Below are 111,154 nucleotides of genomic sequence, written 5' to 3' on the forward strand. Positions count from 1 at the left end.
GCCCAACTTCAGCACGGCCCAGAAAGAAGCGATGAACTGGGGGCAGTTCGGAGCCACGATGGCGACGCGGTCGCCCGGGCGAACGCCGAAGGCGCGCAGACCGGCAGCTGCGCGGCGCACCTGCTTGTCCAGCTCCGCGTAGGTTTGTGTGCGGCCGAAGAAGTAGGTTGCGGACTTGTCGGGGTGCAGGGCGAGGTTGTTGTCGTAGACGTCGAGAAGCGTGGTGTCCCCGTATTCCAAGCTGTGTGGGGTCCATTCTGGATAGTGCTGGAGCCACGCCTTGGACTCGAATGCCGACATCTCTACACCTTTCGGTCACGTCTCTGAAGTTGGGAGCCAGTATAACGTGGCTCCTTTCCGGATACACTGGGTGACTATGCGCATCGCGATGATCTCCATGCATACTTCACCCCTTGAGCAGCCCGGTTCCGGTGATGCTGGTGGCATGAATGTGTACGTGCTCAATACCGCCTGTCAGCTTGCGCGCCTAGGCGTCACCGTGGATGTTTTTACTCGCGCCACGCGCCCGAGTCAGGGGGAAGTGGTGGACGTCGAGGAGCGCCTGCGCGTCATCAATATTGTTGCTGGCCCGTACGAGGGACTAAGTAAAGAGGAGCTGCCTACGCAGCTCGCGGCGTTTACCGGCGGCATTTTTAACTTCGCGCGCTGCTTCAACGTGGATTATGACGTTATCCATTCCCACTATTGGCTGTCTGGGCAGGTGGGTTGGTTGCTGCGAGACTTGTGGGACGTACCGTTGGTGCATACCGCACACACCTTGGCCGCGGTCAAAAACGTGCACCGCACGCTGGATGACACCCCGGAGACCGAAGCACGCCGCATCTGTGAACAGCAGCTGGTGGACAACGCCGACATCCTCGTGGTTAACACGGCGCAGGAGACGCGCGACTTGGTGGAGCACTACGATGCGTCACCAGAAAACATCGTCGTCGTATCACCCGGTGCAGACACGGAGCTCTTCACCCCGGGCACTGACCGCATGACGGAGCGCGCTCGCCGCCAGCTGGGTATTCCGTTGCACACGAAGGTCGTGGCTTTCGTTGGCCGCCTGCAGAAGTTCAAGGGGCCAGAGGTGCTCATCCGCGCCTCGGCGGAGCTGATGGAGCGCGATCCGGATCGCCGGCTGCGCGTCATTATTTGCGGAGGTGCCTCCGGTGCGAATTCCTCCCCAGACACCTATCACAACCTGGCCCGTGAACTGGGCGTGGAACGCGTTGTGCGCTTCCTCAACCCGCGCCCGTCGCAGGAGCTAGTGGCTATTTATCAGGCGGCGGATATAGTGGCGGTGCCGAGCTATAACGAGTCGTTCGGCCTCGTGGCCATGGAGGCGCAAGCATCGGGCACACCCGTTGTCGCCGCGGCCGTCGGCGGTCTGCCCATTGCCGTGGCGGACGGGGATACGGGTTTGCTCGTGCACTCCCACGGGGCGGAGGACTGGGCCGACGCGCTGGAGCAGTTGCTTGACGACGACCCCCGCCGCATCGCCATGGGCGAAGCCGCCGTCGATCATGCCCAGCAGTTCAGCTGGGCGGCCGCCGCAACGCAGCTCGAAAACATCTACGCCGATGCCATGAGTATCGAGATTCCGGACTGTCATGCGCGCCGGGCAATCGGATATTAAAACCACCTGACGCGCTGCCGAAAAACGTGGCATGCTGGTGTTTATGAGTAACGGAAAGCTGATTCTTCTTCGACATGGACAGTCCGAATGGAACGAGTCCAACCAATTTACCGGTTGGGTAGACGTCAACCTCACCGCCAAGGGTGAGGGCGAGGCCAAGCGCGGCGGCGAGCTACTCAAGGAGCAGGGAATCCTGCCGGAGGTTGTGTACACCTCCCTTTTACGCCGTGCTATCCGCACCGCCAACATCGCCCTCAACGCGGCTGACCGCCACTGGATCCCGGTCGTGCGTGACTGGCGCCTCAACGAGCGTCACTACGGCGCGCTGCAGGGTCTTAACAAGGCAGAGACCAAGGACAAGTACGGTGAGGAGCAGTTTATGGCATGGCGCCGCTCCTACGGCACCCCGCCGCCGGAGCTCGAAGATGGTGCTGAGTACTCCCAGGCTGGAGACCCGCGCTACGCCAACCTGGATCAGGTTCCGCGTACTGAGTGCCTGAAGGACGTCGTCGAGCGCTTCGTTCCTTACTTCGAGGAGGAGATCCTCCCGCGCGCCAAGAAGGGCGAGACCGTTCTCATCGCTGCACACGGTAACTCCCTGCGTGCGCTGGTCAAGCACCTGGATCAGATCTCCGATGAGGAGATTGCTGGCCTCAACATTCCGACGGGCATCCCGCTGGTCTACGAGATTGCTGAGGACGGCTCCGTGGTGAACCCGGGCGGCACCTACCTCGACCCGGAAGCAGCCGCTGCTGGCGCCGCCGCCGTTGCTGCACAGGGCGCCAAGAAGTAACTCCGCCCTCGCGCACTGCGCATAATCCCCAGGGAGTCTATACTCCGTGGGGATTTCTTTTGAGGTGTGAATCATCGTGGAATTTGTACTCGCTTTCCTCGCCGGTGTGGTGGCCTGCGGCCTTGCTATACCGGTTGTCACGCGTATCCGCGAAAGACTGGAGCGCCGCCGCGCCCGCGACGCTGACTCCAATCAAGTCACCAGCGTGAGCCAAGTTCTCCACCTGGCGGTGGGTGGATCGCCATCCGGCATGACGGTGCTCTCACGCACTAAAGAAGTCATCTTTTCCAACCCGGCCGCACACGAGATGTCGATGGTCCACGATCGTGCCGTGAACCCGGACATTTGGTCCGTGGCGCAGGAGGTCTTCGAGGATAAGGAGACCCGCACTCTGGATTTGTCCATCCCCAAGCGCCGCACCGGCAACCGTGTTACCCAGGTGCGTGCGGTAGTCAAACCGCTGACGCTTAACGACGACCGCTTCATCATCGTCTACGGCACCGACGAGTCCGAATCTGTCCGCATGGAATCCGCTCGCCGTGACTTTGTGGCTAACGTGTCCCACGAGCTCAAGACACCCGTCGGCGGCATCGCATTGCTGGCAGAGGCCCTCCTGCAAGACACCGGGGACCCCGAACACGTGGAGTACTTCGGTAGCAAGGTTCAGAAGGAAGCTGCCCGAATGGCGGATATGGTCAACGAGCTCATCTCTTTGTCCAAGCTGCAGGGTGCGGAAGCCCTCCCGGAGATGGAGCCGGTTGACCTCGATGAGATCGTCGACGAGGCCATGACACGCAACCAGCTGGCTGCCGACGCACACAATAACCAGCTCACCCGCGGCGAATCCGTCGGTGTGCAGGTAATGGGCGATAAATCCCTGTTGGTTACCGCTATTTCGAACCTCATTTCCAACGCTATCCACTACTCACCAGATGAGATGCCGGTGTCGGTTACCCAAAAAGTGGTCAGTGGAAACGTTGTCCTTGTCCGCGTCACCGACCGTGGCATAGGCATCGCCCCAGAAGACCAGGAGCGCGTATTTGAGCGCTTCTTCCGCGTGGATAAGGCGCGCTCCCGCCAAACCGGTGGAACTGGACTGGGCCTGGCCATTGTTAAGCACGTCGTGGCCAACCATGGCGGCAATATCAAGCTGTGGTCCCGGCCGGGAACTGGCTCGACGTTCACAATCGAGCTCCCTATCTACACCGAAGAAAAGCCAGCGGATACTGTAGATAATAAGGATAATAAAGAAGACGGGGCCGTCAGCTCCGCCGCTCCTGGCCTGCAGCGTGCAGTTGCGCGCGTAGCCGCTCGTCGAAAGGATAAATCGCAATGACCACCATCCTCATCGTTGAAGATGAAGAGTCGCTTGCAGATCCCCTTGCATTCCTCCTTCGCAAAGAAGGTTTCGATGTTCTCCTAGCCCCCGACGGGCCCAGTGCCTTGGAACAGTTCGCAGCCAACACCGTGGACATCGTCTTGCTGGATCTGATGTTGCCGGGCATGTCTGGCACGGACGTGTGCAAGCAGCTGCGCGCTACCTCCTCTGTGCCGGTCATTATGGTCACCGCGCGTGACTCGGAAATCGACAAGGTGGTTGGCCTTGAGCTCGGCGCCGACGATTACGTGACCAAGCCTTATTCCTCCCGCGAGCTCATCGCCCGTATCCGTGCGGTGCTGCGCCGCGGCCACGAGGTGTCCTCGGAAGGCGGCGAAGAGGAGCCGCACAACCAGATTCTGGAGGGCGGCCGCGTGCGCATGGACGTGGAACGCCACACCGTGCTAGTTGCCGGACAACCGGTGTCGATGCCGCTCAAAGAGTTCGATCTCCTTGAGTACCTCCTGCGCAATGCTGGCCGTGTGCTTACCCGCGGTCAGCTCATTGACCGCATTTGGGGCGCAGATTACGTCGGTGACACCAAGACGCTCGACGTTCACGTCAAGCGCCTCCGCTCCAAGATTGAGTCGGAACCGTCCCACCCGAAGCACCTCGTCACCGTGCGCGGCTTGGGCTACAAGTTCGAGGCCTAAGCTCGAGGATCCGCCGGGTGGCGCGGAAACTCTACCCCGGAGCGTGCCCGCGCTTCGCAGTGCCGGGCCAGAATCTCATAGCAGTCTTCGCCTAACAGCGCGATGAGCTCAGTCTTTTGAGACTTCCACAGCGGTTCCTGTGCCGTGTGGCAGGACGGGGCTGCTGAGCACCACCAATCAAAATCTTCGCCGCCATTGCCCCACCCGCGGCGGTCATATTCGCCGATGGTGGTGCGCAGAATCTCCTCGCCATCAGGGCGCCCCTCGTAATCCTCGTGGCGGCGAATTGGCACCTGCCAGCACACTTCAGGTTTGACCACGGTGAGCTCCTCACCCGCGTCGAGCGCCCACTGATGGATGGCGCAGCCAGGGCCCGTGGGCCAGCCTTCGCGGTTGGCGAAGATACAGGCGCCGTCGACAAGCGGCGTCTTCAACGCCGGCTCGGGTTCGCCATCGTCACCGTCGAGCTCATCCCATTCCAACCACGGTTCCAGTTCTTCGGGCTGACCGTTTTTGAGGTACTCGTCGACGTCCTCTGGGCGGTGCTGCCAGAAACGTGCGGGCATGCGCGCCACGGCGTCGGCAAGCTGGTCGCGGTCGATTTCATCGGCCATGTAGGCGCCATGCACACAGCACCCAACGTCGCGCTGTTGCTTATCGATGCCGTGGCACCTCTCGGTCCCAAACTGGCACTCGTAATGCGACTCGAGCCACGTGAGATCGATCGAGTAGACGTGCAAGGGGTCCTTGGGATCGGTGAACTCAAACCACTCTCGTGGGAAGTCAGGGGCCTTTTCGCGGCCTGCAAGGATGGACTTGGCGGCGGGGGAGGAGGTGGGAAAACCCAGGTAAACCTCGTTTGATTTCGGGCGATTCACACCTACCCACGGTAGACCTACTACTGTGGGGGTGTGCGATTAGGTGTATTAGACGTCGGAAGTAATACCGTCCACCTCGTTGCGGTCGATGCCGCAACCGGTGGCCGGCCCACCCCGATGAGCGACTGGAAGACGCCCCTGCGTCTAGTGGAACAGCTCGACAAAAAGGGCAACATCCACGAGAAGGGCTTGAAAAAGCTTATTTCTGCTGTGGGTGAAGCCAATGAGCTGAGCCAGAAGCTGGGGTGCGATGAGCTTATGGCTTTTGCCACCTCTGCGGTGCGTTCAGCTGCGAACTCGGCTGAGGTTCTCGATGAAGTGGAAAAGAACACCGGCGTCCGCCTAGAAATTCTTTCTGGTGAAGAAGAAGCCCGCCTGACCTTCTTGGCAGTGCGCCGCTGGTATGGCTGGTCCGCGGGTCGCATCACCAACCTTGACATCGGCGGTGGTTCCCTTGAGCTGTCCACCGGTACCGACGAGCATCCAGAGCTGGCTTTCTCCCTCGACCTTGGTGCTGGCCGTCTGACTCACAATTGGTTCGACACCGATCCGCCGGAAAAATCCAAGGTGAACCTCCTCCGTGACTATATTGATGCGGAGTTGGTCAGCGTTGCTGATCAGATGCGCGCCCTGGGCCCCTCTGGCTTGGGTGTTGGAACCTCAAAAACCTTCCGTACGCTGGCCCGACTTACCGGTGCTGCGCCGTCGTCGGCGGGTCCATATGTGAAGCGCACCCTCACCGCACCGGGTCTGCGTCAGCTCATTTCTTTCATCTCTCGCATGACTGCAGCTGACAGGGCAGACCTTGAGGGTGTAAGTTCTACCCGATCGCACCAAATCGTCGCGGGCGCTCTTGTGGCCGAGGCGAGCATGCGTGCCCTGGGAATCGAGAAGCTGGAGATCTGCCCCTGGGCTCTCCGTGAAGGTGTCATTTTGCGCCGTACCGATAAGGGACTGGAATAGGAAAGAAACGTGGCTGACGAGAAACAGTTGACAGTTGCGGAGCTGCTGGCCCGCAACCAGAAGGATCGCTCCGGTGGAGAGAAGAGTTCGCGCCGCCGTCGCCGCAGCCTTGAGGAAGGCGGCATCTCCGTCGCGGAGCTGACCGGCAACCTCGAGAAGGTGAAGGCAACCCCGGCCGAAGCGAAGCACTCCAACGTCTCTATCGATGAGACTGCGCCAGTCATTCCTGCTCCGCAGAAGGACGCCGAGAAGACTGAACCCGAGCCGCAGGCAGATGCCGTACGCGTGGAGCGGCCGGACAAGACCGATTCTGAGCCTAAACGCTCCCAGCCCTCCACCGAGGACACCCGCGTCATTCAGCGCGTCAAGGACGCACCTGAGAAGAAGTCTGAGGACAAGGTCGAAGAAAAGGTTGAGGACGAAACCACGACCACGGGCGAACTCGAGGCCGTCGACCATGACGTCGAAGAATACGACGAGTATGACGAGGACTACGAGGAAGAGAAGCTCAACCCCTTCGCCGTCGTCGTGCTCGCCCTCGTGGGCATCGTGCTGGGCGCCATCGTGTTCAAGGGCTTCGAAATCCTCTGGGACCGTTTCGACCGCCTCGTCGTCGTGGTGCTCGGCGTTGTCGTTACCGGCGTCATCGTCGGTATCGTCCACGCTCTGCGCACCAGCCGTGATGGCCTGTCCATGTTCCTCGCGGCCGTAGCAGGCCTCGTGCTTACCTTCGGCCCGCTGCTCGTTGTGATGTAGCCGTGACCCAGGGTTTCTGGCACCCTGGGATCATGACTAAAATTGCAGTACTTGGTGGAGGACAAATCGGCGAGGCCCTAGTTTCCGGGCTGGTGAGCGCAGGCTACGACGCTGCGGACATCGTGGTGACCAACCGCCGTTCAGAGCGCGGCGAGGAACTGCACGGCACCTATGGAGTGACCGTCACCAGTGATAACGCGCAAGCCATCGAAGGTGCCGAGTACATCTTCGCGTGTGTGAAGCCCTATGCCATCGTCGAGTTGCTCGACGGTCTCGATATTTCCCAGGACGCCGTCGTGGTGTCCATGGCTGCGGGCTTGACCCTCGACACTCTCGAGAAGGCCGCTGGCGACGGCGTGCCGGTCGTCCGCGTGATGCCCAACACCCCCATGCTTGTCGGCAAGGGCATGTGCACGTGTGCGGGCGGTCAGCACGTGAGTGAAGAGCAGCTCGGGGGTGTGGTCAAGCTGCTTGAAGCCGTCGGTGAGGTCGCTGTCATCGACGAGAAGCACATCGACGCCGCGACCGCCCTGGCTGGCTCCGCGCCTGCCTACTACTTCCTTGTCACAGAGGCGCTTATCGACGCCGGCGTGCAGCTCGGCCTTACCCGTGACGTCGCCGAAAAGCTGGCCACCCGCACCGCCCAGGGCGCAGGCACCATGATGACGGAATCTGGGAAGGATCCCGTTGCTCTTCGCGCGGGGGTGACCTCCCCGGGGGGAACCACTGCGGCGGCCCTCCGCGAGCTTGAAGAGTCCGGTATTCGGGGTGCTTTCTTCCGCGCAGCGGAGGCATGTGCCCAGCGTGCGCAGGAGCTAGCCTAGATTTCCCCTCCTTCCATGGGAATGGTGTGACGATTGTTGTGCGGCGAGTTTCTGGGGAACAACGGTGCGAATGTGGAAAAAATTGGCACTTGGGTCGCATTAGTCACAGGTTTCACGCTAAGCTTGCAGGAGCGCGTGCGTGATAGTCCTGTGGGAGGGGAAGCCTACAGCGCGTCACGTGCTGAAGGGTTAAATAAACTATGACGAATGAAGATAAGGGAACTTTCCTGACCATCGCCGAAGTTGCGGAGATCATGCGTGTCTCCAAGATGACGGTGTACAGGTTGGTTCACGCAGGTGACATGCCGGCAGTGCGCGTGGGACGTTCGTTCCGCGTTCATGAATCCGCCGTCAAGGAATACCTTGAGGCATCCGTGTACGGAGCCTAGCGTTCATCTCTCTCTGACAGCGCCCACCCCTGTGGACTCCTACGGTCCATGGCGGTGGGCGCTGCCCTTAGTTTTGGTGCTGGGAAGAGCGCTAGGTAAGATGGTGGGCATTCGTGTCGGCATTGGTACGCCTGTGTCTCCCCGTTTTGCGGGGCCGCATCGAGTGCACCGTGCGGTTTCATTCCAAGCGTCGCCGGCCGGTTTACGTACGTACTGATACCGAAAGTGAGGAAACCTGTTATGGGTTCTGTCATCAAGAAGCGCCGCAAGCGCATGTCCAAGAAGAAGCACCGCAAGATGCTGCGCCGCACCCGCGTTCAGCGTCGCAAGCTGGGCAAGTAAAGCTTGGCTCGTAGCTCCCCGCATAGTCCTTCGTGATTGTGCCGGGGAGTTTCTGCTATCTGGGCTTCTCGTCGTCTCAGACGACGGAGGGGTCATGGGATGGGGTCCTTTCTGTAGTGGCTGCCGGGTGGGCGCCGTCGAGCTAGACGACGGCGAGGTTTAGAACGGGATATCCTCTGGGGGAGTGCTGGGAGCTTGGGCTTCCGCCGCAGCCTTGGCGGCTGCTTCGGCGCTAGTTCCTTCTTGAGCGCCTGTGCTTGTTCGTGAGCGCGCTGACGGATGGCAGTGATCTTCTGGGCCACGGTTTGGGCCCAGCGCTTGGTCTTGTTCGCCAGCGGGCCGGTGGGCTCCGTCATGGCCCAGGTTCCGTCCTCGAAAAGCCATACGATATCCCCGGTGATGGGGTCCATGATGTAATGCGCGCGGCCATCGGTCTTCATGTTGTGATGGTGCTGGCAGAGTGAGGCGAGATTGCTCGGGTGAGTGGGGCCGCCGTCGGCGTAGTTGACGCGGTGGTCCATCTGGCACAGGTGGGCCGGCCGGTTGCAGCCAAGAGCACGGCATGTGCCGTCGCGCCCCTCGACGTATTTGCGGATGAGCTCCGAGGCAACATAGCTATCTGAGGCTTCCGGCTCCGAGGACAAGTCACGAGTGCGGGTCGTGGGCATCTCTTGAGACGTCCAGCCATAGCCTTGCACGAGTGTTGGCGCGTTCTCAATATCGGTGGCCTGATACGTGTGCAAAATGACCGTCGACGGCGGTGTGATGCTGCCGGCGATGAGCTTCTTTAGGGCATCAGCTGTGGAGACCCCGTTCTCTTTCGCGGCCTCCTTGATGTATTTGTCCAGGATGATGCCCGTGGCGCTATCCGTGTTGAGCTCCAGGTTGGCGCGCTCACCATTGTCCGTCATGGAGTAGGAATCCTTCTTCCGCGTATCGCGGAAAGAAATCGTTTTATCGATGCTTTTGCAGATATCGCGCACTTTGCGGCCAATCTGTGGAGGCGTAGGAAAAGTCTGGTTGGGGGCGGTGGGGATGAAGTAGTCGGCCAAGGAGGCGTCGATAAGCGCGAGCGTCTCCTGGGGTATTTCACCCAGTTTGGTCAAGGTGAAGTCGATGGCGATGAGGGCGCGCATATCGAGCAGGAAGAGGTCTTCCTGCATCGCTTTGACCTGCGGAAGCCCATTAAGCCGGTGCACGGCGAGGCAACATTCGGTGATGGTGTGTGGGCCGAGCCCGAGCTTGGCGACGAGCCTCTGGCACGCCACATCGAAATCCTCATCGAGCGGCGGCATGGCAGCTTTCCAGGAGCGATAATCGGCGCGGCGCGCAGCACTGCGCTCCATAGCGAGGGCGCAGTCCGGGTTCATGTGGGAAAAGTAGGCGGTAGTAGTAGTGGTTGTCACGGTAACTTCTCCGGATTCTTGAAGAATATAGGCTTTAAAGTGGATACGAACGAACGTTCTAAGAGAAGCCTATAATACGCCTCGGACATCTATTTCTACCTGCAATTATGGCAGTTTTGGAGAGTGGTATTAAGTCTATATTTTCGGAAGAGTGGGGAGTGCTATCCGTGAGTGCCCATCGCCCTGCGCACGTGCGTATGATGGCGAACTATGTTGCCCCGAATTTTGACGCTCGACACCCTCGTTATCTCGCAGACGAAGTCTTTCCTGCAGGATCAATTTCTTATCGCGGATGAGCAGGGCGTGCCCGTCGGCACGATTGTGCAGTCCGGAAGCCTGAAGGACATGTTCTTCAACTCCTCCCGCAGCTTGGAGGTGGCCTTCACGGACGATCAGGGCAACCCGCAGCAGCCGCTTATGCTGATCAAGGATCCGCCGAACTTCGTGCGGGATACCTATGAGGTGTACTTGCCGGGTATCGAGCACCCCATGGCGGTGGTGACCAAGCGGTTCGCCATGTTTAAGACGCGCCTGACCATGGAGATGGAGGGCTTCCCGGAGATTGAGATTACGGGCGATATTTGGGATTGGAATATCACCATTAGCAGTCAGGGGCAGCCGCTGGCGCAGGTGACCAACGAGTGGGCGGGCGTCGGCAACTTCCTTTCAGGGAAGAATACCTACCGTCTCAGCATCGCGGCAGGGCTAGACCCACAACGGCATGCAGGTCTCATCGGTGCGGTGATGTGCATGGATATGCTGCGCACGAAGGCACAGCAGAGCAGCTAGTGGCGATGGGCAATGCGCCAGCCGCCATAGGAGAACAGCGCAGTGACGAGTGCCGGGATGCCGTAGGTGCGCACGGCTTTGCGGACGGAACGGTAATCACGGATGAGCCAGCCTTTCTCTTCCGCAATATCGCGCAACTTTGAATCGGGGTTGATGGCAACCGGCGTGCCCACCATGGAGAGCATAGGGACGTCGTTGGCGCTGTCGGAGTAAGCCGTGCAGCGTTCCAAGTCGAGATTCTCCAGCGTGGCCAAGGCGGCTACCGCATGCATCTTGCCGGGACCGTGGAGGATATCGCCCACGAGGCGTCCGGTGAAGCGGCCGTCCTTGACTTCCGCCACGGTGCCGAGGGCGCCCGTAAATCCGAAACGCTGCGCCAAAATCTGCGCCAGCTGAACCGGGGTAGCGGTGACGAGCCAGACCTGTTGGCCGGCGTCCAGATGCATCTGTGCCAGTTGCTTTGTTCCGGGGTAGGCCTTTTCGGCCATCGACTGGTCCACGATTTCTTCACACAGCGCAACCATCTCCGCGACCGAGCGGCCCTTAACAAACTCGAGGGCCTGCACGCGCCCGGCCGCTACGTCCTCGGAGTTTTCTGAACCGGAGACCCGAAACTTCAGCTGCTTCCACGCGATAGGCAGGATTTCAGAGAGCGAAAAGTAGCGTCGTCGTGCCAGACCCAAGGCGAAGGAGACCAATGAGGAGCCCTGCACCAGCGTGTTGTCCACATCGAAGAAGGCCGCGGCGCCAAGGTCTTGGGGGATGTCGGGGTCCGGCTGCGTGATGGAGCGCGAGCCTGCGGACTCGAAGGATCCTTGGACAGAATCCACGCCGGAGGAAAAGGAATCTAGGTCGATGCCGAAGAGCTGTTCCACCGCCGCGGCTGCCGACGCCTCACCTGCCGCACGCTGGTGCTCTTCACCGAGCGGGGCAAAAGCCTGCTGCTCCAAGAAATTGCGGAGGTTACCCCTACTCGCGGTCCAGTTGGCAAGGAACTCGCGGGGGGAGTCGGGCATACCGGGTGGAAGGGGGAGGGGCACGCGTTCAGCTTTCAACGGGTGGGCAGGCTAACGTGTCCATAGTAAACCGCGAAAAGTTTTGAGTCTCACTAAGGAGCCCCTTTTTATGTCTCACACTGTTGAGCTCATGGTGCGCACCACGTGCGGGTCGTGTGAGCGCGTGCGCGAACAAATCACCCCTGTGGTTCAGCAGGCGGGGGACGAGCTTATCGTGCGTGTGGTGGATGAGGACCCCGAGCTGGCCATGGAATATGGTGATCGCGTGCCCGTCGTCGTCATCGACGGCGAAGAGTTTTCCTGCTGGGAAGTCGACAATGAAGAGCTGGCGCAGGCGTTGGCGGATTAATGTCCGGCAGTTCTGGTGAGTTTCAGAAAAGAGCTTGAGGCTAGTAGTCTTTTGGTTGATTTGTGTCATCCAAAGGGATGATGAAGAACTGGAGGGTAGTGCATGAGTGTGCTCGTCGTGGGCATGTCGCATCAGTCGGCGCCGGTGGCGCTGCTGGAAAAGCTGAGCATGGACGACGCCGTGCAAAACAATGCCTGCCAGACCCTGATTCAGGCGGATTCACTCTCCGAGGCGATGATCATCTCCACATGTAACCGCATGGAGGTCTATACGGTTACTAATTCCTTCCATACGGGCGTCCAAGACGTCGTTCGCACTGTGGCCGAGGTGTCCGGGGTGGACGAGGAAGAGCTGCGTACATATCTGTACGTTCGCTATGCCGATGCCGCTGCTGAGCACCTCATGACGGTGACCTCCGGGCTAGATTCGATGGTGGTAGGCGAGCAGCAAATTATTGGCCAAGTTCGCGCCGCCTACCAATCCGCCACGGAACAGGGCACTGCTGGTCCACGTATCCATGCCTTGGCGCAGTCGGCACTGCGCACCGGCAAACGCGTGCATTCGGAGACGGCCATCGATGAGGCCGGCGCGTCCATGGTGTCCTTCGCTTTTGACCAAGCTTTGAGCCGCATGGGGCGGGAGCGGCTGGATGGTGCTCGTGTACTCATCCTGGGTGCGGGCGCAATGGCGTCACTCGCGGCTACGCATGCGGGTCGACTTGGCGCGCAGCTGGTCATTGCGAACCGGACGCTTGCGCGTGCGCAGCGCGTCGCCCAGCATGCGCACGATGCGGGTGTGTATGCGGATGTCATCGAGTTTGCCGACCGTGCTCAAGAACTCCGAAGCGTCGACATGGCCATTTCCGCCACCGGTGCACAAGATTTCACTATTACGGCTGCCGACGTTGAGCGCTACCACGTTGCCAACCGTGAACTGATGCTCGTGGACTTGTCCCTGCCACGCGATATCGATGATGCCACGGCTGAGGTCGAAGGGGTTGATCTGGTCAATATTGAGCGCCTGAGCAAATCCCTCGATGCCGCTGATACCGACATCGCTGCTGGCACCAGCCCGCATGTCCAGGCGCGGCGCATTGTCAGCGAGGAACTGGAGGCCTATGCCTCCGCCCAACGCGTGCGTGATGTCGTACCGGCGGTGTCGGCACTGCGGCAGCGAGCCGCCAACCTCGTGCAGTGCGAAATCGCACGTTTAGAGCAGAAGCACCCAGAGCTGGATGAGCGCCAGATGGGGGACGTGAACCGCGCGCTCAAACGCGTGGCGGACAAACTCCTCCATGAGCCCACGGTCCGCGCGAAGCAGCTGGCCGCCAGCTCCGGTACGGTCAGCCACGAAACCGCACTTCAGGAACTCTTCGGGTTGCACCTCGAAGGCAGCGGCGTGGCCGTGGACATGACGGAGCTACCGGATGCCACGCAGATGAAAGCCGCAGAAAAGAATAAAGAAGAGGACGCATAAATGTTGAAGATCGGTACCCGAGGTTCCCTGCTCGCCACCACGCAGGCGGGTCACGTACGGGACTGGCTCACAGAAGCTGGCTACGAGGCCGAACTGCACATTGTGACCACGCCGGGTGATGTCAACATGGCGCCCGTCGAGCGCATCGGTGTGGGTGTGTTTACGCAGGCCTTGCGTGAAGCCGTGGCGAATGGCGAGTGTGAGATTGCCGTGCATTCTTTCAAGGACCTGCCCACGGCTGCCGACGACCGCTTTGACCTCGTCGTCCCGCAGCGCCAGGACATGCGCGAGGCGCTCATCGCCCGCGATGGTCTCACGCTGAAGGAGCTGCCGGAAGGTGCGCGCGTGGGAACTTCTGCTCCGCGCCGTATCAGCCAGCTCAGGGCACTGCGCCCGGACCTGGACATTCGTCCGCTGCGCGGCAACATTGATACCCGCATGGGCAAGGTGACCAGCGGTGAGCTTGATGCCGTGCTCTTGGCCTACGCCGGTCTTGTGCGCGCGGGCTATGCCGACCGCGCCACCGAAGTTTTCGACCCGGAGTTCTTCATGCCCGCCCCAGCGCAGGGAGCGCTCGCAATCGAGGCAGTGAAGGGAACGGAGGCTGCGCAGGCCATTGCACTGCTTGCCGACGTCTCCGCTACCGCCGCCACCCGCGCCGAACGCACCGTGCTTTCCGAGCTTGAGGCTGGCTGCACCGCCCCAGTCGCGGCGACCTCCCATTGGGAAGGCGAAGAGCTCGTCATACGCGGTGGTGTCTTTGCCCTTGATGGTTCCCGCCAGCTCATTGCCCAGGCACAAGGCAAGGCTGAGGATGCGCAGGCACTGGGCCGCGCGGTGTCTGAGGACCTCTTCGCGCAGGGAGCTGCGGAGCTGCTTGCTAACTAATTTTTGGTTTCGGACCTTTTCCTTTAGTGTGTATCTAGCACACAATCATTGACGCCAATGATTCAGCCCCCCTTAAACCGCAATTCAAGGGTGGGCTTTACTCTCCCGCCGTGGTGAGCGGCGCAGGAATCCCCCGGAATCCACAAACTAGAAAAGAACCTTATGAGCAATGCCGTGCCGGATACCCAGGCTGAAGTGGGCAAAGTTGTTTTCGTCGGCGCCGGCCCTGGCAACCCTGATCTGCTGACTGTCCGCGCCCGCGAGGTTCTGGAAACGTCTGCTATCGCTGTGACGGATGCTGAAGTTTCCTCCGGCGTGCGTGAGATGGTCGCCCTGCAGGTACCGGTGCCGCAAGAGCTTCTCGACGCCGCTGAGGAAGAGTACGAGCGCATCTGCGCTGCTGCCAAGGAGGCAGGAGCTCGTCGTAAGCCGCCACGTCCAGCACCGCCAACGGCGGCGGTGTTTGAGGAACCTGAGGGGGACGTCGTCAAGCAACTGCGTGCAGCGCTTGAGCGCGCTGAGGGCCGCGACGTGATTCGTCTCGTCACGGGTAATCCGCTCAACCGTGAGTCCATTAAGGCGGAGATTTCTGCCGTGGCGAATGCCGGCATGGAGTTTCAGGTGGTGCCGGGCATGTCCCTGCCGTCGACGGTGCCGTCCTTTGCGGGTATTGCTCTGGGCGCGACGTATACCGAGGCCGATATTACGGAAGGCGCTGACTGGGACGAGTTGGCATCCGCGACGCAGCCGCTCGTTCTGCAGGCCACTGCTGATGACTTGCCGGTGATTTCTCGCGAGCTGGTGGAGCGCGGTATGCCCGCCGAGACCGAGGCATATGTCACCGTGCATGGCACGACGCGCCTGCAGCGTACCCATGAGACGACTCTGGGTACTTTGGGCAAGCTCGATGCGGAGTTGCCGGGCGTGCTCGTGGTGACCTTGGGCCGCAGCTTTGATGATCGCTCGAAGTACTCGTGGTGGGAAAACCGTTCCCTGTACGGCTGGCGCGTGCTGGTGCCGCGCACGAAGGAGCAGGCGGCGGCGATGAGCGCTCGCCTGGCAGGTCACGGCGCTATCCCACAGTCGGTGCCCACTATTTCTGTGGAGCCGCCGCGCAACCCGGCGCAGATGGACCGCGCTATTAAGGGCATCGTGGAGGGCCGCTACAAGTGGATCGTCTTCACCTCTGTCAACGCGGTGAGCGCGGTGTGGGACAAGATTGCGGAGCTGGGACTCGATGCCCGCGATTTCGCCGGCGTGCACCTTGCTGCGGTGGGGCAGAAGACTGCCGATGCCATTCGTGCGAAAGGCATGATCCCGGAGGTCATGCCGAAGCCCACGAAGCAGAACGCGGAAGGCCTCGTAGAGGTCTTCCCCACCTACGTGGAGGACATCGATGCGGTGGGCCGCGTGCTGCTGCCACGTGCCGACATCGCTGGTGATGTGCTGGTTGATGGTCTGTTGGACTTGGGCTGGGAAGTCGATGATGTCGTGGCCTACCGCACCGTACGTGCGGCCCCGCCGGCGGCGGAAATCCGTGACATGATCAAGTCCGGTGGCTTCGACGCTGTGGCCTTTACTTCGCCGTCCACGGTGCGCAACCTTGTGGGCATCGCAGGCAAGCCGCATGCGCGCACCATTATCGCGTGCATTGGGCCCTCCACCAAGGCTGCGGCCGAGGAGGTGGGCCTGCGTGTAGACGTCGTCCCGGAGATCGCCGATGTGCCGATGCTTGTCGACGCCCTCGCAGACCACGTCGCCGCCCTTCGTGCTGCCGGCAATTTGCCTGCTCCGCGCAAGAAGCGCCGCTCTCGGAAGAAGTCTGCCTCGACCACGTCTGGGCGGTCCTAGTAGGGGCGACTAGAGTCGGGGAAGGTATAGATTGTCTCGAAGCTCGAAGGAGAGTTCCTACTCATGAGCATTGTTCGCCGCCCCCGTCGTCTGCGTCAGACCCCGGCCCTCCGGAACCTGGTTGCGGAAACGTCGCTGCGTCCTTCCGACCTCATCCTTCCGATGTTTGTCGTCGACGGGCTGGATGCGCCCCGCGATATCCCGTCCATGCCAGGCGTGCAGCAACACACCGTGGATTCCCTCAAGCGCGCCGCACACGATGCTCTTGATGCGGGTGTGACCTGCGTTGACCTTTTCGGTGTGCCGCGCGAGGAGGACAAGGATGCGACCGGCTCCGTGGCCTGGGACCCGCAGGGAATCCTCAACGTAGCTATTGCGGAGCTGCGCCGGGAATTCGGCGATGACCTCATCGTCATGGCGGATACCTGCCTGGATGAATTCACTTCTCACGGGCACTGCGGTGTGCTCGATGACCAGGGTCGCGTGCTTAACGACGAAACCGTGGAGCTCTACCAAGACATGGCTCGCTCCCAGGCCCGCGCCGGCGCACACATGGTCAGCCCCTCCGGAATGATGGATGGCCAGATAGCCGCCATCCGCGACGTTCTCGATGACGCTGGCCATGAAGATGTGGCCATCATGGCCTACTCGGCCAAGTATGCATCGGCCTTCTTTGGGCCTTTCCGCGACGCTGTGGGCTCGTCCCTGGAGGGCGATCGCCGCACATACCAGCAGGATCCGCGCAATTACCGCGAGTCCATGTTGGAAGTGGACCTCGACATCGAAGAAGGCGCGGACATCGTCATGGTGAAGCCGGGCCTGCCGTACCTCGATGTGCTGGCCGGTGCTGTCGAGCGTTCCTCCGTTCCGGTGGCTGTTTACCAGGTGTCCGGTGAGTACGCGATGATTCAGGCGGCCTCCCAGAACGGGTGGATTGACGGCGAGGCCGTTATGCTGGAGTCCTTGACCGCGTTCAAGCGCGCTGGTGCGGATCAGATTCTGACGTACTTCGCCACGGACGCTGCCCGCCTGCTCGCATAATCTGACCGCTTCAAGGAGAGTCGTGACGCTCAGCCCGAATACCGCGCCGTCTGAAAAGTCGCAGGACAAGGCCGCCAAGAACCACAAGCGCACCGAAGCCGTTTCCCTCATGCTCAAGGTGTGGACCGTTGCGCTGATACTCGAAGCCGTGCACCTCGTCCTGAGCATTACTCTGACGCTGCTCAACCGAGATGAGCTTTTCGCTCAGGCCCGCAGCACTGCGGAGTCAGCCGCGGAGCGCTCCGGACAGGAGATGACGGATTCTTTCGTCCAGATTGTGGGCTACGGCTCGCTGGTGCTGAGCTCGCTGATTTCCCTGGCCATCGTGGTGTTGCTGGGCATCATGCTGTGGATGATCAACAGCAACACTAAGGCCGCCGGTACTGGTCGGCGCCTTTGGTTTGCCTTCTCGCTCTATTTTGGTTTCCGGGTGCTCATCGTCTTCTTCAGTAGCCCAGCTGGGGCGAACGTGCCGGATTGGCTGTTTGTGATCGATGGCGCCGTACAGATTCTCGTTGGTGTCGCCGCCATCATGGGCCTTATCTTCTCCACCAAGGAAGAGGTTCTGGAATACACCGGCGAGATGGAGCAGATGCGCCAGATGCGCAAGGAAATGGAAGAGCAACGCCGCTTGGATAACCAGGCGCAGCGCGATAAAGACAAAGATAAGAACACCGACAAGAAGAATTCAAAGGACGACCGCCCATGACCGATCGCCCAGGCCCCGCGGACTATAACCGCAGCCCCCGCCGGAAAAAGAAGAAGGGCGACCAGGACTATTCCGCATGGCCCTCTCAGCTGCGCATTGCTTACTGGATTTTCGTAGTCGGCGCGATCTTTATGCTTACCGCTGGAATGGTGGGCCTGTTTGGTTCCTATTCCCGGATCAACAACCCGGACTTGAGCATGGAGCAGGTGGACTATATCCGCTTCAATACCCGCTTTGCCGCCATCTCTCATATCGTCAGCGCGGTGGTTATCGCGGCCTGCTCTGCGCAATTGGCTAGCGGCTGGGTATGGGCTCGCCGTATCATCACGGCGGTGTCGGTCTATGCCATGTTCGTCAGCGTGGCTGCGCTCATCGCCGGTGTGGGCGGGATGGCGTTGCTGATTGTTCCTCTGGTGCTCATGGTAGGGATTTACTTCCTCTTCCACCCGGAGTCCACGGCCTTCATCAAGGCCCGCCGCGCTGAGCGGTCGTGATTAGCGTCGGCTCCAACTTTTGATTCATAATGGACGGTATGTCTCGTCTGTCTGCCGCGCCGCTTATTGAGGCCGCTTCCGGCCGTACCCCGTCCCGCCCGCCCGTCTGGTTCATGCGCCAGGCGGGTCGTTCCTTGCCGGAATACCGCAAGGTGCGCGAAGGAATCAGCATGTTGGATTCCTGCCTCATGCCGGAGCTGCTGGCGGAGATTACCCTGCAGCCGGTGCGCCGCCACGACGTTGATGGCGCCATTCTCTTCAGCGATATCGTCGTCCCGCTCAAGGCAGCGGGCGTGGGCGTAGAAATCGTCCCTGGTCGCGGCCCCGTTATGGATGCCCCGGTGCGCACCAAGGAGGACGTGGCTAACCTGCCGGTTCTCGACGTCGACGTGCCCGAGGTCCGCCAGGGCATCGAGATCATCCTGAATGAGCTCACCGACAAACAGGCTCTTATCGGTTTCGTTGGCGCGCCTTTTACCCTGGCTAGCTACCTCATTGAAGGTGGGCCCTCGAAGAACCATGAGCGAACCAAGGCGCTGATGCACTCTGACCCGGACACCTGGCACCGTCTCATGGAGCGCCTCACGCCGACCATCATCGCGTTCTTGGAGCTACAGCTCGATGCCGGCATTGACGCCATGCAGCTCTTCGATTCGTGGGCGGGCTACCTCAATGAGCGCGACTACCGCGAGTTCGTCTTGCCGTATTCCACGCAGATCCTCAAGGCTGCGGAGGGCCGCGTGCCGCGTATCCACTTCGGCGTGGGCACGGGCGAATTGCTCGGAGCGATGTCGGGGGCCGGTTCCGAGGTCATGGGCGTGGACTACCGCGTGAGTATGGATGCTGCCGCTGCCCGCGTCAACGCAGATATCCTGCAGGGCAACCTCGACCCGGCCCTGCTTTTTGCTGGCGACGACGCCGTGCGCCAGGCCGTGCGTACCATCAAAACTGAAGTCGACACCGCACGTGCTCGCGGCGACATAAAGGGACACATCTGGAACCTCGGCCACGGGGTTCTGCCGACTACCGACGCCGACGCCATCACCCGCGCCGTCGCCATCATCCACGAGGAGGGCTAAATGAAGATCGCGATCATCGGTGCTGGACTAGCAGGACTCACCGCAGCCTGGGAGCTGCGTTCCCACGAAGTCTACGTTTTTGAGGCAGCCGACCGCATCGGTGGAAAACTGCACACCGTGCCGTTTAATGGTGGGCCGACTGACATGGGTGCGGAAGCCTTTGTCCGCCGCCGACAGGATGCCGTCGATTTCTTTACCGAGCTGGGCCTGCACGAGTCCATCGTGGAGCCCAATGCCGAGCTGCGCCCGCGCGTCTATACCGGCGGCGAGCTGCACTTCCTCCCGCAGGGCGGGGTCATGGGCATTCCCTCCGAACCGCAGGACTTCTTCTCTGCCGCCACCAATGAGCGCATCATCAACGAGAAGCCGTTTGAGTGGGAAATTGGTGGGGATGTGTCCGTCGGTAAGCTCGTGCGCCAGCAGTACGGTGACGACGTCGTCGACCACGTGGTGTCCGCACTCCTCGGCGGCGTGTACTCCTGCGTTGCCGATGACCTAGGCCTGCGTGCTACCCTCCCGCACCTGGCGGCTGCGTTGGACACGCTGGCTGAGGACGGCCCGGTGACGTTGTCTGCTGCGATTAAGCAAATCGAATCCGGCCGCAGCCCGGCTGAAGGCTCCGTCTTTGGCACGTTCAAGGGCGGCTATGCCGAGCTCTACGAAGCCTTGGCTGAGAAATCCGGCGCGCAGATTCACCTCGATACGTTCATTTCTGGTGTCACCCGCAAGGGCGATAGCTTTGAAGTTAAGGGTGCTCCGGGGGATATCGGACCCTTCGACCGCGTGCTCTTTGCCACCCCAGCTCCAACGACCGCACGCCTCATTAAAGCTGTGGCCCCTGAGGCTGCCGAGCACCTATCCACGATTCAGCTTGCCTCTTCTGTGGTCATCGGTTTCAACTTCGCTTCCGCCACGGACCCAGAGGGCAACGCGCTTCCCGACGCCACCGGCATCCTCATCGCCTCCGACGAACCGGATCTGCGCGCTAAAGCCTTCACACTCTCTTCTAACAAGTGGCCGCACCTGGGTGAACGCGAAGGCTTCCTCGTGCGTGCGTCCTTCGGACGCTTTGGTGACGATGCCCTCGTCCGTGCGGAAGAGGACGACCTGGTGGACTATGCCCTCGATGACCTGCAGAAGATCACGGGCTTCGACGGGCGTGCTGCCGGCGTGGAAGAAATCTACACGCAGCGCTGGTTCGGCGGCATCCCTCGCTACGACGAGAAGTACCTGTCTACGCTCGCTGCTGTCCGCGACTCGCTTGCCGACGTCCCCGGCATCGCCGCCACCGGCGCCTGGGCAGGCGGTGTGGGCGTGCCCGCCGTCATTGCTGATGCCCGCGCCGCTGCGCAGGCGCTTGTCAGTTAGTTCGCCGTTCCTCCTTATGGCTGATGCCTTTTGTCAGATGCCTTCAGCTTGTCGATGGAGTCACACAGACGTTGTGCGTTGCGAGGGGAACGCAGAAGGTACTCCGTTTCGCAGAGCGAGTTGTAGGCATCCATGGAAACGGTCGCTGTGAGATTGAGCTGCTCGCACACGTGCTCATCGTGGCTGACCAGGATGAATGCTCCGCGATAGCTCGTGAGCACCTCAACCAGCCAGTCGGTGGTGGGGATATCGAGGTTGTTGGTTGGTTCGTCGAGAAGCAGAAAGCGCGGAGCTGGATCGCTGAGTAGGACGCGGGCTATTTCGACGCGGAAGCGCTCGCCACCAGAAAGCTGTCCCACGGGTTGGTGGATCTTGTCGTTGATAAAGAGCATTTGGGCCAGCTGGTCGCGCAGGAACTGCGGGTCCGCGTTGGGGTTGGCCTCCCGCACGATGTCGAGCACCGACTTTTCCGGAGGCAAGACGATGCGCTGGCGGATGTATCCGCAGGGCAGCGCATACTCGACGTCGCCGCGGGCGACGCGGTTGAGGAAGGTGGTCTTGCCGCTGCCGTTGGGCCCGGCGAGGCGAACACGCTCGGGGCCAGTAATACTCAGCAGTTCGCTCACCAGCACGCGGGTGCCCGCGGGCAGCTCAGTGCCGGGGAGGTCGATGTGGACATGGGTGTCGTCGCGAAGCGCGCGCTGTGCCTTGTCGTGCGCCGACTGGGCGGCAGTCACTGCATCGTTGGCCTGTTGAGAGCGTCCAGCGGCCGTGCGTTCGGAACGGTTCTTGTCCATGCCCATGGCCATGCCGGGTTTGCGCTTCGAGGCAGCGAAGTTCTTGCCGCGGCGGGCATCGCGTGCGATGCGGGTCTGCATGGCAGCGCGCTCGCGGATTTGTTTGCGGTGTTCGGCCTTGGTTTCTCGTACCTTGGCCTGCGCGGAATCTTGCTCGGCATCAATCGCTGCGCGGTAGGAGGAGTAGTTTCCCTCGAACTCGCGAAGTGCTCCGTGGTAGAGCTCCGCGATGCTATCCGCGTGCTCGAGGAGCTCGCGGTCGTGTGAGACGACGAGAACCGGCATCGGCGCGGTGCGAATGAGCTCGAGTAAGCGTTTGCGAGATTCGGAGTCCAGGTTATTGGTGGGCTCGTCGAGGATCAGGAAATCCGGCTTGTGGAAGAAAGCGGCGGTCAGCGCCACGGTCACGGCTTCACCGCCAGACAATGTGCCGATAGTGCGATCTAGCGGGAAGGGGATACCCGCGGCGTCGAGAGCAGCTTCGATGCGTTCTGCTAAATCCCACTGCTCACCAACAGCGGCGGCGAGCTCTTCCGAGTATTCGCCAGCCTCAATGCGGGCAATGGCGTTGAGGACTTCGGTCGCGCCAAAGACATCGGCGATGGTGCTAGACGTATGGAGGCCTAAATCCTGGTCGACATAGCTGACTGAACCCGCGGATACCGTTCCCGAACTCGGGGCAATAAGGCCTGCAAGGACCTTGGCTAGCGTTGATTTTCCGGAGCCATTCGCTCCGACCAAGCCCGTGAAGTGGGAGGAAAACGTACCGGTGACGTCCGTGAAACAAGGGGTGCCGTCGGGCCAGGTGACGGTGAGATGAGAAAAAGAAATAGGCATGAAGAAATCCACCTTCGAGTAAGTCGCGTAAAAAGTGTGACGTCGAATTAGGAAAAAATCTTCATGCCCGAAAGACTAGCACCGGCTAATACCCCAGTGCAAGGGCCGCCACGCCAAGACCGAGGGCGCCGCGGGCAATGTAGTGCAGCACCTCGGGGGAGAAGGAGACGCCGAAGCCGCCGCTATCCAGCATGGACATGCTGTCTACCCGTGCCGGACGGGAACGCTTAAACGATGCCCAGCTAAGGCCGGCGATGATGAGCGCCACTGCGGTGGCGGAAAGATTCCACACCAAGAGGAGGATACCGGCACCAAGGAATGCTGTGCCTACAGAAGCTATAAGGGGAAGGCCCCAGTCGGGCCAGGCATCGTCGCTGACGCGGCCGAAGGAGGCGGCGCGCCCAACCGCCGCGCCGACGATGCTCCACGCAGACATGAATCCGACGATAGCCAGCGCCCCGAGCTGTGGGGCGAACCCCAACGACAAGCCGAGGGCCGCGAGCGCACCGACGCCAATGTACCACCGTCGTCCCAAACGACGGAAGAAGAGACCCGCTAACGTGGAGGGCGCATGGGCGCGACGAGGAATCCACGCGGATTGGCTCGCAATGGCATCAGAGGTGACCTCCGAATCGAGAAGACCTAGGCCAGACCCGCCGACCAGGCGCGTGCGCCCAGCGCTGAGAAGCGAAGCCAGCGTGAACGAGCGCCACCCCACGACGAAACGCAGGGCCGTGGCTGCCAGCGCGAACCACGGGGATAGCCCGGTGGACACGCAGATGCCGAGGCCCAAGGCCCCGAACCCGATCAGCTGCGTCCATGTGATCCAGTCCGTACCACGGAGCTTGCCGCGCGGGCGGTCAACGTACACCCAACGTTCCCGGGATAGCGCGCGCAGGGGATAGAGAACCTCGGTGAGCACCATAAGCGCGAGCAGTCCCACGACGGCGGCAATCGGGGCGACGCTAGTTAGCGCGATGCGGGCCGGGATGATAGGCAGGACTGCGCCGACTGCTTGCCAGACTGTGTAACCGAAGCCGAAGACGATGCCGGCGAGGATGAGATACCAAATGCCATCACCCAGCCGTGATAGCGCGCGCATCACAGCTGCACCACCTCGTCGCAGGCCTGGGTGATGGTGTCGGAATGCGTGGCCACGACGATGCAGCGCTCCTCCTCGTCGGCTAGGTAGCGCAATTCGCTTGCGAGGAACTCGGTCCAGGTGGCGTCGAGGTGGCGCTCGGGTTCGTCGATAAGCACTGCACGTGCCGGCTGGTACAGCTGTGCGGCCAAGAATACGCGCTGCCGCTGGCCCGAGGACAGGCGCGAGGCTGGGTGCGGAAGCAGAGGCTCAAGCGCCCAGAGTTCGCAGAGCTTGGCGACGTCCACCCCTGCCGCCTTTCCTATCAAGTCCAAGTGCTCACCCACGGTGAGATCGGGGAGAAAAACCGGCTCGGCCACCGTAACCACAGCATCCGGCTGCTCCTTCGCGCCGACGGGATGGCCGTCACACTGCACTGAACCATCAAGAGGCGCAAGCTCCCCGCCGAGCGTTGCGAGCAACGTGGACTTACCCGAACCATTGGGGCCAGCAAGGCCATAAATGTGGCCTGAGGCGAAGTTCTTCTCAAGGTGTCCAAGGGGCGTGGAATGCCCATAATCGGCGTCGATGGAAAGCATTGCTGGGCAGCGATCTCCTTACATTGTGTGACAAGACAATAGTTAAAACTTATTGATGAAGTTTAGCAAAACGCACGCCCTGAACGTTGTTCTCGAGATGGGAAACGCCCTTGGGATTGGTGTTATGAGCTGCTAAAATGAGGTCAATTAAAGCTGGTAACTCGGGAGGGCATAGTTGGCAAGGGTAGCAAGTCAACAGAAGAGCGTTGAGGAAAGCGTGACTTTTGCGAAGGGGGTTTCTCTGTTGGCAGGACACGAAATGGATGCTGTCCAGGAATCGCTTGTCCGTGCCGTAGCTTCAAGAGAGATAACGGTCGACAAAGCAATCGTTCGTGTTCGGCGGGCTTCGCTGAAGTAGAGCGAGAGTTCGTCGGAAAGCGCAGCACCTAGGTGCGGGCCTAGCTCTTGTTGCGGAAGACGAAGATGGAGGAGAAATCCTGGTCACCGTGGCCCATGGCCTGCTGCTCCTCAAAGCGCTGAATGACGGCGGCGAGGGCCGGGAGTGGCTTGTTGGCGGTCATCTCCATGAGCTTGGCGTCCTTGCACAGGGCGTCGACGGTGAAGTCGCCCGGAGTGGTGTTGCGCTCGCCGGTGATGAACGGGCCCTTCATGTTCTTCATGAAGGCGAGGCCGGTGATGTCGAGCATCTCGAGGATGACCTCAGAATCAAGGCCTTCGGACTCGCCGAGCTGAAGAGCCTCGAGCAGACCCTCTGCAGTAACGGCGAGGGCCAGGTTGGCCAGGAGTTTGCCAATTGCCGCGGTGGCGGCGGATTCGACGCCGATGAGCTTGTTCTCGTCGGCCCAGAGCTCGGCAATGGTCATGGCGAGCTCGCGGCGGTCGTCGTCAGGCGTGCCCACATAGACGCCGAGTTTTCCCTCCCGCGCCGGGCCCAGTGAGCCGACGACGGGTGCATGGACGTACGTTTCCACCGCGGCAGCGAATTCACGGGCGGCATCGGGGGAGATGGTCGTGGTGTCGATCCAAGTCACGCCCTCTGGGATGAGAGCGGTCTCGATGATTTGCTCGCGGATGTCATCCGGGCCGAAGAGAGAGGTAATGATGACCTCTGCGCCCTCTACGGCGGCGGAAGGGGAATCAGCAAGAGCGGCACCGGCATCAACTAGCGGTTGTGCGCGCTCGGCGGTACGGTTCCAAACAGTGAGCTCATGGTGGTCGAGGAGGTGTCGGGCGAGCTCGGTACCCATGCGGCCAGTACCCAGGAATGCAATCTTCATGCCGCCCAGTGTGCCATCATTGTGGGCAGGTTCGCCGCGATTCCTGCGAGCCCCGGACGAGGAAGGCTGAGAAATGGCGTGGTTTGTGTTGATTTTCTCCGGGGCCTTCGAAGCTGTGTGGGCGGCGGCACTAGATAAATCGGAGGGCTTTAGCCGCCTGTGGCCGTCGGTCGTTTTCTTCGTTGCCTGCGCCATCTCCATGGGTGGTTTGGGTTGGGCCATGAAGTTCATTCCCGTGGGCACAGCCTACGCGGTGTGGGCAGGTGTGGGCGCGGTCGTTACCGTGGTTTATTCCCTCGCCACGGGGCAGGAGGCAGCCACGGTGTGGAAGGTGCTGTTCCTGGCCATGATTGTTGGCGGAATTGTGGGCCTGAAGGTGGTGCATTAGGAGGCGTCGTCGAGTGAGACGACGTAGGAGAATCGATAGATCGGTGAGTGGACACCTATGTACTTGCGTAGTAGGCTTCTGGATATCAAGCCGTAAGGCAAATAGGCTCTGGCCCCAGCGATGCTGGGGCCATCTTTTATTTCGCTGGGAATTGCTTTAGCGCTTCAGGAATCCACCGTTCCGAGCGCATCCAGACGCCCATTTTGGGATTTATGGCCTTAACTAGCTCGATAGAGAATTGATGGGTCTTCTCTAGTTTGGGGATGTCTTTAATGAGCGGGCGACGGTGCGTCGCTCGGTTGCGCATGTCCTTTACCAGCATTGCGTACTGCTGGAATTCAACTCGGTTTAGTTTGTGAACATGTGGTTCGAGAGCCTCATTCCAGAGAATCACTCGTGGGTTTTTGTTTCCAGCGTGAGGTTTAGGTAGTAGGTGAACCCATATACCGAAGGTCAAACCTGCAACATAATCATCGTGACTCGGTGGGCTGAAGGGGCTCTCACAATGCGCTAGGTCCGCAAGCCGACTGCGGCCTTCCGGTAGCACAAGTTGAGTAAGCGGTGCTTCTGGGTGTTCCAACCAGTCTGGCGAGCCATTTCTAGGAGGCGAGGAGTTCCACTCTCTAAATCTTGAATCGATAAAGTTGCGCAAGAGAACCTCAACTTCACCAGTTGTTCTGTCAACAACAGATGCCATGAAGCCATTCCAAACATAAAGATGAGCTGCGAGTATATCGATGTCGGTACCGGTGTCTCCGTGCTGTTTAGCCAAGTTGAGGTAGGTGCTTCGGCGAGGCAACGGCAATGCGCCAAGTATGGTCTCTGCTTCAGAATGACCCAGTTCCTGCTGTATGAGTTTCATGAGTGCCTCTTGATAGTGGAAGTACCGGCAAGAGGGGGGCTGGAAATGCGGAGAGCTCAGACACACACCGCTTATCCAATATGGAGTCCCCCCGAACTTTTGGGCTTCAGAATACCTGATTAGTCGGGAGGATGAGTGGAATCATTCGTAGCGCAGCGCCTCAATCGGGTCCAGCTTCGCGGCCTTGCCCGCGGGGTAGTAGCCAAAGAAGAGGCCAATAGCCAGCGAGAAGAGCAGCGAGAGGATGACTGCCCACAGCGGTGGTGCCACGAGCGCGCCGATGGCGGCTGCGCCCGCCATGCCGGCGGCGGAGCCGATGGCGATGCCGATGAGACCACCGATGAGGCAGACGACGATGGCCTCCGTGATGAATTGCATGCGGATATCGCGGCGGCGTGCGCCAAGCGCCTTGCGGATGCCGATTTCGCGGGTGCGCTCGGTGACGGTGATGAGCATAATGTTCATCACGCCGATGCCTCCGACGAGCAGCGAGATGCCGCCGATGGCCGCGAGCACCAGGCTCATCGTGGTGAAGATCTGGTTCAGGGACGCGAGGTCATCGCTGAAGTCGCTCACCTTCACCATGTAGTCCGTGTTGTCCTCGTAGTAGCTATCGAAGACGCGCTGCAGGTTGCTGGCTACCGTGGCCTTGTCCAAGTCCGGGTTGCCGCGAACGGTGACCTCGCTGAACGCGGTGCCGGCACCGGGGGAATCGGAAAGCTCGGCCTCAAGTGGGTAAGGAACGAAGGCGGTTTGGCTGGGACCACCGCCCACCAGAGGACCGGTCTGAGGCTCTTCAAAGACGCCGATGACGGCCAGCTCAATCGGGGAGGCCTCGTGGGTTTCGAAGCTTACGTATTGGCCAATGGCGTCTTCAGGAGCACCGAAAAGCTTGGCGGCCGTTTCCTTATCCAGCATGGTCACCGCCCGGCTGGAATCGATATCATCCTCGTTGAGGAAGCGCCCAGCTACGATGGAATAGGATGAGCCCGAGACATAGTCCGGGTTAGTGGGGCGGACGAGGAGGTTGGCGGTCTTTTCCCCGGATTCATCCTCGACTACGAGGGCGCCAGAGTAAGAGCCGTACTCGCCGATATTGATGCCGGCGATCTGATCTCCCATGACCTCCTTGGCGCGGTCCAGCATGTCCGGGGTGAGCATGGAGGACTCGTCTTCGACAAAGCCGCCGCCCATGAAAGGATCATCTGCCTCTTCCTCTTCGCCTTCCTCTGGGCGCTCCTTGACCTGGACGGTGAAGTTATTGGCGCCCACCTTGTCCAAGTCCTTTTGCACGGAAGACTGCAAGGAGTGGCCCAGCGTGACGATGGCGATGACCGCGGCGATGCCGATGATGACACCCAAGAGCGTCAGTGCCGAGCGCATCTTGTTGGTGCGCAGGCTCGTCAGCGCCATCTTGGTGGATTCAGCGAAATTCATGACAGAACACCGTCCTTCATCGTGACGGTGCGGCTGCACTCATCAGCCAATTCCGGGTTGTGGGTAATGAACAAGATGGTCTTTCCGTGTGTGCGATGCAGTTCGTGGAATAAGTCCATGACCATACGTCCCGTCTGCGAATCCAGTGCGCCGGTGGGCTCGTCTGCCAGCAGAATATCCGGCTGGTTGGCCAAGGCGCGGGCGACGGCCACGCGCTGCTTCTGACCACCGGAGAGCTCATTGGGGAGGTGGTTCATGCGGTCGCCCATGCCGACCATCTCCAAGAGGTTCTGTGCACGCTGGGTGCGCTCGTGGGTGGAAACACCTGCATAAACCATGGGCATCTCCACGTTCTTCAGCGCGGACATACGGCCGATCAGGTTGAAGTTCTGGAAGATGAAACCGATTTTTTGGCCGCGGAAGGAGGCCAGTTTGTCGTCGCCAAGCGCCAGTGCATCCACGCCAGCCAGGTGGTACTCGCCGGCGGTGGGGCGGTCGAGCAGGCCGATGATGTTCATGAGCGTGGACTTGCCGGAACCGGACTGGCCCACCACGGCCACGAACTCGCCTTCCTCCACGCTGAAGTCGAGGCCGGGGATGACGGTCAGCTCGCTATCGAGGCCCTCGTTGAAGCGTTTGACAATGCCCCGCATTTCAATGAGGCGGCTCATGCGTTCTCATCCGCGCCGGCGACGGAGGCTGCCTGGCCTACCATGTCCTTGTACATATCGGCCTGGGTGATGACGGTATCGCCTTCCTTCACGCCGGAGGCGATAGCGGCGGCGAAGGCCGACTCGGTAGCTACGGTGACCGTGCGGGCATGGATTTCGCCATTCTCCACAACGAGGACGGACTTCTTTCCGTGGTCCTCAAAAATGGCGGATAACGGCACGGTGATGGCGTTCTTGTTTTGTTCCGTGATGATCTTGGCCTTCGTGGTGGAGCCTAGGCGCAGGCCCTCGCGGTTACCTTCGACGCGGATATCCACCGGGAATTCGGGTTTGGAGGATCCGCCACTGCCACCTTTGCTGGAGGACCCAGCGCCGGATTCAGCGGCCATGGGCTGCTCAGCAGTGGGGGAGATGAAGGTGACCTTTCCCTTGTATTCCTTGCCAGGGCTCGACGGCGTGGTGAACGTGACTTCGTCGCCGACCTTGATCTGTGCGATGTCGCCTTCCTTGACGGTGGATTTCACCAGCAGGGTGGAGTCGTCGGCCACAGTGAGGATGGGGCCCTCAGCGGGCATGCCGGCTTGACCGTTGACGGCGGTGATGACACCAGCCAACGGGGAGCGCAGATCGGCCTGGGAGAGCCTGTATTCGAGTGGCCCATTTTCCTTGGCGTTGCTGGCGCTTGCCGACGTCGCCGTTTCCACCGCATGGTTCACCGCTTGGGATTGGGAGGCGATTTGCTGCTCGATGGCCAGGTTGCTGGCCTGCAGTGCACGTTCGGCATCCGACACTGCCTGGTAGGAGGCCGAGGTGGCGCGCTGTTGCTCGCCGAGCTCGCGGTCGATGCCGCGGAGGACGCGGTGGTAGGAATCTTCGGTGTTCTTAAGCTGGCGCTCGGCTTCTGACACGGCCTCGTCAGAGTCGAGGTAGCTCAAGATAGCACTGGCGGTCTGAACGCCAGAGGGATCTTCAGCGGCAGTGCCAATGGAGGCGAGCGCTGCCTGGAAGGACTTCGACTCGGCGTCGCGCACCCCATTGCGTGCTTGGTCCACGGCGGCGCGGGCTTCCGCAACTTCGGGGCGGTCGCCCTTGGTAGCGAGGGCTTCATCGAGCTTTTTCTGCGCTTCGGCGTACTCAGTCTGCGCCGAATTAACGGCGGACTGGGCACTGTTGACCTCAGGATTGAGGCCTTGGTCGAGGGAATCTTGCAGTTGGCGCAGCTGCAGCTGGGCGTCCTCGATCTGGTGGACGGACTCCAGCTTGCTTGCCTCCTGCGCGGTGCGCTGTGCCTCGAGCTCGCGCTCGGTGTCGGTGGTGTCCATACGTCCCAGCAGTTGCTGGGCGTCGACGCGGTCACCGACCTTGGCGTCGAGGGACTGGATGGGGCCTGTGAGGGAGGTCGTCAGGGAAAGCTCGCGTTCAGCAGCTACCGTGCCGGTTGCGGACACCGAGCTGATGAGGTCCTCTTTGGCCGCAGTGGTGACGTCGGCGGCAGTCAACTGGATATCAGAGGAACCACTGGTGAGCGCGTAGTAGCCACCACCGCCGGCGAGGAGAACCGCCGCGAGGGCTCCTGCTGTGATGCCGAGTGCTTTCTTCTTCATGAATTCTTAACCTTTACGCCGTGAATGAAAACCGGATTCAGGTTAACTCTAGTAAGCACTCCTTGTCATGCACGGCGGGGGAATATCGGAGGTAGATCAGGGTATACCCCTAGAGGTGTGTGGGCTATGCGGTGTAGTGGCGTTTAGAAAGGTACGTCGATGTAGATGTCCTCCGCCTTGGGCAGAGGTGGCAGCTTGGGGAGTTGGTCAAGGCCATCCTGAACTTCTGGCGGGATCGGGATAGAGGTTGGTACACGTGGTGGCTCCGGGAGCTCTAATGTGGGCTTGCGGCGCTGCGGTGGCGCGGGACGCGGAGCCGGTGCGAGGACGGTAACGGTGGCCACCTGTGGCGAAGGAACGTGGGTAGGCGAAGGTGCTGCAACTGGTGTCTCGACTGGCGGCTCGGCTGCGGGCGGTGCGGGTGGCTCCTCAACGTCATCAGTTGTTGGCGCTACGGACGTGGTGTCGCCGAAGCGAGTGACGGGTTGGGGCGCAGCACCCGGCTGCCAAGAATGTGCGGTAGTTCCAGCGGCCGGTGAATGGCCAGCAATGGACGTGGGCTGATCTGGTTCAGTGGATTCCGTTTGCGCCGTAGCGCAGGAAGCGAGTGGAAGACAGGCAAGAATAATGAGAATGCGGCGCGTGGCCATGTGGATCCCCCTTGGTATAAGGCTCGTCCGCAGCGCACCCCCTGTGCGAAGGACGAGTCATAAGACTGTGGTTGTGCTGCCAGCATAGCGGTACTGGGGTAACGCTGCAGGATGAAAACAGGATCGCGACAGGATGAAGCGTCTGGACGGAGGGATAACTACTGGCAGGGACTCAAACTTTTGTATAGGGCTAAAACCGATACAATGTGGGCTATGCCTAACTCTAGCCAGCAGAATTCCCCCCAGAATACGACTCAGTCCGCCGAGTGGTTTGACCGCGCCACCAAGGTCACCCCAGGTGGCGTGAATTCCCCGGTCCGTGCCTTCGGCTCCGTGGGCGGCCAAGCCCGCGTTATCGCCCGCGGCGAGGGGTCCCGTTTGTGGGATATCGATGGCAACGAATACGTCGACTTGGTGAGCTCCTATGGCCCGATGATTCACGGCAACGCCCACCCGGCCATCGTGGAGGCAGTGCAGAAGGCCGCTGCCGATGGCCTTTCCTTCGGCGCGCCTACTGAAGGTGAGACGTTGTTGGCGGAGCGCATCGTGGAGCGCACTGCCGCTGAGCAGGTGCGCCTGGTGAACTCCGGTACTGAGGCAACGATGTCTGCTGTGCGCCTTGCCCGCGGGTTTACTGGCCGCGCAAAGGTCCTCAAGTTTGAAGGCTGCTACCACGGCCATGTGGATGCGCTGTTGGCGTCGGCAGGCTCCGGCGTGGCGACCTTTGCGCTGCCGGATTCCCCGGGCGTGACTGGAGCCTCGGCTGCCGATACTATCGTCGTCCCGTACAACGATCTCGATGCCGTGCGCGACGCTTTCGCTGCGCATCCGGGGGAGATTGCCTGCATCATCGCCGAGGCTGCTGCTGGCAACATGGGCACGGTTGCTCCGCAGGAGGGTTTTAATGCGGCACTCAAGGAGATCGCGCATGCCGACGGCGCCCTGCTTATTCTCGATGAAGTCATGACCGGCTTCCGCACCTCCCACAAGGGCTGGTTCGGTGTCGATGGCGTGGCTGGTGACTTGGTGACCTTCGGCAAGGTGGTCTCTGGTGGCTTGCCGGCCGCTGCCTTCGGTGGCCGCGCTGATGTCATGGCATCGCTGGCGCCGGCTGGCCCCGTCTACCAGGCAGGAACCCTTTCCGGAAACCCGGTCGCCATGGCCTCCGGCCTGGCGTCTTTGGAGTTGGCCAACGAAGAGCTCTACCCGCGCCTGCAGGCTAATGCTGACCGTCTGACCGGCCTGATAACGGCGGCACTCGATGCCGCCGGCGTGGCGCACCACATTCAGCGAGCAGAGTCGATGTTCTCCATTCGCTTTGCGGAGGGCCAAGGCCACAACTTTGCCGACATGCAGGCAGCCGATACCTGGCGTTTCGCACCTTTCTTCCATGCTCTTCTGGAGGGCGGCGTCTACGTTCCACCGTCAGCGTTTGAGACGTGGTTTGTGTCCGATGCGCTGACGGACAATGATTTTGAGGTAATCGAGGCAGCACTCAAGCCTGCCGCCCAGGCCGCTGCTAGCGCGCAGCGCCCGCAGTAAATCAACCACTACGAGGGGATACCACCAGGCTTATGTCCACCACTATCGTCCACTTCGTCCGCCACGGCGAGGTTTATAACCCGGATAAGATCCTCTACGGGCGCATCCCGGGCTACCACCTGTCCTCCCGTGGGCATTCCATGGCCGCGCGCACGGCGAAAGCCTTCGAAGGCCATGACGTGACCTACCTAGCGGCCTCGCCGCTGCAGCGCGCGCAGGAAACCGCGCTGCCGATTGCACAGGTAACGGGCTTGGAGGTGGACGTCGATAAGGGCGTCATCGAATCCGGCAACCGCTTCGAGGGCCTGCGCACCAAGGGCTGGAACTCGCAGCTGTGGAACCCACAGCGCTGGCCGCTCATGGTCAACCCGCTTAAGCCCTCGTGGGGCGAGCCCTTCGAGGAGATTGCCGCGCGCATGATGGATGCCGCCGAGCGCGCCCGTTCCAAGGCAGAGGGCCATGAGGCCATCGTGGTCTCCCACCAGCTTCCCATCGTCATGGTGCAGCGCACCGTGCTGGGCAAGCGCCTGCCCCACGCACCCTGGAACCGCGAATGTGCTCTCGCCTCGGTGACCTCGTTGGTCTACCGTGACCGCGAGATCATCGATATCTTCTACTCCGAACCGGCGCAGGACATCTAATGGGACGCAGAACTATCCGCGCCGCCGCGGCCGGTATCCTTGCTGTGTTTGCCTTAGCTGGCTGCGCGCAGAGCGAGGAGAATGCACAGAACGCCGTTGCTTCCGGTGGCACCTTCGAGTTCATCTCGCCCGGCGGGCAGACCACCATCCGTTATGCGGAGGAAGACCGCAAGCCGCTCAAGGATTTCTCCGGCGAGGACCTGCGGGATGAGTCCACGACGATCAAGCTCTCGGATTTTCAGGACCAGATCGTCGTCCTCAACTCCTGGGGTCAATGGTGCGCGCCGTGCCGCTCCGAATCAGATGACCTCCAGGCCATCCACTCGGAGCTGCAAAAGCGCAAGGTCGGCACCGTGCTAGGCATCAACGTCAAGGACTTCAACCCGGAGATCTCCCGGGACTTTATGGCCGATAACGGCCTGGAGTACCCCTCCATCTATGACCCGCCCTTCAAGACGGCCGCGGCGCTCGGCGGCGTTCCTACCTCCGTGGTGCCCACCACCATCGTGCTGGATAAGCAGCACCGCCCCGCCGCAGTCTTCCTGACGGAGATCACGGAGAAGGATGTCCTCGAGGTTGTCGACGAGCTGGAGAAAGAACAGTGATCCTTGCCGCTGACGGCGTGGGACAAAGCTTTGCCGATGCCGCCGTGTCGGGCCCACTCCTGATCGGAGTGCTCGCCGCCGCTGTGGCTGGGTTAGTCTCTTTCGCCTCACCATGTGTGGTTCCGCTGGTTCCGGGCTATATCTCCTACCTCGCCTCCGTGGTGGGTGGTGAGGTGAGTTATGACGAGGAGCTGGGGGTGGGCGTCGGCAAGCGCCGGCGTTGGGCCGTGGTCGGTGCTGCAGCACTATTCGTGCTGGGCTTTACCGTTGTGTTTGTGCTGGCCACTGTGTCGGTTTTCGGCGCCATTTCGGCGCTCACCCTCAACGCGGATACCCTCATGCGCGCCGGTGGCATCATCACCATTCTTATGGGTGTGGTGTTCATGGGCGTGGTGCCGGTGCTGCAGAAGGACACCCGCATGGCGCCGCGGCGCTGGACCACGTGGCTGGGCGCGCCCCTGCTTGGCGGGGTTTTCGCCCTGGGCTGGACCCCGTGCCTGGGCCCCACGCTGGCCGCCATCCTGTCCGTTTCTGCAGGCACCGAAGGAACCACCGCGCTGCGCGGCACGATCCTGATCATCGGCTACTGCCTGGGGCTGGGCCTGCCCTTCCTGCTCGTGGCACTCGGCTCCGCCAAGGCCATGCGCACCGTGTCCTGGATGCGCAAGCACTCCCGCGCCATCCAGATCGTTGGCGGCATCGCCATGATCCTCGTCGGTCTGGCGCTGCTGACCGGGCTATGGGCAGATTTCATCAACGCCATCCGCCAGTGGACCCTGTCCTATGGCGCGACGCTGATTTAAAGGAGAATTTTCGTGAGGTATATCCGCAAAGCGTGGCACTGGCTGACCAGCATGCGCACCGCACTGGCGCTGCTCTTCCTGCTAGCCATTGCTGCCATTCCGGGCTCGCTCCTGCCGCAGCGCTCGCTCAATGAGTCCAACGTCAACGACTTCATCGAGACCAATGGCAAGGTGGCGGAGATCTACGACAAGCTGCAGCTTTTCGACGTTTTCTCCTCCGTCTGGTTCCAAGCCATCTACGTGTTGCTCATGATTTCTCTGGTGGGCTGCATCATCCCGCGCTCCTGGGATCATTACAAGGCCTACCGCACCCCGCCCACACGTGCTCCGAAGTTCTTGAACAAGATGCCGCTGAATGCCACCGGGCACTCGGAGAAGTCTCCGGAGGAGATCGCCGCCGCCACCAAGACCATGCTGAAGAAGTGGCGCGTCTCCGAGGTCTCTCCTGAGAAGGACCGCGCGGGTGCGCAGTCTTTCTCCGCGGAGCGCGGCTATGCCCGCGAGCTGTGCAACCTCATCTTCCACATCGCGCTCGTGGCTATCCTGCTCACCATGGCAGCCGGGCGCCTGGTGCACTATGAAGGCCAGGTCATCGTGGTGACGGAGAAAAACTCTCAGGGCCAGACCCAGGAGCAGGCGCAGTCCACGGAGTTCTGTAATACCTCTACCTCTGTCTATGACTCCTTCCGCGCGGGCCCGCTTTTCGACGGTACCGGGCTGCACCCCTTTTGCTTCCTGGCCCACGATTTCACCGCGGACTACCTGCCTAATGGCCAGGCGGAGATGTTCACCTCGAACGTGTCCTATGCGGCGGGCGATGATATCTTCACGGACCCGGAGACCTGGGAGGACTACCAGCTGCAGGTCAATCACCCGCTGCGCATTGAGAATAACCGCGTCTACTTGCAAGGCCACGGCTTTGCCCCGACGGTGACGGTGGAATGGCCCAACGGCGAAAAGCGCACGCAGACCATCCAATTCCAGCCCACTGACACCACGTTCTTCCTCTCTTCGGGCGTGATGCGCTTCGATCCACCGGCGGGCATGTACCCGGACCTGTTTGAGCGCCGTCAGAACCAGATCGCCATCCAGGGCCTCTTTGCGCCGACCGCCGAGTGGTCCGGTGCGAACGGCAAGCTGCTGCAATCCTCCTACCCAGCGATGCTGGACCCAGCCGTGGCTATCGATATCTACCGCGGCGATGCCGGCCTAGACACGGGTACCCCGCAGTCCCTCTTTTCCCTCGACACCAGCCTGGTCCATTCGGGGCAGCTGCAAAAGATCGACCGCGTCAACCTGAACCAAGGTGAATCGGTCACGCTGGACGACGGCACGAAGATCACCTTCGATGGCGCCTCCGAGTTCGCGAACTACCAGGTTTCCTATGACCCCTTCCAAAGCTGGGTTCTGGTGTCCGCGCTGGTCATGCTGGTCTCGCTGGTTGGCTCGCTGGTGATTAAGCGCCGCCGCGTGTGGGTGCGCATTCGACCGGGCGCCAACGGCGGCACCGACATCGAGATGGGTGGTCTTGCCCGCACCGACCGCGCGGGTTGGTCTGAGGAATTTCACAAGCTGCACCGCGAGCTCTTGGAGTTGCCGGATCCCGATGAGGTGGAGGAAGACGAGCTCTACTCCGCCGACTAAAGGCGCGGAGTGTATCCGTCAAAAGTTGGATACTGCTGGGAAAGGGGGGTACCCTTATGAGCACCATAAATCTCTCCGCTCATGCAGCCTCGTGCGTGAAGCACGGTGTAGGCACGATTGTGAAGGCAAGGTTTCCCACTCATGCAGGTTGATCAAAATCTGTCCAACTTTTCCGACATCGCGGTGCAAACCGCGTTCGTCGTTTATGCTCTCGCCTTGGTGTTGTCCCTGGTCTACTACGGCCGGATGCACAGCATCATCGAGGCTATGCGCTCCCGCACCGCAGCTGCAACGCAGCAGCGTGAGCTCGCCACCGTGGGGGCTTCGGCAGAGGGCACCGCGCTTGGCGACGTCCCCCCGACCGTCAGCGCTGGCCCCGATGCTGAACTAGATGCGGATCTGGCGAAGAAGCAGGAGAACGCCGACAAGCTCGGTGGGATGACGCAGATGCTGCTGTGGCTGGGTATCGCCTTACACTTGGCGGCCATTGTGCTGCGCGGTTTGGCAACGGGACGCTTCCCGTTTGGCAACCTCTACGAGTACGTGCTCATGGTGACCGCCGGCGCCATGGTGGTGGCGACCATCGCTATGCAGCGCAAGGAGTGGCGCCCCCTGTGGCCGTGGCTGCTCACGCCGATTCTGGCGCTGATGTTCTATGGCTCCACCAAGCTTTATGCGGAATCCGCTCCGGTGGTTCCGGCACTGCAGTCTCACTGGCTGCCGATTCACGTCACCGTGGTCTCGTTGGGCGCGTCTATCGGCGTGGTCTCCGGTATTGCATCTCTGCTCAGCGTGCTGCGTGAATTCCAGCCGAAGGGCGTTGAGTCTGGTTTCTTCGGTGCGCTTGCCCGCCCGCTTCCTTCGGCTAAGAAGCTGGACCGCTTGGCTTATCGCTTGGGCGTGGTGGCGCTGCCGACCCTGGGCCTGGGTATTGTGCTGGGCGCCATTTGGGCGGAGTCTACATGGGGCCGCTACTGGGGTTGGGACCCGAAGGAGACCGTATCCTTCGCCACCTGGATCCTCTACGCCGCCTACCTGCACGCCCGCGCGACGCCGGCCTTCCGCAAGGCCGCGCCGTATATCAACATCGCGGCGATGCTGCTCATGATCTTCAACCTGTTCTTCATCAACATGGTTGTCTCCGGCCTGCACTCCTATGCGGGGCTGAACTAAATGGCAGAGACCCCTAAACCGCGGCACAAGCAGGGCAAGCCGGCGGGCGATAACCCGCAGCTCATCGCTCTCGGTGAGGGCTTTGCGCAGCGCCGCCGAGAACTCGGTATCTTGCAGCAGGCGCTGGCTGAGAAGGCCGGGATTTCGCGCTCCACGCTGCATACCATCGAGCACGGCGGCTCTGGCGTGCGCTGGGAAAAGGTGATGGCGGTGGCTGAAGCGCTCGATCTCGAGATGACCTTCGCGCCGAAGGCTTAGGCTTCGTCGGCTCCTTTGCCTTTATCGTCTTTGTCCTCGGTGGCCTTGGGTTTCTGGGAACCCTGTGAGCGCCGGCGTTGCTCTTCCGCCTGGCGCTCTGCCTCCCGCTCCCTGGCGCGGCGCTCCTTGAAACGCTGCTTCTCCAGGTTCCACAGGAATTCTTCGTCATCATCGGGGCCCTTGATTGCGGGGCGCTGCGGCTGCTGAGCCTGCTGCACCTTCTTATTCCAACTCGACGGCCCAAAAGCCTTCCACACGAGGACTGCCGCGAGGATAAACAGGACTAGTAGTATCAAACGACCCATGCGTTGTATTCTACGGAATGCCCGCGAAGCAGAAGTGAGAATGATGAGCCAGACAGACAACATGACCAACGAGTCCCAGATCCCTGAGCCACCTCAGCCGGACCCGGCGCTCAAGCGCCGCTCACGTGTGGCACTGTGGAAGTATGGTGCCGCCCGCCTGGTGCTCTTCATCCTGCTGACCGTGGTGATTCAGCTGCTGGCTATGGCTATTGGTGTGGCCATCCCCGTGCTGGTGTCGGCTCTGTTGGCGTTGTTCGTGGCGCTGCCGCTGTCGATGCTGATCTTCTCCTCGTGGCGCGTGGAAGCTACCCAGACTCTGGCGGAGTATTCCGCACAGCGCAAGGCCCACAAGGAGTGGGTACAGGCGGAGCTGGCTGGCCGCTAAAAGCAGTTAGACAAAGGCAAGTGCTAGGGCGTTAATGACTGCCCATACCAGCATTGCACGGCCAGTCATGCCGAGCACCGGGATGAGTTTGGGCCCGCGCGCACCGCGGTTGACGGTGCGGATAGCGCCTAGTGCGAGGGGGAAGTAGAGCAGCGAGGCCAGCGCTGCCCAGGAATCGAAGGCCAGACCCACGGTAAGCAGCACTGGGAGCAGCAGCAGGATCATAAACAGCGTGCGGGATTTCTTATCACCCAAGCGCACGGCCAGCGTGATTTTTCCGGCGGTTGTATCGGATGTGATGTCACGGATATTGTTGGCCAAGTTCACTGCGGAGCTCATCCCGCCAATGCCCACGGCCAGTGCCAGGCCGGTCCACGTGACGCGGCCTGCCTGCGTGAATTCGGTGCCGAGCACCGCGACGAGGCCGAAGAAAATGAAGATGGCGATTTCCCCAAACCCGCGGTAGCCATACGGGTTCTTGCCGCCGGTGTAGAACCACGCGCCGGCGATGCACACGGCGCCAACCAGAATGAACCAGGCCGCGTTGGCAGCTAGGGACAAGGAGATGCCCGCAATAGCCGCCACGCCAAAGGAAGCAAACGCCGCGAACTTAACGTGCTGCGGTTTAGCTAGCCCACCGCCGGTAAGACGCTGGGGGCCAGTGCGGTCATCATCGGTGCCGCGAATGCCGTCAGAGTAATCGTTGGCGTAGTTCACGCCAATGATGAGCGCCCACGCCACAATGAGCGCCAAGAAGGCCCGTCCCCAGTGCAGACCATGCGCCGCGGCGGCAGCGCCGGTACCGGCAATAACAGGGGCGAAGGCATTGGCCCAGGTGTGCGGGCGAGCGCCCTGGAGCCAATCGGCAGGAGTGGCAGTGTAGGCAGAATTCGGCATAGCTAGTATTGTGCCACGCGCTTTCAAGGGCTGGTTAGAATGGTGTCTATGTATCTCCACGACCTGCCTGAACGGACCCAGGACTATCTCAAGGTCCTGTGGGATCTTTCCGAACACCTAGACGGGCAGGCTGTTCCGCTCAAGCAGATTGCACAGCGCACGGGCCAGAAGGTGCCCACCGCTTCCGAGGCGATTAAGCGCCTCGCCGCCCAGGGGCTGGTGAACCACGAGCGCTATGCTGGCGTGACACTCACCGAGGAAGGCATGGCCTTAGCCATGGGCATGGTGCGCCGTCACCGGTTGTTGGAGACCTTCCTCGTACAAGAGCTGGGTTATACCTGGGATGAGGTTCACGCGGACGCGGATTTGTTGGAGCATGCCTGCTCCGATCTCTTCATCGAGCGCCTCGACGCGCATTTGGGCTCGCCTACCCGCGATCCGCACGGCGATCCCATCCCGAATGCCCAGGGTGTCATCGATGTGTTGGAGGGGGACACGCTCGATCGCGCGCCTGTCGGTGTTCCCCTGATCATCGAGCGCGTCTGCGACGAGGACCCGGAGTTTCTGCGCTATCTCGATCGGTGCGGCGTCGACGTGGGCGATGAGGTCGTCGTCACCGCACGCATCGCGGGCCTGGTGGAGGTCCGCCACGGTGCGGAGGAATTTTCCCTCGCCGAGGTCGCTGCACGGGAAGTCACCGTCCGCTCGGCCTAGGCAAACAAGCAGGCAACCGCCTGGCGGTCCACCTTTCCTGGCCCGATGGTGGGCAGTACGTCCACGCGCAGCAGGTCCTTCGGCACCTGCCAGCGAGGGAGGTCATCGAGGGCTTCAAGAATGTCGGTACGTGAGGCCCAGCCGCTATAGGCCGCGACGACCATCTGGCCTAGGCGCGGGTCTGGAATGCCCACCACGCAGGCTGCCTCCACGCCGGGGACATGCAGAATGTGCTGTTCTAGCTGCTCCGGGTGCAGCTTGAGGCCGCCGGTGTTGATGATGGAGTCGAGGCGCCCAGTGACGGTGAGGTGGCCGTCGATAAGCGCGCCGGCATCCGAGGTAGCAAACCAGGAGGTACCGGATTCATCAACGCTAAACGCAGAGGAATCCACATTCCGGTAGCCCTGCGCAATCATGGGGCCGCCAAGGTAAATGCGGCCGTGCTCGCCAATGCGCACTCGCACGCCGGGAAGAGGGGCGCCGTTGTAGACGCAGCCTCCGGAGGTTTCCGAGGATCCATACGTGGTGACGATGGTGATGCGCAGCTTCCTCGCCGAGTCCAGCAGCTGTGGGTGCGTGGCGGCACCGCCAACGAGGATGGCGTCGAAGGTGCGCAGGGCCTTGATGCCTTCTAACGTATCCATGGCCTTGGCCAGTTGCATCGGGGTCAGTGCAGTGTAGGAGCGATCCCCCGTTCCGGCGAGTTCGTGGGCAGCGCGGGCGAAATCGGGGACGTTAAAGCCGTGTGAGAGGTCTAGGCATAGCGGTTCCACACCCGCGACGAGTGAGCGTACGAGAACCTGAATGCCCGCGATGTGGGAGGCGGGCATAGCCAGCAGCCACTGACCGGCGCCTCCTAGTGTGCGGTGCGTGGCATCGGCGCTCGACACCAAGTTAGCGGCGGTGAGCTGCGCGCCTTTGGGCGTGCCCGTGGACCCGGAGGTCGCGACAACGAGGGCAATGGAGGAATCAATGGGCGTGCCAGCCTGCATGTGGTTGCGAAGCAGCTCCGTGCGGGTACGGTCCTCCGCCGGAACGGGCAGGAAGGTGGACTGCCCGGCGATGGCCGCTTCCAAATCGGGGAGGATGGCGGCGGGGTTGCGCTTGTCGACGGCGAGAGGGGCGAGGATGTGAGTCACAGGTAGCTAGCGTAGCGTCCGCAACACTGTACTTCCCACGTAGAACACGCCCGCCAATACAGCGATGGTGCCGCCGGCGGAAAGATCGAAGATGACTGCCGCTGCCAAACCACCCGTAGCGAGAACAACTCCCACCAGTGCCGAGCCTGCAAGGAGGTGTCCTGGGCTGGCAACCCAGCAGCGCAAGCCGGCAGCCGGTGCCACGAGCAGCGCGAGGGACAAAATGGTACCCACCGCGGGAACAAGCGCCACCATGGTGGCGGTAGCCGCCCCGAGCACCACGTACTCGCACAGCCGCGCTGGCCCGTTCGAAGCACGAACCGAATCAGCGTCGAAGGCGGTGGCGATGAGCTGGCGTCGCAACGGCACCAGAATGACCAGGCAGGCAATGAGCAGCGCTACTGCCACTGTGACATCGCGGGAATCCACCGTGGTTAGGGAGCCGACCAAGAAGGTATCCACGCGAATGGGCAGGGGCTGGAACCACCGGAGCAGGACAATACCTAAGGCATAACCTACGGTCAGTGTGACTCCCGCGGCGGCCGAGGCGCTAACGCCGCGCACCCCGCTGAGGGCACGTGTGAGCACTATAAGCGGGATACATCCCAGCGCAGCGCCCACCATGAGTCCGGAGGTGGCATGCGCGCCCAGGAAGGTTGCACCCACAACGCCAAGCACCGCGCCGGGGAAGATGCCATGCGAGAGGCTTTCCGCAAAAAATACTCGGCGGTCGAGCACCACGAAGGCCCCCACAAGCCCTGCCAGGCAGCCCACGGCGAGTGCCTCGGCCACGGGTAGGGCGAGGATGCTGGGATCTGCTAGCGTCACTGCACCCTCCTCTGCATAATCAGTGCAGGAATCAGCGTGAGCGTCAGGGCGAGGCTCACCATAGCCTGCGGGGAGAGCTGGTGGGAGGTCTGCGAGAGCATCGCCAGAAAGCCGGCTAGTACTGCCACAGCCGAAAGTACGGCAGCGATCAAGCACATGCTCCCGGGCCCGCGAGCTACAAGCCGCGCGGCAAGACCAGGAATCACGAGGAAGCTTAAGACCAGCAAGACACCAACGGCAGCTGACGCCGCGACCACCACCATGGCCACAGCCGCGTGAGCTGCCACCGTGACCGCAGTGACTGGAATGCCGTGGGCGGCGGCTGCGACGGGGTCAAAGGCCACGGCAACCTGGTAGCGCCACGTTGCCGCCAGGATCAAAGCAGCAAGAATACAGAAGGCAGCAGCAGGGTAGAGGCGGGCCGCAGTGAGGTCGAGCAAGCGACCAAACATGAGGGCCTCGAGCTGCCCGGACGTATCACCGTGCCGCAAGCTGATCACCACGCCAAGCCCATACATCGAGGTCAGCACTACCGCTGTGCCGTCATCCGAGCTTCCGCCCTGGCGCGCATTCAGTGCCACGAAAACAGCGACGGTTACCGCGCCCACTAGAGCTGCACCAGGAAGAATGCCGGCAATACCGCCGAGGGCAAGGCCAACGACGATTCCAGGGAAAATCGAGTGCACGGTGGCCTCGACAGTGAACTCCATACGGCGCAGGTTGACCACCACACTGACCACTGCACCCGCCACCGCCAAGATAAGCAGGAAGACGAGTGCGCGCTGGAGATACGGCGCGGTGAGTAACAGCATCATTGGCTAATCTCCTCCCGCAGGAACGACGTGGCCTGGGCATAGCGCTCCACGGCGTCCTCGGTGTTCATGCGGGTGAGCGTGCCATCAGCAATGAGCCCAGCCCAGTCGCAGGTGCGCTGAGCCAAAATAGGATCGTGCGTGGAAATGAGCAAGGCTACGCCCCGCTTTTTCAACCTCGTGATGGTATCGAGCAAAACCTGGCGGCTGGTCTGGTCGAGGCCGTTGAAAGGTTCGTCCAAAAGCAGCAGCTGCGGATCTGATACCAGCGCGCGAGCGATGAGGACGCGTTGGCGCTGACCGCCAGAGAGCTCACCAAAGCGAGTGGTGGCGATATCCGCCAGCCCTACCTGCTCGAGTGCTTCCATGATCTGGGGGCGGAAGCTGCGCATGGATAGTGCGCGCTGCCACCAAGAAGCGCTTCTCAGCACGCCCATTTCCACCACGTGATACGCGGTGACGGGGAAAGTGGGATCGGTGTCTTGGTGCTGCGGCACATATCCCAAACGCGGGCGCGGAGTTTCAAGTCCGCGCAATGAGGCCAGGCCCACGATGGATTTGAACAGGGTGGACTTACCTGCGCCATTGGAACCTAAGAGCGCAACTGCCTGCCCCGCCTTAACGTCCAGGTTGACCCCGCTGAGGATCTGGACAGAGCCATAAGAACAGGAGGCGTTGTGAAGCCTCAGTATGGAATCCATTACTGCGCGAGGGCGGAGTCGAACTCAGAAAGGGATTCCGGCAGTTCAGCCGGCTTGCCGCCCCAGGCGGTGACCAGGGTAGAGACGTTGTGGATGAGGGAACCAATGTAGGTCTCGCCCGCGCTGCCCGGAATACCCAGGGAGTCTCCGTACAGGGCATCCTCGGCGGTAATGGCCTTCACGCCAGCGGCGCGTGCAATAGCCTCGATGGACTTAGAGTTATTGGAGTTCTCCGCGAAGATGGCCTTGGCGCCAGATTCGCGCACGGTGCGCGCTGCCTCATCGATGTGGGAGGCGGTGGCGTCTTGTTGGTTGTTGAAGTCACTCAACGCCGAACCGATGAAAGTGACATCGTAGGCGTTGGCAAAGTAGCCGAAGGCATCGTGTGAGGTGAACAAAACGCGATCCTCACGCGGGATGGCGCCTAGGGACTTGGCCGCCCAGGCGTCTAGATCCTCAAGCTGCTTTTCGTAGCTTGCACCGGCCTCCTTAACAGATGGAGCCTTGGTCGCCAGCTCTTCGACGATGTTCTCTACCTGGATCTTGGCCTGCTTCGGGGAAGTCCACACGTGCGGATCGTGGCTGAATTCCGGTTCCTCGCCGTCTTCACCAGCAAAAGGCCAGGGCTTGACGTCGATGCGGTGGGAGCCTTCCTTCACCTTGATGCCCTCAGGGGCGTCACCGGAGTTCTTAACACCTGACGTGACAGCCATGGTGCCGTGGAACCCGGAGGAGGCAATGGCTTGATCGAGGAAGTGCTCTAGATCCACACCATTGGTAAAGAGGTAGTCCGCTTGGGCGAGCGCCTGCATCTGATTCGGGGTCATCTCGTGCTCGTGAGCGCTGGCATTCGGGGCAAGCAAGCAGGTGAGATCCAGGGTGGTATCACCGTCGCCGGAGGTGGTTTTCTCTCCTTGGGCATCCGTCTTTTCCAGGGTGAGACCACCTTCGGCGATGTGGGTGAGGTAGTCACAGATCTGGGTGGTGGTGGCAACGGCTGTGATGGTGTCAGAGTCAGCGGCGTTGGCGGAGTTGTCGGCAGAGTCAGCGGAAGTGCTGCAGGCTGACAACGCTACGGCGGTGCCGCCGGCAAGAGCGATGAGCGCGGCGCGCTTGGTGCGGCGATGAATGGACACGAGAGGTCTCCTTAGAGGTCGAAGTAAGTAAAATTCAACGATGCATCACAAAGAGACTAACGCTATGAATTGAAAAGTTCAATATGCTGAACTTGAAAGAGTGAAAGCGTCCACGCATGGACACTAAGGGCTACTTAACCGCGGTGTTCGTAGGGGTTGATGAGCTCATCCTTCTGGTCGAAGGGGCGCTCGCCGTCCCTCTGGGCTTGCTGGATGCGGCGGAGCATCCACACGCGTGATGCAATGACGGCAATGAGTGCGATGGCCGCGAGGGCAATGGCGAAATACAGCACGTCGGCTTCTCCTTGAAGGCTTTTAACTAGTAGTAGTACGGGAAGTCATCCCAGTTGGGCTCGCGCTTTTCCAGGAAGGATTCCTTGCCTTCGACGGCCTCATCGGTCATGTAGGCCAGGCGCGTGGCTTCACCAGCGAAGACCTGCTGGCCCATGAGACCATCATCGGTGAGGTTGAACGCGAACTTGAGCATGCGCTGGGCGGTAGGGGACTTCATATTGATTTCACGTCCCATCTGGATGGCGGCATCTTCCAGATCGGCGTGGTCAACCACCTCGTTGACCGCGCCCATCTCGTACATGCGCTGGGCGTCGTAGGTGCGCCCCAAGAAGAAGACTTCGCGGGCGTACTTTTGGCCCACCATCTTGGCTAAGTAGGCCGAGCCGTAGCCGGCGTCGAAGGAGCCGACGTCGGCGTCGGTTTGCTTGAAGCGTGCTTCTTGGCGGGAGGCAATGGTCATATCGCACACCACGTGTAGGGAGTGACCGCCGCCGGCGGCCCAGCCGTTGACCACGGCGATGACCACCTTGGGCATGGTGCGGATGAGGCGCTGGACTTCTAGGATGTGCAAGCGGCCGCCTTCGACCTTTTCGCGGGCGGTGTCTACCGTGGATTCGTCTGCAGTCGCGTCATCGTGCGCGTGCTCAGTGGCGTAGCGGTACCCGGAGCGGCCGCGGATGCGCTGGTCACCGCCGGAGCAAAATGCCCAGCCGCCGTCTTTCTGGGATGGCCCGTTGCCAGTCAGCAGCACTGTGCCAACATCCGGGGTACGACGCGCATGGTCCAGCGCGCGGTAAAGCTCATCCACCGTGTGCGGGCGAAATGCATTGCGCACCTCGGGGCGGTCAAAAGCGATGCGGACGATGCCATCCTTACGCTGTGGCTTCGGGCCGTCACTGATGAGCCGGTGGTAGGTGATGTCCGTCAGATCCTCAAAGCCCTCCACGGTCTGCCAGAGTTCTGGCTTAAACGGATTATCGGTGCTGTAGTTCTTCTGCTCGCTCATGGCACACCAGCTTAATTGCAGATTGGCGTGCCGGAAGTATAGTCCCCATTCCCAACCCTCACCCACACTCTCCGCCCAGCGCGGCGGTGATAAACAATAAACAATACTGCGGGATTTTCCCCGTCAATGTACACGTGTAATTCGTACCAGCGCGGTACACCATACAGTGGGACGGAATCGAACCTCCCTGCCTTCTTGCGCTACGAAGGCGCCTGAGAAGCACTGGGCTTTTCCCTGCCCAGTAAAGGGTTGCGCTCGCTGCGAAAAGTGTGGGCTACCGTCGCGCGCACAGCGCGCGACATGACTACGTGCCGCAAGGATGCGGCACAACTAGCGGCAGACCTTATTTAGTTATGAGTTCCGTATTCCAGTTCAGCTGCTGGATGCGGGTATCGAGCTCGCGGTACTGGCGGGCCAGGTCATCAGCGCGTTCACGCAGCTTCGGCACGGGCACGGTGGCCACGAACTTAATCTCCGAGCGGGAGAAACGATCCTGGCGTGCACCAGCCTGCTCCGCCAATCCCTGGTAGATGCGGCGCTTGCGCAGGAGGCCATCGCGAAGTGCCAAGGCCTCCATCAGCGTGATCTCTTCATCGAACTTCGTGGCCGTGTTCGTGGCGTTGATAGCGATAACGAGTTCATCAATGCGTGCAGTGACGCCTTCGAGCTCGCGGAGGAGATCCGTCGGATTCTCATCCGGTTCATCGCCTTCCTGCACGCGGACCGTCGCCACAAGACGATCCTTCAGGGTGTTGAGGCGCTCCTGCGCCTGGGCACGCTCGGCCAAGGCCTCAGCAAGTAGCATGGGTCCTCCTTAATGGGAATCTTTATCTGCACAATCGTACAGAAGGGATGGGGGGAACGCCGTATGGTCGTGACGGTTTTAACAAATAGCGCCCCAAAACTTCGATGATCTGGGGCCTTATTTGATCGATATGTACGTCGTGGGCGGTTGGTTGGTACGTTTTCGTAGATATGCCCGAAATTTTTCGGATTTGGGGGACCTTATTTACCAAAACGTACCGCGGACTCCGTGATTAACGTTGAGCCCGCGCGAAAACCGCTACCCAATAAACATAAACGCAAACAGCGTATTGAGCACCGTCGCCACAATCATGGGCACGGAGGTGCGCTTCACCAGTTGAATGGGATTGACCTTGATGGCGCCGGAGACGATGAGCACCGCGGCGTTAACCGGGGAAACCTGGCGCATGAGGTTCGAGGTGCCCCAGATGGCGGTGAGCATCTGCGGAGCGTGGATGGAGGTCTGCGAAGCCAGGTTGGGTACCACCTCAGAGAAGGCGAAGTAGGGGGCGGTACCAGAGCCAGTGAGCGAGGCCATCGCGGCGGTGGCGGCAACGAAGATGAGAACGATGATGACGGCGGCGCCGGAGGAGCCTTCGGCGGCGTTAATAAGCATGTCGATAACGCCCATCTGCGTGATGCCCTCTACGAGGACGGCGGCGGCGACCAGCAGTGCGACCACGCCTGCGGCGCCCTCACCCATGCCCTTGAAGAAGGTGGCCATGGAATCCACGGCGCCGGAGACAGTGCGCTTGCGGATGGATTCAATAATCATCGCGATGAACAGGGACACCACGGTTACCGGCAGGATGCCGCCCTCAAAGGGGATGACGCCCAAACGGTTGAGGATGGCGGAGACGATGATGAGCAGCAACGGCATGAGCGGAAGCACAGCGTAGTAGCCCGGCAGGGAAGCAGCGCGGGCGATGGCTTCCTCGGTGGCGTCATCGTGCGTCGAATCAGCGCTGACCTCGCCGGAGCTTTCGGCCTTGCGGGCATCCACCTTGTCGCAATGGCGCTGCCACCACATGTGGACGAAGGCGGTGATGAGCAGGGTGGGAACCGTTGCGCGGGCAACTGCGCCGTAGACGAATTCTGTTGGCGTCATGTTGGTGAGGTCAGCGCCTTGGATGAGGCCTGCTTCCAGCGGGGTGGGCACGATGGTGGAAGAGGTCACCACGATGGCGCCCACGGTCAGTGGTGTCAGGCCCGCGGCGATGAGCGCGGGCAGGAGCGTGGCTACAAGCAGTAGGGACAGCGCTGCGGCCGAGGGAATCACCAGTGAGAGCAGCGTGCCCAGGATGAAGCCCACTGGAACCAGCCAGTACGAGCCTTTGAAGCGCTTGAGCGGTGAGGAGAGCACCACGACGGTCTTGGCATCCGCACCGATGTGGCGCATATAGGACACGAAGCCGAAGAGCACCATAATCGCCATACCGATGCCGGAGAAGCGCGCCTTGAACAGTGCGTCGACTACGAGCAGCTGGTCATAGAAGGCATTGCCGGTTGCTTCAATTTCGGTGGTGCGGAAGTCAGCACGCCCGGTGAGGGCGGCGAGCATGAGCAGGACTACGCCAACGGCGAAGATGGAGGCCGCGGCGTGGACTTTCTTATAGATGAGGTAGACAACTGCAGCGATGGCCAGCAGTGCGATGAGCAGATAGAGCATATCTGGTCCTTCTTCTGGTTATAACCAATTACCGTATTAATTTATCACTATCCATTACAGTTGTCGCATTCGGAGTCGACGTACGATGAACCCCATGCATATTGATGACGTCTTTGATCGCGCCCACGTGGTTTCCCTCCCACTCGCCGTTCAGTTCCGCGGTATCACCACGCGGGAAGCATTGCTTATCGAGGGCCCCGCGGGCTGGGGTGAGTTCGCCCCCTTCCTGGAGTATGGCCCAGAAGAATCCGCGCGCTGGCTCGCCGCCGGTTTGGAAGCCGCCTACGAGGGTTTTCCGAAGCCAGTGCGTGAGTGGGTAGAAGTCAACGGCACCATCCCCGCGGTTCCTGCTGAGCAGGTGCCGGAGGTGATGGCGCGCTACCCGGGCTGCCGCACCTTCAAAATCAAGGTGGCGGAGAAAGGACAGACGCTGGAGGACGACATTGCCCGCGTGGCCGCGGTGCGCGCCCACATCGAGTCCCAGGGCCGCGTGCCGGTTCTTCGCGTTGATGCCAACTGCGGCTGGAGTGTCGAGGAAGCCATTACCGCGGCGAAAGAGCTTATGCCGCTGGATTACATGGAACAGCCTTGCAAGACCGTTGAGGAACTCAAGGAAGTTCGTGCCCAACTCATGCGCGCCGGGATTTTCGTCCGCGTGGCGGCTGATGAATCTATTCGCAAGGCCAGCGACCCGTACCGCGTGGCGGAATTGCAGGCTGCCGACGTCGCCGTGGTCAAACCAGCACCGTTGGGCGGTGTGCGTAAGGTCCTTGAGGTGGCGCAGCACCTGCGCGAGCGCCACATGGACATTACGGTCGCCTCCGCGCTGGATACCTCCGTGGGTATCTCAATGGGGCTGGCTGCGGTGGCAGCGCTGCCGCAGATCTATGACGACGAAGACATCGACGTCACCCCAGCCGCAGCCGGCCTGGCCACGGGGTCGCTGTTTAAAGAGGATGTCACCGCGCCGCGCGAGCTTATCGACGGCCACCTGCGTGCCGAATCCCTCATCCCAGAACCGGAGCGGCTCAGTTCGCTTGCCGCACCGACAGATCGCCGTGAGTGGTGGTTCGAGCGCATCCGCCAGTGCTGGCCGTACCTATAAAAGGACAGCTCACGGTACATGTCCTAAGGCCCGCGTAGGCTGGCTGGCATGACCATTTCAGTGAGAGACGCGCACCTACACAACCTTCGCAATGTCGACGTCGACATTCCCCGCGGCAAGCTCGTGGCGGTAACGGGCGTGTCTGGCTCCGGCAAGTCCTCTTTGGCATTCGGCACTATCCACGGTGAGGGCCAGCGCCGCTACCTCGAGTCTGTGGCGCCCTTTGCCCGCCGCCTCATTGCCTCTGCGGTGGATCCGCAGGTCGGCGGTATCGATGGCCTGCCGCCGACGGTGGCGCTGCAGCAATCGGCGTCGGCAGGCGGTGCACGTTCCACAGTGGGCACCATTTCTGCCATCTCTAACTCCGTGCGCCTCTTGTACTCGCGGTGCGGTGATAACCCCGAAGGGCTGTACTCGGATTCCTTCTCACCTAATACCCCGGAAGGCATGTGCCCAGAGTGTCAAGGCACCGGAGTAGTCCACGAGCCGACGGAAGCCTCCATGGTTCCGGACCCCTCTTTGAGCATCGAAGAAGGCGCCATCAAGGCGTGGCCCGGTGCCTGGGCAGGCAAGAACTTCCACGACATTTTGGAGGAGCTGGGCTACGACCTAGATTCGCCGTGGGAAGACCTGCCACAGAAGGACCGCGACTGGATTCTCTTCACCGAAGAGCGCCCGGTTGTCACCGTCAAACCGCACCGCGGTGCAGACCAGATTCAGCGCAATTACGAAGGTACGTGGCGCTCCGTGGCGTCCTATCTACGCAAGACCTACGCGGAGACGAAGTCGGATACACTGCGTGCGCGCACGTTGAGTTTTATGGAATCCCACGAATGCGCCACGTGTGAAGGCCGCCGCCTCAACCCGCGAGCCCTCAAGGTGACCTACGCCGGGCTGCCTATCGATGCTTTTAATAACCTTCCCCTCGCTGAGACCCTCGAACTTCTTCAGTCGCGGTCCCCGCAGCCGAATGACGCAGAAGACTTGCTGCTCAAAACGATTCGCCCGGCCCTGGAATCCGCGCTGGATTTGGGGCTGGGGCACCTGAGCCTGGACCGCCCTACGGAGACTCTCTCCGCCGGCGAGGTACAGCGCCTGCGCCTGGCCGCGCAGTTGCGCTCGGGCCTTTTTGGAGTGACCTACGTCTTGGATGAGCCTTCTGCGGGTCTCCACCCGGCGGAGCGCGATGCTGTGCGGGATATCTGCCGCCGCTTCATCAATGAGGGCAACTCCGTCCTCCTAGTGGAACACGACATGAACCTGGTCAAGGAAGCGGACTGGCTGGTTGACGTTGGACCGCTGGCTGGCGAGCGTGGCGGCCAGGTGGTGTACTCAGGGACCGTTGCGGACTATGACGCCGATACCCCCACCGCCCGTGCACTGGCGCGTCCGCATCCCAAGCCCAAGGCGGAACCACGCCAGGCCCATGGTGAGGTAGAACTGCGCGACGTTCGATCGAATAACATCGACGGCCTCGATGTGAGCTTTGGCTTAGGCCAGTTCACCGTCCTGACCGGGCTTTCCGGTTCTGGTAAGTCCACGCTGCTCCACGTTCTGGATGAAAAACTCACGGGCGAAGACAGCCCGCAGGACGTTAAGCGAGTGGTGTCCATTACCCAAAAACCCATCGGCCGCACACCGCGCTCCACGGTGGCGACCTACACCAACCTCTTCGACAACGTGCGCAAGCTCTTCGCAGCGACACCGGAGGCGAAGAAAAAGAAGTGGACGGTCTCGCGCTTTTCCTACAACGTGAAGCAAGGGCAGTGCCCCACCTGTGGCGGTGCCGGCCAGATTGAGGTCGAGCTCGTCTTCCTCCCCGGCTCCTACACGCAGTGCCCAGACTGCCAGGGCAAGCGCTATAACGAGGACACCTTGTCCATCCGCTGGAAGGGCTACACCATCGCGGACATCTTGGACCTCACTGTGGAAGAGGCCCTCGAGGTCTTCGCCGAGGAGGAACCGATCCTCCACGCCGTCCAGACCCTTGATGCTGTGGGCTTGGGCTATCTGCGCTTGGGCCAAGGTGCCCCGGAGCTTTCCGGTGGCGAAGCCCAGCGCATCAAGCTGGCCACCGAGTTGCAGCGCTCGCGCAACTCACGCCGCGGACACACTGTCTACTTGCTAGATGAGCCCACGACGGGCCTGCACCCGGCCGATATTGACCTGCTCATTAAGGAACTGCATTCGCTGGTGGATGTGTCTCACAGCGTCGTCACCGTGGACCATGATCTCCACCTCATCGCCGGCGCGGACCGCGTCATTGAGCTGGGCCCTGGTTCGGGTGCTGAAGGCGGAAAGATCGTGGCAGACGGCGCGCCGGGTGACGTCGCCAAGGGCGAAACACCCACTGGCCGAGTGTTGAGCGGCGTAGGCACACGTTAAGGACGCACGATAAGGTAAACCCCATGACCAACAACAACGGCGAGAACGAGACGCGCCAATTCGGCCGCGTCAACGGTGACAACGAAACCCGCCAATTTGGCGCACCCCAGCAGGGCCACGGCAACCAGCAGCCCTACCAGCAACCGCCGCAGCGCCCGCAGCAGTACTTCCCGGAACCGGGTTCCCAGAACCCGTCCGGATACGAGCAGAACTACCAGCAGTCGCAGTATGACCCGGTGCCCTCGAGCTACCAGGTAGAAGAGCAAAAGCAGGGCGGAGGTGCACTCGCGTACGTCTTTGCAGCTATTGCAGCCATCGCAGTGGTGATTGCCGGCATTCTCTTCTTCCTTTGGCGCGGTGCTGCGGCAGACGCCAACAAGCCTGCCCCGGAGCCGGTCACCGAGACTCAGACGGTGACCACGGAGGTTCCCACCACGGTGACGACCACAAAGGGCGCACCGCGTGAGGAAGATTCACCGGAGCCGCCGGCGGATCTGCCGACCGAACTCCCGTCAGAGCTGCAGGACCAGTTGGATGAGAGCGGGTCCGACATCGAGAGCTTGCTCAACGATCTCCTTGGTGACCTTGAAGCGAACGGTGGCGGGGAAAATGTCTAACACCGCTGCCGCAGATAGCTCTGCCTCAACTGAGCAGCCAGAGTCGATGGAGCTGGCCCAAACACTGGCAGCGCAGCTCTCGCGGCACCTAACCGATGTCGTGCTGTGCCCCGGTTCGCGCAATGCGCCGCTGGCGCTGGCGTTGCTCGCGCGTTCCGATATTCGCGTGCATACCCGCCTGGATGAGCGCTCGGCGGCTTTTGCCGCCCTAGGTTTGGCGCGCGTGCAGCGTCGCCATGTCGGCGTTGTCATGACGTCCGGAACTGCGGTGGCCAATACGCTGCCCGCGATGGTGGAAGCGCACTACTCGCACACCCCGCTGGCGGTCATCAGTGCGGACCGACCTGCCCGCATGGTGGGAACCGGCGCCTCCCAGACCATCGAGCAGCAGGGCATTTTTGGTGTCTATGCCTCCACCACGCAAGTGGAGAAGACCAGCGACGTGCCGCTCATCGCCGAGCGTTTCCTTGCTGACCGTCAGGTGCACATCAACGTGGCCTTTGATGTCCCGCTGGTGGGGGAAGAGCTGCCGGGCCCGCCGAGTGATATCACGCAGCACCGCGCGCGGACTCCTCGTTGGTCCAACCACGGTGAGGTCGCCGTGGACCTGAGCCGCAACACGCTCGTCGTCGCGGGCGACGAAGCCTGGGAGGTCGAAGGCCTCGAGGACGTGCCGACCATTGCCGAGCCCACCGCACCGGCTCCTTATCACCCGGTTCACCCAGGCGCAGCGCACCTCTTCCGCCGCGCGCAGGTGTCCGCCAATGACTACGTGGTCAACACCAAGGTGGAGCAGGTCATTGTTGTCGGCCACCCCACCCTGCACCGCGGGGTCTTGGCGCTGTTGAGTGACCCCGATATCGATCTCATCTGCCTGTCACGCACCGAGGACTTCACCAACCCTCGCGGTGAGTCCGCGCAACTGGGCACCACGGTGAAGACCAGCGGCGAGCCCACCCGCGAGTGGATGAAGATCTGCGAAGGCGCAGCCCAGATGGCCGCAGACGGCGTGCGTGAGGTGCTTGCGGAGTCCGCCGGCGAAGAGGCTAAAGACTCCGACATCGGCTTTACTGGTCTGCACGTGGCCGCCGCGGTGGGGGACACCTTGTCCGTGGGAGACGTGCTGGTACTCGGTGCATCGAATCCGGTGCGGGATGCCTCCCTCATCGGCCTGCCCTTCGACGGCGTGGAGACCTACTCGCCGCGAGGTGCTGCCGGCATTGACGGCACCATTGCCCAAGCCATCGGAATCGCGCTGGCCACACAGTCCCGCGAGGCGGACGCACCGCGCGCGCCCCGCACCGTAGCGCTCATGGGGGACGTGACGTTCCTGCATGACGCCACCTCGCTCATCCTCCCCGAAGACAACCCCCGCCCGGAGAACCTCACCATCGTCGTCTCAAACGACGACGGCGGCGGAATCTTTGAGCTGCTCGAGCAGGGCCGCGAGCCGCTGCGTGCGTCCTTCGAGAAGGCGTTTGGGACGCCACATGGGGTGGGCGTGGCCAAGCTGGCGGAAGCATGCGGCGCTGACTACCGCGAGGCGAGCTCGGCGCAGGAGCTTCTCGACGTCCTCGCGGAGCTCAAGGAATACTCCACCGGCATCACTGTGGTGGAGGCCCACACCACGCGGTCCTCGCGGCGCGCACTGCAGGAGGCGCTGGCGGCCAAGGTAGGCCAGTAAGGTGACCAGGCGGCGGGTGCGCCAGATCATCCTGGTGCTCTATGCGGCGGCGCTGGTGGGCATGGCGGGAATGGTCATTGGGCCTTTTCTCAATGACCGCGCCATTAACGCCAACCCCGGCCGTGCGCTGGCTACGGTTACCGATGTGGGCCGTTTACGCACCTTCGTGGACTTCCAAGACGGCGAGGGCATCTATCACTCCCCGCCGACCGGTCTGCTCTATCCCACTGGCCTGGGAGAGGGCCAACAGGTGTGGGTACTCTACGCTAAGAACAACCCTGACCTGGTGAAAGTGGAGGGGCGTGAGTGGACGCTCTCCATCATCCCGGGGTTGTCGTCGGCACTCGTGGCCACGCTGATCGCGGGTGTGTTGTGGTGGGGGAGTGGAAAAATTAACCGGAATTTAGCGCATCCGTTACCAACGGAGAACTCGGACAAGGAATGATAGGGCACATGCGTGTAGCTATCGTCGCGGAATCCTTCTTGCCTAACGTCAACGGAGTGACCAACTCCGTGCTGCGCGTGCTCGAATACCTCCACGAGCACGGCCATGAGGCCATTGTTGTGGCCCCCGGTGCCCGGGACGGGCAGGAGGAAATTCCTGACTACTTAGGGTTCAGCATCGTTCGCGTCCCCACCGTGCGGGTGCCGCTGGTGGATTCCCTTCCAGTGGGTGTGCCCACGAGCGCGGTGGATGAGGCACTCCGAGCCTTTAAGCCGGACATTATCCACCTGGCTAGCCCGTTCGTTCTCGGTGCGGCGGGAGCCTTCTCCGCGCGCCAGTTGCGCATACCGGCCGTGGCTTTGTATCAGACTGACGTGGCAGGATTTGCCACCAAGTACCACGCTTCCGCCTTGGCTTATGGCGTGTGGGAGTGGCTGCGCACCATTCACAACGCCTGCCAGATGACCCTCGCGCCGTCGTCCCTCACCATTGCTGACTTGGAGAAGCACCACATCAAGAACGTTCGCCATTGGGGCCGCGGCGTGGATTCGGAGCGTTTCCATCCGTCGAAGCGTTCGGACGCGCTGCGCCGCGAGTGGGAGCCCACTGGCCGCAAGAAGATCGTTGGTTTCGTTGGCCGTTTGGCCGCGGAAAAAGGCGTGCACCGTTTGTCGGCGCTCAATGATCGCGAGGATATCCAGCTCGTCATCGTTGGCGATGGCCCTGAGCGCCCGTTGCTGGAAGCCCAGCTGCCCAGTGCAGTCTTTACTGGGGCACTCGGCGGCGAGGAACTCGCTGCGGCTTATGCCTCCCTCGACGTCTTCGTCCACGCCGGCGAGTTTGAGACCTTCTGCCAGGCTATCCAGGAGGCGCAGGCTTCCGGTGTGCCGACCATCGGTCCGCGTGCGGGCGGCCCGGTGGACCTCATTGAGGAGGGCTATAACGGGCTGCTTCTCGACGTTTCAACGTTCGTCGAAGACCTCCCCAACGCCGTCGATGCGCTGCTTAACCCGGAGATCCACGAGGAGCTGTGTGCCAATGCTCGCGAGTCCATCTCCACGAAGACATGGCCTGCGCTGTGCGAGCAGCTGCTGGGCTACTACGAAGAGGTCTTGGAGGATGTCCGCGAGGTGCCCCTGACCATCCTGGGTCAGCGCCCAGAGCTGCCGCGTTGGGCCGCTCGCGCTCTTGGTGCACGCGTAGCCTAGACTTGGCTTTTGTGTCTAAGGCAGATCTGGAGAAAAAGCCCTTCGATGTTGCGCGCATGTTTGACGCGGTGGGTAAGAAGTATGACATCACCAACACGGTGCTGTCTTTTGGCCAGGACGCGCGCTGGCGCCGTCTGACCCGCGAGCGGCTCAACCTTAAGCCGGGGGAGAAGGTTCTTGACCTCGCCGCCGGTACCGCAGTGTCCACTGTGGAGCTAGCTAAGTCTGGCGCGTGGTGCGTGGCCTGTGACTTCTCGCGCGGAATGCTCGCGGCCGGAAAGGACCGTGACGTGCCTAAGGTGGCCGGCGATGGCATGCGTCTGCCGTTTGCCGATAACACCTTTGATGCGGTGACCATCTCCTACGGCCTGCGCAATATCCACGATTTCGAGCTCGGCTTGCGCGAAATGGCGCGCGTGACCAAACCAGGTGGACGCTTGGCGGTGGCGGAGTTTTCCAAACCCGTCATCCCGGTCTTCGGAACGGTCTACAAGGAGTACCTAACCCGACTGCTGCCGCCGATTGCGAAGGTAGTCTCCTCCAATCCGGAGGCCTACGTTTACCTCGCAGAGTCCATTCGCGCATGGCCGGAGCAGCACGAGCTGGCCGCAGCCATTAACCGCAATGGGTGGGAGCAGGCAGGCTGGCGCAACCTGACGTGCGGCATCGTGGCGCTGCACTCAGCGGTTAAACCTGCTTAAGGGGCTCCCTTAGGCCCACAGAGGGGTATCGCGACGCAGCGCGGATACCGCGCCACCAGCGAGCCGCCAAGCGCGGGCAATGAGGTCCTTGTCTTCTTCCGTGATGAGGTTGCCCATAAGGCGCGCGGCGGCGGGCATAAGCATGCGGCCGACGGGACCGCGCATGGCGATAGGCCCGGCAAGCGGCAGGAACTGCGGGTAGGTGAGCAGACGCGCTGCCGTGCGGGCAAGAAGGAAAGCTTCCCCATACTCGGCGCGAAGGCGATCTGGCCAGGCCAAGGTGAGGTCCTTCGTTCCGAGCATCTCGACGGCGAGAGCGGCCGTTTCCAAGCCATAGTCAATCCCTTCGCCGTTGAGCGGGTTGACGCAGGCAGCGGCGTCACCGATGAGCATCCAGTTAGCGCCGGCCACGCCAGAGACTGCGCCGCCCATGGGCAACATCGCTGAGGTAACGTTGCGTAGCTCGCTCAAGCCCCAGTCCGCTCGCTGTTGATCGGCGTAGAAGTCTAGGGCTTTCTTCGTGTTGAGGCGAGCCGGCCGGGAAGCTGTGGAGAGCGCGCCGAGGCCAATGTTGACACCCTGGCCAAGCGGAAAGATCCAGCCGTAGCCGGGCTGGACTATGCCGTCCGAGTCCTTGAGCTCAACGTGGGAATGCATCCACTTCTCGTCATCGTGCGGGGAATCGGCATAGGCGCGCGCGGCGATGCCGTAGACCTCATCACGGTGCCATTGTCGGCCCAGCTGCTTGCCAAAGGTGGAACGTACGCCGTCGGCAACGATGACCCATTTAGCACGTACGCGCTGCTGGTCCACGGCGAAAGAGGTGAGGCGGTTGCCTGTAAGTTGTGGGTCGGTAGCGGTACCGGTGACAAGGCGCGCGCCGGCGTCCTGGGCGGCGGTGACCAAGAGCGCGTCAAACTCATAGCGCGGCAGGGCCGTTCCTTCCTGCGAGGGATACGTCGCCGGCCACGGCGCGGTGACCGAACCGCCAAAGCCATGCAGCTTCAGCCCACGGTTGCGGTAGGAGGCATTAACCTCGATGCCGAGAAGATCCAGCTGATGCATGGCTCGTGGGGTGAGGCCATCGCCGCAGGTTTTATCGCGGGGGAAGGGGGAGGCGTCGATAAGCACAGTGTCGTGACCGGCTCGCGCGGCATGGATAGCGGCCGCGGCGCCAGCGGGGCCGGCACCGACAACAGCGACGTCTGCATGGATGGAATCGATCTGCTCCGACATGGGGACTATCATTACACGGGATAGTGGCCTTGAGTGTGTTGAGGGCCGTGCTATGGGCTACGGTAAGTAAACACTAGGATTTTTGAGTTAATAAGGAACGCGTTTAATGTCACACGGCCAAACTCACGCCAAGCACGTGAACTTGGGGGATGCGCAGCTCACCGAGCGTATCAACGCCGGGATGACTGCCGTTGAAGATCTGCTCAGCGCGGAACTCGACCGCGGGCAGGACTTTCTCAAGGAGAAGGTACGTCACCTCTCGATGGCTGGTGGTAAGCGTTTCCGTCCAATGATGGCGCTGCTGGCCTCCGAATTCGGTGACCGCCCGGAGTCTCCTGAGGTGATCAAGGCAGCCACGGCTGTGGAAATGGTGCACGTGGCCACGTTGTATCACGACGACGTCATGGATGAAGCTGACCGTCGCCGCGGTGTGGAATCCGCTAACTTCCGTTGGACGAATTCCGTGGCGATTCTGGCCGGTGACGCCCTTCTTGCGCATGCTTCGCGGCTGATGAGCCAGCTGGATACGCATACCGTCGAGCACTTTGCCGAGACCTTTGAAGAGCTCGTTACCGGTCAGATGCGTGAGACAATCGGCGCCGGTGAGGCCAACGCGGTGGAGCACTACACTGCGGTTATTCGGGAAAAGACGGCCGTGCTTATTGCCTCCGCCGGCTACCTGGGTGCTTATCACTCAGGTGCAGGCCCCGAGCAATGCGAGGCCCTGCGTCAGATTGGCTCCGCCGTGGGCATGATTTTCCAGATTGTGGACGACATCATTGATATCTTCTCTGACCCTGAGGAGTCCGGAAAGACGCCAGGCACCGATTTGCGCGAGGGCGTCTTCACGCTCCCGGTGCTCTATGCCTTGGAGGAAGAAGGCGAGGTTGGTGACGAGCTGCGTGGCTTGCTCACGGGCCCGCTGACTGATGATGCCTCCGTGGACCGCGCCATCGAATTGTTGTGGAAGTCCACCGGCCGTGACAAGGCCATGGCGGATGTCAACGCCTACCTGCGCGTAGTGGAGGATCAGCTCTCGCTCTTGCCTGAATGCACGGCGAGCGAAGCGCTGCGTCAGCTCGCGGATTACACGGTCCAGCGCGTGGGCTAGTTAAGGCTCCTGCCAGCTGATTTGCATGTTGGGCGGGACTTCGTAGTAAAGTACATAACCGCACTCACGAGTGCATGCCAGGTTGCCCGAGCGGCCAAAGGGAGCGGACTGTAAATCCGCCGGCATTGCCTTCAGAAGTTCGAATCTTCTACCTGGCACAGAATGAATCCCGCAGACACAGAAATGTGACTGCGGGATTTTGCGTTGCGCGGGGACGCAATCGCGGACACAGGGCTGGGGCGGGCAAGGGTGGCGTTATAGGTGTATCCACAAGCCTCATCAAAGGGGCTAAAAAGCTTTGATGTACTGGCGATTTGTGTTGTTTAAGCGTTTCGGGTTAATCTTTTCAAGGCTTCAACGAGAGCACAGCGGAGATAGTCCGTTACTCAAAGAGGCTGTGCCCCCTTAGCTCAGTCGGCAGAGCGTTTCCATGGTAAGGAAAAGGTCGACAGTTCGATTCTGTCAGGGGGCTCCATTCATGTTTCCAGACATTTCTGGAGGGTGAATATGGCGGTGTAGCTCAGTGGTAGAGCAAGCGACTCATAATCGCTGTGTCGCGAGTTCAATTCTCGCCATCGCTACCGGGAAGGAAAAGCGCCCGCATTCAGGGCGCTTTTTTACTACCGACTCCCAGCCTTACGCGGCGGGTGGTTTCCATGTGGGATCACCGTTCTGGTAGGGTTGTGCGTTGTCCCAAAAAGGGCACGCAAAGGGGCGTGGCGCAATTGGTAGCGCAACGGTCTCCAAAACCGTAGGTTGCAGGTTCGAGTCCTGTCGCCCCTGCCACATCACTTCAAGGAGGAAATCGCCGTGAGCGATGAAAAGCAGCCGAGCACCGGGGCAGCCCGCCCAACCGGCAAGCGTCAGCTCTCTGGCGCAGCGACCACCTCTACTGAGTCCTACACTGACAAGCGCGTCGTGCGCGTCGAGGACAAAAAGGAAGAATCCGCCGGTGGTTCCGTAGCCTCCTTCCCAAGTGAGGTTGTCTCCGAGGTGAAGAAGGTCGTCTGGCCTACTGGCAAGGAGATGGTCCAGTACGTGCTCGTGACCTTTGCCTTCCTCGTCGTGCTGACCGCACTGGTCTGGGGCGTTGACACGCTGACGGGCCTCGGAGTTGAAGCGGTCCTCGCGCCCAAGTAGAATCAACCACATACTTTCATCCCGCCGAATCCCACCAGGGGAACGGCGGGATACTTTTTGCCCTAGCCACCCCGAGTACCCTGGTGGTGACTAGACGGAGTAATACACAGATGGAGCAAACAATGAGCGACGAAACCACCGGCACTTCTCTGGAACAGGCCATGATCGATAACGTCCAGGACCAGGCCGCTGAGGCGGCTGAGGCAGCGGAAGTTGCCGAGGAGACCACGGACGCTGCTGCCGCCGAGGAACAGCAGGAGGAACTCTCCACAGAAGAACAGGAAGCTGCCGAGAAGGAAGCCGCTGCAAAGGCCGCTGAGGCAGCGCTGGGTGGCGGTGCTGATGAGGAGGAGGCGTCGGAAAGCGCAGCAGCCCCTGGTGCTGATGCCGCCGCAGCAGAGGCTGAGTACAAGACTCGCCTGCGTGCCTTTACCCGTGAGCTGAAGAAGCAGCCGGGCCAGTGGTACATCATCCAGTGCTACTCCGGTTACGAGAACAAGGTGAAGACCAACCTTGACATGCGCGCCCAGACGCTTGAGGTAGAGGATTCCATTTTCGAGGTTGTCGTGCCGGTCGAGCAGGTCCTGGAGAAGAAGGACGGCAAGAAGAAGGTTGTGAAGCGCAAGCTGCTGCCGGGCTACGTGCTTGTGCGCATGGAGCTTAACGACGCTGCCTGGTCCGTCGTCCGCGACACCCCGGGTGTGACCTCCTTCGTGGGCAATGAGGGCAACGCTACCCCGGTCAAGATTCGCGACGTAGCCAAGTTCCTCATGCCGAATGACGCTACTGTTACCCCAGAGAGCTCGGCTGCCGACGCTGACGGTGAGCAGGTCGTTGCCATGCCGGAGAAGGAAATGGCCAAGGCTTATGCGCACGACTTCGAGGTGGGCGAAGCTGTCACCATCCTGTCCGGCCCGCTGGCCTCTGTTTCTGCCACCATTTCCGAGATTGATCCGGAGACCGGCAAGATGCAGGGTCTGGTGTCCATCTTCGGCCGCGAGACCCCGGTGGAGCTGTCCCCGACGGAGATCGAGCGCATCTCCTAAAAAGCGATTTTGAGCTGGGCGCACGGTGTTTTAAACTTGAACGCCGTGCGCCTTTGCGCATGTTAAAACGTTCATCCTCCGGTGGCCCACAATGCGTGAGCATCCGGACGGGGTGCTGTTATTCATCGTGGCGGCACCTCGGTACCACAGGAAAGAGGTAATTCGATGGCTCCCAAGAAGAAGGTTACTGGCCTGATCAAGCTCCAGATCGAGGCAGGCGCTGCTAACCCGGCTCCGCCGGTTGGTCCGGCACTTGGTGCCCACGGCGTCAACATCATGGAGTTCTGCAAGGCTTACAACGCTGCTACCGAGTCCCAGCGCGGCAACGTCGTTCCGGTGGAAATCACCGTGTACGAGGACCGCTCCTTCGACTTCAAGCTGAAGACCCCGCCGGCTGCAAAGCTTCTGCTCAAGGCTGCTGGCATCAAGAAGGGCTCCGGCGTTCCGCACACCGACAAGGTTGGCTCCGTGACCTGGGATCAGTGCAAGGAGATTGCACAGACCAAGTTCGAGGACCTCAACGCTCGTGACATCGAGAACGGCGCCCGCATCATCGCTGGTACCGCTCGCTCCATGGGCATCACCGTTGACGGTATCCCGGCTAAGTAATAATCGAATCTTTAATGCGCGGCACGCCTAGTGCCGCGCGTGGCAGGGCCAGCTTCGGCCCGCTATCACCACATCAATCCAAGAAAAGGAATTGCACTTATGAGCACCAAGTCCAAGGCATACAAGGCTGCCGCTGAGCTGGTAGACCGCTCCCGCCTGTACCGTCCGATCGAGGCCGCCAAGCTGGCCAAGGAGACCTCCTCCAAGAACTTCGACGCCACCGTTGACGTTGTCTTCCGCCTCGGCGTTGACCCGCGTAAGGCTGACCAGCTGGTTCGCGGTACCGTTTCCCTGCCGCACGGCACCGGTAAGGACGTCCGCGTAGCTGTCTTCGCTGAGGGCGACAACGCTGAGGCCGCTAAGGCTGCTGGCGCTGACATCGTCGGCACCGAAGAGCTGATCGCTGCTATCAACGAGGGCAACATCGACTTCGACGTTGCTATCGCTACCCCGGACCAGATGGCCAAGGTCGGCCGCGTTGCCCGCGTCTTGGGCCCGCGTGGTCTCATGCCGAACCCGAAGACCGGCACCGTGACCGCTGACGTGACCAAGGCTGTTGCCGACGTCAAGGGCGGTAAGATTTCCTTCCGCGTTGACAAGGCTTCCAACCTGCACGCCATCATCGGCAAGGCTTCTTTCGATGCTGAGAAGCTGGCCGAGAACTACGGCGCGCTGTACGACGAGATCCTGCGTCTGAAGCCGTCCTCCGCTAAGGGTGTCTACGCCAAGAAGGTCACCATCTCCACCACCTCCGGCCCGGGCATCCCGGTCGACGCTTCCGTGGAGAAGAACTACACCGACTAGTGTTGTCTGTGTAAACGAATTTTAGGCCCCGGCTCTTGGATGAGCAGGGGCCGTTTTCGCGCTTTCTCTCTTTTGTTTATGCAGGTCACGGCCGGATATCTTTCTGACAGGTAATTGGCAGCTAAGTACGATGGCCTTTCAAGGAAAGTGCTGCATACTAATTCTTGTGCGTTTGAGAGAGGCGCATGAGAGATAGAGAGAACACCCTGAGTCTTGCAGGGCGGGCGGCGTGAGAAACCGCCTGATAGACAAGACCCCTTACAACGCGGGTTCCGGATTTCACTGGGACCCGCGTTGTACTGTGTGCGGAGACTTTAGCCCCAGCTGGCTTTTGGCTTTAGCCCCCAGTGCACCTGAGGCACGTGGCTGGAGGAGGGGAAGGGGGACCAGACTAAAGACACCATATGCAGCGCTGAATCGAGATAAGTCCAGGTGAATGCATGCGGCCCTTTGCATAAGGTGCCATTGCTTTGGTCCCTGTGCCCCAGGCAGCAGGCTCTAGAGGCGAAGACTGCTCTAGGGTCGCGGTCTCCCTTTCATCCAGTACACGGACCAGATGACGTCTTCGCGCGGAATGCCCCAGTCATGCACGGCTAATGAGCGCACAGCTTTGGCGAGATCCCCTTCGCCGGAAACCCATACCGAATCTGGCGCGGTATCGGGGGTGAAGCGGGAGCCGAGAAGTTGTCTGGCGCGTGTGCAGTGTTCGTCGTGTGGAGCCAGGACCATGGTGAGTGAGCGGACCTTGCCGCGCCACGTCTCCTCCAAGCCGTCTTCAACTTCAGCGTCGTCTGTGATCATGGCAACGACGTCGACTGCACCCAAGGTTTCCGGTGAGAAGGCTTCGTAGTGCTCGAGGATGTGCCACAGCGCCGGTAGAGCAGAGGCATCCGCGAGTAACAGTTGTGACTTCCTAGGGGCCTGCCACAGTGCTTGCCCGGTATATATTCCGGCGGCATCCCCGGGTTGGGCATTGAGGATCCAGCGTGAGCCCGGGCCATTATCGCCATGGGTCACCACGTCGACATCGATGGTGCACGCTTCTTGGTTGAGCTTGCGAATTGTGTACCAGCGCAATGCTGGGCGAATGTCGTCGGGCAATCGGGTGACGGCGGCACGAACATTGGTATCGTCGACCGGGAAGGGCGAAAAATCCTGCTCGTCTTGGGGCATGAGGAGCCCAAAATACTCGTCAGGCCCGGCTAAGGGGTAGTCACTAAATGCCGGCGAGTGAAAAGTTAAACGGTGCAGCCGCGGCTTGAGGCGGGTGTTCCCGGTGAGGGTGACGGGCAATAAGCGGTGATGCGTCAAGGGAATTGATCCTAGGTAGAGGCCAAATTTGAAACCATCATAACGTACAGGTTAGGCTAGCCTCAAATAATTTAGGGGTGCGAATGCTTGCATGCTCGTTCCCGTTGAAGGAAAGGTTTATTCCATGGTTGCTATCCACCGGCGCGCGAAAACCGTGCTCGCTATTGTCTCAGCGGTAGCGATTGCTTTAGCGGGGTGCTCCCGCGGAAGTGGCGAGGACAGCGCGGGTGCGGACAGTGCTGAGGAGGTGCGCGTTGCCAGCCTGGGGCTCGGTGATGCCGATACCGTGCTGGCACTCGGAATCACTCCGGTTGCTGTGGCCCCCTGGGGTGCGAAAGGGGATGGTGATCCCTCCGGAGTTGGCCCATGGGCGAAGGAGCTTTTGGGAGATGCCCAGCCCGAGGTGATTTATAACACCGCCTCCGGTTTCACGGCCGAGGTTCTAGAGCAGGTCACTGCCTCGGACCCCACACAGATCATCGCCGTGAACCAGGCGGTGGACCAGGAGGCAAAGAAATCCCTCGAGGATATCGCTCCGCTGACCGTGAAGCCCGAAGGTTTCGAGGACTGGCAGATCCCCTGGGATGAGCAAGTCAAGACCATCGCCTCTGCCGTGGATAAGGAAGAGGAGGGGGAGAAGCTCATTGACCAAGCAGAGGGCGCCTTTGAGCAGTTCAAGGACTCCCACCCGGAGCTGCAGGGCAAGCGCGCAGCCATCCTCATGCCCTATGACGGGAAGCTGGGCCTCTACACGGCAGAAGACGGCCGTGGCCAGTTCATCGAAGACCTCGGCTTTGAGATCCCCAAGGAACTGCAGGGTGATGGTTCCAGCTTCTTCGTGGACTATGCCCCGGAAAACTACTCCCAGCTCAACAATGTGGACTATCTGTTCGTCTTGGATTACAACGGTGCGGTCGATGAACTCAAGAAGGATTCCACATTCCAAGGCCTGGACGTGGTCAAGGATGGACGCGTCCGCTACCTCGACACGGACACCGGCAATGCGATGAGCGTGCCGAACCCGCTGACGATCCCGTGGGCCGTCAACAAGTTCGAAGAGCAGCTCTAAGTGCTCGCACTACCGAGGAAGGCTGACGCTATCCACGGCGTTGCGTACCCGCAACGCCGTGGCAAGGCAGACGCACTGGATTCGCGGGGGAGAAGCCGCGCACTGCTCACCACGGCCCTGGTTGTGTCGACCTTCCTCCTTTTGCTGTGCTCATTGGCGGTTGGCTCGAGGGCTATTCCGTTGCCGGATCTGGTGTCTGCCCTCCTCCGCGGAGGCGAAGCAGATATCGAGAACATCGTGTGGGATTTGCGTATCCCCCGCACCTTCGTGGCCTATTTCGCAGGAGCAGCAATCGCGGTATCGGGCGTTATCGCTCAGTCCTGGACAAGAAACCCCTTGGCTGATCCGGGCTTTATTGGTATCACTGCGGGAGCCTCGTTCCTGGTTGCCCTCGGGACGGCGCTAGGTGTCGCCACCACAACCGGGATGCGGACCGCGCTCGCCCTTGTAGGCGCGGGCATGGCCACAGCATTAGTGCTGGGTGTATCCCGGCGGTTTCAGGATCCCCTGACTCTGGTCCTAGTGGGCGCAGGAGTTGCTGCTGCCTTGAGTTCTGGCGCCATGCTGATTGGCCTGTACTCCACGGATGTCCTCGACAGCATGCGCCGGTGGACCATCGGCTCAACGTTTGGGCGCGGCCCAGAAGATGTTGCCATCGCAGGTGCCGGATTGCTCGTCGGGTTTATCATCGCCGCACGTGTGGCGCGCCCGCTCGATCTTCTGGCAATGGGGGAGGAATCCTCGGTTGCTCTAGGTGGTTCTCCCACGCTGGCGCGGCGTGGCGCTGCCTTGAGCATCGTTGTTCTAGCGGGATGCGCTACTGCGGCGACAGGACCCATCGCCTTCGTCGGATTTGCCATCCCCCATCTGCTGCGCCGGTTCACAGGGCCAGAAGTAACCGCAATGATTGCCCCAGCCGCATTACTCGGTGGCTGTTCCGTACTTGCTGCGGATATCCTCGGCCGGCTCATCGCGGGCCCCTCAGAATTGGAAATGTCCATCGTCTTGGCCTTCGTGGGTGCACCATTTCTCATCTGGGCCGTACACCGTGGGGAGCACACGCTATGAGTGGGCGGGTGAAGGGGGACGTCGTCAAGCATCTGCGTTCCCAAGAACGGCAGCGCCGGACATGGGTATGGGCGGCGACCTGCTTCTTTATTTTGGTCGCAGCAAGCTCCTATGTTCTCCTGCTCGGCCAAGGCCCCGTGGACTTGAGTCCGTGGCAGGTTCTGGAGATTCTCAACGGCGGGGGAAGTCGAAGCGAAATCCGAGTTGTCTGGGACCTGCGTATGCCGGTAGCACTAGCAACTCTCATCGTGGGTGCCGCGCTCGGACTGGCGGGCTCGTGGACGCAGTCAATGTCGCGCAATCCGCTGGCCTCACCTGACATCCTTGGTGTGACTGGTGGCGCTTCGGTCATGGTGGTCCTCGGAACGGTATTCTCCCGGCCGCTGCTTGTCGACGGGCTCTCCACGTTCTGGTGGCGGGCGGGACTCGCGCTACTGGGTGCCGTGCTAGCGGCCATCCTGCTGGTGGTGCTTGGGGGAATCGGCACGAGCAACCGCATCGTCATCGTCGGCATCGCGCTCTCCCTGTTGTTTCAGGCACTGGTGGCGTATTTGTTGCGCGCAGCTGAGCTCCTCCGCGCGGCGCAATCGCAGCTGTGGCTGGCGGGCACCACGGGCTTCGTGCGGATGGAGGTCATTGTTCCACTGCTCGTGGGGTTAACACCTTTCGTGGTGCTTGGCCTGTGGTGCGCTCGGGAGCTGCCGCTCCTTGCACACGATGATCTCTCGGCCCTTTCCCTCGGGGTCAACATCAGGCGAACACGCGCACTCCTGCTGGTTGCAGCTACGGGTATCTGCGCGGTGACTGTATCCGTGGCCGGTCCCATTGGCTTCATTGCGCTTCTGGCTCCTCATCTTGGTCGCATTGCGGCCCGGACGCCCACGCCTGTGCCGGTGGTGTCGTGCGCTGCTGGCGCCGCCTTGTTGAGTACGTGTGCTGTCATTGCTGGAGCGTTGCCGATGGACGCTCCAGTGGGTGCCGTTACTTCCATTATCGGAGGGTGCGCCCTGGTCATTGCGGTGTGGAACGCCGCCCGGCGGAGAGGATAAAAGCTTATGAAAGACAGAGAAATTACGGCCACCGGTATTCATGCCGGCTACAAGGATGGGGAAGACATCCTGTCCGGCGTTGACGTGGTGGCCCGCCCAGGCGAAATCACCACGCTCATTGGGCCGAATGGTTGCGGCAAGTCCACGTTGCTCAAGACCTTGTCTAAGATTCTTCGCCCGCGGCAGGGAAGCGTCCGCATTGGCGAGCTGGATGTGCACGCCATGAGTCCGAAAGAAGCAGCTGCCCACGTGGCGCTTCTTCCGCAGCAGCCGACGGCGCCGGACGGGCTGCGGGTAGGCGAGCTCGTCGCACGTGGCCGCTATCCGCACCTGGGCCGCGGCCGGGGACTGTCCACGAAAGACCGCGACATCATCGCGCAGGCCTGCGTGGAGACCGGCATTACTGACTTCATCGACCGTGACATCGCGGCGCTCTCGGGCGGCCAACGCCAGCGGGTGTGGCTCGCGCTAGCTTTGGCGCAGGACACGCCAGTGCTGCTTCTCGACGAACCCACAACCTTCCTCGATCCAGCCCACGCCATTAGCGTTCTGGACCTTGTGCGCAGACAAGCCGATGCTGGCAAGACGGTCGTCGTCGTATTACATGACCTAATGCTGGCCGGCCAGTACTCCGACACCATGGTGGTCATGAATAATGGCGAGGTCATCGCGCGGGGCACTCCCCGCCAGGCCTTGACGAAAGAGGTGCTGGCAGCTGCCTATGGCATCGATGTTGATATCTGGGAGGACCCGCGAAGCGACGCCCCCGTTATCGTTCCGCGTGGGGTGCTCGGCGAAGAAACAACCTCATAAAGTAACCCGAGTAAAAAGGCCTCAGGGGGAGCGATTTGGAGTTTCAGCAGGTCGGGTTGTAAAGTACCTAGCGAAGTTTGAACGGCCCGCTGAGGCCGCGTCAAAGTTCACCGAAGACCGTCGGTCATCCGGAACACCGGATCGAAGGTTCCTCATCCTAGAGGACGGCCCACGCAGGAGACACTTTGCGAATGAGCGCGGATTTCCGCGCGCGCCCTGTGCTCTTGCACGGGGCTTTTGTTATTTCGGTTGTCCATTGGGCAAGCGGAGTAGGGAAGGCCCCGGCGGAAAACACAAGAGATGTTTCGAAAGGAGGCGAAGTAGAAAATGGCAAACCCGAAGAACACTGCAGACCTGGCAAAGCTGAAGGAGAAGCTCGATGGCGCTAACTCCATCGTGCTTACCGAGTACCGTGGCCTGACCGTGGGTCAGCTCCAGGAGCTGCGTAACAACCTCGGCTTTGACGTTGAGTACTCCGTCGCCAAGAACACCCTCTTCAAGATCGCTGCCAACGAAGCTGGCATCGAGGGTCTTGACGAGCACCTGACTGGCCCGACCGCTATTGCGTTCATCAAGGGCGAGGCAGTGGATGCCGCTAAGGTCATCAAGAAGTTCGCTGATGACAACAAGGCATTCGTCGTCAAGGGTGGCTACATGGACGGCAACATCCTGTCTGCCGACCAGGTTGCAGCCATCGCTGAGCTGGACAACCGCGAGACCACTCTCGCCAAGCTGGCTGGCGCCATGAAGGGTTCTATGGCAAAGGCTGCTGCCGTATTCAACGCTCCTGCTACCAAGATGGTCCGCACCGCTGCGGCCCTGCAGGACAAGAAGGCTGCAGAAGCTTAAGACGCCAATTACAGGCGCACAACTTAAACACACACACTTTTATCTGGCCGCCTAGGGTGGCCAGGAACACTGAGAAAGGATGCCAATCATGGCTAAGCTCACCAAGGACGAGCTCATTGAAGCTTTCAAGGAAATGACCCTCATCGAGCTCTCCGAGTTCGTTAAGGAATTCGAGGAGGTCTTCGACGTTGAGGCCGCTGCTCCGGTTGCTGCCGTTGCTGCTGGTGCCCCGGCTGCCGGCGGTGCTGCTGAGGAAGAGAAGACCGAGTTCGACGTCGTTCTGACCGACGCTGGCGCTAAGAAGATCGGCGTTATTAAGGCTGTCCGCGAGATCGTCTCCGGCCTGGGCCTGAAGGAAGCCAAGGAAATGGTTGAGGGTGCTCCGAAGGCTATCCTCGAGGGCGCTTCCAAGGACGACGCTGAGGCTGCTAAGGCTAAGCTCGAAGAGGCTGGCGCTTCCGTCGAGCTCAAGTAATTCACCTGAATTACTCAGCTTTCCCGCGCAGCACACCCGCTGCGCGCTAACAACCCCGTTCCGCGTAAAGGCGGCGCGGGGTTGTTCCCGTTTTGATGGGCCGACGGCCTTGAATTATGCACTCGCAGTGGCGCATCATATTCAAGTGGACACCCGAAGGAGCTGTTGACGTTGACTTTATCGACTACCACTGACGCGCATACTCATGTTGATGTTGTTCCCGTTCCGCATCCCGGAGAAATCCTTCTCCTAGAATTCCTCAAACCCTGCGGTATTACCCAGTATCGCCTAGCCAGTGACATTGGCACTACCCGTTCCCAAGTTTCCAAAATTACCCGCGGTACGCTCGGGATCAGTGCTGATATGGCGTTGCGTTTGTCAGCTTACTTTGGGAACTCCGCGGAGTTCTGGCTCGGTCTCCAAGAGGAATACGATCTGTGGAAAGCTCGCCAGACCACTGATGTCAGCGCCATCGTTCCGTGGAATCACAAAGAGGCAGCTGGCACTTCCTCGTAGAATCTGGTGATTTCTGCTCAGTCCTGTGCCAGTTGTCGTCCTTATCAGCGCTACACAAATCTGAAACGCACCTTCTGGGGCAAGTGTGTTTTGAGCAAACGAATCGGTAGGATAAGCCACCATGCTGCCCAAGTCCCGCATCTTCTCCGTCCTCCTGCTCGGCCTCGGCGTTGCGCTGATCGCAGCTGGCCTGGCGGCGTCGAGCTTCTTGAGTTTTAGCCCGCGCTTGCCGTTGGATATCAAGGACACCACGTGGACGATGCAGGATGAGAACGCCACCGCGCAGGAGCTGTCCGCTGAGGGCGTTACGCAGTATGAGGGGCCGATGACCTATCAGCTCAACCTGGACATCCAGGATCCGGCGGACAAGGACACCGCAACGCTGCGAGTGGGGGAGTCCGCCATCCGCGGCGGCACGGGCAACGTAGAGGACTTGAGCTTTGCCCGCGTGTGGAACTATCCCGTCGATCGCCTCAGCGGTGAGGCCACGGGCCCGGCAGCGCTCTCCCACACCATGGGCTCGCCCACAGCGGAGGTTCCCGTTGAGGGCTACTGGCTGAAGTTGCCTGCCGATGCCGAGCAGACCACCTACCCGGTCTTCGACCCGGTCCTGCGCAAGGCGGCCGACGCCGTCTTCGAGGAATCCTTCGACATCGATGGCCGCACGGTCTACCGCTACCACCAGGAGATTGAGCCCACCAACGTGGCTACCCTCTATGCTGGCACGACGACCACGACGCTGAGCAATGAAGACGGTTCCACCGAGCAGGGCTACCTCTTCCACGCCGCAACCCGGGACCTCTTTGTGGACCAAGCCACCGGACTCGTCGTGGGTATGGACGTCGATATCAAGGACTACTGGGCTGACCGCGAGGGCAATGAGCGCGAGGTGCAGTTCGCCTTCCACGGTGCCACTGGTGAGGAATCCCGCGCGGAGCTGCTCCATCAGGCTGAGCGCTTCCCGCGCAGTGCTGTGGGGCAGTGGGTACGCTGGGGCGGCATTGGAGTCGGTGCCGTTCTGGTGTTGCTCGGGGCGCTGGGAGCTTTCCGACGTCCCACCAACCGCCACTCCCGCTAGCCGCGCGTGCTAGAGGCCCGCGCGTGCGGATCTACGTAGCGACACGCCGCGGGCGCGTTTCGCCTTTACAAGGCTGCCATTATGCTATAGGCTATTTCGTTGCGCTGGAATCTGGATCTTTAGTGCACATTTAGCCTTTCGAGCGGTGATGGCAAAACCGACTTGACAAGGTGATTTTGTGCATTCTAAACCCAGTCACTCCACAGCAGACCGAATGCTAAATCTACCAGCGGTTTTGCACCTCACCGGCCAGGGTGGGGAGGCAATCCGCCAGAGGTACTGGAAGGACCCATCTTGGCAGTCTCCCGCCAGACCAAGTCAGTGGCCAACATCCCTGGAGCCCCGAAGCGATACTCCTTCGCTAAAATCAGCGAGCCCATCGCTGTCCCGGGCCTCCTTGATCTACAACTCGATTCTTACGCGTGGCTCATCGGTACCCCCGAGTGGCGCGAACGCGAGCAGGCAGAGCGCGGCGAAAACGCACGCGTGACGAGCGGCCTTGAGGACATCCTCGAGGAGCTTTCTCCGATCCAGGATTACTCGGGCAACATGTCCCTGTCCCTGTCGGAGCCTCGCTTCGAACCGGTGAAGAACACCGTGGACGAGTGTAAAGAGAAGGACATCAACTACTCGGCGCCACTGTACGTCACCGCAGAGTTTATTAATAACGATACCCAGGAGATTAAGTCCCAGACCGTCTTCATCGGCGATTTCCCGATGATGACCGATAAGGGCACCTTCATCGTCAACGGCACCGAGCGCGTTATCGTCTCGCAGCTCGTGCGTTCCCCGGGTGTCTACTTCGATCAGACTATCGATAAGTCCACCGAGCGTCCGCTGCACTCCGTGAAGGTTATTCCTTCCCGCGGTGCGTGGCTCGAGTTTGACGTCGATAAGCGCGACACCGTCGGCGTTCGTATCGACCGCAAGCGCCGCCAACCGGTGACGGTTCTGCTCAAGGCCCTGGGATGGACCGAGGAGCAGATTAAGGAGCGCTTCGGCTTCTCCGAGCTCATGATGTCCACCCTCGAGTCCGATGGCGTGGCCAACACTGATGAGGCTCTCCTGGAGATCTACCGCAAGCAGCGCCCGGGCGAGCAGCCCACGCGCGACCTCGCGCAGGCCCTGCTGGATAACTCCTTCTTCCGCGCCAAGCGTTACGACCTGGCCAAGGTGGGCCGCTACAAGGTCAACCGCAAGCTCGGCTTGGGCGGTGACCACGACGGTCTGATGACCCTGACCGAGGAAGATATTGCTGTCACCCTCGAGTACCTCGTGCGCCTGCACGCAGGTGAGCGTGAGATGAAGGCCCCGAACGGTGAGATGATCTCCATCCACACCGACGACATCGACCACTTTGGTAACCGTCGTCTGCGCACCGTGGGCGAGCTCATCCAGAACCAGGTCCGCGTGGGCCTGTCCCGCATGGAGCGCGTCGTCCGCGAGCGCATGACCACCCAGGATGCAGAGTCGATTACCCCGACCTCCCTGATTAACGTCCGCCCGGTTTCTGCTGCCATCCGAGAGTTCTTCGGTACCTCCCAGCTCTCGCAGTTCATGGACCAGAACAACTCCCTGTCCGGCCTGACCCACAAGCGCCGTCTGTCCGCACTAGGCCCGGGCGGTCTGTCCCGTGAGCGCGCCGGCATTGAGGTGCGAGACGTCCACGCGTCGCACTACGGCCGTATGTGCCCGATTGAGACCCCTGAGGGTCCGAACATTGGTCTGATTGGTTCGCTGGCGTCCTACGCTCGTGTGAACGCCTTCGGCTTCATCGAGACCCCGTACCGCAAGGTTGTGGACGGCAAGGTCACCGACCAGGTGGAGTACCTCACCGCTGACGAAGAGGATCGCTACGCCATCGCCCAGGCAGAGGTGGAGAAGGATGCTGACGGCACCCTGACTGCTGACCGTATTGAGGTCCGCCTCAAGGACGGCGATATCGGCGTGACCGACGCTTCCGGTGTCGACTACGTTGACGTCTCCCCGCGCCAGATGGTCTCCGTGGCTACCGCCATGATTCCGTTCCTGGAGCACGACGATGCTAACCGTGCTCTCATGGGCGCGAACATGCAGCGTCAGGCCGTGCCGCTGGTGCGTTCCGAGGCCCCCTACGTGGGTACCGGTATGGAGCAGCGCGCTGCGTACGATGCTGGTGACCTCATCATTACCCCGAAGGCGGGCGTGGTGGAGAACGTCACCGCGGACCTCATCACCATCATGGATGACGAGGGCCAGCGTGATACCTACATGCTGCGCAAGTTCGAGCGCACCAACCAGAACACCAACTACAACCAGACCCCGCTGGTGTCCCTGGGTGACCGTGTGGAGGCGGGCCAGGTGCTTGCCGACGGCCCCGGTACCCACAACGGTGAGATGTCCCTCGGCCGCAACCTGCTGGTTGCCTTCATGCCGTGGGAAGGCCACAACTACGAGGACGCCATCATCCTCAACCAGCGCATCGTGGAGGAAGATATCCTCACCTCGATCCACATCGAGGAGCACGAGATTGATGCTCGCGATACCAAGCTGGGCCCGGAGGAGATTACCCGCGAGATCCCGAACGTCTCCGATGACGTTCTGCGTGACCTTGACGAGCGCGGCATCGTCCGCATTGGTGCCGACGTTCGTGCTGGCGATATCCTGGTGGGTAAGGTCACCCCGAAGGGTGAGACCGAGCTGACCCCGGAGGAGCGCCTGCTGCGCGCCATCTTCGGCGAGAAGGCCCGCGAGGTCCGCGATACCTCCATGAAGGTGCCGCATGGTGAGACCGGTAAGGTCATCGGCGTTTCCCGCTTCTCCCGCGAGGATGACGACGACCTGGCCCCGGGCGTCAACGAGATGATCCGCGTCTACGTGGCTCAGAAGCGCAAGATCCAGGACGGCGATAAGCTCGCTGGCCGCCACGGCAACAAGGGTGTTGTGGGCAAGATTCTGCCGCCGGAGGATATGCCGTTCATGGAGGATGGCACCCCGGTCGACATCATCCTCAACACCCACGGTGTGCCGCGTCGTATGAACATCGGTCAGGTTCTCGAGGTTCACCTCGGCTGGCTGGCGCACGCTGGTTGGAAGATCGATACCGAGGATCCGGCCAACGCCGACCTGCTGAAGAAGCTGCCGGAAGAGCTGTACGACGTCCCGCCGGAGTCGCTCACCGCCACCCCGGTCTTCGACGGCGCTACCAACGAAGAGATCTCCCGCCTGCTGGCTTCCTCCAAGCCGAACCGCGATGGTGACGTCATGGTGGATGAGCACGGTAAGGCCCGCCTCTTCGACGGCCGCTCCGGCGAGCCGTACATGTACCCGGTGTCCGTCGGCTACATGTACATGCTCAAGCTGCACCACTTGGTTGACGAGAAGATTCACGCTCGTTCCACCGGTCCGTACTCCATGATTACCCAGCAGCCGCTGGGTGGTAAGGCACAGTTCGGTGGCCAGCGCTTCGGTGAGATGGAGGTGTGGGCAATGCAGGCATACGGCGCTGCCTACACCCTGCAGGAGCTCCTGACCATCAAGTCCGATGACGTCGTCGGCCGTGTCAAGGTCTACGAAGCAATCGTTAAGGGCGATAACATCCCGGATCCGGGTATCCCGGAGTCCTTCAAGGTCCTCCTCAAGGAGCTGCAGTCCCTCTGCCTCAACGTGGAAGTTCTTTCCACCGACGGCACCCCGATGGAACTGTCCGGCTCTGATGATGACGAGTTGGATGGCGCACCGTCCCTGGGCATTAACCTGTCCCGCGACGAGCGCTCCGACGCTGATATCGCCTAATAGCTGCCTAGTTGCTGTCTAGTTGCTTGGTCCGCCCCACATAGAGGGCGGGCATAGAAAATTACTAACTCTTAAAAGCCATCAACTTCCCCCGTCACGGGGGATGAAAGGGAGACATTACGTGTTTGACGTAAATCTCTTCGACGAGCTCCGTATCGGTCTGGCCACCGCCGATGACATCCGCCGCTGGTCCAAGGGCGAAGTCAAGAAGCCCGAGACCATTAACTACCGAACCCTCAAGCCGGAGAAGGACGGCCTCTTCTGCGAGCGCATCTTCGGCCCTACCCGCGACTGGGAGTGCTCCTGCGGTAAGTACAAGCGTGTCCGCTACAAGGGCATCATCTGTGAGCGCTGCGGCGTCGAGGTGACCAAGTCCAAGGTGCGTCGTGAGCGCATGGGCCACATTGAGCTGGCCGCGCCGGTAACCCACATCTGGTACTTCAAGGGCGTTCCTTCCCGCCTGGGCTACCTGCTGGACCTGGCTCCGAAGGACCTTGAGCGCATCATCTACTTCGCTGCCAACATCATCACCTCCGTGGACGAGGAAGCTCGCCACAATGACCAGTCCACTCTGGAAGCAGAAATGCTGCTGGAGAAGAAGGACGTGGAGGATGACGTCGAGGCAGAGATCGCTGAGCGCGCTGCCAAGCTTGAGCAGGATCTGGCTGAGCTGGAGGCCGCCGGCGCTAAGGCCGACGCCCGCCGCAAGGTCCAGAACGCTGCAGACAAGGAGATGCAGCACATCCGCGAGCGCGGTGAGCGCGAGGTACAGCGCCTCGACGAAATCTGGAACACCTTTATCAAGCTGGCTCCGAAGCAGATGATCATCGATGAGACCATCTACGAAGAGCTCGTTGACCGCTACGAGGATTACTTCACCGGCGGCATGGGTGCGGAGGCTATCCAGACCCTCATCCGCAACTTCGACCTCGAGGCTGAGGCTGAGGTTCTCAAGGAGATCATCAACAACGGCAAGGGCCAGAAGAAGATGCGTGCCCTCAAGCGCCTCAAGGTCGTCGCGGCCTTCCTGCGCTCGGGCAACGACCCGGCCGGCATGGTGCTCGACGCCATCCCGGTCATCCCGCCGGAGCTGCGCCCGATGGTGCAGCTGGACGGTGGCCGCTTCGCCACCTCCGACCTCAATGACCTCTACCGTCGCGTCATCAACCGCAACAACCGCCTCAAGCGCATGATCGACCTCGGCGCGCCTGAGATCATCGTGAACAACGAGAAGCGCATGCTGCAGGAGTCCGTGGACGCGCTCTTCGACAACGGCCGCCGCGGCCGTCCGGTCACTGGCCCGGGCAACCGCCCGCTGAAGTCCCTGTCTGACCTGCTCAAGGGTAAGCAGGGCCGCTTCCGTCAGAACCTGCTGGGTAAGCGCGTGGACTACTCCGGCCGTTCCGTGATTATCGTCGGCCCGCAGCTCAAGCTGCACGAGTGTGGTCTGCCGAAGCTCATGGCTCTGGAGCTGTTCAAGCCCTTCGTCATGAAGCGCCTGGTGGAAAACGACTACGCCCAGAACATCAAGTCCGCCAAGCGCATGGTGGAGCGTCAGCGTCCTGAGGTGTGGGACGTCCTCGAAGAGGCCATTTCTGAGCACCCGGTGATGCTGAACCGTGCACCGACCCTGCACCGCCTGGGTATCCAGGCCTTCGAGCCGAAGCTTGTTGAGGGTAAGGCCATCCAGCTGCACCCGCTGGCTTGTGAGGCCTTCAACGCCGACTTCGACGGTGACCAGATGGCTGTTCACCTGCCGCTGTCCGCTGAGGCACAGGCAGAGGCTCGCGTCCTCATGCTGGCTTCCAACAACATTCTGTCCCCGGCCTCCGGTAAGCCGCTGGCTATGCCGCGCCTGGATATGGTTACCGGTCTTTACTACCTCACCATGGACAAGGGCGAGGACGAGATCGGTGGCGCGGGACGTTACCGTGAAGCTACCGAGGACCAGCCTGCACAGGGCGTGTACTCCTCCTACGCGGAGGCCATCATGGCTCGCGACCGCGGCGTGCTGGGTCTGCAGGCACCGATCAAGGTGCGCATTTCCCACCTGCGCCCGCCGGCAGATATCGAGGCCGAGCAGTTCCCGGATGGCTGGCAAAAGGGCCAGGCCTGGATGGCAGAGACCACCCTGGGCCGCATCATGTTCAACGACCTGCTGCCGTGGAACTACCCGTACCTTGAGGGCGTCATGGTCCGTAAGGGCGGCGCTGGCAACAAGATGCTGCTTGGTGACGTCATCAATGACCTCGCCGCGAAGTACCCGATGATTACTGTTGCCCAGGTTCTGGACAAGATGAAGGACGCTGGCTTCTACTGGGCTACCCGTTCTGGCGTGACCATCACCATGGACGACGTTCTGGTTCTCCCGAACAAGCATGAGGTGCTCGAGTCCTACGAGAAGGAAGCAGAGCGCATCGAGCGCAAGTACTGGGAGCAGGGTGCTCTTACTGAGCGCGAGCGCTACGACCGCCTCGTGGAGCTGTGGAAGGACGCTACCGACACCGTCGGTGAGGCCGTCGAAAACCTGTACCCGGATGACAACCCGATTCCGATGATCGTGAAGTCCGGTGCTGCCGGTAACATGCGTCAGATCTGGACCCTGGCCGGTATGAAGGGCATGGTTGTGAACTCCAAGGGTGACTACATCACCCGTCCGATTAAGACCTCCTTCCGTGAGGGTCTGTCGGTTCTGGAGTACTTCAACAACTCCCACGGTTCCCGTAAGGGCCTGGCCGATACCGCTCTGCGTACCGCCGACTCCGGCTACCTCACCCGTCGTCTCGTGGACGTGGCACAGGATGTCATCGTCCGCGAAGAGGACTGTGGCACCCGCCAGGGCGTGCGCGTCCCGCTCGGCGTCGAGGTTGCCGAAGGTTCCTACGACCTGCACGAGCTGTGGGAGACCTCCGCATCCGGCCGCGTCGTGGCTAACGACGTCAAGGATGACAACGGCGAGGTTATCGCTGAGGCTGGCGCCGACCTGACTGAGGAGCTCAGCCGTAAGATTGTCAACGCTGGCGTCCTGGAGATCAAGGTCCGCTCGGTACTGACCTGCCAGACCCCGGCTGGTGTCTGTGCGAAGTGCTACGGCAAGTCCATGGCCTCCGGCAAGCTGGTTGACATCGGTGAGGCAGTCGGCATCGTGGCTGCACAGTCCATTGGTGAGCCGGGTACCCAGCTGACCATGCGTACCTTCCACCAGGGTGGTGTCGGTGGCGATATTACCGGTGGTCTGCCGCGTGTTCAGGAGCTCTTTGAGGCCCGTAACCCGAAGAACCGCGCGCCTATCGCTTCTGTCGACGGCACCGTGTCCTTGTCGGACGAGGGCAACTTCTGGACCCTGACCATCACCCCGGACGATGGCTCTGACAACGTGGTCTACGAGAAGCTGTCGAAGCGCCAGGGCCTGGCTCAGGTTCGCCGTCCGATGGAGTCCAACCCGGATGCCATGATTGAGCGCTCTCTGCGTGATGGCGACCACGTGGAGACCGGTGACCGCCTCATGCGCGGTGCTGCTGACCCGCACGACGTGCTGGAGGTCCTCGGCCGCCGTGGCGTGGAGAAGCACCTCATCGACGAGGTTCAGGCCGTCTACCGTGCACAGGGTGTGGCTATCCACGACAAGCACATCGAGATCATCATCCGCCAGATGCTGCGTCGCGGTACCGTCATCGACGCTGGTACCACCGACCTGCTGCCGGGTAACCTCATTGACCTCTCTGAGGCCAAGCAGGTTAACGCCGCACAGGTTGCTGAAGGTGGCCAGCCGGCTCAGCTGCGCAGTGAGATCATGGGTATTACCAAGGCCTCCCTGGCTACCGAGTCCTGGCTGTCTGCGGCCTCCTTCCAGGAGACCACGCGTGTGCTTACCGACGCCGCCATCAACAAGCGCTCGGATCAGCTCATTGGTCTGAAGGAGAACGTCATCATCGGTAAGCTGATCCCGGCCGGTACCGGTATTTCCCGCTACCGCAACATCAGCGTCAAGCCGACTGAGGCGGCACGCAACGCTGCGTACTCCATCCCGACCTACGGTGATTCCATCTACGGCGACGACGGCTTCGGTGAGTTCACTGGCGCCTCAGTCCCGCTGGAGGAGGACTACACCTTCTAAGGCTTCGATTCTGAAGTGAGAGGCGAAAACGCTCGCCGCTAAAGACCCGATTCCCCACCTGCCACAGTGCAGCAGGTGGGGAATCGGGTCTTTTACCATCAGCGAGCATGGGCGAGTTGTTCGTTCGGCTAGTTCTTATTTCGTCTTAAGGAAGATTCCCGCCCTTTCGGGCTGAGCTTCCTCAATTCCGCTGGTTAACGGTGTTAAGTTGCGCCTGAACGCCCATCTCATTAACCTGAGCGAAGGATAAGTTAATAGTCATTTCTATCCATATAGAGAGTTGGCTGCGTACAAGACCGCACCAGCAACTCTATCCAGGCTTGGGGGCTCGCGATGAAGCTTTTCCTTTCCTTAAGCAGTAGGCGAGAGTCCCCTTGGGGGTCGGTGCACTAAGAGCCGGCCCTCAGTGTGCCCCGCCGTGGAGGTCAGAGACCACGGCGGGGCACTGCGCAGTTTTAGGGCCGATGTGAGAGAGGCGTGGGGAAGAGACTAACGGACGCAACTTTTAGCTCTCGTGCCATTCTTCGAGGCGTTCGAGCAGAATCTTGTCAGACTCCAGCTTTGCCTCACGGTTGGCCTCCACGGTACCGCCCATCATCGTTTCCCAGGAGGGGCCGACGAGCTCATCAATGTTCTCGTGAAAAAGGTGGCCGGCGCCCTCGTAGATGTGAGGTTCAAGGTCGTCGTTCTGCTCGTTCAGAGCCTTGGCGGCGACATCGGCTTGCCACATTGCGTCCTCCGTCCCAGCGAAGAGGAGTCCATGACCATCGAACTGGCTGAGGTCAATGACGGTTTCTGGGTCGGCAGCGGCGGCGATGGCTTCATAGCCAGCGCGATAGGACACCGGCAGACCAAGGGCCAAGCGTGTCATGAGTTTGCCAAACTCGGCTCCCTGCTCAGCAGCAAATTTGCCAAACTCGGCTCCCTGCTCAGCAGCAAAGGGGACGGGTTCGCCCTTCCATGTAAAGCTGCTCCGTGTGCCGGTATCGCGCTGGTAGTTGAGGTTGCCGTACGTGTGATCCGCAGGGGTGTAGAGCACAATGTTGCTGATCTCTGGGTAACGAGCCGCCAAGTTTGCAGTGAGCTCCGCGCCCTTTGAGGTGCCGATGACGGTCAGCGGTTGAACACCATTGCCCTTCTCGTTGGCATAGGCAATGACCTCATCAAAGAATTCGAGTGGGACTTCATCAATAAATTCCTTTTGGCCGGGTTGTCCAAAGAAGTAGAGGTCGAGCACATCGTAGCCGTTATCGCGGAGGAGTTGAGCCTGTTCCACGTTGGCGCCGCCGTCGGAGCCACCGAAGACGACGACCGTGCCGGGGTGGGCGTCACCAAGCGGCGAGAGGTGGAACCCCTTCATGTAGTCGCCGTTGATTTTCTCCACGCCGTTCTCGCTGAGAATTCGATCATCCCCGCCCTCGGGGTTTTCGGGGATTGCATAACGATTGGTGTTGATGGAACGGGCAATCCATACACCCGCGATCAGGAGGACCAAGCACAGGAGAATAATCCCTAAGATCGTGAGAATAGCTTTGATAGCTCGCATGGCGGATGTCTCCTTTATTTCCTGATGAGATGTGCGCCGCTATCTCCATTGTATTTCGTGGGAGTGCTGAAGGTGCTGGATGTGCCCTTATCGGGGCTGCTTGCTAAGCTGTCACTGCTTTTAAGCTTTCTGTGGCAGCACTGTGAAGAGCTCGCCGCTTTCAACTGCACATCGTCACGGGTGCTTCCTGTCTGCATGCTGCTTCGCAGCGCCAGGGAGGAGGCTGAGATGCCGCCGAGGTAGCGGCGAACCGTTGAACCTGATCCGGGTAATGCCGGCGAGAGGGAGGAAAAATGAATTCTGTATCCACGTCTGGTGCGGGTGCTTCAAGTGCGGGAGCGCCTGGTGTGGGGGCTTCAGGTGCCGCACCGCGCAGCCTGAACTGGCGAATTGTAGACATCGTGGTGGCATCCGTGTTGGGTGTGGCCTGTGGTTTTGTGTTCCTGGTGTGGAACACGGTGGGCTATGCCTGGTTCCAGGCTATGGATGCGCTTACGCCCGGCCTGGGTGGTATTGCCACGGGTATCTGGCTCATCGGTGGTGTCATTGGCGGGCTTGTGATCCGCAAGCCTGGTGCGGCCCTCTACGTCGAATTGCTGGCAGCCATCGTGTCCACCTTGCTGGGCTCGCAGTGGAGTATTAGTACTGTCTATTCCGGCATCGCGCAGGGTATCGGTGTGGAAATCGTTCTCGCCATCTTCCTCTACCGCCGCTTTGGTCTGGGCGTGTCCATGCTTGGCGGCATGGCGGCCGGCTGGGGTGCTTTCGTGCTGGAGCTGTTTACCTCTGGAAACCTGGGCAAGACCCTGCAGTTCAACCTCATCTACTTCGTCACCCTGAGTATCTCCGGCGCGATTTTGGCCGGTGCGGTGGGCTTCTTTGTGGTCAAGGCGCTGGCGAAGACAGGCGCGCTTGATCGTTTCGCGGTCGGTCGCGAACAGCATTCCGCCTAATTGCGGAATGCTGGTGAGGCTATTTTCGGAGTCTGGGTGAGGTTAGTCGCGCAGTATGAATGAGGTAGGTGCCCCGGGGGCCACGAAGGTCACGGCCCGCGGCTACGGCTGGACGCATGCGGGCAGGCGTGAGGCTGCGCTCGCGGAGATTAACTTTGTCATCGAGCCGGGGGAGAAGGTGCTGCTGTGCGGTGACTCCGGTTCGGGTAAATCCACGCTGCTTGCTGCCATTGCGGGTGTTCTTGGCGGGGATGATGAAGGTACGCGAGTCGGGTCGATTCTGCTGGAGGATTCCCACGGCACCGTCGAGCAGCCCGGCCGCACTATCCCGGTGGGCTTGGTGCTTCAGGACCCTGATTCCCAGGTGATTGCTGCGCGCGTGGGTGATGACGTGGCTTTTGGCTGCGAAAATCTGGCTTATCCCCGCGAGGAGATCTGGCAGCGCGTGACTGCCGCGCTGGAGATGGTGGGGCCGTATGTTGACCTCGACTTTCCTACTGAGCGGCTCTCCGGCGGGCAGAAGCAGCGCCTCGCCTTGGCGGGTGTCATTGCGATGGGCGCGGGCGTTGTGCTTCTCGACGAACCCACGGCGAACCTCGACCCGGAAGGTGCGCGCGATGTTATCGAGGCCGTTTCCACCATGGTGGAGCGCACCGGCGCTACCCTCATCGTGGTCGAACACCAGCACGCAGCGTGGAAAGGCGTGCTGGACCGAGCCATTGAGCTCAAGGATGGGCGCATCGTGGCGGATGGGCCGCTTGACAGCGTCGTGGCAAACCGCACTGTGGCTGACCTGCCGGAGGCGAGGGACGTCGCTAAGCACAGCGAGCCCGCCCTGTGGAGTACTGACTTGGTCACGCGTTTCGGCCCACCACGTAGTTTTGAGCTGCCCCGCGGGGCGTCCACGGTGCTCACGGGGCCGAATGGTGCGGGAAAGACGACGTGGATGATGACCGTGGCAGGCCTCCTCCCGGCGGAGTCGGGGGAGATTGGTGTCGCGGACTTCGTGCGGCGCGGGCTGAAAGGCTCGCCGCTAGAGTGGAAGTCCCGGGAGCTGGCTGACCGTATCGGTTTCGTCTTCCAGAACCCCGAGCACCAGTTCGTCGCCCGCACCGTGGCTGAGGAATTGCGCGTGGGCCCGAAGGTCATGCGCCGTGAGATCCCCGAGGCGCACATTGCCGAGCTTGTCGACGCCCTCCGCTTAGGCCACCTCCTCAACGCCAACCCGTTCACGTTGTCGGGAGGGGAGAAGCGCCGTCTATCCGTGGCAACGGCCCTGGTGAGTGCGCCGGAGGTGCTGCTTCTCGACGAACCCACCTTCGGCCAAGATCCCCACACCTTCAGCGAGCTGGTGTGGCTGTTGCGACGCATGGCCGATGAGGGCACGACGATTGCCTCCGTGACGCATGATCCGCTCTTTATTTCCGCCTTGGGTGATCACCGCGTGGAGGTGACCCGTGGCTAACACTTCTTCGTCTAGTTCCTCTTCGGGCCTTTTGACCGGAGTGAATCCGCTGACCCGCATCTTCCTCATGTTCGTGTGGGTAACCCCCTTGTTGCTCTCCGTGGACCTGGTATCCGGTGGAGTATCGCTAGCGCTGACCATGCTCCTTGCCCCGCTGTGTGGGGTGTCGTGGCTGCGCATGCTAAAAGCGGGTTGGTTCTTGTTCCTCATCGCGCCGATTTCTGGCATCTCGATGCTGCTCTATGGTGCCCCGGGTGGGCGCGAGTACTTTAGCTTGTGGCTCATTACGGTGAGTGATAACTCGATTGAGCTCGCCATCGCCATTACTATTCGAGTCTTTGCGGTGGCGCTGCCCATGGTGGTGCTCGCGCGCGCGATCGATCCCACTGAGCTGGGTGACGCCCTCTCCCAGATTCTCAAGCTGCCGTCCCGTTTCGTCATTGGTGCCGTGGCCGGCGTGCGCATGATGACGCTCTTTAAGTCGGATTGGCAGTTCCTTGCCATGGCGCGTCGAGCGCGCGGACTTACCGACGAAGGCCGGGTCAAGCACCTCCTCACCATGTCCTTCGGGTTGTTGGTCCTCGCCCTGCGCCGCGGCGGCAAGCTTGCCACGGCGATGGAGGCGCGCGGATTCGGCCGCACTCCGCCCGGCGGTGGTCAGCGTACGTGGGCCCGTCCCTCTCGTCTTATGCACCGAGATTGGCTGGTGATGGCCGCGGGTGTGATCCTCGCTGCACTTCCGGTGGTAGTTTCGGTGCTAAGTGGTTCGTGGAGGTTCTTCGGTCTCTAAAGCCTCCACGGCTCCGAGACTGCACGCGCAAACCCAGAAGTGGTGAGAAGAAAACACATGCAGGAGACACAGGACGTCCAGGGCGCTGACTACAACAGCCAGATGGAACGGCTCTTGGAGGACGTGGTTAAGCTCTCCGCCTCCCGTAAGCGCCCGCTGAAACCAGTGACCGTGCTTATCGACGGCCCCTCGGGCGCCGGCAAAACCTGGACCTCGGTGGCTTTGGCTGAGCGTACTGGCTGGCGCGTGGTCCACCTCGACGAGTTCTATCCCGGCTGGCGTGGGCTTGAAGCCGGCTCCGTCATGGTTGCCGAACAAGTTCTGCGTGAGAACAACCCGGGCTACTGGCGCTGGGATTGGGACACGAATGCGCCGAAGGATTGGGCCAGCCTGGATGCACGCGATGACCTGATTGTGGAAGGCGTCGGTTCCGTCACCGCGGAGAATATTGCCGCGGCGAAAGAGCGCGGATCCGTCGTGACTGTCCGTATTGATGGCCCGCGCGAGCAGCGCCGCAAGCGAGCTCTGGAGCGCGACCCGGCTTATGAGGAATGGTTTGAAACCTGGGAGAACCAGGAGAAGAACTATTTCGCTGACATCGCGGTGGATGCCGACCTCACCTGGGAGTGGACGTAGTCACAAGGGTTCACAAGGGGGATTTTGGCAGATCAGGGGGCTGGTGGTAATCTAACCGACGGTTTCATCTTTGTCTGAGATGAAAAGTCTGATCAGTTTCTCGGCCGCATATGGTCGAGGGAAGTTCTGGACATGCGGAAGGGCCCCGGAGAAGAGCCCCCATTTTTGCATGTTTGACCGCCTTCCTTGATCAGTTGAAGCCGAAGTCATACAGAAAGACTAGATTTATGCCAACTATTCAGCAGCTGGTCCGCAAGGGCCGCCACAGCAAGAAGGCCGAGGTCGCTACGGCAGCCCTTAAGGGTTCCCCGCAGCGTCGCGGCGTGTGCACTCGCGTGTACACCACCACCCCGAAGAAGCCGAACTCCGCTCTCCGTAAGGTTGCTCGTGTTCGTCTGACCTCCGGTATTGAGGTTTCCGCCTACATTCCGGGCGAGGGCCACAACCTGCAGGAGCACTCCATGGTGCTCGTCCGCGGTGGTCGTGTGAAGGACCTCCCGGGTGTTCGCTACAAGATTATCCGTGGCGCACTGGATACCCAGGGCGTGAAGGACCGTAAGCAGGCTCGCTCCCGCTACGGCGCAAAGAAGGGACAGTAATCAACAATGCGTAAGAATGCTGCACCGAAGCGTCCTGTAGTCAAGGACCCGGTTTACAACTCCGAGCAGGTCACCATGCTCGTCAACAAGATCCTCCAGGACGGCAAGAAGTCCACCGCTGAGCGCATCGTCTACGGCGCTCTCGAGGCTTGCCGCGAGAAGACCGGTACCGACCCGGTCGGCACCCTGGAGAAGGCTTTGGGCAATATCCGCCCGGACCTCGAGGTTCGCTCCCGCCGTGTGGGTGGCGCTACCTACCAGGTCCCGGTTGAGGTTAAGCCGGCTCGTTCCAACACCCTGGCACTGCGTTGGTTGGTGACCTTCACCCGCCAGCGTCGCGAGAACACCATGATCGAGCGTCTCGCTAACGAGATTCTGGACGCATCCAACGGCCTGGGTGCTTCCGTCAAGCGCCGTGAGGATACTCACAAGATGGCTGAGGCTAACCGCGCCTTCGCTCACTACCGCTGGTAATTCCTGCGGAAAAATTTTGCCACATGGCTTCCTGGCCCGAACAACGACATCATCGTTTACCTGCGCTGACAGCGCGATGCGGAGCCCTTGAGAAAAGGGTACCGCCACGCGCACAGTGCGGAACAAAACTTTAATAGCGTTGTTCGGGCCATTTTTGTGTATGGGGGCAGTTAAACGCCCTGCATGCACAGTCAAAAACGTCATGCAGTAACATGCACAGCGGGACAGTGGCAGCCCACATGTGAGGTGCCCTGAGTTCCTCACGCTGCCGCGCTAGCCTAGACGTGGCAAAATAGATCAAGACCTATCCATGAAGACGTCTTTGTACTGTAAGTCAGTGTTGAGCTGACTCGGGCGTCGACGAGACATTAAGTTGGGGTATAAACGTGGCACAACAAGTGCTTAAGGATCTGAACAAGGTCCGCAACATCGGCATCATGGCTCACATCGATGCTGGTAAGACCACCACGACCGAGCGCATTCTCTTCTACACCGGTATCAACCGTAAGGTCGGCGAGACCCACGATGGTGCCTCCACCACTGACTGGATGGAGCAGGAGAAGGAGCGCGGCATCACCATTACGTCCGCTGCTGTGACCTGTTTCTGGGACAACAACCAGATCAACATCATTGACACCCCGGGTCACGTTGACTTCACCGTTGAGGTGGAGCGTTCCCTCCGTGTTCTTGATGGCGCCGTTGCCGTCTTCGACGGTAAGGAAGGCGTTGAGCCGCAGTCCGAGCAGGTGTGGCGTCAGGCTGCTAAGTACGACGTTCCGCGTATCTGCTTCGTCAACAAGATGGACAAGATGGGCGCGGACTTCTACTACACCGTTGGCACCATCGTTGACCGCCTCGGCGCTAAGCCGTTGGTTCTGCAGCTGCCGATCGGCGCTGAGGATGACTTCGACGGTGTTGTTGACCTCATCGACATGCAGGCACTGACCTGGCGCGGCAAGGTTGAGACCGGTACCGAAGCCACCATCGAGGAGATCCCGGCCGACCTGAAGGATAAGGCTGAGGAGTACCGCGAGAAGCTGCTCGAGACCGTCGCCGAGTCCGATGAAGAGCTCATGGAGAAGTACTTCGGTGGCGAGGAGCTCACCAAGGAAGAGATCCAGGCTGCCATCCGCAAGATGACCATTAACTCTGAGGTCTACCCGGTTCTGTGTGGTACTGCCTACCGCAACAAGGGCATCCAGCCGCTGCTCGACGCTGTCGTTGCTTACCTGCCGAACCCGCTCGACATCGGCGAGATCACCGGCCACGCTGTGGGCAACGAGGACGAGGTTATTACCCGTAAGCCGTCCATTGAGTCCCCGTTTGCAGCTCTGGCCTTCAAGATTGCTGCTCACCCGTTCTTCGGTCAGCTGACCTTCACCCGCGTGTACTCCGGCCAGGTTCTTCCGGGTACCGAGGTTATGAACTCCACCAAGGGTAAGAAGGAGCGCATCGGTAAGCTCTTCCAGATGCACGCCAACAAGGAGAACCCGGTGGAGCAGGCAGATGCCGGCAACATCTACGCCGTCATTGGTCTGAAGGAAACCACCACCGGTGACACCCTGTGTGACAAGGATGACCAGATCATCCTCGAGTCCATGGACTTCCCGGAGCCGGTTATTAAGGTCTCCATCGAGCCGAAGACCAAGGCTGACCAGGAGAAGCTGGGTACCGCTATTCAGAAGCTGGCTGCTGAGGACCCGACCTTTACCGTTGAGCTCGACGAGGAGACCGGCCAGACCGTTATCGGCGGCATGGGCGAGCTCCACCTCGACGTTCTGGTTGACCGCATGAAGCGCGAGTTCAAGGTTGAGGCCAACATTGGTAACCCGCAGGTTGCTTACCGCGAGACCATCCGCAAGAAGGTCGAGTCCCTGGACTACACCCACAAGAAGCAGACCGGTGGTTCCGGCCAGTTCGCAAAGGTCATCGTCACCATCGAGCCGTACAACCCGGAGCCGGAGGAGCTGGAAGAGGGCGAGTCCGCAACCTACAAGTTCGAGAACGCCGTCACCGGTGGCCGCGTTCCGAAGGAGTACATCCCGTCCGTCGACGCTGGTATCCAGGATGCTATGCAGTACGGCTTCGTCGCTGGCTTCCCGCTGGTGAACATCAAGGCCACCCTCGAGGATGGCGCTTACCACGACGTTGACTCCTCCGAGATGGCCTTCAAGCTGGCTGGCTCCCAGGTCCTCAAGGAAGCTGTTGCTAAGGCAAAGCCGGTTCTGCTTGAGCCGATCATGGCCGTTGAGGTTGTTACCCCTGAGGAGTACATGGGCACCGTGAACGGTGACATCTCCTCCCGCCGTGGCCAGGTCTTCGCTATGGAGGACCGCTCCGGCGCCAAGGTCGTGAAGGCTAAGGTTCCGCTGTCCGAGATGTTCGGCTACATCGGTGACCTGCGTTCTTCCACCGCTGGCCGTGCAAACTTCACCATGGTCTTCGATTCCTACGCTGAGGTTCCGTCCTCCGTGGCTCAGGAGATCATCGAGGAGCGCACCGGCAACAAGGCCTAAGCGGCCCCGCCGTTTAGCCCGCAACATGGGGCTGGTAGTCTTCGCCAGTAGACAGCCAGCTCCCTGCGCTGGGGGGTAGCGGTCGGCTGAGCACGCAACCACAATCGTGTGTGTTGAGCCGGCCGTTACCCTCCCAGGATCCTGTTAATTGATTCTTGTCGAGGGTCAACGACCGCACGTTATGCGCGGGGTTACCTCCTATTGAGGCAGTTTGAAAAAACTGCGGCATAAATCTAGGATCGTGTAACTGGCACGTAAAGAAAGCGTCATTAGCGCTTATGGGCTTCGGCTCGAAGTGCCAATGGCAATACAAACCACGTGGCTGCGAAATACGTAGCCGCCATAGAGTCCAGGAGGACAAACAGTGGCAAAGGAGAAGTTCGAGCGTACGAAGCCGCATGTGAACATCGGCACCATCGGACACGTCGACCACGGCAAGACCACCACCACCGCAGCGATCACCAAGGTTTTGGCTGACGCTTACCCGGAGGAGAACACCGCTTTCGCCTTCGACATGATCGATAAGGCTCCTGAGGAGAAGGAGCGCGGTATTACCATCAACATCTCCCACGTTGAGTACTCCACCCCGAAGCGCCACTACGCACACGTGGACGCCCCGGGCCACGCCGACTACATCAAGAACATGATTACCGGCGCTGCTCAGATGGACGGCGCTATCCTGGTTGTTGCTGCAACCGATGGCCCGATGCCGCAGACCCGCGAGCACGTTCTGCTGGCTCGCCAGGTTGGCGTTCCGTACATCCTCGTTGCTCTGAACAAGTGCGACATGGTTGACGATGAGGAAATCATCGAGCTCGTTGAGATGGAGATCCGTGAGCTGCTCGCTGAGCAGGACTACGACGAGGACGCTCCGATCATTCACATCTCCGCTCTGAAGGCTCTTGAGGGCGACGAGAAGTGGGCACAGTCCATCGTTGACCTGATGCAGGCTTGCGATGACTCCATCCCGGATCCGGAGCGCGAGCTGGACAAGCCGTTCCTGATGCCGATCGAGGACATCTTCACCATTACCGGCCGCGGTACCGTTGTTACCGGCCGTGTTGAGCGTGGCTCCCTGAACGTTAACGAGGACATCGAGATCATCGGTATCAAGGACAAGTCCATGTCCACCACCGTTACCGGTATCGAGATGTTCCGCAAGATGATGGACTACACCGAGGCTGGCGACAACTGTGGTCTGCTTCTGCGTGGTACCAAGCGTGAAGAGGTTGAGCGTGGCCAGGTCTGCATCAAGCCGGGCGCTTACACCCCGCACACCAAGTTCGAGGGTTCCGTCTACGTCCTGAAGAAGGAAGAGGGCGGCCGCCACACCCCGTTCATGGACAACTACCGTCCGCAGTTCTACTTCCGCACCACCGACGTTACCGGTGTCATCAAGCTGCCGGAGGGCACCGAGATGGTTATGCCGGGCGACAACGTTGAGATGACCGTTGAGCTGATCCAGCCGGTCGCTATGGACGAGGGCCTGCGCTTCGCTATCCGCGAGGGCTCCCGTACCGTCGGCGCTGGCCGCGTTACCAAGATCCTCGACTAATCCTTAGTGATTAGCAGGATGTTGTAGCATCCTGAAGCCGCCCAATCCCAGTAGGGGTTGGGCGGCCTTTGTGATCGCGGGGGTACTAGGCTTGGGAGTCATGTTTGATCCGACTCGCATCGATCGCACCCTCGTTGCTCTTCGCGCCGCCTGGGAGGGCCAACCTGACCTTCCCCTGGGCACTCTTTTCGGCATGCTTGCAGCAGAAGGCTATGGCTGGGGTGTGTCTGACGAGGATCTCACGAGGCGTTTGGAGGACATGGCTCGAGTCCACCCGCCCCTGTTACCGCTTTCCGACGCCTCCCTCATCACCCACGGCCTCTGGCTCACCGTCACCGATACTCACCGTGTGACCTTGTCGCCTGGAGATTCCTCTAATGCTCCCCACGCCGTAGTCCGCCCTATGTCAAAGGAAGGCGTGAAGGGCCAGCCGGTCGCGTGGCCCGTATCAGGTTTGCGGCCCGTCGGACCCGGACGGCCCCTAGTCATCGCGGACACCGAAGGTTTCGAGCACCGCTTCGGCATCGTCCACTCCGTTACCCGGCTGAAGGAAGATAGACGCTCGTTGGACGGTCTCAAGCGTCGCAGCGTCGGCGACCGCGTCTGGTTCATCCGAACCGATGCCGAGACCATCATCCTTGACCACGGCCTCCATGTCATCGAACGAAAGAACCGCGAACTCGTACGCGCTGACTTCTCCTGGGACCGTATCGAGAAGTGCGAGTCCGGCTCACCCCTCAGCATTCATCTGTCCCGTGGCACGCAGCACTCATTTGGTGTCGTCGAGGACCTTATTCTCGTCGAAAACGAACCCTGGTCCCCGTCCCAAAATGCCTAGGATCGCCGATGTGCCCGCTGACGGTGCTGTGGTCAGCGGGTTTCGGCGTCTCGGCGCTCGCGTTGCCTCATCGAGAGCGTTCAGCTCGCACCCGGCGGGTCGGGTGGTTGCCCTGTTGTTTGTTCGGCGGCGAGCCGGGCTACCGCTTCTTGGTATTCGGGCATGGCGGTTATCGGTGTACCCCAGGGCGGGATGTAGCTCACCCCGGTATTCAACCGGAACATGTAGCCGCGGCCTGTGGGCCGTTTGGGGTCATCATCGTTGATACCGTTGTGGTAGGCGCACAGGAAGGTGAGGTTTTTAATGTTGGTGAATCCTCCTGCCTGCCAGGGGATGAGGTGGTGGACTTCGCAGTAGTCTGCGGGTTTGTTGCAGCCGTCGCGTGAGCAGGTTTGGAATTCGGCAGCTAGGCTGATGCGTTGTTTCCAGCTGGCATGCCGCTGAAGTCTATAAGAGTTAATGGGTCCCTCTAAAGGGTGGATGATGGTGGCGTAGCCAATCTCGGCAAACTTGTAGGCCAAAAAGTCTGCGCCTGTCATGCGCGCGCCGTTGGTGAGGTTAAGTTCTATTTCCTCCCCATCACCATTAATAATTTGGTCGAGTTCGTTGAGAGTGACAACGACTTGAGCATGTACGGCGGGTGTGGTGCCAATACCACCGGTGACAATGACGGTGCGGGCAGCGTCAAGCAGGTTTGTTTTGTTGACGGATTCGAGGGTTCCGCGGATATCAGCGATGACGGTGGGGGTGTCGGTGATGGTGATGGAGTTCGGTCCTTTGGACCGGTAGGTGAAGCGGACTCCGGGTTTAGCTTCGCGTTTGGCACGAAGCTCCTTTAAACGCTTGGTGGCTACCTGGCGGATTTTGTGGGCAGGTGTTCCGGCAAGTTTTATGCGTAGGTTCCAGGCGTCGAGGTCTTTGTTGACTTTGGTGGTGTAGGACTCAATCAAGGTAAGAACGCTAAGGCTATGTTTTTGTGCCACCGCGGCGGCACGGGCTTTGCGTTGTTTGCCAGTAAAGCGGGTTTGCCCGAAGTAGGTGCGGTGAAGGTGGGCAAGTTCTGCGGCATCGGTTGGGTCGGCGCCGAGCGCGCGGAGCTCGTCGGGTGAGCTGGATGCTTGTTCCACTAGCGCGATCCCCGAGTTGCGGTAGTGGAAGTAGGTTTCTAGTACCCCCATGGCCACGAAGCTTAAAGCAGGCCCACCAACCCCGCAACCGGAACGGGTTAAGCCCCTCGTCACGAGGGGCTTAACCCGAGAACGGACTTATGCGATGGCGCTGCGAACCTTGGTGAAGTGCACTTTGTAAGTGGTATCCAGGTCCGCGTCTGGGAAGGCCGCACGGAAATCGCTGTCATTGACCTCAATGGCATCCTTGATGCGCATAAGCGGGGTATCCGGATCAGCGAGAACCTCGTATTGCAGCGTTGGGCGGCCACGGTCATAGGCAACCAAGCGCGAGACCTTCTCTACGCCCTCGACGTTGGACAACGTATCGGCCACCGCACCCGCAATGGCATTCATGCTGGTCTTAATGGCGCCGTCCTCATTGGAGGCGTCAGAATGCACGGTATTGAACCGGTGGTGACGCAGATTCGCAATGATAAGCCACAACCCCATCAACGCCAACACCACCGTGGCGGCAGCCAAAACATAGACCCACCAGGATTGCTCCGGCAGCCCAGCCCACGTGTCATGGTCAACCCACTCTGCCAAGTAGGTAGCGAATTCCACGTTGAAGTGAATGAGAATCGGCCACGAACCTAACGCAATGAGCACAATGCCCAGAATGGCAAGAATAGTGCGGTCCACGCCGGCCAGCTTCTTAGACATTGGCAATCGCCTCCTGATCGTTCTCAATGACAACGGTGAGTTCAGGGCTCGGGGAGACGTCGGCAAGCGCGGCTTCTACCGCATCAGTGACGCGTTCCTTGAGCTGGGCATCCTCCAGGTCACCCGTAGCCGTAACGGTAAGGCTGGCGCGGTTGGCGGAAATTTTAGCTCGGCTGCGCGCAGCACTGGCACCTGGAACGCGGCGCGCGGCAGCAGAGGCGAGACGCGCGATGTCCACCGCACGCAGCCACATGGACGCGTCGTCCGAGGCGATTCGCACATGCGTCGTCTTCCGCGGCGCGCAGGCCGCCCACAGCAGGATGAGACCCACCACAATGCCGATGCCACCGCCGATAAGCATCCACGTCGCAATGTCGGGTTTCGACATGACATCGATAAAGGGCTGCAGCCAGGACTGACCACCTTCGTCCGCGCCGACTACCCAGGCCTCCCGGCCCGCAACCACGGCGGCGGCAAGCAACACGATGCCCAAGATGACAGTCCACGTACGCGCCGGCGGTGAGGCCTTAGGGCGTTGGCCTAACGTGACCGGCAGAGTCTTCTCACTCATGGTGGGCTCCTTCGCCGAACGGGGTAATGGTAATGGCACGCAACGGGACCGGACGGGGAATGTCAACCCGGCGGGTGAAGTCCGCCGAAGGACGAATCTCCACCGGCCGCAGAGCAGTGGGCTGCGGTGCAGTCACGCGGCGCGGCTGCACCGGGCGGGGTGCCTCGATCGAACGCGGCTGGACCGGACGAGGAGTCTCAACGCGCTGCAGGCGGAACTCGCCAGGCAACTCCACCGGCCGCACGGCTACCGGCGGAGGAGTGTGGACGTCGCGCAGGCGTTGCTGGGGAGCAGCGCTAATTGGCCGCAACGACTCGTAGCGCTGCGTCGAAGGAGCAAAGCCGGAGGCCCGCACGGGGACATCGCCCAGCAAGCTCACCGACCGTACCGCCGTTTCCACTGGCACCTCAACGCCCCGCACAGCGGCTGGGGTAGGAGTAGCAATCTGGCGAACAGCCACGCCACGCGAGGTCGTCACGGGCTTGAGCTCACGGGGCGTCACGGAGGCCGGAACGCGTGCAGCGAGCGGCCTGCGCGCAGCTACTTCAAGCGCGGAGGTGCGTTCACCGGCCACCGCGCCACCAACGGTCACGTTGACGCGAGTCGTGCGGAAGCCAGTAAAGTCCAACACGGCCTGCGATACCGCGGTGCGCACTGCCGACGCCACATCAGTCACCGGCGACGGCCAGTACACGGCAATGTCAGCATCAATCGCCACGACCTTCGTATCCGGATCCATCTGTGCCATGACGCGCGGAAAGGCTCGGCCGGCGAGGCCGGCTAGTTTGGCGTCGACAGCCGCGGTTCCCGGCACACTGGCAATGGCGGAGCTAATGACTTTTTCCATCGCTCGCAGTGAGAACTGGGTACGGCCTGTGTCGTCGAACGGAGTCGTCACTAGCCTTGGCCTCTATCCTGGCCAACCACGCCTTTCCATACGGCGGTGAGGTCGATTCGGCCGTCGAAGTGCGCGCCAACCACGCCGCCAATCGCGGCCAGAAGCACCGCGAGAACGACGTACCAGACGCCGAGGTAGATGAAAAAGGCGAGAACCAAGCCGGCGAGAACGCCGAGGGAGGTGTAATTCTTCATGGTTTTCCTTTAGTTCTGTGGGGAGGCAGCAGAGTCAACTGCATCGGCGAAGACGATGTCGACGGTACGCGCGGGCGGCCAGGTGCTGCGGACGGTGTCGCGGATGGCGTCGCCAAGCTCAGCAAGGACAACGTCACTACGCACATCAACGACAACGTGCAGCTCAAGGTAGGTATCATCGCTCGGCGCGGGGCGGGAGATGCCGTGGATGCGCTCGCCCGGGAAGAGCAAGGCCACCTCGCCGAAACGGCCGGGGCTGAGCTTGGCGACGCCCCTCAGTCCCGTCACCGCGTCCACAATCGCCCGCGCGGTCTCCGCCGTGAGTTGTGGGGTCTGCTGACTCACTTAAGCCTGGCCCTGCGTGACGGCCGGAGTGGTGTCCTCGGACTCCTGCTCCTCGCGCGGCAGCTTGACATCGTGAACCACCACGTCGACGCGGTCAACGGACAGGCCCGTCATGCGCTCCACAGCATTCATGATGTTGCGGCGAATAGCCTCCGCCAGCTCGTGGATAGCAACGCCGTACTCAGCGATAATGGCGATATCAATGGAAGCGGTGCCGTTGGCAACCTCCACGGAGACACCCTGGCGGACATCCTCGGAGGCACCGAAGGACTCGCGGATGGATCCCATCATGCGGGCACCGCCGCCGCCCAGGGCAGCCACGCCGGAGACCTCGCGCGCAGCGATACCAGCGATCTTGGACACCACGACGTCGTCAATGCGGGTGGTGCCGAACTCCGTCTCTAGGTTCTTGTTGCGCTCTGGGGCAGGAGCCGGGGTAGTAGCTTCGGTCTTCTCAGCAACGTCCTTCGGGGTGGTGTTGTCAGCCATGGTGAAACCTTCTCAATTCTTGGGTTGGGTGATTAGTCGAGCGGCATGTGGTCGCTGCCCCCGAGCTTATCGCTGAACTCGGACTCTGTGGGGTGGGGAGACAAACTTTGGCTGAAACGTGATTTTGGGCACGGTTTTCGTAGCGGTTTGGAAAACGGGAGGTTACATGCTTAAATACAGGGGTTGCTTTAACACAGCAACGTAGCCGCAGGCACAAGCTTGTAGGGCGTTGTTGCTGGTAAAGCGAACATGACACCTTTGTTGTGAGGCTTCAACGAGTCGCACTCGAAGGTCATCTGATCGGGCTAGGTCCGCGTTTGAGCAGAGACACCCCCGAGACGATGGACCGGAGAAGGAGCATGGCAAATAAACAGCGGCAGTATATGAATAAGACTTTGGTTGCAGATCTGTGATCGAACGCCCCAGTCTTCTTCCTATTGACTTTGACTACGGGTCTTGTACCCCGTCATGAGCACTGCACGGGCTGGGCATTTGCCTAGCGCTGTATCTCATGGTCGTCATGACAGTCAGACAACTGGCGTTGTGCCAAGGCTCCATGCCCGGACAACGTTATAGAGAAATCGAGAAGCAATTTCCCACCGCTTCACGCCCCGGAAAGGCCGGGAATGTGAAAGTGGGGAAGCGAGGAAGAGGATAAGCGTGGCGGGACAAAAGATCCGCATTCGGCTGAAGGCCTACGACCACGAGGCTATCGACGCTTCTGCCAAGAAGATCGTTGAGACCGTAACCCGTACGGGTGCTCGTGTTGTTGGTCCGGTGCCGCTCCCAACCGAGAAGAACGTATACGCCGTTATTCGTTCTCCGCACAAGTACAAGGACTCTCGCGAGCACTTCGAGATGCGCACTCACAAGCGCCTCATCGACATTCTCGACCCGACCCCGAAGACCGTTGACGCTCTTATGCGCATCGACCTTCCGGCAAGCGTCGACGTGAATATCCAGTAAGCGATCGACACAACGTATTTGGTGGAGAACTAATTATGAGTGAAAACGAGATCAAGGGCATTCTGGGCACCAAGCTCGGCATGACCCAGGTCTTCGACGAGGAGAACCGCGTTGTGCCGGTCACCGTCGTCGAGGCTGGGCCGTGCGTGGTTACCCAGATCCGCACGAAAGAAACCGATGGCTACGACGCCATCCAGATTGCCTTCGGTGAGAAGGACCCGCGCAAGGCCAACAAGCCGGCCGCTGGTCACTTCAAGAAGGCTGGCGTGACCCCGCGCCGCCACGTGGCTGAAATCCGCATGGATGACACCTCTGCATACGAGGTGGGCCAGGAGGTCAAGGTGGATATCTTCGAGGGCGTGACCTTCGTTGACGTCACCGGCACCACCAAGGGCCACGGCTACGCCGGCGCCATGAAGCGCCACGGCTTCGCAGGCCAGGGCGCTGCCCACGGTAACCAGGCTGCTCACCGCCGCGTCGGCGGTATCGGTGGCGCTTCGTTCCCGGGCCGCGTCTTCAAGGGTAAGCGCATGGCTGGCCGCATGGGCCAGGACCGCGTGACCACCCAGAACCTGAAGATTCAGAAGATTGATGCCGAGTCCAACCTGCTGCTCATCAAGGGCGCTGTCCCTGGTGCGCGCGGTGGCCTCGTCACCGTTAAGACCGCAGTGAAGGGCGGTGCACACGCATGAGCAACCTCAAGCTAGACGTCCAGACCGCTGACGGTAAGACCAACGGCTCTGTTGAGCTGCCGGCCGAGCTCTTTGACACCGAAGCATCCATCGCTTTGATGCACCAGGTTGTCAACGCTCAGCTCGCTGCTGCTCGCCAGGGCACCCACAAGACCAAGACTCGCGGCGAGGTCCGCGGCGGTGGCCGTAAGCCGTTCCGCCAGAAGGGCACCGGTCGCGCCCGCCAGGGCTCCATCCGTGCACCGCACTACACCGGCGGTGGCACCGTACACGGCCCGGTTCCGCGCGACTACTCCCAGCGCACCCCGAAGCGCATGATCAAGGCTGCTCTCTACGGTGCACTGTCTGACCGTGCACGCAACGAGCGCATCCACGTCATCGAGGAGCTCGTCCCGGGTCAGACCCCGTCCACCAAGCAGGCCAAGGCCTTCATCGAGCGCCTCACCGACCGCAAGAACGTTCTTCTGGTCATCGGCCGCGAGGACATTAATGCTCGCCGCAGCGCCAACAACCTGCCGAACGTCCAGATCCTGGACGCCGGCCAGCTGAACACCTACGACGTACTCTACTCGGACGACGTTGTGTTCTCCGTTGAGGCTCTGCACACCTTCGTCGAGCGCGCCACCGGCGCCGCCGAGGAAGCTAAGGAGGAGAAGTAATGGCTAAGCTCGCTAACCCGCGCGACGTCATCATCGCACCGGTTGTGTCCGAGAAGTCCTACGGCCTGATGGAGCAGAACGTCTACACGTTCTACGTCTCCACGGACTCCAACAAGACCCAGATTAAAGATGCCGTAGAGCAGATCTTCGGCGTGAAGGTTGCTTCCGTCAACACCGTCAACCGTGCAGGTAAGCGCAAGCGCACCCGTACCGGCTACGGTCAGCGTAAGTCCACCAAGCGCGCCTACGTGACGCTCCGTGAAGGCAGCGACTCCATCGACGTCTTCGGCGGTTCTGCTAGCTAGCAGAACCGGCTCCAAGAGCCGATAAGGAAAAGGAAGAATTATGGCTATTCGTAAGTACAAGCCGACAACTCCGGGTCGCCGCGCATCCTCCGTGTCCCAGTTCGAGGAAATCACTCGTTCCACTCCGGAGAAGTCCCTGCTGCGCCCGCTGAGCAAGACTGGTGGTCGTAACAACTACGGCCGCATCACCACCCGCCACATCGGCGGTGGCCACAAGCGCCGTTACCGTCTCATCGACTTCCGTCGTACCGACAAGGACGGCATCCCTGCAAAGGTCGCTCACATCGAGTACGACCCGAACCGTACCGCTAACATTGCCCTCCTGCACTACGCAGATGGCGAGAAGCGCTACATCATCGCCCCGAAGGGCCTGAAGCAGGGCATCGTCGTCGAGTCCGGCCCGAACGCAGATATCAAGGTGGGCAACAACCTGCCGCTGCGCAACATCCCGACCGGTACCACCATCCACGCTGTGGAGCTCAAACCGGGCGCTGGCGCTAAGCTGGCTCGCTCCGCTGGTGCCTCCATCCAGCTGCTGGGTAAGGAAGGCAAGTACGCCATCCTGCGTATGCCGTCCTCCGAGATCCGTCGCGTCGACATCCGTTGCCGCGCCACCGTCGGTGAGGTTGGCAATGCCGAGCAGATGAACATCCGCTGGGGCAAGGCCGGCCGTATGCGTTGGAAGGGCGTCCGCCCGACCGTCCGCGGTGTCGTTATGAACCCGGTCGACCACCCGCACGGTGGTGGTGAGGGTAAGACCTCGGGTGGTCGCCACCCGGTGTCGCCGTGGGGCCACAAGGAAGGCCGCACCCGCAACCCGAACCGTTACTCGAACAACATGATCGTGCGCCGTCGTCGCCCGAACAAGAAGCGCTAAGAGGAGGTAAACAATGCCACGCAGCCTGAAGAAGGGCCCGTTCGTCGATGAGCACCTCCTCAACAAGGTAGATGCTCAGAACGAGGCCGGCACCAAGCAGGTCATCAAGACCTGGTCTCGCCGCTCCACCATCCTGCCCGACTTCATCGGTCACACCTTCGCCGTCCACGACGGCCGCAAGCATGTGCCGGTGTTCGTCGAGGACTCCATGGTTGGTCACAAGCTCGGCGAGTTCGCACCCACCAAGACCTTTAAGGGTCACGTCAAGGACGACAAGAAGGGACGTCGATAAGCGATGAGTGACACCATCACCTCCGCATCCGCAACGGCTCGCTACGTCCGCGTTACCCCGATGAAGGCACGCCGCGTCATCGACCTGGTTCGCGGAAAGTCCGTATCCGAGGCACTTGCAATCCTGAAGTACGCTCCGCAGGGCGCCGCTAAGCCGGTTGCCAAGGTTGTTGCTTCCGCAGCTGCCAACGCTGAGAACAACTTCGGCCTGGATCCGCGCACCCTGGTCATCTCCGAGGCTTACGCCAACGAGGGTCCGACCATGCGTCGTTTCCAGCCGCGCGCACAGGGCCGCGCATTCATGATTCGTAAGCGCACCAGCCACATCACCGTGGTTGTCGAGAGCCAGAAGGAAGGGGCCAAGTAATGGGCCAGAAGATCCATCCTCACGGCCTACGTTTGGGCATCACTTCCGACTGGAAGACCCACTGGTACGCCGATAAGGACTACGCCAACTACGTAGCCGAAGACATCAAGATCCGCCAGTACCTGGAGAAGGGCCTCGACCGCGCCGGCATTGCCGACGTCGTCATCGAGCGCACCCGCGACCGCGTCCGCGTCGACATTCACACCGCCCGCCCGGGCATCGTGATCGGCCGCCGCGGTGCTGAGGCTGACCGCATCCGCCGCGAGCTCGAGAAGCTCACCGGCAAGATGGTTGCCCTCAACATCCTCGAGGTCAAGCAGGTTGACGCCAACGCAACCCTGGTTGCGCAGTCCGTCGCCGAGCAGCTGGTTAACCGCGTGGCCTTCCGCCGCGCAATGCGCAAGGCTATCCAGTCCGCTATGCGCCAGCCGCAGGTTAAGGGTATTAAGATCCTCCTGTCTGGTCGTCTGGGCGGCGCTGAGATGTCTCGCACCGAGCGCTACCACGAGGGTCGCGTTCCGCTGCACACCCTTCGCGCCGAAATCGACTACGGCACCGCAGAGGCCCACACCACCTTCGGCCGCATTGGCATTAAGGTGTGGATCTACAAGGGTGACGTCGTCGGTGGCGTGCGCGAGTCCGAACTGAACGCTCCGGCGCAGGGCCGTGGCCGCGGTGACCGTAACGGTCGTCCGCGTCGTGGTGGCCAGCGTCGTCAGCGCGCACAGCAGAAGCAGGAGGGCTAATCCATGCTGATTCCTAAGCGCGTCAAGTACCGTCGCCAGCACCGCCCGAACCGCTCGGGTGTGTCCAAGGGCGGTAACCGCATCAACTTCGGTGACTACGCCATCCAGGCTCTTGAGCCGGCGTACATCACCAACCGTCAGATTGAGGCCGCACGTATTGCCATCAACCGCCACGTCAAGCGTGGCGGCAAGGTCTGGATTAACATCTTCCCGGACCGCCCGCTGACCCAGAAGCCGCTCGGCGTTCGTATGGGTTCCGGTAAGGGCCCGGTGGAGAAGTGGGTTGCCAACGTTAAGCCGGGTCGCGTCCTCTTCGAGATGACCTACCCGAACGAGGAAACCGCCATCGAGGCACTGCGCCGCGCTGGTCAGAAGCTTCCGTGCAAGGTCCGCATCATCAAGAAGGAGGACCAGTTCTAATGGCTACCGGTACCCCCGCCCACGAGTTCCGTGAGCTCGACAACGCTGAGCTGGAGACCCGCCTGAAGGACGCGAAGGAAGAGCTCTTCAACCTTCGTTTCCAGAAGGCCACCGGCCAGCTGACCAACAACCGCCGCATCGGCACGGTTAAGCGCGACATCGCCCGCATCTACACCGTTCTGCGCGAGCGCGAGCTGGGCCTGTCCGTTGCTCCGGGAGCTGAGGCTTAATCATGAGTGAGGCAAACGTGAACACTAAGAAGGAAAAGGGCGCTCGCAAGACCCGCACCGGCATCGTTGTCTCCGACAAGATGGACAAGACCATCGTTGTCGAGCTCGAGGACCGCAAGCAGCACGCCCTTTACGGCAAGATTATGCGCACTAACAAGAAGGTTAAGGCGCACGACGAAGAGAACACCGCCGGCATTGGCGACCGCGTTCTCATCGCCGAGACCCGCCCGCTGTCTAAGGACAAGCACTTCCGTCTCGTCGAAATCGTGGAGAAGGCTAAGTAAAATCTAGCCCTTTCACGATGCACGAACCCCGGCACCCCACTCGGTGCCGGGGTTTTGCGATCCTACACGCGGTGCCATTGTGGTATCACTGAGCTATGTCAATCAACCCGTCGTTTCCCGAAGAACAAGAGAAACGCCTATTGCTGCGGGCTAGTGAGTATGTAGCTCGTCATTTCGTAGATATCTCTGAGCACCGTTCCGAGTTACTAAAGCGACTCAAGGATGCTTAAGAGTTAACGGGCGTCGGGCCAGTATTAGCGCTTGATGCACGCGATGGCGATGCAGAACGCATTGAGCACTGTACTCATCCCTAGCAGGAAGGTGCCTACGCGGTACTCGGTGCCCAACGGTTTGTCGAAGGTGTTGTAACCTGACTTGGCTCACTGTGGTGTGACCGACTTAACTCTTGAGGCGTAGACCTGCTGGTTTGATGTTGGGGTTGGGTATTTTCCCGCGCTAAGGGGGTGGGGTGTGGGGTGGACGGTAGTGAGCTTTTGTGAGCCCGTATAACCGTACTGCGACGACTGCTTCTGGGGCTACTGCTGTCCAGGCAGTCACGAGCGAACACGCGGGCAATCGGATGTCGAAATCCGATCTCAAGGCGCGACCAATTTATGCCCGAACCGCGGACCAGATTAATGCGAACCTCAATATCGTCATGGCGGCACTCGCAGTAAGTCGAATGATGGAATCAGCAACCGGACTAAGCATTAAACGACTCGTGCGAACTTTCAAAAAGTATCGCAGTTTTGAACTCAGAGTCGAAGACACAACGATCCACGCGGCCACGCCACTACCAGCCGAAGTACAAAACCTCGTCCACGCTATCACCGGACCCTGACTTCCGCACTAAAATGAGCCAACTCAGGAAAAGCGCACGCGGATTAACCTACGCCGGCCAGCAGAATTTCTACGAACTCCTTGCGCTTTTCTACATGGAAGTTGTGGCCCGAGTCAGCCTCGACTTTAACGGCACCGGCGGGAAGAGCATCCATGGCCCTGGCGGCGTCCTCATCACTGGCCGCAGCTTGAAGGACTTCCCCGTCGTATCGCGCTTGACAATGAATATAGGTAACTGGCGCTTGAATCGCCGCAAGTGTTGCTTCTTGATCAAACCTTTCGTTCCAGAGACCCGTAAAGAAGGCATCACCAAACGCTGGGTCATAATCCATGATGTACACCTGTGCCTCATTCATCTCGGGAGGCATGGTCCACAGAGCTATCGGGGCGCCCGGATGCCGAGAGTGATATGCGAGTCCATCACCGATGAACCCCTGCGCAGAGTCCCCAAAGTATTGCCACATTTTTTGGCTGCGCCACTGATAAGCCTGCCAGTCGGTCTCTCCTGAAGACAAGAACTCATGCGTGCTGACAGCTAGGTCCTGATAATTCCACGTACTGCGCGCCTCAGGCAGCTCTGTGGCAAATAGTGGCGGATCTTCTAACACCAGGAAGCTAACCAGTTCTGGATGACGCGCAGCAATCAACGCGGCCAATTGACCCCCAGACGAATGCCCACTTAATACGACGGGTTGGCCAATTGTCTCTATATAACGAGATAGGACGTCTGCTACCTCCACCGCTCGATAGGATTCAAGGCGATCAGACTTGCCATGCCCTGGAACGTCAATGGCATACACTTGGCGGTCCTTGCTGAGGTCACGTAAAGCGTAACCGTACTGGCGCCATCCGCTCGCTTGACCATGGATAAGGACAATAGGGGAACCGTCCCTTGGCTCGCTTACCCCTACATTGAGCTTCACATGATCCACGCTCACCCGGTGCTCTTGATAGCCAGCCTTTTCCAGGGATCTCACAAGACGCGAGTGATACGTGGTTGTGTACCATGCCCAACCGCCAGCACCGGCTGCCGCAAGTGCAACGATTGCCGTCACGATAAGTCCCGCCACTTTCAGGACCCTTTTCCCGACCAGAACCATGAGCTATCACCTTTCCAATGCACTTGTATAGTAATCTGACTTGGCTCACTGTGGTGTGACCGACTTAACTCTTGAGGCGTAGACCTGCTGGTTTGGTGTTGGGGTTGGGTATTTTCCCGCGCTAAGGGGGTGGGGTGTGGGGTGGACGGTAGTGAGCTTTTGTGAGCCCGTATAACCGTACTGCGACGACTGCTTCTGGGGCTACTGCTGTCCAGGCAGTCACGAGCGAACACGCGGGCAATCGGATGTCGAAATCCGATCTCAAGGCGCGACCAATTTATGCCCGAACCGCGGACCAGATTAATGCGAACCTCAATATCGTCATGGCGGCACTCGCAGTAAGTCGAATGATGGAATCAGCAACCGGACTAAGCATTAAACGACTCGTGCGAACTTTCAAAAAGTATCGCAGTTTTGAACTCAGAGTCGAAGACAAAACGATCCACGCGGCCACGCCACTACCAGCCGAAGTACAAAACCTCGTCCACGCCATCACCGGACCCTGACTTCCGCACTAAAATGAGCCAACTCAGGGTCGCTTTCCGAAGAACAAGCGAAACGCCTATTGCTGCGGGCTAGTGAGTACGTAGTTCGTCATTTCGAAGATATCTCTGAGCACCGTTCCGAGTTACTAAAGCGCCTCAAGGATGCTTAAGAGTTAACGGGCGTCGGGCCAGTATTAGCGCTTGATGCACGCGATGGCGATGCAGAACGCATTGAGCACCGTACTCATCCCTAGCAGGAAGGTGCCCACGCGGTACTCGGTGCCCAACGGTTTGTCGAAGGTGTTGTAAATCATCATCCACAGCACCCAGCCCGCGATGAGTGCCACGGCCGCCAGTACGGACAGCACTCGTAGCCCACGGGTGGGGCGTTGGGTGGGGGAGAAGGCATGGCGGGAGGAATCCACCAGCATAAGCACCGCCAGAATCACTGCGGCTCCTGCGGCTATTGGAATGCTCAGCAGCGCTCGCGTGCCGGCGACGACGGGCAGAACGAAAGACACCGTGGACAAGAGAAGAAGCACGCCATGCAGGATGGCTGCGCGCAGGGAATAGGTCATAGCCGTTCCTCCACCTCGGCCCGGGAAGGCGGCTGTGCGCCAGTGCGCGAGACCGTAATCGCTGCCGCCGTGGCCGCGAAGTGCAAGATGTCCTCCCACTCCTTAGCGGTGAGGGCAGTAAGCTCTGAGGCGCTAAGCTTTCGCTCAGCGAGCAAAGTAAGAAGAGACGCCATAACGGTGTCACCTGCGCCGATTGTATCGGCCACCTCCACCGCAACGGGCGGGACCGTAACCGCAACCGACGCCGTGCGCACGCTCAGCCCCTCCCCACCGCGGGTCGTCACGACCACGGGAACGTGCTCCAATGCCTCAGCCCCAAGGAAATCGACCTCCTCCTCACTAAGCTTCAGCAGCGTGACATGGGGCAGCAACGACAGTAGAAACTCGCGGTGCGATGTCGTGGCGAAGAAGGGACGGATATTCGGATCCAACGCCACCATGGTGCCCTGGGCCGCCAAGTCCTTGAGTAGCGCGGCATAGCGCGAGGCGCCCGGCTCGAGGGCCAGGGAGACGGTGCCGAAGCAGGCCCAGGGGACGTCGGCAAGCACTGGCTCCACGAAACGGTCCGCCGTGCCCTCCGTATAGAAGGAGTAGGTGGCCGAGCCGTCGTCGGCAATGTTGCACACCGCCAGCGTGGTGGGTTCAGGCCCGCGCTGCACCAGCGACGTGTCTACGCCCTCCTCAGCGAGTTGGTCCACCAACGCGCAGCCGTACGCGTCCGTGGACAAGCGCGAGTGGAAACCCACGTGAGCGCCCAAACGCCCAGCCGCCACTGCCACGTTGAAGGGGCCGCCGCCCAGCGCCGGTGTTAAGTCCGCCAGCCGGCCACGGCCGCGCGGAACAAGGTCAACGAGTCCTTCGCCACACACCATAATGTCCATGGAGGCCATAGTATCGGGGGATATGAACTACCGTCCGCATTTCCACCTCTCTCCGCCCGCTCGGCGCGGCGGGAGGTGGGGGATTGGCGTGAAGGCCGGAGGGGGACCGGTTTGATGGGTTGGTTGGGGGATCGGCGTAAGGGGAAACGCGTGGCGCAGACGCGTGATTTGGGGGAATGGGGTATGGCGTGGTTGAATATACGGGTTGCATATGGCCGGTCGGTGCAGTGCGATGCGTTTCCGAATCGCCGCACCGAGACCCTTCGACCGCTGTGAACAGCGTGTTCGTTGCACACCCTATGCCACGTAAGCAAGTAGACCAGGTGTGTCAAGGACGGAAATCTTGACGCACGTTAATCCAGGTCAGGAGACCCATAGTGATTCAGCAAGAATCGCGTCTGCGCGTCGCCGACAACTCCGGTGCACGAGAGATTCTCGTCATCCGCGTTCTCGGTGGCTCCGTTCGACGTTTCGCTGGCATTGGTGACGTTGTTGTTGCCACTGTCAAGGAAGCCACCCCGGGTGGCAACGTAAAGGAAGGCGACGTCGTCAAGGCTGTCGTCGTCCGCGCCAAGAAGGAGACCCGTCGCCCGGACGGCTCCTACATCGCTTTCGATGAAAATGCCGCAGTTATTCTCAAGGGTGACAACGAGCCGCGCGGTACCCGCATCTTCGGCCCGGTTGCTCGCGAGCTTCGTGACAAGAAGTTCATGAAGATCGTTTCTCTCGCACCGGAGGTGATCTAGTCTTATGAAGATTCATAAGGGCGATATGGTGATTGTTATTTCGGGCCCGGACAAGGGCGCGAAGGGCAAGGTCATCGAGGCATACCCGAAGCGTGAGAAGGTCCTCGTTGAGGGCGTTAACCGCGTTAAGAAGCACGTTGCTAACTCCGCTACCGAGCGTGGCGCCGAGTCCGGCGGAATCGTAACCCAGGAAGCTCCGATCCACGTGTCCAACGTTGCGATCCTTGACTCCGAGGGCAACCCGACCCGCGTGGGCTACCGTTTCGATGAAAACGGCAAGAAGGTCCGCATCGCACGTAGCAACGGGAAGGACATCTAAAATGAGCGAGAACTACACTCCGCGTCTGAAGACCCGCTACCGCGAGGAAATCAAGAAGGCTCTCAACGAAGAGTTCAAGTACGACAACGTGATGCAGATTCCGGGCGTCACCAAGGTCGTTGTCAACATGGGTGTGGGCGACGCTGCCCGCGACTCCAAGCTGATCAACGGCGCAATCGAGGACCTCACTGCGATTACCGGCCAGAAGCCGCAGGTGCGTCGCGCTAAGAAGTCCATCGCTAACTTCAAGCTCCGTGAGGGCATGCCCATCGGCGCACGCGTTACCCTGCGCGGCGACCGCATGTGGGAGTTCCTGGACCGCCTGCTGACCATCGCGCTGCCGCGTATTCGCGACTTCCGCGGTCTCTCCGACCAGCAGTTCGACGGCCACGGCAACTACACCTTCGGTCTTACTGAGCAGACCATGTTCTACGAGATCGACATCGACAAGGTGGACCGCCCGCGCGGTATGGACATCACCGTCGTAACCTCCGCTACCAACGACGAGGAGGGCCGCAAGCTCCTGCGCGAGCTCGGCTTCCCGTTCAAGTAAATAGCGCTTGAGGCAATCCCTCGGCACTCCGTGAAGGAGGCCGGGGGATTTTTGCGTCCAAAGGCTTATGGATAGGTGAAGGTCCAGCTAGGTCTAACGCGGTGCAGGGGAGTACGATACAAAGGTCTCTGAAATCCTTATCCTGCGAGGTAATCGATGTCCTTGAATGATGCTGCTGCGGCGGCCGTGACCAAGAAAGTCACGCTCCTAGATGAGTCCTTCTCCCGCTTTGCTGTCCGCTCTACCCTGGCAGGCGTGTACCTAGCCATCGGTACGGCGTTTGCGGCGGTGCTGGGAATGGGCGTCGAGAAGCATATGGAAGGCATGGGCTCGCTGGTCTTTGCCTGCCTGTTCGGTTTGGGCCTATTTGCCATCGTCATTCTGGGCGCCGACCTGGCCACCGGCAACATGATGTACATGGTCTATGGCGCCGTGAACAAGCACGTGGGCTGGGGCAAGGGAATGTGGCTGTTGGTCGTCACCACGCTGTTTAACTTGGTGGGCGTCGTGCTCTTTGCTGCTGCCATGGGAATGTCTGCAAAGCTGGGCGGTATTGACCCGAATCACCTCATTGCTACGCTGTCGATGGGCAAGCTGACCAAGGGCCCGGGCGGGATGTTCGTGGAGGCCATCCTGGCTAACTTCGTGGTCAACATGGCGATTGTGGGCGCGGTCTTTGCGAAGGACATTGTGTCCAAGTTCTTCGTCATCGTGCCGATCATTGCCTGCTTCGTGGGCCTGGGCCTGGAGCACGTGATTGCGAACTTCTGCCTCATGCTGCTGACCTTCTTCTGTGCTAGCCCGCTGCCGGAGGGCTTTACCCTCGGTGCGGTGCTGCTCAACTGGTCCATCGTGTGGGTCGGCAACCTTATCGGCGGCGGCTTCCTTATTGGTGGCGTGTACGCCTGGCTTAACTCTGGCCCGGAAGCGTACCGCGACTAAGCTCGCCCGAATACAGGTTAAAGCGGTCGCCGCGGGCAAAACCCACGAGCGCCATGCCGGTCTCTCGGGCGGTCTCAACTGCCAGTGATGAGGCGGCGGAGACCGCGACGAGCATGCCGAAGCCGGCCATCGCGGCCTTGTTGACGAGCTCGAAGCTGGCGCGCGAGCTCATGACCAGGATGAGGTCGCTGGCGGGGAGCATATCTTCCATGAGCAGGTGGCCAATGACCTTGTCGGCGGCGTTGTGGCGGCCCACGTCCTCGCGGACGACGATAGGTTCGCCGTCGAGAGTAAACGCGCCTGCGGCGTGGATGCCGCCGGTCTTGCGGAACTGCTTCTGCTCCCGCTTGAGGGCGTCGGGAAGTTGAGCGACGACCCTCGGGTCCACCGGCACGTGCGGGATCTCGTAGCGCGATTGCTTCATGAGCGCCTCGATGGAGGAGGTGCCGCACACGCCGCAGGCAGAGGTCGTCGTGGTGAGGCGAAGATCCGCGAGGGTAAGCGCATGGGGGTTGGTGAGTTCCACGTCGAGAAGGTTATAAGGATTGCGCCCATCCACGGAGGCGCCGGCACAGTAGCGGGCCTCGTGGACGTCAGTGACCTTTTCAATGTGGCCCTCGGAGTGGAGGAAACCGTGGGCCAGTTCGACGTCGTGGCCAGGCGTGCGCATCGTCGTCGTGAGCGTCTGGCCGCCAACGCGAATCTCCAGGGGCTCTTCGCCGGCGACGGTATCGCCGCGGGTATCGACTTGGGTGACGTGGCCCTCCTCATCGAGGCGCACCTTGGTCACCGCATAGGTGGCGTTGATGCGCCCGCTCATCGGTTGAGGGCCTCCTTCAAGGTGGCGATGTGCGCGCGGGCCTCGTCGACGTCCTTCGAGGCCAAACCAACTAAGTAAGCCGTCAGCGGGGCAGCGGGGCGGGATTGAGTATGGGCCACGTCTTTGGTGAGGTCAAGCAGCTCCTTGATGAGGGCGGTGGCGTCGGCCGGGGAGACGTCGACAAGCACTGCGGCCTCCTCAAGCCACTGGTGTGCCGTACGGATGGGGTCTTGTTCTTCACTCATAACCAACAATGCTAACGCGTTTTGGAAAACAGCATGTCAACGGGTAGAGTAAGCCGACGGACTTGCATTTTTCCTCATTCCGCACTGAGAAAATGGTGCGCGAAAAGCGGAAATGTGCCAAGCCGGAAGAATTGAACACATCTACTTTGTTGTAGGCCCCTCGCCGTAGATAGCGGACCGTTGTCTGTATCAAAGGGTGGCGAGCGCCTCACGGTATTGACCGTGGGGAGCGTGAGTAGCCCGAAATCACACGGAGAACGCTTTGGTGAGCTTTACGGGAACCGCAACGAGAAAGGTTACAGGTCACTCATATGACTATGACTGATCCTATTGCCGACATGCTGTCGCGCGTGCGCAACGCATCTAATGCGCACCACGACTCCGTGTCGATGCCGACCTCCAAGCTCAAGGTGAACATCGCCGAGATCTTGAAGCAGGAAGGCTACATCGCTGACTACTCCGTCGAGGGCCGCGAGCTGTCCCTCGAGCTTAAGTACAACAACCGTGAGCGTTCCCTCTCGGGTCTGCGTCGCGTGTCTAAGCCGGGTCTGCGTGTGTACGCAAAGTCCACCGAATTGCCGCAGGTTCTGGGCGGCCTGGGCGTGGCCATCATTTCCACGTCCCAGGGTCTGCTTACTGACCGTCAGGCTCAGGAGAAGGGTGTAGGCGGAGAAGTTCTCGCCTACGTCTGGTAAGGGAGGATTGACACATGTCTCGTATCGGTCTAGCACCTATCGCCGTCCCGAAGGGCGTCGACATCACCATCAACGGCCAGGTTGTCAACGTGAAGGGGTCCAAGGGCACCCTCGAGGTTGAGCTGCCGGAGCCGATCACCGCAACCGTCGAGGACGACGAGATCAAGGTCTCCCGTCCGGATGACGACCGCAAGAACCGCGCTCTGCACGGTCTGTCTCGCTCCCTGGTCAACAACGCCGTTGTTGGCGTGACCGAGGGCTACACCAAGAAGATGGAAATCTTCGGTGTCGGTTACCGTGTCCAGCAGAAGGGCAAGGACCTGGAGTTCTCTCTGGGCTACTCCCACCCGATCCTCATTGAGGCTCCGGAGGGCATCACCTTCGCTGTGGACGGCGCAACCAAGCTCTCCGTATCTGGTATTGACAAGCAACTGGTTGGACAGGTCGCCGCGTACATCCGCCGCCTGCGTAAGGACGATCCTTACAAGGGCAAGGGTATTCGCTACGACGGCGAGCAGGTCCGCCGCAAGGTCGGAAAGACGGGTAAGTAAGCAATGGCTAACACTGAAAACGCAAAGCGCACCCCGGTTGGCAAGGACATTTCCTCGCGTCGTCGTGAAGCACGCGCGCGCCGCCACTTCCGCATCCGTAAGACCCTCCGCGGCACCCCTGAGGCACCGCGTCTGGTCATTCACCGCTCCTCCCGCCACATGCACGTCCAGGTCATCGACGACCTGGCCGGCCACACCCTGGTCGCTGCTTCCTCCATGGAAGCCGACGTGCGCGCACTCGAGGGCGACAAGAAGGCCAAGGCTGCCAAGGTAGGCGAGCTCATCGCTGAGCGCGCCAAGGCCGCTGGCATCGAGCAGGTCGTCTTTGACCGTGCAGGCTACAAGTACCACGGCCGCGTTGCTGCGCTGGCCGACGCCGCTCGCGAAGGTGGTCTGCAGTTCTAATGATTAAGGCACACGGAAACATCAACGGAAGGAACGCCTAATGTCGGACCGTGAACAGCGTGACGGCGGACGCTCCGCCGAGAACAACAACGACCGCAAGGGTCGCAACAACGGCCGTCGTAACGACCGCCGCAACCAGCAGGACAACGAGCGCGATAAGTACATCGAGCGCGTTGTGACCATCAACCGCGTCTCCAAGACCGTTAAGGGTGGCCGCAACATGTCCTTCACCGCTCTCGTCGTCGTTGGCGACGGCCAGGGCATGGTTGGCGTCGGCTACGGCAAGGCCAAGGAAGTCCCGGCTGCAATCCAGAAGGGTGCCGAGGAAGCTCGCAAGAACTTCTTCCGCGTCCCGATGATTGCTGGCACCATTACCCACCCGGTTCAGGGTCGCGACGCAGCTGGCATCGTCATGATGAAGCCGGCCGCTCCGGGTACCGGTGTCATCGCCGGTGGTGCTGCTCGTCCGGTGCTTGAGTGCGCTGGCGTGCAGGACATTCTGTCGAAGTCCCTGGGCTCCGACAACGCTCTCAATGTCGTCCGCGCTACCGTGGACGGCCTCAAGCAGCTGGTTCGCCCTGAGGAAGTTGCCGCACGTCGTGGCAAGTCCGTCGAAGAGGTTACGCCAGCCCAGATGCTGCGCAAGCGCGCAGGTCAGGAGGCATAAGCAATGGCTCTGAAGATTACTCAGGTAAAGGGCCTTGTGGGCACTAAGCCGAACCACCGCGCCAACATTGAGGCTCTTGGCCTCAAGCGCATCGGACACTCTGTTGTTAAGCAGGACACCCCGATCATTCGCGGCATGGTTCACAAGGTGCGTCACCTGGTCACCGTCGAAGAAGTGGCAGGGGAGTAAACCATGGCTGATATCATCAAGCTCCACGACCTGCGCCCGGCCGCAGGCTCCAACAAGCCCAAGACCCGCGTCGGCCGCGGTGAGGCATCCAAGGGTAAGACCGCTGGTCGCGGTACCAAGGGCACCGGTGCTCGCAAGCAGGTTTCCGCTGCTTTCGAGGGTGGCCAGATGCCGCTGCACATGCGTCTGCCGAAGCTCAAGGGCTTCAAGAACCCGAACCACGTTGAGTACCAGGTAGTTAACGTTGCTGACTTGGCTGAGAAGTTTGCACAGGGCGGCGACATCACCGTTGCTGACATTGCAGCTGCTGGACTCGTCCGCGCTAACCAGCCGGTCAAGGTTCTGGGCAACGGCGACATCAACGTCAAGCTGAATGTCACCGCTGACAAGTTCTCCAAGTCTGCTGTTGAGAAGATTGAGGCTGCTGGCGGCACCGCCACTACCAAGTAAATCGTTTCTCGGTTCGCGGAGAACCTAACCGCATACCCTCCCACGGGGCCTCTATTTCGGTGGTCTGTGGGAGGGTTGTGGCGTTTTCGCGCACGCTTGGCCGCCGGGGCCGTGGTGTGCTGGAAGGCAACGGGGGCGCTTGGCTGTTCTGGGGCAGCGAGGGCGCGCGGTTGCTGGGGGGGCATTGGGTCTGCGCGGCTTCTCTCTGGGCTGCAAAAGGTGCTAATGCCTTTTGAGGGGCACCATATGGTCGGGTTGTTATGTGTTGACCTGGGGTTTTGTCGCGGGAGGTTTGCAAAAGGTACTAATGCCTTTTAAGAGGCACCTTATGGCCGA

The 111,154-nt window shown here is 60.8% G+C and carries 120 protein-coding genes, 4 tRNA genes, 2 pseudogenes and 1 riboswitch (1 of these 127 running past the window's edge); of the genes and pseudogenes, 87 read left to right on the forward strand and 39 right to left on the reverse strand.

Annotation, left to right across the window (positions count from 1 at the left end; all coding sequences use genetic code 11):
• Positions 1–300 carry the 5' portion of a long-chain-fatty-acid--CoA ligase gene (locus QP922_RS00240; protein ID WP_284807273.1) on the reverse strand. Its footprint begins 1,413 nt before the window's first position, so the window shows 300 of its 1,713 coding nt (coding positions 1–300); its start codon is at positions 298–300; its stop codon lies off the left edge, out of view.
• Positions 301–376: 76 nt separating this feature from the next.
• Between QP922_RS00240 and mshA the strand changes: the two genes are divergently transcribed.
• The 4 genes from mshA to QP922_RS00260 all read left to right on the forward strand — a co-directional run bounded on the left by mshA (position 377) and on the right by QP922_RS00260 (position 4,466).
• Positions 377–1,642 carry a D-inositol-3-phosphate glycosyltransferase gene (gene mshA / locus QP922_RS00245; protein ID WP_284807274.1) on the forward strand — a complete coding sequence of 422 codons (1,266 nt, stop codon included), beginning with the start codon at positions 377–379 and terminating at the stop codon, positions 1,640–1,642.
• Positions 1,643–1,685: 43 nt separating this feature from the next.
• Complete coding sequence (locus QP922_RS00250; RefSeq protein WP_284807276.1) at positions 1,686–2,435, forward strand: phosphoglyceromutase; 750 nt, start codon at positions 1,686–1,688, stop codon at positions 2,433–2,435.
• 76 nt (positions 2,436–2,511) lie between these two features.
• The gene (locus QP922_RS00255) at positions 2,512–3,771 is read left to right on the forward strand and encodes a sensor histidine kinase (RefSeq protein ID WP_210388121.1); all 1,260 of its coding nucleotides are present in this window, start codon (positions 2,512–2,514) and stop codon (positions 3,769–3,771) included.
• Positions 3,768–4,466 (forward strand): response regulator transcription factor, encoded by a 699-nt coding sequence (locus QP922_RS00260; protein ID WP_039673479.1) that lies wholly within the window; start codon positions 3,768–3,770, stop codon positions 4,464–4,466. The genes QP922_RS00255 and QP922_RS00260 overlap by 4 nt, the downstream gene beginning before the upstream one ends.
• On the opposite strand, the gene QP922_RS00265 is transcribed toward QP922_RS00260, so the two are convergent.
• Positions 4,463–5,344: a DUF3109 family protein gene (locus tag QP922_RS00265; RefSeq protein WP_284807279.1), complete on the reverse strand. Its 882-nt coding sequence runs from the start codon at positions 5,342–5,344 to the stop codon at positions 4,463–4,465. The genes QP922_RS00260 and QP922_RS00265 overlap by 4 nt on opposite strands.
• Positions 5,345–5,377: 33 nt before the next feature.
• Between QP922_RS00265 and QP922_RS00270 the strand changes: the two genes are divergently transcribed.
• From QP922_RS00270 to QP922_RS00290, 5 genes are all read left to right on the forward strand, one after another.
• Positions 5,378–6,307, forward strand: a complete 930-nt coding sequence (locus tag QP922_RS00270; protein WP_284807280.1) for a Ppx/GppA family phosphatase — start codon at positions 5,378–5,380, stop codon at positions 6,305–6,307.
• A gap of 9 nt (positions 6,308–6,316) precedes the next feature.
• A complete protein-coding gene (locus tag QP922_RS00275) occupies positions 6,317–7,063 on the forward strand; it encodes an Rv0497 family membrane protein (protein WP_284807281.1) in 747 nt (248 codons plus the stop codon).
• 32 nt (positions 7,064–7,095) lie between these two features.
• The gene (proC, locus tag QP922_RS00280; RefSeq protein WP_284807283.1) at positions 7,096–7,887 is read left to right on the forward strand and encodes a pyrroline-5-carboxylate reductase; all 792 of its coding nucleotides are present in this window, start codon (positions 7,096–7,098) and stop codon (positions 7,885–7,887) included.
• Positions 7,888–8,087: 200 nt separating this feature from the next.
• Complete coding sequence (locus QP922_RS00285) at positions 8,088–8,276, forward strand: helix-turn-helix domain-containing protein (protein ID WP_010189818.1); 189 nt, start codon at positions 8,088–8,090, stop codon at positions 8,274–8,276.
• A gap of 240 nt (positions 8,277–8,516) precedes the next feature.
• Complete coding sequence (locus QP922_RS00290) at positions 8,517–8,618, forward strand: 30S ribosomal protein bS22 (RefSeq protein WP_003855542.1); 102 nt, start codon at positions 8,517–8,519, stop codon at positions 8,616–8,618.
• A gap of 92 nt (positions 8,619–8,710) precedes the next feature.
• Here the strand turns inward: QP922_RS00290 and QP922_RS00295 are convergent, their stop codons facing one another.
• Positions 8,711–10,024: an HNH endonuclease signature motif containing protein gene (locus tag QP922_RS00295; protein WP_284807284.1), complete on the reverse strand. Its 1,314-nt coding sequence runs from the start codon at positions 10,022–10,024 to the stop codon at positions 8,711–8,713.
• Between the two features lie 210 nt (positions 10,025–10,234).
• On the opposite strand from QP922_RS00295, the gene QP922_RS00300 reads away from it, so the two are divergent.
• Complete coding sequence (locus tag QP922_RS00300) at positions 10,235–10,813, forward strand: LURP-one-related/scramblase family protein (protein WP_284807285.1); 579 nt, start codon at positions 10,235–10,237, stop codon at positions 10,811–10,813.
• On the opposite strand, the gene QP922_RS00305 is transcribed toward QP922_RS00300, so the two are convergent.
• Positions 10,810–11,829: an HAD-IB family hydrolase gene (locus QP922_RS00305; protein WP_284807287.1), complete on the reverse strand. Its 1,020-nt coding sequence runs from the start codon at positions 11,827–11,829 to the stop codon at positions 10,810–10,812. The two genes, QP922_RS00300 and QP922_RS00305, sit on opposite strands and share 4 nt — an antisense overlap.
• 109 nt (positions 11,830–11,938) lie before the next feature.
• On the opposite strand from QP922_RS00305, the gene QP922_RS00310 reads away from it, so the two are divergent.
• From QP922_RS00310 to QP922_RS00350, 9 genes are all read left to right on the forward strand, one after another.
• Entirely contained in the window at positions 11,939–12,178 is a 240-nt protein-coding gene (locus QP922_RS00310) for a glutaredoxin family protein (RefSeq protein ID WP_284807288.1), read from the forward strand.
• 102 nt (positions 12,179–12,280) lie between these two features.
• On the forward strand, positions 12,281–13,654 hold the full coding sequence (locus QP922_RS00315) for a glutamyl-tRNA reductase (RefSeq protein ID WP_284807289.1): 1,374 nt from the start codon (positions 12,281–12,283) through the stop codon (positions 13,652–13,654).
• Positions 13,655–14,542 (forward strand): hydroxymethylbilane synthase, encoded by an 888-nt coding sequence (hemC, locus tag QP922_RS00320; RefSeq protein ID WP_284807290.1) that lies wholly within the window; start codon positions 13,655–13,657, stop codon positions 14,540–14,542.
• Between the two features lie 162 nt (positions 14,543–14,704).
• The gene (locus QP922_RS00325; RefSeq protein ID WP_284807292.1) at positions 14,705–16,393 is read left to right on the forward strand and encodes a bifunctional uroporphyrinogen-III C-methyltransferase/uroporphyrinogen-III synthase; all 1,689 of its coding nucleotides are present in this window, start codon (positions 14,705–14,707) and stop codon (positions 16,391–16,393) included.
• A 63-nt stretch (positions 16,394–16,456) separates the two neighbouring features.
• The gene (hemB, locus tag QP922_RS00330) at positions 16,457–17,434 is read left to right on the forward strand and encodes a porphobilinogen synthase (protein WP_284807294.1); all 978 of its coding nucleotides are present in this window, start codon (positions 16,457–16,459) and stop codon (positions 17,432–17,434) included.
• A 22-nt stretch (positions 17,435–17,456) separates the two neighbouring features.
• Entirely contained in the window at positions 17,457–18,143 is a 687-nt protein-coding gene (locus QP922_RS00335) for a hypothetical protein (RefSeq protein ID WP_284807295.1), read from the forward strand.
• Positions 18,140–18,637, forward strand: coding sequence for a tellurium resistance protein TerC (locus tag QP922_RS00340; protein ID WP_070669582.1), 498 nt, complete (start codon positions 18,140–18,142; stop codon positions 18,635–18,637). The genes QP922_RS00335 and QP922_RS00340 overlap by 4 nt, the downstream gene beginning before the upstream one ends.
• A gap of 38 nt (positions 18,638–18,675) precedes the next feature.
• On the forward strand, positions 18,676–19,716 hold the full coding sequence (gene hemE / locus QP922_RS00345) for a uroporphyrinogen decarboxylase (protein WP_284807296.1): 1,041 nt from the start codon (positions 18,676–18,678) through the stop codon (positions 19,714–19,716).
• On the forward strand, positions 19,717–21,084 hold the full coding sequence (locus tag QP922_RS00350) for a protoporphyrinogen oxidase (RefSeq protein ID WP_284807297.1): 1,368 nt from the start codon (positions 19,717–19,719) through the stop codon (positions 21,082–21,084).
• Positions 21,085–21,098: 14 nt separating this feature from the next.
• On the opposite strand, the gene QP922_RS00355 is transcribed toward QP922_RS00350, so the two are convergent.
• The 4 genes from QP922_RS00355 to QP922_RS00370 all read right to left on the reverse strand — a co-directional run bounded on the left by QP922_RS00355 (position 21,099) and on the right by QP922_RS00370 (position 25,636).
• Positions 21,099–22,718, reverse strand: a complete 1,620-nt coding sequence (locus tag QP922_RS00355; RefSeq protein ID WP_284807298.1) for an ATP-binding cassette domain-containing protein — start codon at positions 22,716–22,718, stop codon at positions 21,099–21,101.
• Positions 22,719–22,803: 85 nt separating this feature from the next.
• Entirely contained in the window at positions 22,804–23,820 is a 1,017-nt protein-coding gene (locus QP922_RS00360; RefSeq protein WP_284807299.1) for an ABC transporter permease, read from the reverse strand.
• Positions 23,820–24,398 (reverse strand): ABC transporter ATP-binding protein, encoded by a 579-nt coding sequence (locus QP922_RS00365; RefSeq protein WP_284807300.1) that lies wholly within the window; start codon positions 24,396–24,398, stop codon positions 23,820–23,822. Before QP922_RS00365 ends, QP922_RS00360 begins: the two co-directional genes overlap by 1 nt.
• A gap of 398 nt (positions 24,399–24,796) precedes the next feature.
• On the reverse strand, positions 24,797–25,636 hold the full coding sequence (locus QP922_RS00370) for an NAD(P)-dependent oxidoreductase (protein WP_284807302.1): 840 nt from the start codon (positions 25,634–25,636) through the stop codon (positions 24,797–24,799).
• 73 nt (positions 25,637–25,709) lie between these two features.
• Here QP922_RS00370 and QP922_RS00375 point away from each other — a divergent pair, with 73 nt between their 5' ends.
• Positions 25,710–26,024, forward strand: coding sequence for a DMT family transporter (locus QP922_RS00375; protein WP_070669568.1), 315 nt, complete (start codon positions 25,710–25,712; stop codon positions 26,022–26,024).
• A 136-nt stretch (positions 26,025–26,160) separates the two neighbouring features.
• On the opposite strand, the gene QP922_RS00380 is transcribed toward QP922_RS00375, so the two are convergent.
• The 5 genes from QP922_RS00380 to QP922_RS00400 form a co-directional block, all read right to left on the reverse strand.
• A complete protein-coding gene (locus tag QP922_RS00380; RefSeq protein ID WP_284807303.1) occupies positions 26,161–26,886 on the reverse strand; it encodes a hypothetical protein in 726 nt (241 codons plus the stop codon).
• Between the two features lie 141 nt (positions 26,887–27,027).
• Entirely contained in the window at positions 27,028–28,323 is a 1,296-nt protein-coding gene (locus QP922_RS00385) for an ABC transporter permease (RefSeq protein WP_284807304.1), read from the reverse strand.
• Positions 28,320–28,994, reverse strand: a complete 675-nt coding sequence (locus QP922_RS00390) for an ABC transporter ATP-binding protein (protein WP_284807305.1) — start codon at positions 28,992–28,994, stop codon at positions 28,320–28,322. Before QP922_RS00390 ends, QP922_RS00385 begins: the two co-directional genes overlap by 4 nt.
• Positions 28,991–30,598: a permuted SH3 domain-containing protein gene (locus tag QP922_RS00395; protein WP_284807306.1), complete on the reverse strand. Its 1,608-nt coding sequence runs from the start codon at positions 30,596–30,598 to the stop codon at positions 28,991–28,993. The genes QP922_RS00390 and QP922_RS00395 overlap by 4 nt, the downstream gene beginning before the upstream one ends.
• 143 nt (positions 30,599–30,741) lie before the next feature.
• Entirely contained in the window at positions 30,742–31,248 is a 507-nt protein-coding gene (locus QP922_RS00400; protein WP_284807307.1) for a hypothetical protein, read from the reverse strand.
• A gap of 204 nt (positions 31,249–31,452) precedes the next feature.
• On the opposite strand from QP922_RS00400, the gene hemL reads away from it, so the two are divergent.
• The 7 genes from hemL to QP922_RS00435 all read left to right on the forward strand — a co-directional run bounded on the left by hemL (position 31,453) and on the right by QP922_RS00435 (position 37,914).
• Complete coding sequence (hemL, locus tag QP922_RS00405; RefSeq protein WP_284807308.1) at positions 31,453–32,790, forward strand: glutamate-1-semialdehyde 2,1-aminomutase; 1,338 nt, start codon at positions 31,453–31,455, stop codon at positions 32,788–32,790.
• A gap of 32 nt (positions 32,791–32,822) precedes the next feature.
• The gene (locus QP922_RS00410) at positions 32,823–33,431 is read left to right on the forward strand and encodes a histidine phosphatase family protein (protein WP_284807309.1); all 609 of its coding nucleotides are present in this window, start codon (positions 32,823–32,825) and stop codon (positions 33,429–33,431) included.
• Complete coding sequence (locus tag QP922_RS00415) at positions 33,431–34,036, forward strand: TlpA disulfide reductase family protein (protein WP_284807310.1); 606 nt, start codon at positions 33,431–33,433, stop codon at positions 34,034–34,036. The genes QP922_RS00410 and QP922_RS00415 overlap by 1 nt, the downstream gene beginning before the upstream one ends.
• Positions 34,033–34,839 carry a cytochrome c biogenesis CcdA family protein gene (locus QP922_RS00420; RefSeq protein WP_284807311.1) on the forward strand — a complete coding sequence of 269 codons (807 nt, stop codon included), beginning with the start codon at positions 34,033–34,035 and terminating at the stop codon, positions 34,837–34,839. The genes QP922_RS00415 and QP922_RS00420 overlap by 4 nt, the downstream gene beginning before the upstream one ends.
• 12 nt (positions 34,840–34,851) lie before the next feature.
• Entirely contained in the window at positions 34,852–36,483 is a 1,632-nt protein-coding gene (locus tag QP922_RS00425; protein ID WP_284807312.1) for a cytochrome c biogenesis protein ResB, read from the forward strand.
• Positions 36,484–36,624: 141 nt separating this feature from the next.
• Positions 36,625–37,656, forward strand: coding sequence for a c-type cytochrome biogenesis protein CcsB (gene ccsB / locus QP922_RS00430; RefSeq protein ID WP_284807313.1), 1,032 nt, complete (start codon positions 36,625–36,627; stop codon positions 37,654–37,656).
• Complete coding sequence (locus QP922_RS00435; protein WP_284807314.1) at positions 37,657–37,914, forward strand: helix-turn-helix domain-containing protein; 258 nt, start codon at positions 37,657–37,659, stop codon at positions 37,912–37,914. It abuts the gene before it with no gap.
• On the opposite strand, the gene QP922_RS00440 is transcribed toward QP922_RS00435, so the two are convergent.
• A complete protein-coding gene (locus QP922_RS00440) occupies positions 37,911–38,219 on the reverse strand; it encodes a hypothetical protein (protein ID WP_284807315.1) in 309 nt (102 codons plus the stop codon). The genes QP922_RS00435 and QP922_RS00440 overlap by 4 nt on opposite strands.
• Before the next feature lie 43 nt (positions 38,220–38,262).
• Here QP922_RS00440 and QP922_RS00445 point away from each other — a divergent pair, with 43 nt between their 5' ends.
• The gene (locus QP922_RS00445) at positions 38,263–38,604 is read left to right on the forward strand and encodes a DUF4229 domain-containing protein (protein ID WP_070669685.1); all 342 of its coding nucleotides are present in this window, start codon (positions 38,263–38,265) and stop codon (positions 38,602–38,604) included.
• Positions 38,605–38,610: 6 nt separating this feature from the next.
• On the opposite strand, the gene QP922_RS00450 is transcribed toward QP922_RS00445, so the two are convergent.
• Positions 38,611–39,501, reverse strand: a complete 891-nt coding sequence (locus tag QP922_RS00450; protein ID WP_284807316.1) for a 1,4-dihydroxy-2-naphthoate polyprenyltransferase — start codon at positions 39,499–39,501, stop codon at positions 38,611–38,613.
• Between the two features lie 48 nt (positions 39,502–39,549).
• On the opposite strand from QP922_RS00450, the gene QP922_RS00455 reads away from it, so the two are divergent.
• Complete coding sequence (locus QP922_RS00455) at positions 39,550–40,215, forward strand: metal-dependent transcriptional regulator (RefSeq protein WP_284807317.1); 666 nt, start codon at positions 39,550–39,552, stop codon at positions 40,213–40,215.
• Here the strand turns inward: QP922_RS00455 and menE are convergent.
• The 9 genes from menE to dcuC form a co-directional block, all read right to left on the reverse strand.
• Complete coding sequence (gene menE / locus QP922_RS00460) at positions 40,212–41,354, reverse strand: o-succinylbenzoate--CoA ligase (protein WP_284807318.1); 1,143 nt, start codon at positions 41,352–41,354, stop codon at positions 40,212–40,214. The genes QP922_RS00455 and menE overlap by 4 nt on opposite strands.
• Before the next feature lie 6 nt (positions 41,355–41,360).
• Positions 41,361–42,182 (reverse strand): metal ABC transporter permease, encoded by an 822-nt coding sequence (locus QP922_RS00465; protein WP_284807319.1) that lies wholly within the window; start codon positions 42,180–42,182, stop codon positions 41,361–41,363.
• Positions 42,179–42,997: a metal ABC transporter permease gene (locus QP922_RS00470; RefSeq protein ID WP_284807320.1), complete on the reverse strand. Its 819-nt coding sequence runs from the start codon at positions 42,995–42,997 to the stop codon at positions 42,179–42,181. The genes QP922_RS00465 and QP922_RS00470 overlap by 4 nt, the downstream gene beginning before the upstream one ends.
• On the reverse strand, positions 42,994–43,695 hold the full coding sequence (locus QP922_RS00475) for a metal ABC transporter ATP-binding protein (protein WP_284807321.1): 702 nt from the start codon (positions 43,693–43,695) through the stop codon (positions 42,994–42,996). Before QP922_RS00475 ends, QP922_RS00470 begins: the two co-directional genes overlap by 4 nt.
• A complete protein-coding gene (locus QP922_RS00480) occupies positions 43,695–44,831 on the reverse strand; it encodes a metal ABC transporter substrate-binding protein (RefSeq protein WP_502869576.1) in 1,137 nt (378 codons plus the stop codon). Before QP922_RS00480 ends, QP922_RS00475 begins: the two co-directional genes overlap by 1 nt.
• 134 nt (positions 44,832–44,965) lie before the next feature.
• Positions 44,966–45,124 carry a hypothetical protein gene (locus QP922_RS00485; RefSeq protein ID WP_284807322.1) on the reverse strand — a complete coding sequence of 53 codons (159 nt, stop codon included), beginning with the start codon at positions 45,122–45,124 and terminating at the stop codon, positions 44,966–44,968.
• 26 nt (positions 45,125–45,150) lie between these two features.
• On the reverse strand, positions 45,151–46,131 hold the full coding sequence (locus tag QP922_RS00490; protein WP_284807323.1) for a 1,4-dihydroxy-2-naphthoyl-CoA synthase: 981 nt from the start codon (positions 46,129–46,131) through the stop codon (positions 45,151–45,153).
• 343 nt (positions 46,132–46,474) lie between these two features.
• Positions 46,475–46,936: a DIP1984 family protein gene (locus QP922_RS00495; RefSeq protein WP_039673555.1), complete on the reverse strand. Its 462-nt coding sequence runs from the start codon at positions 46,934–46,936 to the stop codon at positions 46,475–46,477.
• Between the two features lie 258 nt (positions 46,937–47,194).
• Positions 47,195–48,604 (reverse strand): C4-dicarboxylate transporter DcuC, encoded by a 1,410-nt coding sequence (gene dcuC / locus QP922_RS00500; RefSeq protein WP_284807324.1) that lies wholly within the window; start codon positions 48,602–48,604, stop codon positions 47,195–47,197.
• Between the two features lie 85 nt (positions 48,605–48,689).
• On the opposite strand from dcuC, the gene QP922_RS00505 reads away from it, so the two are divergent.
• The 7 genes from QP922_RS00505 (at position 48,690) to QP922_RS00535 (ending at position 56,749) form a co-directional block, all read left to right on the forward strand.
• On the forward strand, positions 48,690–49,709 hold the full coding sequence (locus QP922_RS00505; protein WP_284807325.1) for an o-succinylbenzoate synthase: 1,020 nt from the start codon (positions 48,690–48,692) through the stop codon (positions 49,707–49,709).
• A gap of 48 nt (positions 49,710–49,757) precedes the next feature.
• Entirely contained in the window at positions 49,758–52,094 is a 2,337-nt protein-coding gene (locus tag QP922_RS00510; RefSeq protein ID WP_284807326.1) for an ATP-binding cassette domain-containing protein, read from the forward strand.
• A gap of 23 nt (positions 52,095–52,117) precedes the next feature.
• Entirely contained in the window at positions 52,118–52,711 is a 594-nt protein-coding gene (locus QP922_RS00515) for a hypothetical protein (protein WP_284807327.1), read from the forward strand.
• Positions 52,704–54,395 carry a 2-succinyl-5-enolpyruvyl-6-hydroxy-3-cyclohexene-1-carboxylic-acid synthase gene (gene menD, locus QP922_RS00520; RefSeq protein WP_284807328.1) on the forward strand — a complete coding sequence of 564 codons (1,692 nt, stop codon included), beginning with the start codon at positions 52,704–52,706 and terminating at the stop codon, positions 54,393–54,395. The genes QP922_RS00515 and menD overlap by 8 nt, the downstream gene beginning before the upstream one ends.
• Positions 54,396–54,456: 61 nt before the next feature.
• Entirely contained in the window at positions 54,457–54,840 is a 384-nt protein-coding gene (locus QP922_RS00525; protein ID WP_246816994.1) for a DUF3592 domain-containing protein, read from the forward strand.
• Between the two features lie 8 nt (positions 54,841–54,848).
• On the forward strand, positions 54,849–56,048 hold the full coding sequence (locus QP922_RS00530) for a glycosyltransferase family 4 protein (protein ID WP_284807329.1): 1,200 nt from the start codon (positions 54,849–54,851) through the stop codon (positions 56,046–56,048).
• Positions 56,049–56,059: 11 nt separating this feature from the next.
• A complete protein-coding gene (locus tag QP922_RS00535) occupies positions 56,060–56,749 on the forward strand; it encodes a demethylmenaquinone methyltransferase (protein ID WP_070669547.1) in 690 nt (229 codons plus the stop codon).
• A 9-nt stretch (positions 56,750–56,758) separates the two neighbouring features.
• On the opposite strand, the gene QP922_RS00540 is transcribed toward QP922_RS00535, so the two are convergent.
• The gene (locus QP922_RS00540; RefSeq protein ID WP_284807330.1) at positions 56,759–57,997 is read right to left on the reverse strand and encodes a geranylgeranyl reductase family protein; all 1,239 of its coding nucleotides are present in this window, start codon (positions 57,995–57,997) and stop codon (positions 56,759–56,761) included.
• 94 nt (positions 57,998–58,091) lie between these two features.
• Here QP922_RS00540 and QP922_RS00545 point away from each other — a divergent pair, with 94 nt between their 5' ends.
• From QP922_RS00545 to rplA, 9 genes are all read left to right on the forward strand, one after another.
• Positions 58,092–59,096, forward strand: coding sequence for a polyprenyl synthetase family protein (locus QP922_RS00545; RefSeq protein WP_284807331.1), 1,005 nt, complete (start codon positions 58,092–58,094; stop codon positions 59,094–59,096).
• Positions 59,097–59,172: 76 nt separating this feature from the next.
• Positions 59,173–59,254: transfer RNA gene (locus QP922_RS00550), tRNA-Tyr, on the forward strand.
• 241 nt (positions 59,255–59,495) lie between these two features.
• A tRNA-Thr gene (locus tag QP922_RS00555) sits at positions 59,496–59,571 on the forward strand.
• A 34-nt stretch (positions 59,572–59,605) separates the two neighbouring features.
• Positions 59,606–59,677: transfer RNA gene (locus QP922_RS00560), tRNA-Met, on the forward strand.
• Between the two features lie 129 nt (positions 59,678–59,806).
• Positions 59,807–59,882 (forward strand) — tRNA-Trp (locus QP922_RS00565).
• A gap of 24 nt (positions 59,883–59,906) precedes the next feature.
• Complete coding sequence (gene secE / locus QP922_RS00570) at positions 59,907–60,236, forward strand: preprotein translocase subunit SecE (protein WP_070669544.1); 330 nt, start codon at positions 59,907–59,909, stop codon at positions 60,234–60,236.
• Between the two features lie 122 nt (positions 60,237–60,358).
• Positions 60,359–61,282 (forward strand): transcription termination/antitermination protein NusG, encoded by a 924-nt coding sequence (gene nusG, locus QP922_RS00575; RefSeq protein ID WP_284807332.1) that lies wholly within the window; start codon positions 60,359–60,361, stop codon positions 61,280–61,282.
• Between the two features lie 165 nt (positions 61,283–61,447).
• Complete coding sequence (rplK, locus tag QP922_RS00580; protein WP_070520976.1) at positions 61,448–61,891, forward strand: 50S ribosomal protein L11; 444 nt, start codon at positions 61,448–61,450, stop codon at positions 61,889–61,891.
• Positions 61,892–61,990: 99 nt separating this feature from the next.
• Positions 61,991–62,695: a 50S ribosomal protein L1 gene (rplA, locus tag QP922_RS00585; protein WP_070669542.1), complete on the forward strand. Its 705-nt coding sequence runs from the start codon at positions 61,991–61,993 to the stop codon at positions 62,693–62,695.
• 516 nt (positions 62,696–63,211) lie between these two features.
• Here the strand turns inward: rplA and QP922_RS00590 are convergent.
• Complete coding sequence (locus tag QP922_RS00590) at positions 63,212–64,006, reverse strand: siderophore-interacting protein (RefSeq protein ID WP_284807334.1); 795 nt, start codon at positions 64,004–64,006, stop codon at positions 63,212–63,214.
• Positions 64,007–64,130: 124 nt separating this feature from the next.
• Here QP922_RS00590 and QP922_RS00595 point away from each other — a divergent pair, with 124 nt between their 5' ends.
• From QP922_RS00595 to QP922_RS00640, 10 genes are all read left to right on the forward strand, one after another.
• Positions 64,131–65,075: an ABC transporter substrate-binding protein gene (locus tag QP922_RS00595; RefSeq protein ID WP_284807521.1), complete on the forward strand. Its 945-nt coding sequence runs from the start codon at positions 64,131–64,133 to the stop codon at positions 65,073–65,075.
• Positions 65,076–66,143 (forward strand): FecCD family ABC transporter permease, encoded by a 1,068-nt coding sequence (locus QP922_RS00600; protein ID WP_284807335.1) that lies wholly within the window; start codon positions 65,076–65,078, stop codon positions 66,141–66,143. It abuts the gene before it with no gap.
• The gene (locus tag QP922_RS00605; protein ID WP_284807336.1) at positions 66,140–67,192 is read left to right on the forward strand and encodes a FecCD family ABC transporter permease; all 1,053 of its coding nucleotides are present in this window, start codon (positions 66,140–66,142) and stop codon (positions 67,190–67,192) included. The genes QP922_RS00600 and QP922_RS00605 overlap by 4 nt, the downstream gene beginning before the upstream one ends.
• Before the next feature lie 6 nt (positions 67,193–67,198).
• Positions 67,199–68,005 (forward strand): ABC transporter ATP-binding protein, encoded by an 807-nt coding sequence (locus QP922_RS00610; protein WP_284807337.1) that lies wholly within the window; start codon positions 67,199–67,201, stop codon positions 68,003–68,005.
• A 327-nt stretch (positions 68,006–68,332) separates the two neighbouring features.
• A complete protein-coding gene (gene rplJ / locus QP922_RS00615; protein WP_039673585.1) occupies positions 68,333–68,854 on the forward strand; it encodes a 50S ribosomal protein L10 in 522 nt (173 codons plus the stop codon).
• 88 nt (positions 68,855–68,942) lie between these two features.
• A complete protein-coding gene (gene rplL, locus QP922_RS00620; protein WP_039673587.1) occupies positions 68,943–69,329 on the forward strand; it encodes a 50S ribosomal protein L7/L12 in 387 nt (128 codons plus the stop codon).
• A gap of 171 nt (positions 69,330–69,500) precedes the next feature.
• The gene (locus QP922_RS00625) at positions 69,501–69,845 is read left to right on the forward strand and encodes a HigA family addiction module antitoxin (RefSeq protein WP_284807340.1); all 345 of its coding nucleotides are present in this window, start codon (positions 69,501–69,503) and stop codon (positions 69,843–69,845) included.
• A gap of 121 nt (positions 69,846–69,966) precedes the next feature.
• Complete coding sequence (gene pgfA, locus QP922_RS00630; RefSeq protein ID WP_284807342.1) at positions 69,967–70,923, forward strand: cell envelope lipid trafficking protein PgfA; 957 nt, start codon at positions 69,967–69,969, stop codon at positions 70,921–70,923.
• Between the two features lie 294 nt (positions 70,924–71,217).
• On the forward strand, positions 71,218–74,697 hold the full coding sequence (gene rpoB, locus QP922_RS00635) for a DNA-directed RNA polymerase subunit beta (RefSeq protein ID WP_204099004.1): 3,480 nt from the start codon (positions 71,218–71,220) through the stop codon (positions 74,695–74,697).
• Between the two features lie 121 nt (positions 74,698–74,818).
• On the forward strand, positions 74,819–78,814 hold the full coding sequence (locus tag QP922_RS00640) for a DNA-directed RNA polymerase subunit beta' (protein WP_284807344.1): 3,996 nt from the start codon (positions 74,819–74,821) through the stop codon (positions 78,812–78,814).
• A 505-nt stretch (positions 78,815–79,319) separates the two neighbouring features.
• On the opposite strand, the gene QP922_RS00645 is transcribed toward QP922_RS00640, so the two are convergent.
• Positions 79,320–80,360, reverse strand: coding sequence for an acyl-CoA thioester hydrolase/BAAT C-terminal domain-containing protein (locus tag QP922_RS00645; protein WP_284807346.1), 1,041 nt, complete (start codon positions 80,358–80,360; stop codon positions 79,320–79,322).
• 166 nt (positions 80,361–80,526) lie between these two features.
• A riboswitch (TPP riboswitch) is annotated at positions 80,527–80,664 on the forward strand.
• On the opposite strand from QP922_RS00645, the gene QP922_RS00650 reads away from it, so the two are divergent.
• From QP922_RS00650 to QP922_RS00690, 9 genes are all read left to right on the forward strand, one after another.
• Complete coding sequence (locus QP922_RS00650) at positions 80,654–81,313, forward strand: ECF transporter S component (RefSeq protein ID WP_284807347.1); 660 nt, start codon at positions 80,654–80,656, stop codon at positions 81,311–81,313. Its footprint overlaps the riboswitch before it by 11 nt.
• A gap of 55 nt (positions 81,314–81,368) precedes the next feature.
• Positions 81,369–82,778: an ABC transporter ATP-binding protein gene (locus tag QP922_RS00655; RefSeq protein ID WP_284807349.1), complete on the forward strand. Its 1,410-nt coding sequence runs from the start codon at positions 81,369–81,371 to the stop codon at positions 82,776–82,778.
• Positions 82,779–82,845: 67 nt separating this feature from the next.
• On the forward strand, positions 82,846–83,568 hold the full coding sequence (locus QP922_RS00660) for an energy-coupling factor transporter transmembrane component T family protein (RefSeq protein ID WP_284807523.1): 723 nt from the start codon (positions 82,846–82,848) through the stop codon (positions 83,566–83,568).
• A gap of 57 nt (positions 83,569–83,625) precedes the next feature.
• Positions 83,626–84,204: an isopentenyl transferase family protein gene (locus tag QP922_RS00665; protein ID WP_284807350.1), complete on the forward strand. Its 579-nt coding sequence runs from the start codon at positions 83,626–83,628 to the stop codon at positions 84,202–84,204.
• Between the two features lie 227 nt (positions 84,205–84,431).
• On the forward strand, positions 84,432–84,803 hold the full coding sequence (rpsL, locus tag QP922_RS00670) for a 30S ribosomal protein S12 (RefSeq protein WP_039673673.1): 372 nt from the start codon (positions 84,432–84,434) through the stop codon (positions 84,801–84,803).
• Positions 84,804–84,809: 6 nt separating this feature from the next.
• Positions 84,810–85,277 carry a 30S ribosomal protein S7 gene (gene rpsG, locus QP922_RS00675; protein WP_070521784.1) on the forward strand — a complete coding sequence of 156 codons (468 nt, stop codon included), beginning with the start codon at positions 84,810–84,812 and terminating at the stop codon, positions 85,275–85,277.
• A 386-nt stretch (positions 85,278–85,663) separates the two neighbouring features.
• Positions 85,664–87,793 carry an elongation factor G gene (gene fusA / locus QP922_RS00680; protein ID WP_070673478.1) on the forward strand — a complete coding sequence of 710 codons (2,130 nt, stop codon included), beginning with the start codon at positions 85,664–85,666 and terminating at the stop codon, positions 87,791–87,793.
• A gap of 364 nt (positions 87,794–88,157) precedes the next feature.
• A complete protein-coding gene (tuf, locus tag QP922_RS00685) occupies positions 88,158–89,348 on the forward strand; it encodes an elongation factor Tu (protein ID WP_070673479.1) in 1,191 nt (396 codons plus the stop codon).
• Positions 89,349–89,448: 100 nt separating this feature from the next.
• Positions 89,449–90,186, forward strand: a complete 738-nt coding sequence (locus QP922_RS00690) for a hypothetical protein (RefSeq protein ID WP_284807353.1) — start codon at positions 89,449–89,451, stop codon at positions 90,184–90,186.
• An 80-nt stretch (positions 90,187–90,266) separates the two neighbouring features.
• On the opposite strand, the gene QP922_RS00695 is transcribed toward QP922_RS00690, so the two are convergent.
• The 7 genes from QP922_RS00695 to QP922_RS00725 form a co-directional block, all read right to left on the reverse strand.
• Positions 90,267–91,364: an HNH endonuclease signature motif containing protein gene (locus QP922_RS00695; protein WP_284807354.1), complete on the reverse strand. Its 1,098-nt coding sequence runs from the start codon at positions 91,362–91,364 to the stop codon at positions 90,267–90,269.
• An 87-nt stretch (positions 91,365–91,451) separates the two neighbouring features.
• Positions 91,452–92,018: an Asp23/Gls24 family envelope stress response protein gene (locus QP922_RS00700; RefSeq protein ID WP_284807355.1), complete on the reverse strand. Its 567-nt coding sequence runs from the start codon at positions 92,016–92,018 to the stop codon at positions 91,452–91,454.
• Entirely contained in the window at positions 92,011–92,589 is a 579-nt protein-coding gene (locus QP922_RS00705) for a DUF6286 domain-containing protein (protein ID WP_284807356.1), read from the reverse strand. The genes QP922_RS00700 and QP922_RS00705 overlap by 8 nt, the downstream gene beginning before the upstream one ends.
• A complete protein-coding gene (locus QP922_RS00710) occupies positions 92,582–93,487 on the reverse strand; it encodes an Asp23/Gls24 family envelope stress response protein (RefSeq protein ID WP_284807358.1) in 906 nt (301 codons plus the stop codon). The genes QP922_RS00705 and QP922_RS00710 overlap by 8 nt, the downstream gene beginning before the upstream one ends.
• Entirely contained in the window at positions 93,487–93,681 is a 195-nt protein-coding gene (locus QP922_RS00715; protein WP_042529283.1) for a hypothetical protein, read from the reverse strand. The genes QP922_RS00710 and QP922_RS00715 overlap by 1 nt, the downstream gene beginning before the upstream one ends.
• 9 nt (positions 93,682–93,690) lie before the next feature.
• The gene (locus QP922_RS00720; RefSeq protein WP_284807359.1) at positions 93,691–94,026 is read right to left on the reverse strand and encodes a hypothetical protein; all 336 of its coding nucleotides are present in this window, start codon (positions 94,024–94,026) and stop codon (positions 93,691–93,693) included.
• Positions 94,027–94,515 carry an Asp23/Gls24 family envelope stress response protein gene (locus QP922_RS00725; protein WP_204098994.1) on the reverse strand — a complete coding sequence of 163 codons (489 nt, stop codon included), beginning with the start codon at positions 94,513–94,515 and terminating at the stop codon, positions 94,027–94,029. It abuts the gene before it with no gap.
• 660 nt (positions 94,516–95,175) lie between these two features.
• On the opposite strand from QP922_RS00725, the gene rpsJ reads away from it, so the two are divergent.
• The 12 genes and pseudogenes from rpsJ to QP922_RS12970 all read left to right on the forward strand — a co-directional run.
• Positions 95,176–95,481, forward strand: coding sequence for a 30S ribosomal protein S10 (gene rpsJ / locus QP922_RS00730; protein WP_003848085.1), 306 nt, complete (start codon positions 95,176–95,178; stop codon positions 95,479–95,481).
• Between the two features lie 35 nt (positions 95,482–95,516).
• Positions 95,517–96,173, forward strand: a complete 657-nt coding sequence (gene rplC / locus QP922_RS00735; protein ID WP_070673486.1) for a 50S ribosomal protein L3 — start codon at positions 95,517–95,519, stop codon at positions 96,171–96,173.
• A complete protein-coding gene (rplD, locus tag QP922_RS00740) occupies positions 96,170–96,832 on the forward strand; it encodes a 50S ribosomal protein L4 (protein WP_039673702.1) in 663 nt (220 codons plus the stop codon). Before rplC ends, rplD begins: the two co-directional genes overlap by 4 nt.
• A complete protein-coding gene (rplW, locus tag QP922_RS00745) occupies positions 96,832–97,137 on the forward strand; it encodes a 50S ribosomal protein L23 (RefSeq protein WP_039673704.1) in 306 nt (101 codons plus the stop codon). The genes rplD and rplW overlap by 1 nt, the downstream gene beginning before the upstream one ends.
• A gap of 40 nt (positions 97,138–97,177) precedes the next feature.
• On the forward strand, positions 97,178–98,014 hold the full coding sequence (rplB, locus tag QP922_RS00750; RefSeq protein WP_070673488.1) for a 50S ribosomal protein L2: 837 nt from the start codon (positions 97,178–97,180) through the stop codon (positions 98,012–98,014).
• Between the two features lie 13 nt (positions 98,015–98,027).
• On the forward strand, positions 98,028–98,306 hold the full coding sequence (gene rpsS, locus QP922_RS00755) for a 30S ribosomal protein S19 (protein ID WP_010189646.1): 279 nt from the start codon (positions 98,028–98,030) through the stop codon (positions 98,304–98,306).
• A gap of 3 nt (positions 98,307–98,309) precedes the next feature.
• The gene (gene rplV, locus QP922_RS00760; RefSeq protein WP_039673710.1) at positions 98,310–98,672 is read left to right on the forward strand and encodes a 50S ribosomal protein L22; all 363 of its coding nucleotides are present in this window, start codon (positions 98,310–98,312) and stop codon (positions 98,670–98,672) included.
• The gene (gene rpsC, locus QP922_RS00765) at positions 98,672–99,418 is read left to right on the forward strand and encodes a 30S ribosomal protein S3 (RefSeq protein WP_070673489.1); all 747 of its coding nucleotides are present in this window, start codon (positions 98,672–98,674) and stop codon (positions 99,416–99,418) included. Before rplV ends, rpsC begins: the two co-directional genes overlap by 1 nt.
• A gap of 3 nt (positions 99,419–99,421) precedes the next feature.
• Positions 99,422–99,838, forward strand: coding sequence for a 50S ribosomal protein L16 (gene rplP / locus QP922_RS00770; RefSeq protein ID WP_070673490.1), 417 nt, complete (start codon positions 99,422–99,424; stop codon positions 99,836–99,838).
• Positions 99,838–100,068 (forward strand): 50S ribosomal protein L29, encoded by a 231-nt coding sequence (gene rpmC, locus QP922_RS00775; RefSeq protein WP_005276944.1) that lies wholly within the window; start codon positions 99,838–99,840, stop codon positions 100,066–100,068. The genes rplP and rpmC overlap by 1 nt, the downstream gene beginning before the upstream one ends.
• Positions 100,069–100,070: 2 nt before the next feature.
• Complete coding sequence (rpsQ, locus tag QP922_RS00780; protein ID WP_070673491.1) at positions 100,071–100,352, forward strand: 30S ribosomal protein S17; 282 nt, start codon at positions 100,071–100,073, stop codon at positions 100,350–100,352.
• A 577-nt stretch (positions 100,353–100,929) separates the two neighbouring features.
• Positions 100,930–101,193, forward strand: a pseudogene (locus QP922_RS12970) (IS1634 family transposase); the annotation flags it as partial.
• A gap of 43 nt (positions 101,194–101,236) precedes the next feature.
• On the opposite strand, the gene QP922_RS00785 reads toward QP922_RS12970, so the two are convergent.
• Positions 101,237–102,292, reverse strand: a complete 1,056-nt coding sequence (locus QP922_RS00785; protein WP_284807361.1) for an alpha/beta fold hydrolase — start codon at positions 102,290–102,292, stop codon at positions 101,237–101,239.
• 242 nt (positions 102,293–102,534) lie between these two features.
• Between QP922_RS00785 and QP922_RS12975 the strand changes: the two are divergent.
• A pseudogene (locus QP922_RS12975) lies at positions 102,535–102,798 on the forward strand (IS1634 family transposase); the annotation flags it as partial.
• Positions 102,799–102,971: 173 nt separating this feature from the next.
• Here the strand turns inward: QP922_RS12975 and QP922_RS00790 are convergent.
• Together QP922_RS00790 and QP922_RS00795 are read right to left on the reverse strand one after the other, a co-directional pair.
• A complete protein-coding gene (locus QP922_RS00790; RefSeq protein ID WP_070673492.1) occupies positions 102,972–103,355 on the reverse strand; it encodes a hypothetical protein in 384 nt (127 codons plus the stop codon).
• Positions 103,352–104,236 carry a carbohydrate kinase family protein gene (locus QP922_RS00795; RefSeq protein ID WP_284807362.1) on the reverse strand — a complete coding sequence of 295 codons (885 nt, stop codon included), beginning with the start codon at positions 104,234–104,236 and terminating at the stop codon, positions 103,352–103,354. The genes QP922_RS00790 and QP922_RS00795 overlap by 4 nt, the downstream gene beginning before the upstream one ends.
• A 377-nt stretch (positions 104,237–104,613) precedes the next feature.
• Here QP922_RS00795 and rplN point away from each other — a divergent pair, with 377 nt between their 5' ends.
• The 4 genes from rplN to QP922_RS00815 all read left to right on the forward strand — a co-directional run bounded on the left by rplN (position 104,614) and on the right by QP922_RS00815 (position 106,796).
• Positions 104,614–104,982: a 50S ribosomal protein L14 gene (gene rplN, locus QP922_RS00800; protein ID WP_070673493.1), complete on the forward strand. Its 369-nt coding sequence runs from the start codon at positions 104,614–104,616 to the stop codon at positions 104,980–104,982.
• A 4-nt stretch (positions 104,983–104,986) separates the two neighbouring features.
• A complete protein-coding gene (gene rplX / locus QP922_RS00805; protein WP_039673728.1) occupies positions 104,987–105,301 on the forward strand; it encodes a 50S ribosomal protein L24 in 315 nt (104 codons plus the stop codon).
• Between the two features lies 1 nt (position 105,302).
• On the forward strand, positions 105,303–105,854 hold the full coding sequence (gene rplE / locus QP922_RS00810) for a 50S ribosomal protein L5 (protein ID WP_070673494.1): 552 nt from the start codon (positions 105,303–105,305) through the stop codon (positions 105,852–105,854).
• Positions 105,855–106,010: 156 nt separating this feature from the next.
• Positions 106,011–106,796, forward strand: a complete 786-nt coding sequence (locus QP922_RS00815) for a formate/nitrite transporter family protein (protein WP_284807363.1) — start codon at positions 106,011–106,013, stop codon at positions 106,794–106,796.
• On the opposite strand, the gene fdhD is transcribed toward QP922_RS00815, so the two are convergent.
• Together fdhD and QP922_RS00825 are read right to left on the reverse strand one after the other, a co-directional pair.
• Positions 106,765–107,616, reverse strand: coding sequence for a formate dehydrogenase accessory sulfurtransferase FdhD (gene fdhD / locus QP922_RS00820; RefSeq protein WP_284807364.1), 852 nt, complete (start codon positions 107,614–107,616; stop codon positions 106,765–106,767). The two genes, QP922_RS00815 and fdhD, sit on opposite strands and share 32 nt — an antisense overlap.
• Positions 107,613–107,861 (reverse strand): DUF6457 domain-containing protein, encoded by a 249-nt coding sequence (locus QP922_RS00825; RefSeq protein WP_039673736.1) that lies wholly within the window; start codon positions 107,859–107,861, stop codon positions 107,613–107,615. The genes fdhD and QP922_RS00825 overlap by 4 nt, the downstream gene beginning before the upstream one ends.
• Positions 107,862–108,172: 311 nt before the next feature.
• On the opposite strand from QP922_RS00825, the gene rpsH reads away from it, so the two are divergent.
• From rpsH to rplO, 6 genes are read left to right on the forward strand one after another with little or no spacing between them, the layout of a single operon-like run.
• The gene (gene rpsH, locus QP922_RS00830) at positions 108,173–108,556 is read left to right on the forward strand and encodes a 30S ribosomal protein S8 (RefSeq protein ID WP_070673498.1); all 384 of its coding nucleotides are present in this window, start codon (positions 108,173–108,175) and stop codon (positions 108,554–108,556) included.
• A gap of 14 nt (positions 108,557–108,570) precedes the next feature.
• Positions 108,571–109,107: a 50S ribosomal protein L6 gene (gene rplF / locus QP922_RS00835; protein ID WP_284807365.1), complete on the forward strand. Its 537-nt coding sequence runs from the start codon at positions 108,571–108,573 to the stop codon at positions 109,105–109,107.
• A gap of 3 nt (positions 109,108–109,110) precedes the next feature.
• Positions 109,111–109,512: a 50S ribosomal protein L18 gene (rplR, locus tag QP922_RS00840; protein ID WP_070673499.1), complete on the forward strand. Its 402-nt coding sequence runs from the start codon at positions 109,111–109,113 to the stop codon at positions 109,510–109,512.
• Between the two features lie 40 nt (positions 109,513–109,552).
• The gene (gene rpsE / locus QP922_RS00845; RefSeq protein ID WP_284807366.1) at positions 109,553–110,179 is read left to right on the forward strand and encodes a 30S ribosomal protein S5; all 627 of its coding nucleotides are present in this window, start codon (positions 109,553–109,555) and stop codon (positions 110,177–110,179) included.
• Positions 110,180–110,182: 3 nt separating this feature from the next.
• A complete protein-coding gene (rpmD, locus tag QP922_RS00850; RefSeq protein WP_039673747.1) occupies positions 110,183–110,368 on the forward strand; it encodes a 50S ribosomal protein L30 in 186 nt (61 codons plus the stop codon).
• 3 nt (positions 110,369–110,371) lie between these two features.
• A complete protein-coding gene (rplO, locus tag QP922_RS00855) occupies positions 110,372–110,818 on the forward strand; it encodes a 50S ribosomal protein L15 (protein ID WP_039673748.1) in 447 nt (148 codons plus the stop codon).
• The last annotated feature ends 336 nt before the right edge of the window (positions 110,819–111,154 follow it).

Source organism: Corynebacterium sp. MSK218, assembly GCF_030232655.1.
In the GTDB taxonomy this organism is placed as follows: Bacteria; Actinomycetota; Actinomycetes; order Mycobacteriales; family Mycobacteriaceae; genus Corynebacterium.

What these genes read in the sequence shown, in the direction of transcription:
- mshA (WP_284807274.1), top strand. Translation starts at nt 377, where the DNA reads ATGCGCATCGCGATGATCTCCATGCATACTTCACCCCTTGAGCAGCCC.
- QP922_RS00250 (WP_284807276.1), top strand. Translation starts at nt 1,686, where the DNA reads ATGAGTAACGGAAAGCTGATTCTTCTTCGACATGGACAGTCCGAATGG.
- QP922_RS00260 (WP_039673479.1), top strand. Translation starts at nt 3,768, where the DNA reads ATGACCACCATCCTCATCGTTGAAGATGAAGAGTCGCTTGCAGATCCC.
- proC (WP_284807283.1), top strand. Translation starts at nt 7,096, where the DNA reads ATGACTAAAATTGCAGTACTTGGTGGAGGACAAATCGGCGAGGCCCTA.
- QP922_RS00285 (WP_010189818.1), top strand. Translation starts at nt 8,088, where the DNA reads ATGACGAATGAAGATAAGGGAACTTTCCTGACCATCGCCGAAGTTGCG.
- QP922_RS00290 (WP_003855542.1), top strand. Translation starts at nt 8,517, where the DNA reads ATGGGTTCTGTCATCAAGAAGCGCCGCAAGCGCATGTCCAAGAAGAAG.
- QP922_RS00300 (WP_284807285.1), top strand. Translation starts at nt 10,235, where the DNA reads ATGTTGCCCCGAATTTTGACGCTCGACACCCTCGTTATCTCGCAGACG.
- QP922_RS00305 (WP_284807287.1), bottom strand. Translation starts at nt 11,829, where the DNA reads ATGCCCGACTCCCCCCGCGAGTTCCTTGCCAACTGGACCGCGAGTAGG.
- QP922_RS00310 (WP_284807288.1), top strand. Translation starts at nt 11,939, where the DNA reads ATGTCTCACACTGTTGAGCTCATGGTGCGCACCACGTGCGGGTCGTGT.
- QP922_RS00315 (WP_284807289.1), top strand. Translation starts at nt 12,281, where the DNA reads ATGAGTGTGCTCGTCGTGGGCATGTCGCATCAGTCGGCGCCGGTGGCG.
- hemC (WP_284807290.1), top strand. Translation starts at nt 13,655, where the DNA reads ATGTTGAAGATCGGTACCCGAGGTTCCCTGCTCGCCACCACGCAGGCG.
- QP922_RS00325 (WP_284807292.1), top strand. Translation starts at nt 14,705, where the DNA reads ATGAGCAATGCCGTGCCGGATACCCAGGCTGAAGTGGGCAAAGTTGTT.
- hemB (WP_284807294.1), top strand. Translation starts at nt 16,457, where the DNA reads ATGAGCATTGTTCGCCGCCCCCGTCGTCTGCGTCAGACCCCGGCCCTC.
- QP922_RS00340 (WP_070669582.1), top strand. Translation starts at nt 18,140, where the DNA reads ATGACCGATCGCCCAGGCCCCGCGGACTATAACCGCAGCCCCCGCCGG.
- hemE (WP_284807296.1), top strand. Translation starts at nt 18,676, where the DNA reads ATGTCTCGTCTGTCTGCCGCGCCGCTTATTGAGGCCGCTTCCGGCCGT.
- QP922_RS00350 (WP_284807297.1), top strand. Translation starts at nt 19,717, where the DNA reads ATGAAGATCGCGATCATCGGTGCTGGACTAGCAGGACTCACCGCAGCC.
- QP922_RS00355 (WP_284807298.1), bottom strand. Translation starts at nt 22,718, where the DNA reads ATGCCTATTTCTTTTTCTCATCTCACCGTCACCTGGCCCGACGGCACC.
- QP922_RS00360 (WP_284807299.1), bottom strand. Translation starts at nt 23,820, where the DNA reads ATGCGCGCGCTATCACGGCTGGGTGATGGCATTTGGTATCTCATCCTC.
- QP922_RS00365 (WP_284807300.1), bottom strand. Translation starts at nt 24,398, where the DNA reads ATGCTTTCCATCGACGCCGATTATGGGCATTCCACGCCCCTTGGACAC.
- QP922_RS00370 (WP_284807302.1), bottom strand. Translation starts at nt 25,636, where the DNA reads ATGAAGATTGCATTCCTGGGTACTGGCCGCATGGGTACCGAGCTCGCC.
- QP922_RS00375 (WP_070669568.1), top strand. Translation starts at nt 25,710, where the DNA reads ATGGCGTGGTTTGTGTTGATTTTCTCCGGGGCCTTCGAAGCTGTGTGG.
- QP922_RS00380 (WP_284807303.1), bottom strand. Translation starts at nt 26,886, where the DNA reads ATGAAACTCATACAGCAGGAACTGGGTCATTCTGAAGCAGAGACCATA.
- QP922_RS00385 (WP_284807304.1), bottom strand. Translation starts at nt 28,323, where the DNA reads ATGAATTTCGCTGAATCCACCAAGATGGCGCTGACGAGCCTGCGCACC.
- QP922_RS00390 (WP_284807305.1), bottom strand. Translation starts at nt 28,994, where the DNA reads ATGAGCCGCCTCATTGAAATGCGGGGCATTGTCAAACGCTTCAACGAG.
- QP922_RS00395 (WP_284807306.1), bottom strand. Translation starts at nt 30,598, where the DNA reads ATGAAGAAGAAAGCACTCGGCATCACAGCAGGAGCCCTCGCGGCGGTT.
- QP922_RS00400 (WP_284807307.1), bottom strand. Translation starts at nt 31,248, where the DNA reads ATGGCCACGCGCCGCATTCTCATTATTCTTGCCTGTCTTCCACTCGCT.
- hemL (WP_284807308.1), top strand. Translation starts at nt 31,453, where the DNA reads ATGTGGGCTATGCCTAACTCTAGCCAGCAGAATTCCCCCCAGAATACG.
- QP922_RS00410 (WP_284807309.1), top strand. Translation starts at nt 32,823, where the DNA reads ATGTCCACCACTATCGTCCACTTCGTCCGCCACGGCGAGGTTTATAAC.
- QP922_RS00415 (WP_284807310.1), top strand. Translation starts at nt 33,431, where the DNA reads ATGGGACGCAGAACTATCCGCGCCGCCGCGGCCGGTATCCTTGCTGTG.
- ccsB (WP_284807313.1), top strand. Translation starts at nt 36,625, where the DNA reads ATGCAGGTTGATCAAAATCTGTCCAACTTTTCCGACATCGCGGTGCAA.
- QP922_RS00435 (WP_284807314.1), top strand. Translation starts at nt 37,657, where the DNA reads ATGGCAGAGACCCCTAAACCGCGGCACAAGCAGGGCAAGCCGGCGGGC.
- QP922_RS00440 (WP_284807315.1), bottom strand. Translation starts at nt 38,219, where the DNA reads ATGGGTCGTTTGATACTACTAGTCCTGTTTATCCTCGCGGCAGTCCTC.
- QP922_RS00445 (WP_070669685.1), top strand. Translation starts at nt 38,263, where the DNA reads ATGAGCCAGACAGACAACATGACCAACGAGTCCCAGATCCCTGAGCCA.
- QP922_RS00450 (WP_284807316.1), bottom strand. Translation starts at nt 39,501, where the DNA reads ATGCCGAATTCTGCCTACACTGCCACTCCTGCCGATTGGCTCCAGGGC.
- QP922_RS00455 (WP_284807317.1), top strand. Translation starts at nt 39,550, where the DNA reads ATGTATCTCCACGACCTGCCTGAACGGACCCAGGACTATCTCAAGGTC.
- QP922_RS00470 (WP_284807320.1), bottom strand. Translation starts at nt 42,997, where the DNA reads ATGATGCTGTTACTCACCGCGCCGTATCTCCAGCGCGCACTCGTCTTC.
- QP922_RS00475 (WP_284807321.1), bottom strand. Translation starts at nt 43,695, where the DNA reads ATGGATTCCATACTGAGGCTTCACAACGCCTCCTGTTCTTATGGCTCT.
- QP922_RS00490 (WP_284807323.1), bottom strand. Translation starts at nt 46,131, where the DNA reads ATGAGCGAGCAGAAGAACTACAGCACCGATAATCCGTTTAAGCCAGAA.
- QP922_RS00495 (WP_039673555.1), bottom strand. Translation starts at nt 46,936, where the DNA reads ATGCTACTTGCTGAGGCCTTGGCCGAGCGTGCCCAGGCGCAGGAGCGC.
- dcuC (WP_284807324.1), bottom strand. Translation starts at nt 48,604, where the DNA reads ATGCTCTATCTGCTCATCGCACTGCTGGCCATCGCTGCAGTTGTCTAC.
- QP922_RS00505 (WP_284807325.1), top strand. Translation starts at nt 48,690, where the DNA reads ATGAACCCCATGCATATTGATGACGTCTTTGATCGCGCCCACGTGGTT.
- QP922_RS00510 (WP_284807326.1), top strand. Translation starts at nt 49,758, where the DNA reads ATGACCATTTCAGTGAGAGACGCGCACCTACACAACCTTCGCAATGTC.
- QP922_RS00515 (WP_284807327.1), top strand. Translation starts at nt 52,118, where the DNA reads ATGACCAACAACAACGGCGAGAACGAGACGCGCCAATTCGGCCGCGTC.
- menD (WP_284807328.1), top strand. Translation starts at nt 52,704, where the DNA reads ATGTCTAACACCGCTGCCGCAGATAGCTCTGCCTCAACTGAGCAGCCA.
- QP922_RS00525 (WP_246816994.1), top strand. Translation starts at nt 54,457, where the DNA reads ATGGCGGGAATGGTCATTGGGCCTTTTCTCAATGACCGCGCCATTAAC.
- QP922_RS00530 (WP_284807329.1), top strand. Translation starts at nt 54,849, where the DNA reads ATGCGTGTAGCTATCGTCGCGGAATCCTTCTTGCCTAACGTCAACGGA.
- QP922_RS00540 (WP_284807330.1), bottom strand. Translation starts at nt 57,997, where the DNA reads ATGATAGTCCCCATGTCGGAGCAGATCGATTCCATCCATGCAGACGTC.
- QP922_RS00545 (WP_284807331.1), top strand. Translation starts at nt 58,092, where the DNA reads ATGTCACACGGCCAAACTCACGCCAAGCACGTGAACTTGGGGGATGCG.
- nusG (WP_284807332.1), top strand. Translation starts at nt 60,359, where the DNA reads ATGAGCGACGAAACCACCGGCACTTCTCTGGAACAGGCCATGATCGAT.
- rplK (WP_070520976.1), top strand. Translation starts at nt 61,448, where the DNA reads ATGGCTCCCAAGAAGAAGGTTACTGGCCTGATCAAGCTCCAGATCGAG.
- rplA (WP_070669542.1), top strand. Translation starts at nt 61,991, where the DNA reads ATGAGCACCAAGTCCAAGGCATACAAGGCTGCCGCTGAGCTGGTAGAC.
- QP922_RS00595 (WP_284807521.1), top strand. Translation starts at nt 64,131, where the DNA reads ATGGTTGCTATCCACCGGCGCGCGAAAACCGTGCTCGCTATTGTCTCA.
- QP922_RS00605 (WP_284807336.1), top strand. Translation starts at nt 66,140, where the DNA reads ATGAGTGGGCGGGTGAAGGGGGACGTCGTCAAGCATCTGCGTTCCCAA.
- QP922_RS00610 (WP_284807337.1), top strand. Translation starts at nt 67,199, where the DNA reads ATGAAAGACAGAGAAATTACGGCCACCGGTATTCATGCCGGCTACAAG.
- rplJ (WP_039673585.1), top strand. Translation starts at nt 68,333, where the DNA reads ATGGCAAACCCGAAGAACACTGCAGACCTGGCAAAGCTGAAGGAGAAG.
- rplL (WP_039673587.1), top strand. Translation starts at nt 68,943, where the DNA reads ATGGCTAAGCTCACCAAGGACGAGCTCATTGAAGCTTTCAAGGAAATG.
- pgfA (WP_284807342.1), top strand. Translation starts at nt 69,967, where the DNA reads ATGCTGCCCAAGTCCCGCATCTTCTCCGTCCTCCTGCTCGGCCTCGGC.
- QP922_RS00645 (WP_284807346.1), bottom strand. Translation starts at nt 80,360, where the DNA reads ATGCGAGCTATCAAAGCTATTCTCACGATCTTAGGGATTATTCTCCTG.
- QP922_RS00650 (WP_284807347.1), top strand. Translation starts at nt 80,654, where the DNA reads ATGAATTCTGTATCCACGTCTGGTGCGGGTGCTTCAAGTGCGGGAGCG.
- QP922_RS00655 (WP_284807349.1), top strand. Translation starts at nt 81,369, where the DNA reads ATGAATGAGGTAGGTGCCCCGGGGGCCACGAAGGTCACGGCCCGCGGC.
- QP922_RS00660 (WP_284807523.1), top strand. Translation starts at nt 82,846, where the DNA reads ATGTTCGTGTGGGTAACCCCCTTGTTGCTCTCCGTGGACCTGGTATCC.
- QP922_RS00665 (WP_284807350.1), top strand. Translation starts at nt 83,626, where the DNA reads ATGCAGGAGACACAGGACGTCCAGGGCGCTGACTACAACAGCCAGATG.
- rpsL (WP_039673673.1), top strand. Translation starts at nt 84,432, where the DNA reads ATGCCAACTATTCAGCAGCTGGTCCGCAAGGGCCGCCACAGCAAGAAG.
- rpsG (WP_070521784.1), top strand. Translation starts at nt 84,810, where the DNA reads ATGCGTAAGAATGCTGCACCGAAGCGTCCTGTAGTCAAGGACCCGGTT.
- QP922_RS00690 (WP_284807353.1), top strand. Translation starts at nt 89,449, where the DNA reads ATGTTTGATCCGACTCGCATCGATCGCACCCTCGTTGCTCTTCGCGCC.
- QP922_RS00695 (WP_284807354.1), bottom strand. Translation starts at nt 91,364, where the DNA reads ATGGGGGTACTAGAAACCTACTTCCACTACCGCAACTCGGGGATCGCG.
- QP922_RS00700 (WP_284807355.1), bottom strand. Translation starts at nt 92,018, where the DNA reads ATGTCTAAGAAGCTGGCCGGCGTGGACCGCACTATTCTTGCCATTCTG.
- QP922_RS00705 (WP_284807356.1), bottom strand. Translation starts at nt 92,589, where the DNA reads ATGAGTGAGAAGACTCTGCCGGTCACGTTAGGCCAACGCCCTAAGGCC.
- QP922_RS00715 (WP_042529283.1), bottom strand. Translation starts at nt 93,681, where the DNA reads ATGAAGAATTACACCTCCCTCGGCGTTCTCGCCGGCTTGGTTCTCGCC.
- QP922_RS00725 (WP_204098994.1), bottom strand. Translation starts at nt 94,515, where the DNA reads ATGGCTGACAACACCACCCCGAAGGACGTTGCTGAGAAGACCGAAGCT.
- rplC (WP_070673486.1), top strand. Translation starts at nt 95,517, where the DNA reads ATGAGTGAAAACGAGATCAAGGGCATTCTGGGCACCAAGCTCGGCATG.
- rplD (WP_039673702.1), top strand. Translation starts at nt 96,170, where the DNA reads ATGAGCAACCTCAAGCTAGACGTCCAGACCGCTGACGGTAAGACCAAC.
- rplW (WP_039673704.1), top strand. Translation starts at nt 96,832, where the DNA reads ATGGCTAAGCTCGCTAACCCGCGCGACGTCATCATCGCACCGGTTGTG.
- rplB (WP_070673488.1), top strand. Translation starts at nt 97,178, where the DNA reads ATGGCTATTCGTAAGTACAAGCCGACAACTCCGGGTCGCCGCGCATCC.
- rpsS (WP_010189646.1), top strand. Translation starts at nt 98,028, where the DNA reads ATGCCACGCAGCCTGAAGAAGGGCCCGTTCGTCGATGAGCACCTCCTC.
- rplV (WP_039673710.1), top strand. Translation starts at nt 98,310, where the DNA reads ATGAGTGACACCATCACCTCCGCATCCGCAACGGCTCGCTACGTCCGC.
- rpsC (WP_070673489.1), top strand. Translation starts at nt 98,672, where the DNA reads ATGGGCCAGAAGATCCATCCTCACGGCCTACGTTTGGGCATCACTTCC.
- rplP (WP_070673490.1), top strand. Translation starts at nt 99,422, where the DNA reads ATGCTGATTCCTAAGCGCGTCAAGTACCGTCGCCAGCACCGCCCGAAC.
- rpmC (WP_005276944.1), top strand. Translation starts at nt 99,838, where the DNA reads ATGGCTACCGGTACCCCCGCCCACGAGTTCCGTGAGCTCGACAACGCT.
- rpsQ (WP_070673491.1), top strand. Translation starts at nt 100,071, where the DNA reads ATGAGTGAGGCAAACGTGAACACTAAGAAGGAAAAGGGCGCTCGCAAG.
- QP922_RS00785 (WP_284807361.1), bottom strand. Translation starts at nt 102,292, where the DNA reads ATGGTTCTGGTCGGGAAAAGGGTCCTGAAAGTGGCGGGACTTATCGTG.
- QP922_RS00790 (WP_070673492.1), bottom strand. Translation starts at nt 103,355, where the DNA reads ATGACCTATTCCCTGCGCGCAGCCATCCTGCATGGCGTGCTTCTTCTC.
- QP922_RS00795 (WP_284807362.1), bottom strand. Translation starts at nt 104,236, where the DNA reads ATGGACATTATGGTGTGTGGCGAAGGACTCGTTGACCTTGTTCCGCGC.
- rplX (WP_039673728.1), top strand. Translation starts at nt 104,987, where the DNA reads ATGAAGATTCATAAGGGCGATATGGTGATTGTTATTTCGGGCCCGGAC.
- rplE (WP_070673494.1), top strand. Translation starts at nt 105,303, where the DNA reads ATGAGCGAGAACTACACTCCGCGTCTGAAGACCCGCTACCGCGAGGAA.
- QP922_RS00815 (WP_284807363.1), top strand. Translation starts at nt 106,011, where the DNA reads ATGTCCTTGAATGATGCTGCTGCGGCGGCCGTGACCAAGAAAGTCACG.
- fdhD (WP_284807364.1), bottom strand. Translation starts at nt 107,616, where the DNA reads ATGAGCGGGCGCATCAACGCCACCTATGCGGTGACCAAGGTGCGCCTC.
- QP922_RS00825 (WP_039673736.1), bottom strand. Translation starts at nt 107,861, where the DNA reads ATGAGTGAAGAACAAGACCCCATCCGTACGGCACACCAGTGGCTTGAG.
- rpsH (WP_070673498.1), top strand. Translation starts at nt 108,173, where the DNA reads ATGACTATGACTGATCCTATTGCCGACATGCTGTCGCGCGTGCGCAAC.
- rplF (WP_284807365.1), top strand. Translation starts at nt 108,571, where the DNA reads ATGTCTCGTATCGGTCTAGCACCTATCGCCGTCCCGAAGGGCGTCGAC.
- rplR (WP_070673499.1), top strand. Translation starts at nt 109,111, where the DNA reads ATGGCTAACACTGAAAACGCAAAGCGCACCCCGGTTGGCAAGGACATT.
- rpsE (WP_284807366.1), top strand. Translation starts at nt 109,553, where the DNA reads ATGTCGGACCGTGAACAGCGTGACGGCGGACGCTCCGCCGAGAACAAC.
- rpmD (WP_039673747.1), top strand. Translation starts at nt 110,183, where the DNA reads ATGGCTCTGAAGATTACTCAGGTAAAGGGCCTTGTGGGCACTAAGCCG.
- rplO (WP_039673748.1), top strand. Translation starts at nt 110,372, where the DNA reads ATGGCTGATATCATCAAGCTCCACGACCTGCGCCCGGCCGCAGGCTCC.